The sequence below is a fragment of the Rhodococcus sp. USK10 genome (assembly GCF_019378875.1).
Lineage (GTDB): Bacteria > Actinomycetota > Actinomycetes > Mycobacteriales > Mycobacteriaceae > Rhodococcus_F > Rhodococcus_F pseudokoreensis.
This window is the reverse complement of sequence record NZ_CP076048.1, coordinates 7300064-7415406: the sequence shown is the minus strand read 5'-3', so window position 1 is coordinate 7415406 and position 115343 is coordinate 7300064. Positions and strand designations below refer to the sequence as shown.

89 protein-coding genes and 1 pseudogene (2 of these 90 running past the window's edge) are annotated in these 115343 nt (G+C 68.9%); 31 read left to right on the top strand and 59 right to left on the bottom strand.

Features of this window, described 5'->3' with window-relative positions; genetic code table 11:
- The 7 genes from I1A62_RS40815 to I1A62_RS40785 all read right to left on the bottom strand — a co-directional run.
- On the bottom strand, positions 1 to 9097 hold the beginning of the coding sequence (locus I1A62_RS40815) for a non-ribosomal peptide synthase/polyketide synthase (protein WP_374710853.1). Its footprint begins 24629 nt before the window's first position; 9097 of the gene's 33726 nt are visible here — the first part of the coding sequence; it begins with the start codon at positions 9095 to 9097; its stop codon lies off the left edge, out of view.
- Positions 9098 to 10400: 1303 nt separating this feature from the next.
- Positions 10401 to 12341: an acetoacetate--CoA ligase gene (locus tag I1A62_RS40810; RefSeq protein ID WP_219457892.1), complete on the bottom strand. Its 1941-nt coding sequence runs from the start codon at positions 12339 to 12341 to the stop codon at positions 10401 to 10403.
- Positions 12342 to 12400: 59 nt separating this feature from the next.
- Complete coding sequence (locus I1A62_RS40805) at positions 12401 to 13234, bottom strand: CoA ester lyase (protein ID WP_219457890.1); 834 nt, start codon at positions 13232 to 13234, stop codon at positions 12401 to 12403.
- Positions 13231 to 13746, bottom strand: a complete 516-nt coding sequence (locus I1A62_RS40800) for a MaoC family dehydratase (RefSeq protein ID WP_219457888.1) — start codon at positions 13744 to 13746, stop codon at positions 13231 to 13233. The genes I1A62_RS40805 and I1A62_RS40800 overlap by 4 nt, the downstream gene beginning before the upstream one ends.
- A complete protein-coding gene (locus I1A62_RS40795) occupies positions 13743 to 14903 on the bottom strand; it encodes an acyl-CoA dehydrogenase family protein (protein ID WP_072945639.1) in 1161 nt (386 codons plus the stop codon). Before I1A62_RS40795 ends, I1A62_RS40800 begins: the two co-directional genes overlap by 4 nt.
- Positions 14900 to 16909 (bottom strand): acetyl/propionyl/methylcrotonyl-CoA carboxylase subunit alpha, encoded by a 2010-nt coding sequence (locus I1A62_RS40790; protein ID WP_219461697.1) that lies wholly within the window; start codon positions 16907 to 16909, stop codon positions 14900 to 14902. Before I1A62_RS40790 ends, I1A62_RS40795 begins: the two co-directional genes overlap by 4 nt.
- Before the next feature lie 14 nt (positions 16910 to 16923).
- On the bottom strand, positions 16924 to 18513 hold the full coding sequence (locus tag I1A62_RS40785; protein ID WP_219457887.1) for a carboxyl transferase domain-containing protein: 1590 nt from the start codon (positions 18511 to 18513) through the stop codon (positions 16924 to 16926).
- A 116-nt stretch (positions 18514 to 18629) separates the two neighbouring features.
- On the opposite strand from I1A62_RS40785, the gene I1A62_RS40780 reads away from it, so the two are divergent.
- On the top strand, positions 18630 to 19247 hold the full coding sequence (locus tag I1A62_RS40780; protein WP_124395524.1) for a TetR/AcrR family transcriptional regulator: 618 nt from the start codon (positions 18630 to 18632) through the stop codon (positions 19245 to 19247).
- 49 nt (positions 19248 to 19296) lie between these two features.
- Here the strand turns inward: I1A62_RS40780 and I1A62_RS40775 are convergent, their stop codons facing one another.
- The 3 genes from I1A62_RS40775 to I1A62_RS40765 form a co-directional block, all read right to left on the bottom strand.
- Positions 19297 to 19566, bottom strand: coding sequence for a GlsB/YeaQ/YmgE family stress response membrane protein (locus I1A62_RS40775; protein ID WP_072945630.1), 270 nt, complete (start codon positions 19564 to 19566; stop codon positions 19297 to 19299).
- 147 nt (positions 19567 to 19713) lie between these two features.
- Complete coding sequence (locus I1A62_RS40770) at positions 19714 to 20340, bottom strand: response regulator transcription factor (protein WP_219457886.1); 627 nt, start codon at positions 20338 to 20340, stop codon at positions 19714 to 19716.
- Complete coding sequence (locus I1A62_RS40765; protein WP_124395522.1) at positions 20337 to 21539, bottom strand: sensor histidine kinase; 1203 nt, start codon at positions 21537 to 21539, stop codon at positions 20337 to 20339. Before I1A62_RS40765 ends, I1A62_RS40770 begins: the two co-directional genes overlap by 4 nt.
- A gap of 164 nt (positions 21540 to 21703) precedes the next feature.
- On the opposite strand from I1A62_RS40765, the gene I1A62_RS40760 reads away from it, so the two are divergent.
- Complete coding sequence (locus I1A62_RS40760; protein WP_124395521.1) at positions 21704 to 22288, top strand: heme-binding protein; 585 nt, start codon at positions 21704 to 21706, stop codon at positions 22286 to 22288.
- Positions 22289 to 22322: 34 nt separating this feature from the next.
- On the opposite strand, the gene I1A62_RS40755 is transcribed toward I1A62_RS40760, so the two are convergent.
- The 5 genes from I1A62_RS40755 to I1A62_RS40735 form a co-directional block, all read right to left on the bottom strand.
- Complete coding sequence (locus I1A62_RS40755) at positions 22323 to 23960, bottom strand: AMP-binding protein (RefSeq protein ID WP_124395520.1); 1638 nt, start codon at positions 23958 to 23960, stop codon at positions 22323 to 22325.
- A 161-nt stretch (positions 23961 to 24121) separates the two neighbouring features.
- A complete protein-coding gene (locus I1A62_RS40750) occupies positions 24122 to 25462 on the bottom strand; it encodes an MFS transporter (RefSeq protein ID WP_373560125.1) in 1341 nt (446 codons plus the stop codon).
- 120 nt (positions 25463 to 25582) lie between these two features.
- On the bottom strand, positions 25583 to 26128 hold the full coding sequence (locus I1A62_RS40745) for a hypothetical protein (RefSeq protein WP_124395519.1): 546 nt from the start codon (positions 26126 to 26128) through the stop codon (positions 25583 to 25585).
- Between the two features lie 78 nt (positions 26129 to 26206).
- Positions 26207 to 26974: an ethanolamine ammonia-lyase subunit EutC gene (gene eutC, locus I1A62_RS40740; protein WP_124395518.1), complete on the bottom strand. Its 768-nt coding sequence runs from the start codon at positions 26972 to 26974 to the stop codon at positions 26207 to 26209.
- A complete protein-coding gene (locus I1A62_RS40735) occupies positions 26971 to 28383 on the bottom strand; it encodes an ethanolamine ammonia-lyase subunit EutB (RefSeq protein ID WP_124395517.1) in 1413 nt (470 codons plus the stop codon). Before I1A62_RS40735 ends, eutC begins: the two co-directional genes overlap by 4 nt.
- Positions 28384 to 28493: 110 nt before the next feature.
- On the opposite strand from I1A62_RS40735, the gene I1A62_RS40730 reads away from it, so the two are divergent.
- Positions 28494 to 29783: a transposase gene (locus tag I1A62_RS40730; protein WP_257890996.1), complete on the top strand. Its 1290-nt coding sequence runs from the start codon at positions 28494 to 28496 to the stop codon at positions 29781 to 29783.
- On the opposite strand, the gene eat is transcribed toward I1A62_RS40730, so the two are convergent.
- From eat to mftA, 14 genes are all read right to left on the bottom strand, one after another.
- Entirely contained in the window at positions 29683 to 31137 is a 1455-nt protein-coding gene (eat, locus tag I1A62_RS40725; protein ID WP_124395516.1) for an ethanolamine permease, read from the bottom strand. The genes I1A62_RS40730 and eat overlap by 101 nt on opposite strands.
- 153 nt (positions 31138 to 31290) lie before the next feature.
- Positions 31291 to 31833: a DUF779 domain-containing protein gene (locus tag I1A62_RS40720; protein WP_124395515.1), complete on the bottom strand. Its 543-nt coding sequence runs from the start codon at positions 31831 to 31833 to the stop codon at positions 31291 to 31293.
- Positions 31833 to 33356, bottom strand: a complete 1524-nt coding sequence (adh, locus tag I1A62_RS40715) for an aldehyde dehydrogenase (RefSeq protein ID WP_015889872.1) — start codon at positions 33354 to 33356, stop codon at positions 31833 to 31835. Before adh ends, I1A62_RS40720 begins: the two co-directional genes overlap by 1 nt.
- 78 nt (positions 33357 to 33434) lie before the next feature.
- Positions 33435 to 34751 carry a helix-turn-helix domain-containing protein gene (locus I1A62_RS40710; protein WP_124395514.1) on the bottom strand — a complete coding sequence of 439 codons (1317 nt, stop codon included), beginning with the start codon at positions 34749 to 34751 and terminating at the stop codon, positions 33435 to 33437.
- Positions 34752 to 34817: 66 nt separating this feature from the next.
- On the bottom strand, positions 34818 to 36290 hold the full coding sequence (gene mftG, locus I1A62_RS40705) for a mycofactocin system GMC family oxidoreductase MftG (protein WP_124395513.1): 1473 nt from the start codon (positions 36288 to 36290) through the stop codon (positions 34818 to 34820).
- The gene (gene mftF, locus I1A62_RS40700) at positions 36290 to 37690 is read right to left on the bottom strand and encodes a mycofactocin biosynthesis glycosyltransferase MftF (protein WP_124395512.1); all 1401 of its coding nucleotides are present in this window, start codon (positions 37688 to 37690) and stop codon (positions 36290 to 36292) included. The genes mftG and mftF overlap by 1 nt, the downstream gene beginning before the upstream one ends.
- Positions 37691 to 37796: 106 nt before the next feature.
- The gene (mftE, locus tag I1A62_RS40695; protein ID WP_124395511.1) at positions 37797 to 38519 is read right to left on the bottom strand and encodes a mycofactocin biosynthesis peptidyl-dipeptidase MftE; all 723 of its coding nucleotides are present in this window, start codon (positions 38517 to 38519) and stop codon (positions 37797 to 37799) included.
- A gap of 50 nt (positions 38520 to 38569) precedes the next feature.
- The gene (locus tag I1A62_RS40690) at positions 38570 to 40531 is read right to left on the bottom strand and encodes a mycofactocin system FadH/OYE family oxidoreductase 2 (RefSeq protein WP_124395510.1); all 1962 of its coding nucleotides are present in this window, start codon (positions 40529 to 40531) and stop codon (positions 38570 to 38572) included.
- Complete coding sequence (locus I1A62_RS40685) at positions 40528 to 41340, bottom strand: mycofactocin-coupled SDR family oxidoreductase (RefSeq protein WP_124395509.1); 813 nt, start codon at positions 41338 to 41340, stop codon at positions 40528 to 40530. The genes I1A62_RS40690 and I1A62_RS40685 overlap by 4 nt, the downstream gene beginning before the upstream one ends.
- Before the next feature lie 8 nt (positions 41341 to 41348).
- Positions 41349 to 43328: a mycofactocin system FadH/OYE family oxidoreductase 1 gene (locus I1A62_RS40680; RefSeq protein WP_124395508.1), complete on the bottom strand. Its 1980-nt coding sequence runs from the start codon at positions 43326 to 43328 to the stop codon at positions 41349 to 41351.
- A gap of 16 nt (positions 43329 to 43344) precedes the next feature.
- Entirely contained in the window at positions 43345 to 44526 is a 1182-nt protein-coding gene (gene mftD, locus I1A62_RS40675) for a pre-mycofactocin synthase MftD (RefSeq protein WP_206005550.1), read from the bottom strand.
- Between the two features lie 30 nt (positions 44527 to 44556).
- Positions 44557 to 45774, bottom strand: coding sequence for a mycofactocin radical SAM maturase (gene mftC, locus I1A62_RS40670; protein WP_087558512.1), 1218 nt, complete (start codon positions 45772 to 45774; stop codon positions 44557 to 44559).
- Between the two features lie 36 nt (positions 45775 to 45810).
- On the bottom strand, positions 45811 to 46113 hold the full coding sequence (gene mftB / locus I1A62_RS40665; protein WP_167372162.1) for a mycofactocin biosynthesis chaperone MftB: 303 nt from the start codon (positions 46111 to 46113) through the stop codon (positions 45811 to 45813).
- 2 nt (positions 46114 to 46115) lie between these two features.
- Positions 46116 to 46211 carry a mycofactocin precursor MftA gene (gene mftA, locus I1A62_RS40660; protein ID WP_005573048.1) on the bottom strand — a complete coding sequence of 32 codons (96 nt, stop codon included), beginning with the start codon at positions 46209 to 46211 and terminating at the stop codon, positions 46116 to 46118.
- Between the two features lie 133 nt (positions 46212 to 46344).
- On the opposite strand from mftA, the gene mftR reads away from it, so the two are divergent.
- Positions 46345 to 46968, top strand: coding sequence for a mycofactocin system transcriptional regulator (gene mftR, locus I1A62_RS40655; protein WP_124395506.1), 624 nt, complete (start codon positions 46345 to 46347; stop codon positions 46966 to 46968).
- Positions 46969 to 47006: 38 nt separating this feature from the next.
- A complete protein-coding gene (gene mftM / locus I1A62_RS40650; protein WP_219457884.1) occupies positions 47007 to 47831 on the top strand; it encodes a mycofactocin oligosaccharide methyltransferase MftM in 825 nt (274 codons plus the stop codon).
- A gap of 5 nt (positions 47832 to 47836) precedes the next feature.
- Here mftM and I1A62_RS40645 read toward each other — a convergent pair whose 3' ends face one another.
- The 9 genes from I1A62_RS40645 to I1A62_RS40605 all read right to left on the bottom strand — a co-directional run bounded on the left by I1A62_RS40645 (position 47837) and on the right by I1A62_RS40605 (position 59064).
- Complete coding sequence (locus I1A62_RS40645; RefSeq protein ID WP_219457882.1) at positions 47837 to 49159, bottom strand: HNH endonuclease signature motif containing protein; 1323 nt, start codon at positions 49157 to 49159, stop codon at positions 47837 to 47839.
- A 120-nt stretch (positions 49160 to 49279) separates the two neighbouring features.
- Positions 49280 to 50095: an IS5 family transposase gene (locus I1A62_RS40640; RefSeq protein WP_219461289.1), complete on the bottom strand. Its 816-nt coding sequence runs from the start codon at positions 50093 to 50095 to the stop codon at positions 49280 to 49282.
- Between the two features lie 312 nt (positions 50096 to 50407).
- Entirely contained in the window at positions 50408 to 52072 is a 1665-nt protein-coding gene (locus tag I1A62_RS40635; protein WP_219457880.1) for an ABC transporter permease, read from the bottom strand.
- Positions 52069 to 53004 (bottom strand): ABC transporter ATP-binding protein, encoded by a 936-nt coding sequence (locus I1A62_RS40630; protein WP_219457879.1) that lies wholly within the window; start codon positions 53002 to 53004, stop codon positions 52069 to 52071. Before I1A62_RS40630 ends, I1A62_RS40635 begins: the two co-directional genes overlap by 4 nt.
- A 71-nt stretch (positions 53005 to 53075) precedes the next feature.
- Positions 53076 to 53762 carry a response regulator transcription factor gene (locus I1A62_RS40625; protein ID WP_124392283.1) on the bottom strand — a complete coding sequence of 229 codons (687 nt, stop codon included), beginning with the start codon at positions 53760 to 53762 and terminating at the stop codon, positions 53076 to 53078.
- Positions 53759 to 55099: a GAF domain-containing sensor histidine kinase gene (locus I1A62_RS40620; protein WP_124392282.1), complete on the bottom strand. Its 1341-nt coding sequence runs from the start codon at positions 55097 to 55099 to the stop codon at positions 53759 to 53761. Before I1A62_RS40620 ends, I1A62_RS40625 begins: the two co-directional genes overlap by 4 nt.
- 4 nt (positions 55100 to 55103) lie before the next feature.
- Positions 55104 to 56291, bottom strand: a complete 1188-nt coding sequence (locus tag I1A62_RS40615; RefSeq protein ID WP_307720175.1) for an iron-containing alcohol dehydrogenase — start codon at positions 56289 to 56291, stop codon at positions 55104 to 55106.
- Between the two features lie 131 nt (positions 56292 to 56422).
- Positions 56423 to 57955, bottom strand: a complete 1533-nt coding sequence (locus I1A62_RS40610) for a VWA domain-containing protein (RefSeq protein ID WP_219457877.1) — start codon at positions 57953 to 57955, stop codon at positions 56423 to 56425.
- Between the two features lie 2 nt (positions 57956 to 57957).
- Entirely contained in the window at positions 57958 to 59064 is a 1107-nt protein-coding gene (locus tag I1A62_RS40605) for a MoxR family ATPase (protein WP_219457875.1), read from the bottom strand.
- On the opposite strand from I1A62_RS40605, the gene I1A62_RS46710 reads away from it, so the two are divergent.
- Positions 59063 to 59194 carry a hypothetical protein gene (locus I1A62_RS46710; protein ID WP_257890666.1) on the top strand — a complete coding sequence of 44 codons (132 nt, stop codon included), beginning with the start codon at positions 59063 to 59065 and terminating at the stop codon, positions 59192 to 59194. The genes I1A62_RS40605 and I1A62_RS46710 overlap by 2 nt on opposite strands.
- Here I1A62_RS46710 and mdo read toward each other — a convergent pair.
- Positions 59170 to 60441, bottom strand: a complete 1272-nt coding sequence (gene mdo, locus I1A62_RS40600; RefSeq protein WP_072948386.1) for an NDMA-dependent methanol dehydrogenase — start codon at positions 60439 to 60441, stop codon at positions 59170 to 59172. The genes I1A62_RS46710 and mdo overlap by 25 nt on opposite strands.
- A gap of 322 nt (positions 60442 to 60763) precedes the next feature.
- Here mdo and I1A62_RS40595 point away from each other — a divergent pair, with 322 nt between their 5' ends.
- On the top strand, positions 60764 to 61819 hold the full coding sequence (locus I1A62_RS40595) for a ferredoxin--NADP reductase (RefSeq protein WP_124392278.1): 1056 nt from the start codon (positions 60764 to 60766) through the stop codon (positions 61817 to 61819).
- Positions 61820 to 61826: 7 nt separating this feature from the next.
- On the opposite strand, the gene I1A62_RS40590 is transcribed toward I1A62_RS40595, so the two are convergent.
- Both I1A62_RS40590 and I1A62_RS40585 read right to left on the bottom strand, forming a co-directional pair.
- Positions 61827 to 62423 (bottom strand): CHAP domain-containing protein, encoded by a 597-nt coding sequence (locus tag I1A62_RS40590; RefSeq protein WP_219457873.1) that lies wholly within the window; start codon positions 62421 to 62423, stop codon positions 61827 to 61829.
- Between the two features lie 25 nt (positions 62424 to 62448).
- Positions 62449 to 63222, bottom strand: coding sequence for a DNA alkylation repair protein (locus I1A62_RS40585; protein WP_124392276.1), 774 nt, complete (start codon positions 63220 to 63222; stop codon positions 62449 to 62451).
- 116 nt (positions 63223 to 63338) lie between these two features.
- Between I1A62_RS40585 and I1A62_RS40580 the strand changes: the two genes are divergently transcribed.
- Together I1A62_RS40580 and I1A62_RS40575 are read left to right on the top strand one after the other, a co-directional pair.
- Positions 63339 to 63704: an SPW repeat protein gene (locus I1A62_RS40580; RefSeq protein WP_192581860.1), complete on the top strand. Its 366-nt coding sequence runs from the start codon at positions 63339 to 63341 to the stop codon at positions 63702 to 63704.
- 86 nt (positions 63705 to 63790) lie between these two features.
- Positions 63791 to 64444, top strand: coding sequence for a TetR/AcrR family transcriptional regulator (locus tag I1A62_RS40575; RefSeq protein ID WP_124392275.1), 654 nt, complete (start codon positions 63791 to 63793; stop codon positions 64442 to 64444).
- On the opposite strand, the gene I1A62_RS40570 is transcribed toward I1A62_RS40575, so the two are convergent.
- The 4 genes from I1A62_RS40570 to I1A62_RS40555 all read right to left on the bottom strand — a co-directional run bounded on the left by I1A62_RS40570 (position 64432) and on the right by I1A62_RS40555 (position 69799).
- A complete protein-coding gene (locus I1A62_RS40570) occupies positions 64432 to 65205 on the bottom strand; it encodes a glutamate racemase (protein ID WP_124392274.1) in 774 nt (257 codons plus the stop codon). The genes I1A62_RS40575 and I1A62_RS40570 overlap by 13 nt on opposite strands.
- A 32-nt stretch (positions 65206 to 65237) precedes the next feature.
- On the bottom strand, positions 65238 to 66419 hold the full coding sequence (locus tag I1A62_RS40565; RefSeq protein ID WP_225858115.1) for an NAD(P)/FAD-dependent oxidoreductase: 1182 nt from the start codon (positions 66417 to 66419) through the stop codon (positions 65238 to 65240).
- Between the two features lie 70 nt (positions 66420 to 66489).
- On the bottom strand, positions 66490 to 69021 hold the full coding sequence (locus I1A62_RS40560) for an ABC transporter permease (RefSeq protein ID WP_219457872.1): 2532 nt from the start codon (positions 69019 to 69021) through the stop codon (positions 66490 to 66492).
- A 4-nt stretch (positions 69022 to 69025) separates the two neighbouring features.
- Complete coding sequence (locus I1A62_RS40555; RefSeq protein ID WP_219457870.1) at positions 69026 to 69799, bottom strand: ABC transporter ATP-binding protein; 774 nt, start codon at positions 69797 to 69799, stop codon at positions 69026 to 69028.
- A 143-nt stretch (positions 69800 to 69942) separates the two neighbouring features.
- Between I1A62_RS40555 and I1A62_RS40550 the strand changes: the two are divergent.
- The 5 genes and pseudogenes from I1A62_RS40550 to I1A62_RS40530 all read left to right on the top strand — a co-directional run bounded on the left by I1A62_RS40550 (position 69943) and on the right by I1A62_RS40530 (position 75549).
- A pseudogene (locus tag I1A62_RS40550) lies at positions 69943 to 70861 on the top strand (hypothetical protein).
- Positions 70862 to 70933: 72 nt separating this feature from the next.
- The gene (locus I1A62_RS40545; protein WP_219457868.1) at positions 70934 to 72496 is read left to right on the top strand and encodes a long-chain-fatty-acid--CoA ligase; all 1563 of its coding nucleotides are present in this window, start codon (positions 70934 to 70936) and stop codon (positions 72494 to 72496) included.
- Positions 72493 to 72921 carry a YchJ family protein gene (locus tag I1A62_RS40540; protein ID WP_219457867.1) on the top strand — a complete coding sequence of 143 codons (429 nt, stop codon included), beginning with the start codon at positions 72493 to 72495 and terminating at the stop codon, positions 72919 to 72921. Before I1A62_RS40545 ends, I1A62_RS40540 begins: the two co-directional genes overlap by 4 nt.
- Before the next feature lie 24 nt (positions 72922 to 72945).
- Positions 72946 to 73548 (top strand): hypothetical protein, encoded by a 603-nt coding sequence (locus I1A62_RS40535; RefSeq protein WP_219457866.1) that lies wholly within the window; start codon positions 72946 to 72948, stop codon positions 73546 to 73548.
- A 102-nt stretch (positions 73549 to 73650) separates the two neighbouring features.
- Positions 73651 to 75549, top strand: coding sequence for an ABC transporter ATP-binding protein (locus I1A62_RS40530; protein ID WP_219457864.1), 1899 nt, complete (start codon positions 73651 to 73653; stop codon positions 75547 to 75549).
- On the opposite strand, the gene I1A62_RS40525 is transcribed toward I1A62_RS40530, so the two are convergent.
- The gene (locus tag I1A62_RS40525; RefSeq protein WP_219457862.1) at positions 75530 to 76933 is read right to left on the bottom strand and encodes a phosphotransferase; all 1404 of its coding nucleotides are present in this window, start codon (positions 76931 to 76933) and stop codon (positions 75530 to 75532) included. The two genes, I1A62_RS40530 and I1A62_RS40525, sit on opposite strands and share 20 nt — an antisense overlap.
- On the bottom strand, positions 76930 to 78786 hold the full coding sequence (treS, locus tag I1A62_RS40520; protein ID WP_219457861.1) for a maltose alpha-D-glucosyltransferase: 1857 nt from the start codon (positions 78784 to 78786) through the stop codon (positions 76930 to 76932). The genes I1A62_RS40525 and treS overlap by 4 nt, the downstream gene beginning before the upstream one ends.
- A 185-nt stretch (positions 78787 to 78971) precedes the next feature.
- Between treS and I1A62_RS40515 the strand changes: the two genes are divergently transcribed.
- Positions 78972 to 79523 carry a DinB family protein gene (locus I1A62_RS40515; protein WP_206005572.1) on the top strand — a complete coding sequence of 184 codons (552 nt, stop codon included), beginning with the start codon at positions 78972 to 78974 and terminating at the stop codon, positions 79521 to 79523.
- An 87-nt stretch (positions 79524 to 79610) separates the two neighbouring features.
- The gene (locus I1A62_RS40510) at positions 79611 to 80240 is read left to right on the top strand and encodes a hypothetical protein (protein WP_219457859.1); all 630 of its coding nucleotides are present in this window, start codon (positions 79611 to 79613) and stop codon (positions 80238 to 80240) included.
- Between the two features lie 33 nt (positions 80241 to 80273).
- Here the strand turns inward: I1A62_RS40510 and I1A62_RS40505 are convergent, their stop codons facing one another.
- Entirely contained in the window at positions 80274 to 82040 is a 1767-nt protein-coding gene (locus tag I1A62_RS40505) for a DEAD/DEAH box helicase (RefSeq protein ID WP_124392264.1), read from the bottom strand.
- Between the two features lie 108 nt (positions 82041 to 82148).
- On the opposite strand from I1A62_RS40505, the gene I1A62_RS40500 reads away from it, so the two are divergent.
- The 4 genes from I1A62_RS40500 (at position 82149) to I1A62_RS40485 (ending at position 86369) form a co-directional block, all read left to right on the top strand.
- Positions 82149 to 82946: a carbon-nitrogen hydrolase family protein gene (locus I1A62_RS40500; RefSeq protein ID WP_219457858.1), complete on the top strand. Its 798-nt coding sequence runs from the start codon at positions 82149 to 82151 to the stop codon at positions 82944 to 82946.
- A gap of 59 nt (positions 82947 to 83005) precedes the next feature.
- Entirely contained in the window at positions 83006 to 83635 is a 630-nt protein-coding gene (locus I1A62_RS40495; protein WP_124392262.1) for a phosphoribosyltransferase, read from the top strand.
- 99 nt (positions 83636 to 83734) lie between these two features.
- Positions 83735 to 84439, top strand: coding sequence for a heme peroxidase (locus tag I1A62_RS40490; protein ID WP_087558999.1), 705 nt, complete (start codon positions 83735 to 83737; stop codon positions 84437 to 84439).
- A gap of 139 nt (positions 84440 to 84578) precedes the next feature.
- Positions 84579 to 86369 (top strand): long-chain fatty acid--CoA ligase, encoded by a 1791-nt coding sequence (locus I1A62_RS40485; protein ID WP_219457856.1) that lies wholly within the window; start codon positions 84579 to 84581, stop codon positions 86367 to 86369.
- Between the two features lie 51 nt (positions 86370 to 86420).
- On the opposite strand, the gene I1A62_RS40480 is transcribed toward I1A62_RS40485, so the two are convergent.
- Positions 86421 to 87044 carry an alpha/beta hydrolase gene (locus tag I1A62_RS40480; RefSeq protein WP_219461692.1) on the bottom strand — a complete coding sequence of 208 codons (624 nt, stop codon included), beginning with the start codon at positions 87042 to 87044 and terminating at the stop codon, positions 86421 to 86423.
- A gap of 78 nt (positions 87045 to 87122) precedes the next feature.
- Here I1A62_RS40480 and I1A62_RS40475 point away from each other — a divergent pair, with 78 nt between their 5' ends.
- A complete protein-coding gene (locus I1A62_RS40475; RefSeq protein ID WP_219457854.1) occupies positions 87123 to 90587 on the top strand; it encodes a bifunctional RecB family nuclease/DEAD/DEAH box helicase in 3465 nt (1154 codons plus the stop codon).
- Here the strand turns inward: I1A62_RS40475 and I1A62_RS40470 are convergent.
- On the bottom strand, positions 90572 to 91750 hold the full coding sequence (locus I1A62_RS40470; protein ID WP_219457852.1) for an amino acid deaminase/aldolase: 1179 nt from the start codon (positions 91748 to 91750) through the stop codon (positions 90572 to 90574). The genes I1A62_RS40475 and I1A62_RS40470 overlap by 16 nt on opposite strands.
- Before the next feature lie 81 nt (positions 91751 to 91831).
- On the bottom strand, positions 91832 to 92476 hold the full coding sequence (locus tag I1A62_RS40465; protein ID WP_219457851.1) for a TetR/AcrR family transcriptional regulator: 645 nt from the start codon (positions 92474 to 92476) through the stop codon (positions 91832 to 91834).
- A gap of 101 nt (positions 92477 to 92577) precedes the next feature.
- On the opposite strand from I1A62_RS40465, the gene I1A62_RS40460 reads away from it, so the two are divergent.
- Positions 92578 to 93894: a D-arabinono-1,4-lactone oxidase gene (locus tag I1A62_RS40460; RefSeq protein ID WP_219457849.1), complete on the top strand. Its 1317-nt coding sequence runs from the start codon at positions 92578 to 92580 to the stop codon at positions 93892 to 93894.
- Between the two features lie 10 nt (positions 93895 to 93904).
- Entirely contained in the window at positions 93905 to 95269 is a 1365-nt protein-coding gene (locus I1A62_RS40455) for an amidase family protein (RefSeq protein WP_219457848.1), read from the top strand.
- A gap of 12 nt (positions 95270 to 95281) precedes the next feature.
- Here the strand turns inward: I1A62_RS40455 and I1A62_RS40450 are convergent, their stop codons facing one another.
- The 3 genes from I1A62_RS40450 to I1A62_RS40440 all read right to left on the bottom strand — a co-directional run bounded on the left by I1A62_RS40450 (position 95282) and on the right by I1A62_RS40440 (position 98367).
- Positions 95282 to 96247 (bottom strand): adenosine deaminase, encoded by a 966-nt coding sequence (locus I1A62_RS40450; protein ID WP_219457846.1) that lies wholly within the window; start codon positions 96245 to 96247, stop codon positions 95282 to 95284.
- A 26-nt stretch (positions 96248 to 96273) separates the two neighbouring features.
- On the bottom strand, positions 96274 to 97470 hold the full coding sequence (locus tag I1A62_RS40445) for a class I adenylate-forming enzyme family protein (RefSeq protein WP_124392255.1): 1197 nt from the start codon (positions 97468 to 97470) through the stop codon (positions 96274 to 96276).
- 93 nt (positions 97471 to 97563) lie between these two features.
- Positions 97564 to 98367: an enoyl-CoA hydratase/isomerase family protein gene (locus I1A62_RS40440; protein ID WP_124392254.1), complete on the bottom strand. Its 804-nt coding sequence runs from the start codon at positions 98365 to 98367 to the stop codon at positions 97564 to 97566.
- Between the two features lie 40 nt (positions 98368 to 98407).
- On the opposite strand from I1A62_RS40440, the gene I1A62_RS40435 reads away from it, so the two are divergent.
- Positions 98408 to 99772 carry an FAD-binding oxidoreductase gene (locus I1A62_RS40435; RefSeq protein ID WP_219457845.1) on the top strand — a complete coding sequence of 455 codons (1365 nt, stop codon included), beginning with the start codon at positions 98408 to 98410 and terminating at the stop codon, positions 99770 to 99772.
- On the opposite strand, the gene I1A62_RS40430 is transcribed toward I1A62_RS40435, so the two are convergent.
- Positions 99726 to 101222 (bottom strand): MFS transporter, encoded by a 1497-nt coding sequence (locus tag I1A62_RS40430; protein ID WP_206011567.1) that lies wholly within the window; start codon positions 101220 to 101222, stop codon positions 99726 to 99728. The two genes, I1A62_RS40435 and I1A62_RS40430, sit on opposite strands and share 47 nt — an antisense overlap.
- Positions 101223 to 101224: 2 nt before the next feature.
- On the bottom strand, positions 101225 to 101848 hold the full coding sequence (locus tag I1A62_RS40425) for a PadR family transcriptional regulator (protein ID WP_225858113.1): 624 nt from the start codon (positions 101846 to 101848) through the stop codon (positions 101225 to 101227).
- Between the two features lie 72 nt (positions 101849 to 101920).
- Between I1A62_RS40425 and I1A62_RS40420 the strand changes: the two genes are divergently transcribed.
- Positions 101921 to 102643: a GNAT family N-acetyltransferase gene (locus I1A62_RS40420; protein ID WP_219457844.1), complete on the top strand. Its 723-nt coding sequence runs from the start codon at positions 101921 to 101923 to the stop codon at positions 102641 to 102643.
- 32 nt (positions 102644 to 102675) lie between these two features.
- Positions 102676 to 103713, top strand: coding sequence for a glutathione S-transferase family protein (locus I1A62_RS40415; protein ID WP_219457843.1), 1038 nt, complete (start codon positions 102676 to 102678; stop codon positions 103711 to 103713).
- 10 nt (positions 103714 to 103723) lie between these two features.
- Here the strand turns inward: I1A62_RS40415 and I1A62_RS40410 are convergent, their stop codons facing one another.
- Positions 103724 to 104119 (bottom strand): VOC family protein, encoded by a 396-nt coding sequence (locus I1A62_RS40410; RefSeq protein ID WP_219457842.1) that lies wholly within the window; start codon positions 104117 to 104119, stop codon positions 103724 to 103726.
- Between the two features lie 4 nt (positions 104120 to 104123).
- Positions 104124 to 104978: an AraC family transcriptional regulator gene (locus tag I1A62_RS40405; protein WP_219457832.1), complete on the bottom strand. Its 855-nt coding sequence runs from the start codon at positions 104976 to 104978 to the stop codon at positions 104124 to 104126.
- A gap of 99 nt (positions 104979 to 105077) precedes the next feature.
- Here I1A62_RS40405 and I1A62_RS40400 point away from each other — a divergent pair, with 99 nt between their 5' ends.
- Complete coding sequence (locus I1A62_RS40400) at positions 105078 to 105764, top strand: hypothetical protein (protein ID WP_219457831.1); 687 nt, start codon at positions 105078 to 105080, stop codon at positions 105762 to 105764.
- Between the two features lies 1 nt (position 105765).
- Here the strand turns inward: I1A62_RS40400 and I1A62_RS40395 are convergent, their stop codons facing one another.
- Positions 105766 to 107151, bottom strand: coding sequence for a glutamate decarboxylase (locus I1A62_RS40395; protein ID WP_219457829.1), 1386 nt, complete (start codon positions 107149 to 107151; stop codon positions 105766 to 105768).
- Positions 107152 to 107277: 126 nt separating this feature from the next.
- Between I1A62_RS40395 and I1A62_RS40390 the strand changes: the two genes are divergently transcribed.
- The 4 genes from I1A62_RS40390 to I1A62_RS40375 form a co-directional block, all read left to right on the top strand.
- Positions 107278 to 108372, top strand: coding sequence for an ABC transporter ATP-binding protein (locus tag I1A62_RS40390; RefSeq protein WP_219457828.1), 1095 nt, complete (start codon positions 107278 to 107280; stop codon positions 108370 to 108372).
- A complete protein-coding gene (locus tag I1A62_RS40385; RefSeq protein WP_219457826.1) occupies positions 108369 to 109148 on the top strand; it encodes an ABC transporter permease in 780 nt (259 codons plus the stop codon). The genes I1A62_RS40390 and I1A62_RS40385 overlap by 4 nt, the downstream gene beginning before the upstream one ends.
- A 49-nt stretch (positions 109149 to 109197) precedes the next feature.
- On the top strand, positions 109198 to 113076 hold the full coding sequence (locus I1A62_RS40380; protein ID WP_219457824.1) for an ABC transporter ATP-binding protein: 3879 nt from the start codon (positions 109198 to 109200) through the stop codon (positions 113074 to 113076).
- A 110-nt stretch (positions 113077 to 113186) separates the two neighbouring features.
- On the top strand, positions 113187 to 115343 hold the 5' portion of the coding sequence (locus I1A62_RS40375; RefSeq protein WP_219457822.1) for a multifunctional oxoglutarate decarboxylase/oxoglutarate dehydrogenase thiamine pyrophosphate-binding subunit/dihydrolipoyllysine-residue succinyltransferase subunit. The gene runs 1623 nt beyond the window's last position; only the first 2157 of its 3780 coding nucleotides appear in the window; its start codon is at positions 113187 to 113189; its stop codon lies off the right edge, out of view.

Below are 115343 nucleotides of genomic sequence, written 5' to 3'. Positions count from 1 at the left end.
CCTCGAGGATCTTGACGAACCGTTCCGCGATACGTTCGGCAGTGCCGCGCTCGAACAGGTCGGTGGCGAACGTGAATCGTCCGCCCAGACCCGCAGGCCGGCCCGACTCGTCGGCCTTCTCGGTGATCGTCAGCGTGAGGTCGTACTTGGCGCCCTGCGCCATGTCGTCGATCACGCGCACGGTCAGCCCGGGCAGTTCGAGCGCGTCCATCCGATTGTTCTGGAACGAGAGCATCACCTGGAACAGCGGCGAGTAGGCCGCCGAGCGCCGGATCCGCAGCGCCTCCACGATCTTCTCGAATGGCACGTCGGAATTGCCGAATGCCGCCAGGTCACCTTCGCGGACCCGGTCGACGAGACCGGAGAACGAATCTCCGGGGCGCACGTGGGTGCGCAGGACCAGGGTATTGACGAACATGCCGACCAGGTCGTCGAGCGCCTGGTCACCACGTGCGGCGAGCGGGGTGCCGACGGTGATGTCGTCGCTGTTGCTCAGCCGCGACAGCAGCGTCGTCAGCGCCGCGTGCGTCACCATGAAGAGGGACGCTCCACGGTCCTTGCCGACCGCTTCGAGGCCGCGCCGCAACTCTGGGCTGATCGCGAAGTCGATCGAGTCGCCCCGCATCGACTGCCTGGCCGGGCGTACGTGGTCCAGCGGCAGGTCGATCAGCTCGGGCGCCCCGGCGAGGGTGTCCGCCCAGTGCGCGATCTGCTTGCCCGCGAGCGACCGCGTGTCGGCAGGGTCACCGAGGACCTCACGCTGCCAGAGCGCGAAGTCGGGGTACTGCACCGGCAGCGGCTGCCACAACGGGGCGGCGCCCGCGGTGCGCGCGCTGTAGGCGACCATGACGTCCCGTGCGAGCGGCGCCATCGACGCGCCGTCGGCGCAGATGTGGTGCACCACGAGGACGAGCAGGAATTCGCTGTCGCTCGTGGCGAACAGCCGGATCCGCAGCGGGGGCGTGACCGTGACGTCGAATCCCTCGGTGGCGAATTCGGTGAGGGCCGTGGAAAGTTCGGCCTCGGGCACCCGCACGGGCGTGAGGTCGAACGGAACCTGGGCGACGTCGACGACCTGCTGGTACGGCCCGTCGGCGGAGTCCGGGAACACCGTCCGCAGCGACTCGTGCCGCGCGAGAACGTCGGAGACGGCCGACGACATCGCGTCGATGTCGAGTGCACCGGACAGCCGAACGGCGAGCGGGATGTTGTACGCCGAGGACGCCGTGTCGAACCGGTTCATCAGCCACATGCTCTGCTGCGCCATCGACAGTGGTACGCGCGGGGGGCGCGGCCGCGCGACGAGCGCCGGGCGGTCCGAGCCGGTGCCTGCCTGCTCGGCGACCTTGACGGCGAGCCGTTCCACGGTCGGCGCCTCGAACAACTCGCGCACACCCAGACGGGTGCCTGCGGCGGCGTTGAGCCGCGCGACCGCCTTCGTGGCGACGAGCGAGTTGCCGCCGAGGTCGAAGAACGAGTCGGCGACGCTGATCTTCGCGAGCCCGAGCACGTCCGCGAGGACACCGGCGACCAGTTCCTCGGTCGGTGTGCGCGGCTCGACCATCTCGCCCTGGAGGGCGTCGAAATCGGGCTCGGGCAGAGCCTTCCGATCGAGTTTGCCTGCGGTGGTCAGCGGGATCTCGTCGAGGACGACGATCGCGCTCGGCACCATGTGCGCCGGCAGCGTGTCGCCGACGAAGTGCGTCACCTCGGCGACGTCGACCGTGGCGCCCGCGGTCGGCAGCACGTACGAGACGAGGGCGGTCGATCCCGACGGCAGCGACGTGCCGACGGTGACCGCGAACTCGAGATTCGGGTGCGCCACCAGCGCCGCGTCGATCTCGCCGAGTTCGATGCGGAAGCCGCGGACCTTCACCTGGAAGTCGCTGCGGCCCACGTACTCCACCCCGTAGCCGGCGCGGTGCCCGGGATCGACGACGAACCGGACGACATCGCCCGTGCGGTACATCCGGCTGCCGTTCTCGCCGAACGGGTTCGCGACGAACCGTTCGGAGGTGAGGCCGAGACGATCGTGGTAGCCGCGGGCGAGACCGGGGCCCGCGATGTACAACTCCCCTGCCACGCCCACGGGTACCGGGCGCAGGAGTGCGTCGAGAACGTAGACGGTGACGGCGCAGACGGGACCGCCGATCTCGATCCGGTTCCCGGGCACCAGCATGTTGCTGACGTTGCTCATGACGGTGGCCTCGGTGGGACCGTAGCCGTTGTACATCCGGCGCCCCGGCGCCCAGCGTTCCACCAGTTCCGGCGGGCAGGCCTCGCCGCCGACGACGACGACCTCGAGCCGGTCGAGCCCGGCGGGCTCCACCGACGCGAGCGCGGCGGGCGTGACGAAGGCGTGGGTGACCTCGTTGTCCGCGAGGAAGTTCCGCAGTTCCTCGCCGCCGTACAGGTCGGCGGGGGCGACGACCATCGTCGCGCCGCAACCGAACGCGAGCAGCAGTTCGAGGACGGACGCGTCGAAACTCGGGGACGCGAAGTGCAGGGTCCGCGCCTTCGGGCTCACCCCGTAGTGGGTGCGCTGTTCGGCGGAGAAGTTGGCCAGACCCGTGTGGGTGACGACGACGCCCTTGGGCAGACCTGTGGTGCCGGACGTGTAGATCATGTACGCCGCGTGCTCGAGCTGCACCGACGTGGTCCGCTCGGAATCCGTCACCGGCTCCGGCGACTGCGAAGCGCACAGCGACTCGCACTCGGACGAGTCCAGCGCGAGCCAGTCGACACCGGACGGAAGGTCGTCCCGCTGAGCGGACACGGTCAGCCCGAGGACGGCGCCGGAATCGGCGACCATGTGCGCGATGCGCTCGGACGGGTAGCGGGGGTCGACGGGCACGAACGTGCCGCCGGCCTTGGCCACGGCCCACGTTCCGATCACCGAGTGCTGTGAGCGCGTCATCCCGAGCGCCACAGAGGTTTCCGGTCCGACCCCACGGTCGATGAGCACGCGCGCGAGCCGGCTCGAGCGGGCGTCCAGTTCCGCGTACGTCATCGATTCGCCGTCCGCGACGAGCGCGATGCGCTCGCCGTTCTCCGCGGCGGTCGCGGAGAGGATCTCCGGCAGCGACAGCGGCGCGGCGGCCTCGGTGCCGTACGCCGCCAGCAGCGACGCACGCTCGTCGGGCGCGAGGATGTCGATGTCCGCGACGCGCGTGTCGACGTCCCCGGACAACGCCCCGAGCACGCGGACGACGCGCGCCATGATCTCCTCGACCTCGGCGGCCTCGAACAACTCGGGAAGGAACTTGGCGGTCAGGTGCAGCCGCGGGTCGGTCATCGCGACGATCGCCAGTGGGTAGTGCGTGGCGTCGTTCGACGTCACGTCGAGAACGCGGAGACCCGCGATGTCGCTGTTCTTCGTGAGCGCGTCACGGTCGAGCGGGTAGGACTCGTAGACCATGAGGGTGTCGAACAGCGCTCCGAGGCCGAGCCCCTGCTGGATGTCGGTGAGCCCGACGTGATGGTGGTCGAGCAACTCGGTCTGCTCGTGCTGGATGCGGTCGAGCAGGGTGCGGACGGCGTCGCCCGCCTGCACGCGGACCCGCACCGGCAGGGTGTTGATGAAGAGCCCGAGCATCGACTCGATGCCGGGCACCTGCGGCGGACGGCCCGAGACCGTGGTGCCGAACACCACGTCGTCCCGTCCGGTCAGCCTGCCCAGCACGATTCCCCACGCGGCCTGGACGAGCGTGTTCATGGTGACGCCGAGTTCGCGCGAGCGCGCGGTCATGTCGGTGAGCAGGTCGTCCGGCAGATCGATCACGAGCTCACCGGGGGTGAGCACCGGGGCCGTCTCCGTGTGCGCCGGCGCGAGGAGGGTGGGCTCCTCGACGCCGCCGAGGGCCTTCGCCCACGCGTCCACCGACACCTGCGGATCCTGCGCGGACAGCCACTCGAGGTAGCTGCGGTACGGACGCGGCTGCGGCAGTGCCAGCGCGTCGCCGTCCACCGCGTACAGGGTCAGCAGATCCTGGATGAGGATCGGCAGCGACCAGCCGTCCAGCAGGATGTGGTGGTTGGTGACGGCGAACCGGTAACGGTCCGCACCCGTTTCGACCAGCAGGAATCGCACCAGCGGCGGGGCCGTCATGTCGAACCGGTCCGTCCGGTTCGCGAGCATCAGTGCGTCGAGTTCGGCGTCCCGGTCGTGCGCGGACGCGGCCGAGAGGTCGACGTGCGTCCACGGCACGTCCACCCGGTCGACGACCACCTGCATGCCGGTGCCGTCGTCGCCCGCGACGAAGGCGGTGCGCAGGTTGGGATGCCGGGCGACGAGCGATTCCGCGGCGCGGCGGAGTCGGTCGGTGTCGACGGATCCGCCCAGGTCCATGACGAGCTGGGTGGTGTACACGTCGGTGGTGGCACCGGCCAGCGACGCGTGGAACAGCAGGCCCACCTGCAGCGGGGCCAGGGACCAGACGTCGGCGAGCGCGGGGTAGTCGCTCTCGAGGGTGTCGATCCGGCTCTGGCTCAGCGGAACGAGGTCGAGGTCCGACGGCGTCCGGCCGCCGGCTCCCGGCCGCTGCGTGTGCGCGACGAGCCCTTCGAGCGCGCGCGTCCACAGGCCGGTGAGCTCGCCCACCTCGGCGTCCGTGAGGACGCCCTGCGGGAAGTCGACGGTGGCCGAAAGCCGTTGTTCGCCTTCGATGTCCACGATCATCGCGTTGATGTCGAGGGCGAAGTGCACCGGCATCTCGCTGTTGCGGGTGCCGGTCAGTTCCATCGTGTCGGTGTCGGGGACCCAGCCCGCCGCCCGGAATGCGACGGGAATCTCGCCGACCGACACGCGGCCCAGATAGTTGAAGCTGATCTGGGGGCTCGGCAGCGCTGCGAGGACCGCGCGGGTTTCGGCGTTGAGGAACCGCAGCATTCCGTAACCGATGCCGTGCTCGGGTACGCGTGCGAGTTGTTCCTTCACCGACTTGACGGCCTGACCTGCGGCCGCACCGCCGGCGAGGGCGTCGCGGACGTCGACGCCGGGCGCCGACAACCGGACCGGGTACATGCTGGTGAACCAGCCCACCGTGCGGGACAGGTCGGCGCCGGGCAGCACCGTCTCCTCGCGGCCGTGGCCCTCGAGGTGCACGAGCGTCGAGGACTCGGTGATGCCGCGTTCCGCGCGCCACGCCGCGACGGCGAGCGCGAGGGCGGTGAGAAGACCGTCGTTCACACCACCGTGGAAGGCACGCGGCACGTCGGTCAGCAGACCGTCGGTGACGTCCGCCGAAACCTCCAGGCGGACCCGGCCGGTGGTCGAGACAGTGTCGCGGCCGTCGAGGGCCCGCGAACCGATCAGCGGGTCCGCACCGTCCAGCGTGGTGCGCCAGTAGTCGAGTTCGCTCACACGCCGGGCGCTGCGCGCGTTGTCCGCGAGGCCGTGCGCCCAGCGGCGGACCGAGGTCCCGACTGCCGGGAGCAGTGGGTCGGCCCCGGCGGCGATCTGCCCCCAGGCCGACGCGAAGTCGGGCACCAGCACTCGCCAGGACACACCGTCCACCGCGAGGTGGTGGATCACGACGAGCAGGCGTCCCGTCCGCGGGGCACTCTCGGCGTCCGCAGTATCGCCGTCCGCGCCGTCCTGCACTGCGGATTCGGCGGAGTCCTCAGCGGGCGCGAACCAGACGAAACGCACCACGCTGCCGGTGGCCGGGTCCAGCCTGTCCACCGTGCGCTCGAGGGCGTGCGCTGCCAGCGCCTCGAACGTGCCGGTGCCGGGACCGTCGGTGAACTCGACGCGATCGACGAGGCGGTCGACGTCGACCGAGCCGATCGGAGCGACCTCCAGCGACCACCCGGCCGGAGAGTCGTTGCGCCGCAACGACGAACGCAGGGCGTCGTGGCGGTCGACGACGGCCGCCAGCGTGCGCACCAGGCGCTCACGCTCCACCTTCGGCGGCAGCGCGAGGAGAATGGACTGGGAGAACCGGTGGAAGTCGCCGCCCAGCTCCGTCATCCAGTGAACGACCGGTGTGAGCGGCATCGTGCCGATGCCGGCGCCCGGCAGTTCCTCGAGGACGTGCACCGTCGCCGATTCGGACGCGGACTTCGCGACCTCCGCGAGCGAGGCAACGGTCTTGCGTTCGAAGACGTCCCGGGCCGTGAACAGGACGCCGGCTTCCTTCGCCCGGGACACCAGCTGGATCGAGACGATGCTGTCGCCGCCGAGCGCGAAGAACGAGTCGCCGACACTGACGCGCGGCAGACCGAGGACCTCGGCGAACAGGCCGGCGATCGACTCCTCCATGGTGCTGCGCGGAGCCACGTACTCACTGGATTCCGCCGCGAACGTGGGTTCGGGCAGCGCCTTCCGGTCGAGCTTGCCGCTCGCGCCGACCGGCATCTCGGCGAGCACCATGACGGCGTCGGGAACCATGTACGAGGGCACCGCGCGGGCGACGTGGACCGTCAGATCGTCGACGTCCAGCGCCGAAGCCGGCTCGGGAACGACGTAACCGACGAGCCGCTGCCCGAGGGAACTGTCGTGCACGACCACGACCGACTGCGCCACATGAGGATACGAGGACATCGCGGATTCGATCTCGCCGAGCTCGATCCGCAGGCCGCGCACCTTCACCTGGAAGTCGGTGCGGCCGAGGTACTCGATGCTGCCGTCGACGCGCCACTTGACGAGGTCGCCGGTACGGTACAGGCGGGTACCCGCGGCGCCGAAAGGATTGGCCACGAAGCGTTCCGCCGTCAGTTCCGGCCTGCCCTCGTAGCCGCGGGCCACCTGGGCGCCCGCGAGATAGAGCTCTCCCGCAGATCCGATGGGTGCGGGCCGGAGGTGGCCGTCGAGCACGTACGCCTCGGTGTTCCACACCGGGGTGCCGATGGGGATCGTGTGGACGGACTCCCGATCCACCTCGCCCGCGGTGGCGTGCACGGTGAACTCGGTGGGGCCGTACAGGTTGTGCAACTCGGCGCCGGACTTCGCCCGGAACGCTGCTGCGACGGCAGGCGGAAACGCCTCTCCCGCAACGAGAACGACGCGCAGGCTGGCGAGTTGTTCACGGTCGGCCTCGGAGACGAACACCGACAGCATCGACGGGACGAACGACGTCGCGGTGACGTTCTCGCGCGCGATCACGTCGGCGAGGTAGGCGGGGTCGCGATGCCCCTCGGGTGCGGCGATCACCAGGCGCGACCCGGAGGCGAGCGCGGAGAACAGTTCCCATACCGACACGTCGAACGTCGTCGGGGTCTTCTGCAGCACGACGTCGTTCGCATCGAGCCCGTAGCGCGACGCGATCCACGTGACCTGGTTCAGGATCGCGGCGTGGCTCACCGCCACGCCCTTCGGACGTCCGGTGGACCCGGACGTGTAGATGACGTACGCCGGGTTGGCGGCCCGGAGGCCGGCAGTCCGTTCCTCGTCGCGGATCGGGCCCACCGGGACGCCGCTCGAATCCACGGCGTCGATCTCCACGACGTCGTGGACGGCGGGGAAAACGAGTCCGTCCCGCGCGACGGTGAGGATGCACAACGGGCGAGCGCTCTCCAGCACGTACGCGGTGCGCTCGGCGGGGTGGTCGGGGTCGAGGGGCACGTATGCGCCTCCGGCCTTGACGACGGCGTACATCGCGACCATGGAGTCGAGTGAGCGGCGGATCGCGAGGGCGACCTTCGCCTCCGGACCCACGCCCCGGCCGATCAGCGTCCGGGCGAGACGGTTCACCCGCGCGTCGAACTCGGCGTAGGTCAGTTCCTCGCCCTCGAAGACGAGTGCCGTCGCGTCGGGCGTGCGCGCGACCTGGGCGTCGAACAGGTCGACGACGGTGCCGGCGGGCGGGGCCACGGCGTCGCCGTTCCACCTCGTCACGACCTGCTCGTATTCCTCACCGCTCATCGTCGCCAGGTCCGACACCGAGGCGTCGTCGCCGGCGCCGAGGAAGCGCTCGAAGAAGTCGAAGAAGCGGCTGTGGTGACGGTCCAGCTCGTCCGCCGAGTACAGGTTGGGGTTGGCCTCGAAGTCGATGTGGATCTTGCTGCCGGCCACACCCTGGTAGATGTTCAGCGAGAGGTCCTCGACCGGTCCGGTGGTGAGGACGTTCTGGTGTCCGGTGACCGTTCCCAGCTTGATCTCGCTGTGGAACATCATGATGTTGATCGAGGGACCGAAGAAGCCGCGCTGCCCCTGGGGCGCGCCGGCGTCGCGGCGGATGTCCTCGTGCCGGTAACGCTGGCGGCGCAGGGCTCCCGTGAGTTCGATCTGCACGCTCTTGACCAGCTCCGGGACGGTCATCTCCGGGGTGATCTGGAGTCGGAGCGGAACGATGTTCGACACCATTCCGCCGGAGCGGCGCAATGTGGCGGTGGTACGGGCCGACACCGGCAGGCTGAGGACGACGTCCGTCCGGTCGGTCATGTGCGCCAGGTACGCGGCGAACGCGGCCACCACGATGGGCGCGGAGCTGGCGTTGCTGCCGCCCAGCGCCTCGTCGAGAAGGGTGGCGGTGGACTCGGGCAGCGCTTCGGAGGAGAGCCGCGCGAACTTGCCGACCATCGCCGCGCGACCGGCCAGGCTCGGGGCCTCGGGCAGGTGCGCGGTGCGTTCGGCCCAGTATTCGCGGTCCTTCGCGAACCGGTCGGAATTGCGGTACCGCTGCTCGTCCTCGACGATCCGGACCAGGTCCTCGGCGCGGCAGGCCGGCGGCTCGGCGCCCTCGACCAGCGCCGTGTAGATCTCGGCGATACGCGCGATCAGCGCCATCGCGCCGAAACCGTCGAGCGCGATGTGGTGGATTCGGCAGAACCAGAAGTAGTGGTTCTCTCCGACGTGGAGCAGGTAGACCACGACGAGGCGGTCCTCGAGCAGGTCGACGGGGGCGCTGTAGTTGGCCCGCATCCACTTCTCGGCGGCGTCGACGGAATCGTCCTCGCCCCGCAGGTCGACGTAGGTGATGGCGTCGTCGAGGGACTTGTCGACGTACTGGTGGGGCATCCCCTCGATCTCGACGAGACGGAGGAAGCCGGAGCCGAACTCCCGGCCGGTGCGGACGGTGGCCTCGGTCAGGAGGTCGAGGTCGATGTCGCCGCGAAGCTCGATGTACTGGGCGATAGTGAGGGGAACGTCGCCCATCGCGTGTTGCGCGAACCAGATGCCACGCTGCGCAGCCGACAGCGGAAACGCTCCTTCCGGAGCACCGCTACTACCCGCTGCATGTCCCGACCCCAAGGGTTACTCCGTTCTCGAACGCGTGGCGACTGCCGCCTGTGTCTTTGGTGATTCGTAGCTCTCGGTCCCACGGACTGCGCCGCGGGCCGGTCTTCCGATGAACGCCATCACATGAACAGGCCTTGCCGGTTCGAAGCTTTTCGCGGAACAGGGACGCGCCGAGCGCGGGACGACCTGCGCTGATCGAAGAGTTCCACCACACTCGGAGGCGATGTCAGACGATCGTCCGAAACCCGATTGCCTGCGACGCTGAACACTCCAAGGCCCTTACATCCCGAACTACTCGCGGTGAGCGGGTTCATACGTGGCTCCGTTCTCTCATCGATCCAACAAGCGGCCACCCAATCGGTGCTCGTCATCCTCCGAGTCGAGAGCCGAGTCTACGGCGCTGGTGAGGGAACGAAAGATTGTCGCGATCACTGCCTCAGCCTCCTCTCGATCGGTGGTGACATTTTCGGTTCGTACGGTCCCGCGGTAACGCCGGGAATTACATCGGTGTCAGATCCAGTACCGTTACCGGCGCTGCTGTGACGTACCCAACCCTCGATACTTCCAGAACCAGACCTGAATTCGATCTTCGACGCGCTCATATTCAACAGGCAGAACCACATTCCGGGCGTCTCGTCCAACCCGAACACGGATACCGTACCGAGAGTCGGAATTTCGCTAGGTGTACAACTGTCGTATCCAGTTTCATGTTCCGCCTCCCGACTGTCCTCCGTGCACGGTGCGGCCGATCCGGTGATCGACCGCGGCGTTGAACACCCACTGCCCCCCGTGACCGCAGTTTTTGCCAACCACCGTGTCTACCAAAGCCCCGCGCAGGTCTCAAAACGACGAACACCCAAGGTTGCGCGCAGGGAATAACCGACCAGGTCCGTTACCCACCCGCATCGAGCGGAATACTGGACGCCCGACCATTGCCGGGTGAGCCTCCGGGTCTTTGCAGATCGCCCGCTGACCTGCCACGAAGAGGCGGCGGCGCGGCCACGCCAAGGGGGCGTGAGCCGACGACATCGCGGCCGCGTCCCAGCATCTGGAACACCCTCCCGAAACGCGACGCTTCCAGTGTCCGATTGGTCGCATTTGCCGCAGCGCGACCGATCGAAAGGGGACGGGACATATCTCACACCCCAACGCGCGCAATGAAAGTAAGGCTAACCTAACTGCTAGCGTCCAACCGCACCGCGATCGGCGGAGTCGCTGCTCAGCGTCCGTGCCGCGCGAACCAGTCGAGCAGACCGGGATCGTCGACGGCGCTGCGGTCCACCGTCCGCCCCGCGTCCGCGCCCTGGAAGATGCGCTTGAGCGGCACCTCGAGTTTCTTGCCGGTGCGGGTGTGCGGGATGCCCGGCGCCTCGATGATGTCGTCGGGCACGTGCCGCGGAGAGGCCTGCTCCCGGATCGCTCCGCGGATCCGCTGCTTCAGCGCGTCGTCGAGTACCGCACCCTCCGAGAGGACCACGAACAGCGGCATCCAGTACCCGCCGTCCGCCAGGTCGACCCCGACGACGAGCGCCTCGGCGACCTCCGGGAGCTTCTCCACCACCTGGTAGATGTCGGCGCTGCCCATCCGGATTCCGTTGCGGTTCAACGTGGAATCGGACCTTCCGTGCATGAGGACGGTCCCGCGATCGGTGATCGTGATCCAGTCACCGTGTCGCCACACACCGGGAAAACCCTCGAAATAGGCTTCGTGGTAACGCTTTCCGTCCGGATCGTTCCAGAACGACACCGGCATGGACGGCATCGGCGCGGTGACGACGAGTTCACCCACCGCGTCTCGCACCGGCCGCCCCGATTCGTCGAACGCCTCGACGGCAACCCCGAGACAGGGGGCGGACAGCTCCCCCGGCCAAACGGGGACGGTGCGCGCTCCCCCGATGAACGCCGACACCACATCGGTCCCACCGGTGATCGACACGACGGGTACGCGGCGACCGATGTTCTCCGACAGCCACAACGACGACGACGCCGGCAGCGTCGATCCCGTGACTCCCACCGCGCGGAGCGCGCTCAGATCGTGCTCGCGGACGGGGATCACCCCCGCCTTGTCGCACGCGAGAACGTAGCCGGGACTGGTGCCGAGCACCGTGACACCCAGTCGTGATGCCAAGGCCCACAACGCATCCGGAGTCGGATGCGACGGACTTCCGTCATAGCAGACGATCGTGGCTCCCACCAGCAGGCCCGCGGTCTGGAAGTTCCACATCATCCAACTGGGGCTGGTGTACCAGAAAAGTATGTCTTCGCGGCCGAGGTCGAGGTGGAGCGCCAGCGACTTCACGTGCTCGAGCAGTACACCGCCGTGACCGTGCACGATGCCCTTCGGGAGGCCGGTGGTCCCCGAGGAGAACACCACCCACAACGGGTGGTCGAACGGGACGGGAACGGGCTCGAGTGCGCGGCCCCCGGCGGTGGCCTCCGCCCAGGTGACGCCGCCGTCGACGGCGGCGTCCGCATCGAGGTGGGGCACCACCACCGTGAGGGCCGGCGACAATCCGGCCCGCAACTCGGCCACTGCCCCCAGCCGGTCGTGTTCCTTGCCCGCGAACCGGTACCCGTCCGCGGTGATCAGCGCCGCCGGTTCCAGTTGACCCAGCCGATCGAGCGCGGCCGGCGCGGAATAGTCCTGCCCGCACGCGGCCCACACGGCGCCGAGCGACGCCGTGGCGAGAAACGCGACGACCGCCTCGGGGATGTTCGGAAGATAGCCGACCACGCGATCACCGACCCCGACCCCGTGCTCGCGGAGCGTCGCGGCGAGACCCGCCACCGCAGAACGCAACTCGTCCCACCCGACGGAGACGTCGGGAAACCCCTCACCCGCGTACAGGATCGCCGGGGTGCCGGGCCGGGCGTTCCGGAAGACGTGGTCGACGTAGTTGAGCGTCGCACCCGGAAACCAGTCGGCGCCCGGCATCGCGGCGTCGGCGAGGGCGGGCCCCGGATCGGTGGCGGACCGGAACTCGAAGTAGTCCCACACGTCCTGCCAGAACTCCCCCGGCGCCGCCACCGACCAGCGCCACAGCGACCGGTAGTCGTCGACCGTGACACTGTGGCGCCGTGCGACGAACGCGGCGAAATCGGTGATCACCGCGTCCCGCACGTCGGCTTCGGTGGGAACCCATTGCGGATCGGCAGCCATGGGACTATCTTCCCCGAGAGCAAGGCCGTTCCGGGCTCTTTCGCCGCCTACCGCCGGCCTCAGGCCGGCTTGTCCCCCGCCGAATCGACCTGTGAGCGGCGCAGGATCGCCTCGGCGTGACGCAGGACCGGCGCGTCCACCATCTTTCCCTCGAACGCGAACACCCCGCGCTGGTCGGCGACGGCGGCGAGAACCCGCGTCGCCCAGTCGACGTCCTCGTCGGACGGTGCGTACGCCTCACGGATCACCGCGACCTGACCCGGGTGGATGGCGACCTTGACGTCGAATCCGACGGCAACGGCGTCGAGGGCCTCGGCGCGCAACCCGTCCAGGTCCTTGATGTCGAGGTAGACGGAGTCCAGCGCGAGCCGGTGATAACCCTTGGCCGCCAGCAGCGTCGACGACCGCACCTGGGTGGCGACGTCGCGGTAGCTGCCGTCGTCGCGGCGGCTGGAGTTGCCGCCCATCGCGGCGACGAGGTCCTCGGCGCCCCACATCACACCGATGGTGCTGGCCGCCAACGCGATCTCGGTGACCGCGAGCGCACCGAGCGGCGACTCGACCAGGGCGATCACCTCGCGCGGAGCCAACGACAGCACCTGGTCGGCCGACTCGCACTTGGCCAGCATGAGCCTCGTGTAGCGGGTGCCGTCGAGCGCCAGCAGGTCGCGTTCGTGGTCCTCGGTGCCGACCGGGTTGACCCGCACGACGGTGCGATCCGGATCCAGCGGGGTGTCGATGAGGGCGACCCGGGCCGCCTCCTTGTCGCCGGCCGCCACCCCGTCCTCGAGATCGAGGATCACGACGTCGGCCGCCGCGGCCGCCTTCGCGTACCGTTCGGGCCGGTCCGCCGGGCAGAACAACCAGGCCGGACCGGGCAGTTCCCAGCTCACGACGGCTTCTTCTGGACGAGGGTCTTGCGGACCGCGATCGCCACCACGTCGCCGTTCTGGTTGCGGCCGGTGTGCTCGAGCGTGACGATGCCCTCGCCGGGACGGCTCTTCGATTCGCGTTTGTCCGCGATCTTCGTCTCCGCGTACAGCGTGTCCCCGTGGAACAACGGTTTCGGGAAACTGATCTCCGAGAACCCCAGGTTCGCGACGATGGTCCCCTGCGTCAGCTGCGCCACCGACAGTCCGACCAGCGTCGACAGGGTGAACATCGAGTTGACGAGTCGCTCCCCGAACTGGGTGCCCTCGCTGTACGCCGCGTCCAGGTGCAGGGCCTGGGTGTTCATCGTCTGCGTCGTGAACAGGACGTTGTCGGCCTCGGTGACGGTCCGGCCGGGACGGTGCTCGTACACCGCGCCCAGCTCGAACTCCTCGAACCACAGGCCACGCTGGACGATTCGCCTGGGCTCCGTGGTCGCAGATTCGGTGTCGGTGGTGCTCTCCGCGGAGGTCACAGTCCCGCCTCCCGCGCGATCAGCATCAACTGCACCTCGGTGGTGCCTTCGCCGATCTCCAGGATCTTGCTGTCGCGGTAGTGCCGCGCCACGGTGTACTCGTTCATGAACCCGTAGCCGCCGTGGATCTGGGTGGCGTCCCGGGCGTTGTCCATCGCGGCCTCGGAGGCGACGAGCTTGGCGATGGCGGCCTGCTTCTTGAACGGCTTGCCGGACAGCATCCGGGCGGCGGCGTCGTAGTACGCCGTGCGCGCGGTGTGGGCCCGCGCCTCCATGCGGGCGATCTTGAAGGCGATGGCCTGGTTGTGCCCGATCGGCCGCCCGAACGCCTCACGTTCCTTGGCGTACTTGACCGACTCGTCGACGCATCCCTGGGCGGCGCCGACGCTGAGCGCGGCGATGGCGATGCGCCCCTCGTCGAGGATCCGCAGGAAGTTCGCGTACCCGCGACCGCGCTCGCCGAGCAGGTTCTCCTCCGGGACGCGCACGTCCGCGAACGTGAGCGGGTGGGTGTCGGAGGCGTTCCAGCCGACCTTGTTGTACGCCGGTTCGGCGGTGAAGCCGGGTGTCGACGTCGGCACGAGGATGGTGGAGATCTCCTTCTTGCCGTCCTTCGTCCCGGTCACCGCGGTGACGGTGACGAGCTTGGTGATGTCGGTTCCGGAGTTGGTGATGAACTGCTTGTTGCCGTTGATGATCCATTCACCGCTGTCGAACTTCGCGGTGGTCTTCGTGCCGCCGGCGTCGCTTCCGGCGCCCGGCTCGGTGAGCCCGAACGCGGCCAGGCTCTTGCCGCTCGTCAGCTGCGGAAGCCATTCCTGCTTCTGCTCCTCGTTGCCGAACCGGTAGATCGGCATCGCACCCAGCGACACGCCGGCTTCCAGGGTGATCGCGACGCTCTGGTCGACCTTGCCGAGTTCTTCGAGCGCCAGGCAGAGGGCGAAGTAGTCGCCGCCCATTCCGCCGTACTCCTCGGGGAACGGCAGGCCGAACAGGCCCATGTCGGCCATCCCCGACACCACCTCGTACGGGAAGGTGTGGTTGGCGTCGTGTTCCGCCGCGACCGGTGCCACCACATTCTTGGCGAAGTCGGCGACGGTCTTCGCCAACTGCTGGTACTCGTCCGGAAGCTGGCCGGTGGCAAGGAATTCAGTCATGACGCGTCTTCTTTCGTGTCGGTGGGGTCGGTGTGCGGGGTGACTCGGGCGAGCAGTTGGTCGACCATCACCTGGTCACCCGGCGCGACGAGGATGTCGACGACGCCGTCGACGGGGGCGGTCAGCGAATGTTCCATCTTCATCGCCTCGACCACGACGAGTGTCTGGCCGGCGGTGACGTGGGCGCCCGCCTCGGCGCCGACCGCGATGACGGATCCGGGCATGGGGCTGGTGATCTCCGCCTCGCCTGCGTGGACATCGCCGGTGCGGACACTGAGTTCGCGGACCTCACGCAGCATCGTCGTGCCGTCGGACCCCGCGAGCCAGATGTGCCCGTCGGTCTGGGCGACCCGGTAGGTCTCGCGCCTGCCGTCGATCACCACCGACAGCGTGGATCCGTCGAGCGTCGCGGTCAGCGACAGGGTGTCGCCGTCCTCGACCTGCGCGGTGGCCTCGGACGGACTGCCCGTGATCCGCACGTGGTCGGTGCGGGTGGGCGAGGACAACCGGATGCTGGTAGGTGCCGGCGTCCCGACCCGCCAGCCGCTCGGAACGTCCCACGGGTCGGCCTGCGCACGCTCGGGCCAGCGCTGCAACCACCGGAACGCCGCCGCGGCGATCAGGGCGCCGTCGGTGGCCTCCGCGGCGACGAAGTCCTCGAGCCGCCGGTCGAGCAGACCGGTGTCGAGGGCGCCGGCCACCACGTCCGGGTCGGCGAGCAGGAAGCGCGCGAACTCGATGTTGGTGACCACTCCCAGCACACCCGTGCCGGCCAGCGCGCGATCCAGTTTCCGCAGCGCGCCGGCGCGGTCGTCGGCGTGGGCGATGACCTTCGCCAGCATCGGGTCGTAATCGCTGCCCACCACCGTGCCGGGCTGCAACCCGGAATCGACGCGGACACCGGGGCCTGCGGGTTCGACGACGTCGGCCACGAGTCCGCCGGTGGGCAGGAAGCCGCGGCTGGGGTCCTCGGCGTAGACGCGGGCTTCGATGGCGTGCCCGGTGAGAGTGATGTCGTCCTGGGTGAAGCCGAGCGGCTCACCGGCGGCCACTCGCACCTGCCACTCGACGAGGTCGAGTCCCGTCACGAGTTCGGTGACCGGGTGCTCGACCTGCAGCCGGGTGTTCATCTCCATGAAGAAGAACTCGTCGGGCTTGTCGGCGGAGACGATGAACTCGACGGTTCCCGCACCGGAGTAGTCGACGCTGCGCGCGGTGTTGCAGGCGGCCTCCCCGATCCGGGCGCGGGTCGCCTCGTCCAGCAGCGGCGACGGCGCCTCCTCGATGACCTTCTGGTGGCGGCGCTGCAGACTGCATTCGCGCTCACCGAGATGAACGACGTTGCCGTGTCCGTCCGCGAGGATCTGCACCTCGATGTGCCGGGGGCGCAGCACGAACCGCTCGAGGAAGAGCGTGTCGTCGCCGAACGCCGACGCCGCTTCACGCCGCGCGCTGCGCAGCGCCTCGGCCAGCGCGCCCGGCTCCTCCACCAGGCGCATGCCCTTGCCGCCGCCACCTGCCGACGGCTTGACGAGCACCGGGTATCCGATGTCGCCCGCGGCCGCGATCAGTTCGTCGTCGGACAGGCCGGGCCGGGCGATGCCGGGGACGACCGGAACGTCGAACTTCGCCACCGCGTTCTTGGCGGTGATCTTGTCGCCCATCACCTCGATGGCGTGCGCGGACGGGCCGAGGAACGCGATCCCCGCATCGGCGCACGCGCCGGCGAACTTGGAGTTCTCCGACAGGAACCCGTAACCGGGATGGATCCCCTGCGCGCCGGTGGCGCGGGCCGCCGCGATCACCTTCTCGATGACGAGGTAACTCTCCCGGGCCGCGGCCGGGCCGAGCAGGACCGCGGTGTCGGCCTCGCGCACGTGCCTCGCGTCCCGGTCCGCCTCGCTGAAGACGGCGACGGAACGGATTCCCATGGCCCGCAGCGTGCGGATCACGCGCACCGCGATCTCGCCGCGATTGGCCACCAGGACGGTATCTATCCGAGTCATTTCAGTCATTCCACTCACATCCGGAAAACGCCGTAGGAGACCGGCTCGACCGGTGCGTTCGCACACACCGAGAGCGCCAGTCCGAGAACAGTTCTGGTATCGGCGGGGTCGATGATGCCGTCGTCCCACAGCCTGGCCGTCGAGTAGTACGGGTTGCCCTGCGCCTCGTACTGCTCACGGATCGGCGCCTTGAACGCCTCCTCGTCGTCGGCCGACCACGGGTTGCCCGCGCTGTCCAGTTGCTCGCTGCGCACCGTCGACAGCACCGACGCCGCCTGCTCCCCGCCCATCACGGAGATCCGGGCGTTCGGCCACATCCACAGGAACCGCGGCGAGTACGCCCGCCCGCACATCGAGTAGTTGCCCGCCCCGTAGGAGCCGCCGATCACGACGGTCAGCTTCGGAACCCGCGCACACGCCACCGCGGTCACCATCTTCGCGCCGTGCTTGGCGATGCCGCCCGCCTCGTAGTCGCGGCCGACCATGAAGCCGGCGATGTTCTGCAGGAACAGCAGCGGAATCTTGCGCTTGTCGCACAGCTCGATGAAATGCGCGCCCTTCATCGCGGACTCGGCGAACAGCACACCGTTGTTGGCGACGATGCCGACCGGGTGGCCCTCGATGTGCGCGAATCCGGTGACCAGGGTCTTGCCGTACTCGGCCTTGAACTCCTGGAATTCACTGCCGTCGACGATGCGGTCGATGACCTCGTGGACGTCGTAGGGGGTGCGCGGGTCGGTGGGGACCACGTCGTAGAGGTCGGTCTGCTGCGCCGACGCGGGGACGGTGCTGATCACGTCCCACGGACGCTCGGCGCGCGGGCCGAGGGTCGCGACGATGTTCCGCACGATCCGCAGCGCGTCCTGGTCGTCCTCGGCGAGGTGGTCGGTGACACCCGAGACCTTGGAGTGCAGGTCGCCGCCGCCGAGTTCCTCCGCAGTCACGACCTCACCGGTCGCCGCCTTCACCAGCGGCGGGCCGCCCAGGAAGATGGTGCCCTGGTTGCGGACGATGACCGCCTCGTCGCTCATCGCTGGCACGTACGCGCCGCCCGCGGTGCAGGAGCCGAGGACCGCCGCGATCTGCGGGATGCCGTGCGCGCTCATCGTGGCCTGGTTGTAGAAGATGCGCCCGAAGTGCTCGCGGTCGGGGAACACCTCGTCCTGCCTGGGCAGGAACGCGCCGCCGGAGTCGACGAGGTAGATGCAGGGCAGCTGGTTCTGCAGCGCGATCTCCTGCGCCCGCAGGTGCTTCTTCACCGTCATCGGGTAGTAGGTGCCGCCCTTGACGGTCGCGTCGTTGGCGACGATCACGCATTCCCGGCCGGACACCCGGCCGATGCCGGCGATGACGCCCGCTCCGGGGCACTCGTCGTCGTACAGGCCGTTCGCCGCGAGCGGCGAGATCTCGAGGAACGGGCTGCCGGGATCGAGCAGCGTGTCCACCCGATCGCGGGGCAGCAGCTTGCCTCGGCTCACGTGCCGCTCGCGCGACTTCTCGCTGCCGCCGAGTGCGGCCACGGCCAGCCGCGACTTCAGCTCGTCCACCAATTTCGTGTGCTCTGCCCGGTAGCCCTCCCGTGCAGTGGTTCCGCCCAGTGCCATCCTGCCGCCTTCTTTTCTTGACGCCCGTGCCTAATGAGTTAATGCTCGATAACTGAAACTAAGATAACTGTGATTAACTGAGTTGTCCAGACCGCACCCCGGGAAAGAGCAAGACGATGACTACAGACGTCGACGGCACCGAGACCCCGATCACGCGCCGCGAACAGATGAAGGCGGACCGCCGCCGTCAGCTGCTCGACGCCGCCGCCCGCCTCATCGCCGAGCGGGGCTTCCTCGGAGTCCGCCTCGAGGACCTCGGCTCCGCGGCGGGAATCAGCGGTCCCGCCGTGTACCGGCACTTCCCCAACAAGGACGCCGTCCTCGTCGAACTGCTCGTCGGGATCAGTACGCGCCTGTTCGAAGGCGGGTCTCTCGTCGCCGCGGAGGCAACGTCCCCGGACGCGGCACTGGAAGGTTTGATCGATTTCCATCTCGACTTCGCGCTCGGGGAACCCGACCTCATTCGGATCCAGGACCGAGACCTGGAGAGCCTGCCCACCGACGCACGCCGGGAGGTCCGGCAGAAGCAGCGGCGTTACGTGGAGATCTGGGTGAAGGTGCTTCTGCAGGTGGATCCGTCGCTGGACGAGACGGATGCCCGCACCAAGGCGCACGCCACGTTCGGGCTCATCAACTCGACCCCGCACAGCGCCGACCCCGCTACCCCGTCGCGCACCCGGAAAGTTCTGCGCGACATGACCTTCTCATGCCTGCGGCCCGTGAGTACTTGTTAACCGCGGGCGGTTGAGAAGTACTCACGGGCCGCAAGGCACTGTCGGGTGGTTACACCCTGTTCTTACTCGTCATCGCGGTGTACCCCAGCGACAGCACGGCCGCAGCGGCGATGCTGATGATCCACCGGATCCAGTCGATCCCTCCGGTGTTTCCCTTGCCGAGGAGCCCCTCCCACACCCAGTACCCGATCAGCGCGCCGATGATGCCGAGGACGACGGTGATGACCCACCCCATCGCCTGCTTTCCCGGAATCACGAGACGCGCCAGAACGCCGATGACCGCACCGAAGATGATGGTGCCGATGATGTTGCCGACCATGGCCCTTGTCCTCTCAACACGCAATTCATGGTGCGAGCGGAAGGTCACCGCTCATTTCGAACATAACCACCTGGACAGCTGTTCGACAGGGCTTCGGCAAATCGTTGCCAAAAGGTTCACGCGGTGGACCACCGGGAATCCCCCGGTTCAGCGGATGCCCTGCCGCCGCAGCGCGACGGACACGGCTGCGGCCCGGGTGTCGACACCGAGCTTCGCGTAGATGTGCGCGAGGTGTGTCTTGACCGTCGCCTCGCTGATGAACAGCGCCTTGCCGAGTTCCTTGTTGGTCATCCCCTTGGCCAGCAGAGTCAGCAATTCGGCCTCCCGCGGCGTGAGGGCCTCCTCGGGGCGCTGCATCTGCTGGAGCAGTCGCGACGCGACGGGCGGCGACAGCACACTCTGGCCGGCCGCCGCGCCGCGGACGGCGGCGAAGATCTCCTGCGGCGTCGAATCCTTCAGGAGGTACCCGATGGCGCCGGCGTCGATGGCGCGGACGACGTCGGCGTCCGTGTCGTAGGTCGTGAACACCAGCACCGGCAGGTCCCGGTCGACCTGCCGGATCCGGCGGATGGCCTCCACCCCGTCGATGCCGGATCCGAGTGCCAGATCCATGGTCACGAGCCGCGGCCGGTGGGCGGTCACGGCGTCGACCGCCTCCTCCCCCGTGCCCGCCTCGGCGATCACCTCGATGTCCGGCTGGGAGTCCAGCAGCGCCCGCAGTCCCGCGCGCACGACCGCGTGATCGTCGACCAGCAGCACGGTCACGGCCGTCATACCGAGGCTCCTCTCGCGCACGGTATCTGCGCGGCCACCACGGTGCCCTCGCCCGGTGCGCTCTCGACGGTGAACGTGCCGCCCAGTTGCTCGACGCGACTGCGCATCGCACGCAGGCCGTATCCGCCGCGGTCCGAGGGGCGTCCGGCGGGTGCGGGGTCGAAACCGGCGCCGTCGTCGTAGATGTCGAGTGCAACGGCGTCCGGAAGATACGTCAGGGTGACACCGACGGTCTCGGCCCGCGCGTGCCGGGTGACGTTGGAGACCGCACTCTGGGTGATCCGCAGCAGCGCGTGCGCCACCTCCGCCGGTAGCGCGATCGGAGTGCCCACGATCCGGAGTTCCGCCCGCGGGTGATGGGAACGGGCGGCGGCGAGCAGTGCCGCGTCGATCGGCTGGGATTCCAGGTTGGGCGCTGCGAGATGGTGCACGAGACTGCGGGTTTCCGCCAGGTTCTCGCGCAGCGTTCCGGTCGCCACCCGGACGTCCTCGCGGGCCCGTGCCTCCGCCCGCGGATCGGCCTGCGCCCAGATCTGCTCGGCCGCCTCGAGCCGGAGGAGGCTGCTCGTCAGGCCCTGCGTCACGGTGTCGTGGATCTCGCGGGCCAGTCGTTCGCGTTCGGCGAGGACCCCCGCCTCCCGCTCGGTCTCCGCGAGCCGGGACCGCGTCTCCGCCACCTGACGGAGCAGCCGCACCCGCTCCCGGCCGTCCCGCTCGATCTGGCTGTACGCCATGACGATCAGCGCACCGGTGCACAGCGGTCCCACCAGCACCGCCCATTCGGTGCGCCCGGAGAACGTGAAGAACGCCAGCGACGTGAGTACGGCGAGAACACCGACGACGGGATACGCGATGCGGCTCGGGTAGGCCCTCGTGCAGAGGAAGAACATGGGAAACGCGCACCAGGCGAAACTCGGCGCGAGCCAGACGAGTACCGCCCACGTCGTCAGGACCGGCCACACCCACGGTTCCCACGCGCCTCCCCGCCGCGCCACCACCACGGTCGACGTGTACAGCGCGGCGAGCGCCGCGATCAACGCGACCACGACGACGAACCGCCCGCTGACGCCGTGGTACGTGAGGTACCGCGCCGTCGATGTCGCGAGGAGAACGTAGAAGGAGACGTGGATGGCAGTGCCGAGCGGGCCGCGCAGACTCTCGCCGGCCGACCTGTCCACTCCGTCCACGGGTCCAGTCACGTCTGTGGATCCTACGGACGCGGCGCAGGTCGCGGATCCACCGTTCGGATGATCTGCCGGGGCCGGACGGATGAGTCCGGGAGCGCCGTCGGCCCGATGCGGTGACCGGTGCCTGCGGACCAGGCTGGTCACGTCAGCTCGTCACTTCCCCGAAAGGCCCTCCGATGCGCACGTTCCACCGCCTGCCCCGCATGCTGGCGATCACCGTCCCGCTGGCCGCGATCGTCGCGACCGCCGCGTGCGGATCGTCCGCGACGGACGACGCGACGGCGGCGACCACGCCGGTCGCGACCGCCGCCGCACCCGCCCCGGTCGACGGCGCGGACGGCCTGGTCAGCCAGAACCGTCTCGGCGTCGGGGCCGCGCAGACCGCCGCGCAGGCGGCGCTCGCGAAGTGCCAGACCGACGGGCTGGGCTTCGTCACCGTGTCGGTGGTCGACCGCAACGGCAACGTGCAGGCCATGCTGCGGGGGGACAACGCCGCTCAGCACACCGTGGAGGCAGCCCGACAGAAGGCGTACACCGCCGCCGCGTTCGGCGCGAACACCAGCGACCTGAGCGACCGCGCCAAAGGCGACGGCGCGACGGTCGCCGACCTGCCCGGCACGCTGTTCCTCGCGGGCGGCGTGAGTGTGAAATCGGCGAGCGGGTCGATCGCGGGTATCGGCGTCGGCGGCGCCCCGGACGGAATGCGGGATCAGGCCTGCGCGGCCGCCGGTCTCGACGCGATCGCCGGCGCCCTGGGCTGAAGAGCCGCTGCTGCGGCCGGGTGACGGGGGCGGGTCAGGTGCGCCCGATGAGGTCGAGGGACTGCTCACGCATCTCGACCTTGCGCACCTTGCCCGTCACGGTCATCGGGAACTCGTCGACGACGTGCACGTACCTCGGGATCTTGTAGTGGGCGAGCTTGCCGGTGCAGAAGTCGCGCACCTTCGCCGCGTCCAGGGGTTCGGTGTCTTCCTTCATCCGCACCCACACCATCAGTTCCTCGCCGTACTTCGCGTCCGGGACGCCGATCACCTGCGCGTCGAGGATGTCGGGATGGGTGTACAGGAACTCCTCGATCTCCCGGGGGTAGACGTTCTCGCCGCCGCGGATCACCATGTCCTTGATCCGCCCGGTGATCGCGACGTACCCGTCGGAATCCATCACACCGATGTCGCCGGTGTGCATCCACCGTCCGGCGTCGATCGCCTCCGCGGTCTTCTCCGGGTTGTTCCAGTACCCGAGCATCACCGAGTACCCGCGGGTGCACAGCTCCCCCGGCTCGCCCCGCGGAACGGTCAATCCCGTTGCCGGATCAACGATCTTGACCTCGAGATGCGGGCCGACCCGGCCGACGGTGGAGACCTTCTGGTCGATGGTGTCGTCCGACCGCGTCTGCAGCGACACCGGCGACGTCTCGGTCATCCCGTAGCAGATGGAGACCTCGGCCATCCCCATCAGTTCGATGACGTGCTTCATCACCTCCACCGGGCAGGGTGATCCCGCCATGATCCCGGTCCGCAGACTGGACAGGTCGAAGGACTCGAAGTCGTGGTCGGCGAGTTCGGCGATGAACATCGTCGGCACCCCGTACAGCGACGTGCATTTCTCCGCCTCGACGGCCTGCAGCGTCGCCTTCGGGTCGAACGAGGGACCCGGAATCACCATGGTCGCGCCGTGACTCGTGCACGCGAGGTTGCCCATGACCATGCCGAAGCAGTGGTAGAACGGCACCGGGATGCAGACGCGGTCGTTCTCGGTGTAGTGGCACAGCTCGCCGACGAAGTACCCGTTGTTGAGGATGTTGTGGTGACTGAGGGTCGCACCCTTCGGGAAACCGGTTGTCCCCGAGGTATATTGGATGTTGATCGGGTCGTCGGGCGACAGCGCGGCCTGCGCTTCGGGCAGCCGGGCGGGGTCCGCGGCGTGCGCGGCCATGCCGTCCGACGCCAGCCTGCTCCACTCGGCACTCCCGAGCAGCACGACCATCTCGAGGTCGCCGCACTCGGGCCGGACCTCCTCGATCATCGCCGCGTAGTCCGATGACTTGAACTGCGGAGCCGACACGAGCAGCCGGACACCAGCCTGGTCGAGCACGTACTTCAATTCGTGCGCCCGGTAGGCGGGGTTGATGTTGACGAGGATCGCGCCGATCTTCGCGGTCGCGTACTGGATCAGCGTCCATTCCGGGCAGTTCGGCGCCCAGATCCCGACCCGGTCGCCCTTCGCGATGCCCCGCTTCAGCAACCCCGCCGCCACGGCGTCGACGTCCCGCTTCAGTTCGGCGTACGTCCACCGCCGCCCCGACGGCCGGTCGACCAGGGCGTCACGATCGGCGTGGGCCGCCACGGTCCGGTCGAAGTTGTCTCCGATGGTGTCGCCGAGCATCGGGGCGTCCCACACGCCGTGGGTGTAGCTGGGAAGCGGGGTTGTCATCACTCTTCCTCTCCAGGAACCCGTTCGGGCGCCTACGGGACGGGCAGACCGGAAGGCCCTTCCGCGGTCGAACTTACTCTTGGTTGTTGTGATCCAGGGCATACTGCACGGCGAGGGGTGCCGGTAACTGTGCGAAGTCCGGACACCCCTCGCCTGCGGGGTCAGAGCGCGTCGTCTTTCGTTTCCACCAGGGCCTTCGTGCACAGCAGGCTCACCACACCGAGGACGGCGAGCAACACGCCGATCGCGGCACTGCCGTACGCGGACGCCAGGGGCGCGGCGATCAGCGGCGGCACCGCGCCGCCGAGCACGCCGGCGAGGTTGTAGCCGAGGCCCGCGCCGGTGTAGCGGTACCGCGTCTGGAACATTTCCGGAAGCAGGGCGCCGCAGGGACCGTAGGCGATCCCGAAGATGGCGAGCGTGACCATCACGCCGATCGTGAACGCGACGGGCGAACCGGTGTCCAGCAGCGGGAACAGCGCGAGCGCCCACACGACGGCCAGGCCGCAGGAGATCATGATGACCCGTCGACGTCCGATCCGGTCCGAGTACAGCGCCGAGACGACGATGGTGAATCCGAAGACCACCGCCGAGGCGATCCCGACCGTCAGCACGAACGGGCGGCTGAACCCGAGGGTCTTGGTGCCGTAGCTGGTGAGAAACGCCGTCCCCATGTAGAAGAACGCGAACAGGGTGGCCAGCGCGCCGGCCGAGAGGAGGATCTCCTTGGTCTGGAACCGCCAGGCGTCCATCAGCGGGAGGGTCCGCGGGGCCGCATCGGCACGGTCGGCCTGCTGCGCGGCGCGGAACACCGGCGTCTCCTCGATCGCCAGGCGCATGTAGAGACCGATTCCGACCAGGACGGCACTGAACAGGAACGGAATCCGCCACCCGTAGTCGAGGAAGACCTCGTTGGTGTCGCCCAGCAGGCTGCCGGTGACGAGGAACGTGGCGCTGGAGAGAATGAAGGCCACCGCGGGCCCGAGTTGCGGGAACATCGCGTAGAGGCCGCGTTTGCCCGGCGGTGCGTATTCCGCCGTCAGCAGCGTGGCGCCCGCCCACTCACCACCGACGGCGAATCCCTGCCCGAAACGCAGCAGCACCAACAGGATCGGGGCCGCGACGCCGATCGTCGCGGCGCCGGGCAGCAGGCCGATGAGGAAGGTCGAGACGCCCATCAGGATGAGCGTGGAGATCAGGGTCTTCTTCCGCCCGATCCGGTCACCGTAATGGCCGAACAGCATCGCACCCACCGGCCTGGCGACGAAGGCCACGGCGAAGGTCGCAAAAGAGGCGACGGTGCCTGCGGTGGAGCCGAGGGCGGGAAAGAACACCGTGGGGAACACCAGTGCTGCGGCGGTGCCGTAGATGAAGAAGTCGTAGAACTCGATGGTCGTGCCGATGCCACTGGCTATGGCCACCTTGCGGACGCTGGTACCGCCCTGTCGCACCGGCGTGGGGGCGTGGGGGGCGCCCGCACCCGAGTTGGAGACTGTGGTCACTCGATTCCTCCGTGGTCCGTGGGGAACACCCTGGTGGGCGTATCCCGGATGAGAGGAAAAGTAGTGATCCGGCTCACTACGTCACCACCCCCGAATGGGGGGGTGGTGACGCGGCTCACGTCACTCGGTGGCGCCGGACGCGCCGATCAACTCCCTGCGCAGCTCGGTCCACACGGTGGCGTACGAGTCGATCACGGGCTCCGAGATCCACTTCGACTCCCCCGCAGCGACTTTCGCAAGAGCGTCCGCGAACAGGTCCTGGTAGCGGGACAACCGGGGCACGAACGCCGACAGGTCGTCGAACACGACCGACGCGCGGCGGTCCAGGTCGGCCAGCTGATCGGCGTCGGCCGTGTCGATGAGTCCGACGAACTCCTCGTGGAACGGCACGAAGCTCTCGTACACCTCGGCGATCGAGTCCTCGTCGATGGACACGCGCTCGGCGTCGAGTTGGTCCTCGAGTTCCGACAGCCCGGCGTCGGTGAGCGCGATCCGGCCGTCCGAGGCTTCCTGCGCCTTGCCCTGGGTGAGCAGCGCGTCGTACGCGGCCTGCGCGGACGCGGCGCTCACACCGAGGTGTTCGGCGAGTACCGCCGCGCTGACCTGCTCTTTCAACCGGACCGCCTGCAGCAGGGCCAACTCGTCCACATTGCCAGCGAAGGCCATAGATCTCTCCTCGTCACACCCCGTCCAGGGCGGTTCTCCGCAGGCCCGGTCGGACCTGCCGCCCTTTAGATAACACGACTACAGTTCGAGGATCTCCGAGGGGGCTGCCAGCGCATCCGCGCGAGAAGTGTCCTTCAGCTCCACTCCGGACCGGCCCAGTTTCCGGGCGCCGGACACGAGGCCCGCCACGACACGGGCGGCGAGTTCGTAGCCGAGCCCCTCGGGTGGGTGGATGTTGGACACGCAGTTCCGGTCGGCGTCGGTGCGTCCGGGGCGCGGGAGGTGCGTGAGGTAGACGCCGACGCTGTCGGCCACCGACAGTCCCGGCCGCTCCCCGATCAGCAGGACGAGCGTCTGCACACCCAGCGCCTGCGCGATGTGGTCACCGAGCGCCACCCGGGCCTGGGTCGCGATCACCGGCGGCGCCAGCGAGTACGTACCGCCGAACTCTTCGACCAGCGCCGACAGCAGGGACACCCCGTGATCGGAGAGCGCGCGGGGCGACAACCCGTCGGCGAGGACGAACCCCACCTCCGCATTCCCCGCGGGGACACCGGACAGATCTGCCGGTGTGCGACCCAGGTCGGGCCTGCGCAGGTACTCGCTCCGGTCCGACGCCTGGCTCGTGACGACCACCGATCTGCCCAGGCCCACCGCCTCGACCTGCTCGGCCAGCGCCTGCGCGTCGAGCGGTTGATGGACCGCATCGCGGGCCGCGGCGTGCGCCGACCGGAACTCGAGAACACGCTGCGTGGGCAGTGCGTCCCCGGTCCGGCCGAGACCGATACGCGCCTGCGTCGTGGCCCGCAGTTCCGCCCAGAAGTCTTGTGCGACAGGATCGGTCATCGTGCCACCGTCAATGCTCGCAAGGGCGACGCCGCGGCGTCGACCGGCAGCACCCGCCCCGTGTCGTCGACCATGCCGAGACGGCGCATCCAGTCCTCGAATTCCGGTGCGGGCCGCAGTCCGAGCACCTGGCGCGCGTACAGCGCGTCGTGGAACGACAGGCTCTGGTAGCCGAGCATGACGTCGTCGGCGCCGGGCACCGCGATGACGAACGCCGCGCCGGCCACCCCAAGCAGGGTGAGCAGCGTGTCCATGTCGTCCTGGTCGGCCTCGGCGTGGTTGGTGTAACAGACGTCGACACCCATCGGCAGGCCCAGTAGTTTCCCGCAGAAATGGTCCTCGAGTCCGGCCCTGATGATCTGCTTGCCGTCGTACAGGTACTCGGGTCCGATGAACCCGACCACCGTGTTGATCAGCAGCGGTTCGAGGTCGCGGGCCACCGCGTACGCCCTGGTCTCCAGGGTCTGCTGGTCGACGGGCCTGCCACCCGTGCCGAGGTGCGCCCCGGCGCTCAGGGCCGACCCCTGCCCCGTTTCCAGATACATCACGTTGTCGCCCACGGTGCCGCGTTTCAGCGACCTGCCTGCCTCGTTCGCCTGCCGCAGCAGCGAGATGTCGACGCCGAAACTGGAATTGGCGCCCTGTGTTCCGGCGATCGACTGGAACACCAGGTCGACGGGAACGCCTTCCTCGATCAGGCCCATCGTGGTGGTCACGTGCGACAGCACGCACGACTGCGTGGGAATGTCGAAGCGCTGACGGATGTCGTCGAGCAGGTGCAGCAGTTCCGCGGTGGCGTGCGGCGAATCGGTGGCCGGGTTGATGCCGATGACGGCGTCACCGCAGCCGAGCAGCAGCCCGTCGAGCGTGGCGGCCGCGATCCCGCGGGGGTCGTCGGTGGGATGGTTGGGCTGCAGCCGGGTTCCCAGGTGGCCGGGTACGCCGAGCGTGGTCCGGAACCCCGCGGTGACGGTGACGGCCCGTGCGACCGCGATGAGGTCCTGGTTGCGCATGATCTTGCTGACTGCCGCGACCATCTCCGGGGTGAGCCCCGGGGCGATGCGACGGAACGTCTCGGCCGCGCCGTCCCGCGCCGCGACGTCCAGCAACCAGTCGCGCAGGCCGCCGACGGTGAGGTGGGAGATCTCGCCGAACGCGACCCGGTCGTGCGAGTCGATGATGAGCCTCGTGACCTCGTCGTCCTCGTAGGGCACCACGAGTTCGTTCAGGAACGTGCCGAGCGGGACATCGGCCAGCGCCCACTGCGCGGCGGCGCGTTCGGCGTCGGAGGACGCCGCGCACCCGGCGAGTTCGTCCCCGCTGCGCAGCGGTGTCGCCTTGGCCATGAGGTCGACGAGACCGTCGAACGTGTACCCGGTTCCCGCGACTCCGTGACTGTAGGTGGTCATCGGGACTCCCGGGTGAACGCCCCACCCTCCAGAATGTGGATGAAGCCCTTAAGCCAGATGCTGTGAGGTTGACGCCTTTTCATGTCGGTACTCCTGACTATGGTCGTGCTGTGAAGGAAATCGTGCGTTACAGCTATCGGCTCCGGCCGGGCGTGATGGCTGAACGTGCGCTTGAATCGGAGTGGCATCGCTGCCGCTTTCTGTGGAACGAGGCTGTGCGACAGCAGAAGAGCGGTCTCAACCCGACATTCGCCAGGCTTGGAAAGCTCCTGACCGATGCCCGTAGCCACAACGCCTGGCTGCGCGAGGGTGCGCAGGTCCCTCAGCAGCAGATTTTGCGCACGTATGCGCAATCTCTGGAGTACTCGTTCGCGCAGAAAGGCCGCGGGCGACCGAAGTTCAAGCCGCGCCGGAAGGCGCTTCCGTCGCTCGAGTACAGCTCCCGAGGGTTCTCCTGCCGCGACGGTCGGCTGCGCCTTGCGAAGGGCATCGTGATCCCGGTGGTGTGGTCGCGGGAGTTGCCGGGCGAGCCGACCAGTGTGCGAGTACACCGGGATTCGCTCGGGCACTGGTACGCATCCTTCGTGGTGCGACGCGAAGTCGTCGCTGCCCCCACGGTCGATGAGGGCACTTCGATCGGCATCGATTGGGGTGTATCCGTCACGGCCACGACCACGCTTCCGGAATTCGACCTGCCATATTTGGGACATCGTAAGCGCTGCGCCGCCGAACTCGGCAAAGCGCAGCGGAAGATGGCCCGACGACACAGCGGCAGGCGTGGCCCGCAATCCAAGGGATACCAGCGGGCCCGCAAGGAGGCGGCGGCCGTGCAGAAGAAGGCTGCTCGCCAGGCCCGGCACGGTGCGAGGGCCTGGGTGAAGGGCGTCGTCGACAATCACCACCTGATCGCGGTCGAGGACTTCACGCCGAAGTTCCTCGCCAAGTCCACGATGGCCCGGAAGTCCGCCGATGCAGCGATCGGGGCGTTGAAACGGGAGTTGATCGAGCGTGCCGTGCGGGCCGGTCGAAAGGTGGTGTTGGTCGCGCCCGCATACACGACGATGACGTGTTCGAGTTGCTTCGCGAGAGCCAAGCAGCGACTCGGGCTCGCAGAACGAACCTTCTTGTGCCGGGAGTGCGGTTTTACCGACTGCCGAGACAGGAACGCTGCCAGGGTGATCTTGGCTGTGGCAGAACGGGGCCACACTCGTGTTGACGACGTCAGCCATGCGCATTCCCCTCTGGGTCGGATGTGCGTGCAGTCTGAGCGTGAAATCCTCCGCCTCTCGGGAGGAGCCGTTAATCGAGTTCTTCCTCTGCCTTTGCAAGAACAGCAAACTCCTCGTCGGGCGAATTGGCAACGAGGTGATGGCGGCTGTACAGGCCGAAGTACGCCATGAAGGCCGCGAACGCGATCAGCGTCCAGAGTGCGGCGACCGGATCGACGAGGAACGTGGCGATCACCGCGGCGGCCGCGATGACCAGCGCGAACGATGTGGTGACGATGCCGCCGGGTGTGCGGTACGGCCGCTTCATCTCCGGCTCGCGCCTGCGGAGGACGATGTGGCTGACCATCATCAGCACGTAGCTGACGGCCGCGCCGAACACAGCCATGTTCAGCAGCATCGCGCCTTCACCGGTGAGCGAGAGGACGAACCCGATGACACCCGGCACGATGAGTGCGAGCGTGGGCGCCTTCCGCGAGTTGGTGACCGACAGGTTCGTCGGCAGGTAACCGGCGCGGGACAGCGCGAACGTCTGCCGCGAGTAGGCGTACATGATCGAGAAGAAGCTGGCGACGAGGCCGGCCAGGCCGATGTAGTTGACGACCTTCGCCGCGGTTCCGTCACCGAGCGCCTCGACCAGCGGGTTCCCGGACGTCGACAGGCTCTCGGCACCCAGCGCTCCCGTGGCGAGGAACAGGACCGTGGCCCCCGTGACGATGAGGATGAGCATGCTGATGATGATTCCGCGGGGCACGTTCTTCTCCGGCTCGCGTGCCTCTTCGGCGGCCAGCGGCACGCCTTCGACGGCGAGGAAGAACCAGATGGCGAACGGGACGGCCGCCCAGATGCCGAAAGCGCCGAACGGCAGGAAACTCGACGCCCCCGCCGCATCGGTCGCGGCGATGTCGGTGAGGTTGCCCGCGTCGAACAGCCCGATCGCGGAGACCGCGAAGATCACGAGCCCGACGAGTGCGATCGCCGTGATGACGAACATGGCCTTGAGCGCCTCGCCGGCGCCGGTCAGGTGGATTCCGATGAAGATCGCGTAGACCGCCAGGTACACCCACCACCCGTCGGTGATGCCGAACAGGTTCAGTGATTCGACGTAGCTGCCGATGAACGTCGCGATGGCGGCGGGCGCGATCGCGTATTCGATGAGAATGGCCGTACCAGTGGCGAATCCGCCCCACGGTCCGAGCGCCCGGCGGGCGAACGTGTAACCGCCGCCCGCGGCGGGCAGGGCGGAGGACATCTCCGCCATCCCCAGCACCATGGCCAGGTACATGCCTGCGATGACGACACCGGCGATCAGCAGTCCGCCGAATCCGCCCTCGGCCAGCCCGTTGTTCCATCCGGCGTAGTCACCGGATATCACGTAGCTGACGCCGAGGCCGGCGAGCAGCACCCAGCCCGCCGAACCCTTTCGGAGCGTGCGTTTTTCCAGATAGCTGTTGTCTTCGGAGTGGAAATCGGCAGCATCGTGGTGTTTACCGGTTCCGGAATTCTTGGATGGTTCTACGAGTGACATTCCGTCCCCTACGTCGATCCGAATGTTGCCTCGCCGGCGCCGCGCGAGGGCGGCACCGAACGGCCGAGGCCAATGGTGAATGAGCTGTGTACACGTCGTGTCAGCAAAACGTGACCACGACGTAAAAACCGCGGTCGCAGTGAACTTCGGGCGCTAGGGGCCCGGGCGGCGAGCGGGCACGGGACATGCGTCGACGGCTTCGGCGACCACTTGCGGTTCAGGTGACGGTGCGGGCCTCCAGCCCTGCTCCCACCGCTCGCCCACGATGACGTCCTCCGCGGCGAGGCTGGTGTTCTCCTCCGGGGTGAAGGCACGCGCACGGCTGAGGAAGCGCATGCCTTCCGGGCTTTCGAGGCTGAAGCCCGATCCACGACCGGGCACCACGTCGAGCACCAGCTGGGTGTGCTTCCACGCATCGAACTGCGAACCGGAGATCCACACGGGCACGGCATCGGCACCCTCGGGCCGGGTGGACGGGGTCTCCCCCACCCCGAGACGCAGGTCGAGGACACCGAGCAGCACGTCGCGGTCGCCGACGATGAATTCGCCGTCGGGGTAACACATCGGCGCGGACCCGTCGCAGCATCCGCCGGACTGATGCATCATCAGCGCCCCGTGGGTACCGCCGAGGCGGCGGAGAAGCTCCACCGCCCCGGCGGTTGCCTTCAGGCGCTGAGGCGCCCGGGCTGCGTCCATCAGAAGAAGCCCTGAGCCTTCTGGGCGTAGCTGACCAGCAGGTTCTTCGTCTGCTGGTAGTGCTCGAGCATCATCAGGTGGTTCTCGCGGCCGATGCCCGACTGCTTGTAGCCACCGAACGCGGCGTGCGCGGGGTACTGGTGGTACGTGTTGGTCCACACACGGCCGGCCTGGATGTCGCGGCCCGCCCGGTAGGCGACGCCACCGTCGCGGGACCACACGCCGGCGCCGAGGCCGTACAGCGTGTCGTTGGCGATCTCGATGGCCTGGTCGTAGTCCTTGAACGACGTGACGGACACGACGGGACCGAAGATCTCCTCCTGGAAGATCCGCATCTTGTTCTGACCGGTGAAGATGGTCGGCTGCACGTAGTAGCCGCCGGACAGGTCGCCGCCGAGTTCGGCGCGCTCACCACCGGTGATCACCTTGGCGCCCTCGCCCTTGCCGATCTCGATGTACGACAGGATCTTCTCAAGCTGATCGTTCGACGCCTGCGCGCCGATCATCGTGTCGGTGTCGAGCGGGTCGCCCTGGCGGACGGCCTTGGTGCGGATGGCGGCCATCGCGAGGAACTCGTCGAAGATGTCCTCCTGGATCAGCGAACGCGACGGGCAGGTGCACACCTCACCCTGGTTGAGGGCGAACATCGTGAAGCCCTCGAGCGCCTTGTCCTGGTAGTCGTCGTTGGACGACAGGACGTCGGAGAAGAAGATGTTGGGGCTCTTGCCACCGAGTTCGAGGGTGACGGGGATCAGGTTCTGCGACGCGTACTGCATAATGAGCCGGCCGGTGGTGGTCTCACCGGTGAACGCGATCTTCCGGATCCGCGGGCTCGAGGCCAGCGGCTTGCCTGCCTCGACACCGAAGCCGTTGACGATGTTCACCACACCGGCGGGCAGCAGGTCGCCGATGACGGAGATCAGGTGCAGGATCGACGCCGGGGTCTGCTCGGCGGGCTTGAGAACGACCGCGTTGCCTGCGGCGAGCGCGGGAGCGAGCTTCCACACGGCCATCAGGATCGGGAAGTTCCACGGGATGATCTGGCCGACGACGCCGAGCGGCTCGTGGAAGTGGTAGGCGACGGTGTCGGAGTCGATCTCCGACAGGGCGCCTTCCTGCGCGCGGATCGCGCCGGCGAAGTAGCGGAAGTGGTCGATGGCCAACGGAATGTCGGCGTTCAGGGTCTCGCGGATCGGCTTGCCGTTGTCCCAGGACTCGGCGAGCGCGATGGACTCGAGGTTCTCCTCGATGCGGTCCGCGATCTTGTTCAGGATGATGGCGCGCTCGGCCACCGACGTCTTGCCCCAGGCCGGAGCCGCGGCGTGGGCGGCGTCGAGAGCGAGTTCGATGTCCTCGGACGTCGACCGCGCGACCTCACAGAACGGCTGCCCGGTGACGGGGGTCGGATTCTCGAAGTACTGGCCCTTGACGGGCGCAACCCACTGGCCGCCGATCCAGTTGTCGTAACGCGATTGGAAGGACATGACGGCGTCGGGCGAACCCGGGCGGGCATACACGGTCATCGATAACTCCCTGGTGTCGTGAAACTCGGTGGAACTTTCTCGGTGTGACTCACAACACTAGGGACCGTACCGTTGCAACTACGTTGCGTACTGCTGATCGAACAGATCGATCCGCGACTTGACCTGGGAATACAACGGGGAACGCGGATCGAGGCCCGCGAGGTACGCCTCCCACGCGGCGACGTCCTCACGGCCGTGGACGGACGTGGTCCACTTGGCGAGCAACCGCTGATCGCCCTCCCGCAGCAACGCCGCCTGGACGCGGGCCCGCAGTTCGCCGCGCAGGTCCTCGACGCCGGGGGCCTCCGATCCGGGTAGGACCGGACCCGAGTAGACGTCGAGGGCGGCGGCCAGCTCACCGCGGTCCAGCGCCCCGCGCACCTGCCGGACGTCCGACGTCAATTCGGTGAGCAGCCGGTACGGCCGAGAACCGAGGTTCGCCGGACCGAAAACCTTGCGCAGGCGCGACATCTCGGCGCGAATGGTGACGGCGTCGAGTTCGTTCTCGTCGAGCAGCACCGCGAGCCGGTCGGAGCTCAGGCCCTCGGGGTGCTCCGCCAGGAGCAGCAGGATCTCTGCATGCCGCTGCGAGAGCGGGATACGTTCGGCACCGCGCACCAGAGTCGGTCGTCCCGACCCCAGCACCTCCAACCGCAGCACCGTCTCGACCAGCGGCTGCGGTGAGCGCAGCAGGTGCAGGCGCAGTTCCGCCTCGGCGGCCGCGACGGTGGCCCGGATCAGCGACAGCACCTCGGGTACCGCCACCCGCGGGCCGCCGGTGATGTCGATGGCGCCGACGATCAGCCCCGTCGCCGGGTCGTGGACGGGCGCCGCCGAACAACTCCAGTCGTGCACCGACCGGCTGAAGTGCTCGGCGCCGAAGATCTGCACGCAGTGGTCGAGCGCCAGCGCGGTGCCCGGGGCGTTGGTGCCGACAGTGTCCTCACTCCAGTCGGCGCCCTCGACGAAGTTCATCTCCAGTGCGCGGTCCTTGGCGGACGAATCACCCTCGACCCACAGCAACTGGCCCTTCTCGTCCGTGATGGCGACGAGCAGTCCGGTGTCGGCGGCGTCCTCGACGAGGAGTTTGCGGACCACCGGCCGGATGATCGACATCGGGTGCGACGCCCGGTACGCGGCGAGATCCGCGGCCGCCAGATCGACCGCGCGGGCGGACCCGTCCGGGCTCACGCCCTTGCTCGTACTGCGCATCCACGAATCGAGGATGACCGAACGCACCGAATTTCCGTCACCAGCCTGGTCCCGGCCTGCGGGGACGCGACGATCGACGAACAACTGATGCGCCGACGACACCCTGCGCGCCAGCATTGCGACGTCGTCTCCCGGGCGCACGGCGACCCACGGATTGCCCCCTGTGGGCGGTTGACTTTGCATCGAACTCCTCCACGGCGTCTCTGCCTACTGTAACCCGGGTCACACGGCGCCGGGTTCCGCCCTCCGTCACTCCCTGAGGAAGGTACTGACCCGCTCGGCGACCATGACCGCGGTGGCGTGCGGCCCCCGGCTCGGGACCACCGGGAACACCGAGGTGTCCGCGATGGTCAGACCCTCCATGCCGCGGACGTTGCACCGCTCGTCCACCACCGCGCCCGCGTCTGCGCGTCCGCCCATCCGGCAACTGCCGCACAGGTGCAGCGACGTCCCCAGGTACGCGAGCACCGAGCGGTCGGACACCTCCTCGGACAGCGGCCGGACCAGCGGGCCGAGTTCCCGCGAGCGCAGCAGGTCCAGTGCGATGGCCTGGCCCTCTCGCAGCGCCCGGCGGTCGGCGGCCGATTGCGCGTACCGGTACTCGATCCGGGGACGGTCCCGGCGGTGTCCCGACGTGAGCCGGATGTCGCCCCGGCTCTCCGTCACCATGAGCCCGATCCCGAGGACCGGGTCGGGTTGCCCGGATCCGGGGACGAGCACGTCGAACGGCGCCGTGTACGGACGGATCTCGAGGTCGTCGATGTTCAGCACCGTTTCGACGACCGGACTCGTGTCACTGCGACGGAGCGTGTCCCGGACACGGTACGGCAGAGCGACTTCGGGGTGATCGCTGAAACCGGTGCCGACACCGGGCACGTCGAGGACGACGTCGATGCCGTTGTCCCTCAGATGTTCTGCCGGACCGATTCCCGAAAGCATCAGCAGTACCGGGGTTTCGACGGGTCCCGCTGCCAGTACGACCCGGCCGGTGCGGACCGTGCGACGGGTGCCGCCCGACTCGACCTCGACCCCCACCGTCTCGTGACCGGAGAACAGAATTCGCACGACGTCGGAGTTCGCCTCGATCGTCAGGTTGGGCCGCTCCGACGCCGGCAGCAGATACGCGAGAGCGGTGCTGACCCGCCGGCCGCCGTCGACGTTGAGCGGCACCGGGCCGATCCCGCCGGTGCCGGTTCCGTTCTTGTCGGGTTCCTCGGGATGTCCCGCGCCGAGCGCCGCGGCGCGGAACGCCGCGCTGATCTCGCTCAACTGCTCCGCGGGCTGCCTGCGCACGGGCATCGGGCCGGTGGTGCCGTGCCGGGGATCGTCGAAGTCGGCGTCACGCTCGAGTGCCCGGAACGTGGGCAGCACGTTCCCGTACGACCACGACGCGGGCCAGTGCCGGAAGTCCGCTTCCGTCCCGCGGACGAAGTAGGCGCCGTTGACGGCGCCCGACCCGCCGAGGACACGGCCGCGCACCATGGCCGAGGGCACGCTCGGCGCCAACTCCACGCCGTACGTCTGCGCGAATGCACTGCCCGGGCCGACCGGCAGCGACCGGTAGTCGAGGACGGGACAGTCGAGGGCCGACCGGTAACCGGGGCCGGACTCGAGGAGGAGAACCGATCGTCCGGGATCCTCGCTGAGCCGCGCGGCCACCACGCATCCACTCGAACCGCCGCCGACGACCACGACGTCGGCGGCGCGAATCGGATCGGCCACTACGACTTCAACCGGGGCTTCAATGCGTCGAAGTCGCGGGCGGCGGCGGCGCCCTTCCAGAGCCCGGCGCCGTACGCGACGTCGTCGATCCGCTTGAACACCGTGTGCCGCACCGGTCCCAGCCCGCCGGGCTCCCGGTGGGTGACCCAGTCGGCGACCCCCTCGGCGACGGCGATCGCGAGCGCGATCCGGCGAATCCGTTTCGAGAACGACACCGCCAGCAGCGTGACGGGCCAGTAATGGCGGCACATCGCGGACGCCAGCTGCCAGGCGCCACCGGCGAAGCCCTGGGCGGCGAGGATGGCGGCGATGCGGGTCGGCTGGTCGAGTCCCGTGAACATGCGGCGCAGGCGCACCAGCATCATCGCGAGCGTGGCGACGGCGCCGAGCAGACCCAGCCGGGTGCAGGTGGCCGCGGCGATGCACGCGAAGAACGTCCACGGCGACATCGACAGCGGCGGGACCATGCCCGAATGCCTCGCCGCCAGCGGCGCCGCACCGGTGCCGTAGAACAGCTTGCGGCCGAACCACTTTCCGAACGTCACGCGATGATCGTGCGCGACGTGGGCCACGGGCTCGTACCGCAGGCGCCAGCCGGACTCCTGCAGTCGCCAGCACAGGTCGACGTCCTCCGCCACGTGCATGGACTCGTCGAAACCGCCGAACTCGTCGAGCACCTCACGCCGGGCGATCATCGCGGCGCTCGGGACGTACGACACCGGGCCGCCGGACTGGACGGCGGACTCCTTCCGTCCGAGGTCCAGGGAGGAGCGAGCGTGCTCGTACCGCGCGAGCGTGCTCGCCTCGGGTTCGAGCGCCACGATCCTCGGGGCGACCAGCGCGACCGCCGGGTCACTGAAGTGGCCGAGCATGACCTCGATCCACCCGGTGCGCGGCAGGACGTCGGAGTCGAGGAACGCCACGAACGGAGTTGCGGCGTAACGCAGGCCGGTGTTGCGGGCCGCGGCAGGTCCCTTGGCCGTCTCGTGACGCAGCACGGTGACGTTGCCACCGCACCCGTTCTGCATTGCGGGGGCGACGATGGGGACATCGGAGCCGTCGTCGACGACGACCACCTCGAGTCCGCGGAGCGCGGCCAGCACCCGGTGCAGCCCGGACGCGTTGTTCTTCACCGGAATGACGACGGTGACGTCCTGCGGCGACGGCGTGCTCATGGGGCGCGGGTTGGCGACCCCCGAGTCGAGGAGGCGGCGTGCGACGACGGCGGACTGCGGATCGACGACCTCGAGGTAGCCGTCTCCGATCATGGCCGCCGCCGTGGGCGCGAGCTTCAGCATCCGGGTCGGCGAACCGCCGATGAGCACTCGGCCTCCGGAATATGCGCGTACCTTGGGGTCGATTCGGATCCCGAATCCGTCGGGAAGTCGAGCTTGGCGCATCAGTCGATCGTATGCGGATCGGACAGCGCCGGCAGGGCATGCCGGAAATCAGCCGCAAGGATGTGCCGAAAATCCGCCCTCGGCAACTCGAGGGCGCCCGTGCGGGTCATTGGAGCCTCCCATCGGCGCCCGGTTCGCACCGGAGCCGTCCATCGGGGCCCGGTTCCCACCGGGCCAGTGCCTTGGTGACTGTGTGGACGAGCACGCCGAAGATCTGCGCCCCCTCCGCGGCCGTTGCGCCCGTCGGGTCACCGAGCACCCCATTGGCCGACACGGCGACCATACCGCCTTCGCGCAGTCTTGGCATCAACCTCGCGACAGGTTCCGTATTACCGGGCTCGGCCCTGGACAACCTCACCCGACCAGGTGAAAGGTGTAGCAACAGGGACGTTTCCGTACGCCCGGCATGGGCGTCGGCGCCGGGGACCGCGCACGGCACCCAGGCCACGTCGCGGGCCTCGTATCGAAGCAAGGCGACAGCCTTGACCAATGCGGGCCCGTTCCCTCCGTGCCCGTTGACGAACAGCACGCGGTCCGCCCACCGGCACGCGGACCTGCCGTACTCCACCAAAACCGTCTCGAGCGCCTCCGACCCCAGCGAGACGGTCCCGGGAAACCCCTCGTGCTCGCCGCTGGCGCCGTATGCGATCGGGGGTGCGACGAGCACGTGCGGCAGCGCGCGGGACACGGCGTCGGCGATGGTGGTGTCGGTGTCGAGCGGCAGATGCGGTCCGTGCTGCTCGAGGGAGCCGACTGGGACCACGACCGTCGACACGTGGGACACGAGGTCGGGCCACACCGCGTCGTCGAGGTGTCCGGAATGGGGCATCCCCCGATGCTAGGCGACCGCGGATTCGACCCCGGCCGTGACCGCCTGCGTCAGAGCGCGAGCGCGACCCGCCCCCCCTCGATGACGGCGGAGTGCGCGCGGCGCGGAGCCAGGGCGTCGCCGACGCGATGCACCTCGATTCCGCTGTCGGCCAGCTGTTTCCAGAGCCCGTCCTCCGGTTGCTGATGCGCGGACGACACCACCCAGTCGACGGTGAGCCGACGGGACGCACCGGTCGGGTGGTGCAGCAGCGTGACCGCGATCCGGCCTCCACCGTCGTCGTCGCACCCGGTCGGCACCACGTCCGTCACCTGGGTGATGCCCTTGCCGTGCGCCCGCCGGTTCCATCCCTCGAGGTCCAGCGTGATCCCGAGATCCTGGCCGACGATCATCCCCGGCGTGCAGATCGTGACGGCACACCCGGCATCGGCAACGAACTCCGCGACGGACGTGCCCTGATGGAATCCCAGTTCGTCGACCACCAGCACCGACCCGGACGGATGCGCGCGACCCTCCAGCACGTCCCGCACATCCACCACCCGGCCCGACGCACCCGCCCAGCGCGGACGGCGCGGACGCGCCCCGGTGGCGAGCACCACCACGTCGGGTCGTCCCTGCGCGAGCGCCTCGGCGGTCGCGTCGGTGCCGGTCCGCACGTCCACACCGCGCCGAACGCATTCCGCTTCCAGGTCGAGAACGAGGTCGAGGAACTCGCGGCGCCCAGGGACGACGGCGGCCGTCCGCACCTGACCGCCGAGGACGGTGTTGCGTTCGAACAGCGTTACCCGGTGCCCCCGCTGCGCGGCGGTGGCGGCGGCCTTCAGCCCGGCAGGTCCGCCGCCGACCACCACGACCCGCCTGCCGCGGACGGCAGGTTCGGGCAGCAGGACCGATTCCCTGCCCGCACGCGGGTTGACGACGCAGCCGAGCCACCGGCCGAGACCCATGCGTCCGATGCATTCCTGATTGCACGCCAGGCACGATCGGATGGTGTCCTCTTCGCCGGCCAGCGCCTTCGCCGCGAAGTCCGGGTCCGCGATCTGGCCGCGCACCACCCCGATCAGGTCGCAGTGCCCCTCGTCCAGAGCCCGGTCGGCCTGATGCGGATCCGAGAACCGTCCGACACCGACCACCGGAAGTCCGACCCGCTGCCGGATCGCATTGGGGACGAACAGCGCATACCCGCGAGGGACGGCCATCGACGCCTCGATCATGTGCAGCGTCTCGGTGGCCATGCCGATGGACGTGTTGAGGTAGTCGACCCGACCGTCCGCCTCCAGCAGAGCGGCCACCTCCACCGCCTCGTCGAGGTGTACCCCGCCGTCGAACAGGTCCTCCCCCGCGAGCCTCACCCCGAGTGCGCGGTCCGGGCCGATCACCGTGCGTACGGCCTCGACGACCTCGAGGAGGAACCGGGCCCGGTTGGCCAGCGACCCGCCGTAGCGGTCCGTGCGCCGATTCGTGGCGGGGGCGAGGAAACTGCGCACCAGCGACGAGTGCGAGCACTGGAGTTCGATGCCGTCGAATCCGCCTCGGACACAGTGCTCGGCGACGCGCGCGTACCCGTCGGCGAGGGCCCGGATCTCCCGCTGATCGACCGCCTTGGGGACTTCGCGGAACAGTGGGTCGGGGACGGCGCTCGGCGCCCACAGCGGTCGCCGCGAATACATGCTCGACCCCTGGCCGCCGTTGTGGTTGACCTGGGCGAGGATCGGGACTCCGTGTGCGTGGACCGCGTCGGTGATCCGCCGGTATCCCGGGACGACCTCCGGCCGGTAACCGGCGATCACCTTCTCGTACGGCCAGTCACCCGGGTGGGTGGCGTGCTCTTCGGAGATGATCAGGCCCGCACCGCCCTTCGCGCGCGCCGCGTAGTAGGCGGCGTGCTGGGCGGTGGGGAGACCGTCGACGGCGTACCCCGTGAGGTGCGCCGAGAAGACCACCCGATTGCGCAGGGTCAGCGGTCCCAGGCGCAATCGGGTGAACAGGTGGCGGTACGCGGAGGTGCTCACACCTTGGTGTTGCCCATGTCGACGGCGACCTGGCTGCCCGTGACCCGCCGCGACCCGTCACCGGCCAGCCACACCACCGCGTCGGTGATGTCGTCGGTGTCGGCGAGCGGGTGTTCGGTGAGGATGGTGCCGAAGCTCGACAGGTAGTGCGGGTGCTTCTCGAGAATCACCAGGCTGCCCGGATCGGTGCCCATCGGGGTCTTCACCCCGTACGGGTGAATGGAGTTGACGCGGATGTCGTACTCGCCCAATTCCTTGGCCGCGGTCTGGGTGAGTCCCACGAGCCCGAACTTGGAGGCGGCGTAATTGGCCTGCCCCGGGAGCGGTTTGATCCCGGCGACGGAACTGATCACGATGATCGACCCCCCGCGCCCACCCTCGATCAGCGCCGGGACCGCAGCCTTCAGCGTCTTCCACGCTCCGGTGAGGTTGACGTCGATCAGCGTCTCCCACTGCTCGTCGGGCATCTCCCAGAAGCGGTTCCAATTGCAGATCCCGGCGTTCGCGATCACGATGTCGAGACGGCCGAACTGTTCGACTCCCCTGTCGACGACAGCTTTCAGTTGCGCGCTGTCACGCACGTCCGCCTGCTCGGCGAGGATCTTGCCGCCCTCGGATTCGACGAGTCGCACCGTCTCGGCGAGGTCGTCCGCCGTCGCCGGCTCATAGGTGTTGTACTCGGACACCGGTCCGCAGATGTCGACGGCGATGATCGACGCACCTTCGCGCGCCAACCGCACCGCGTGCGTCCGCCCCTGCCCACGGGCAGCCCCGGTGATGAACGCGACCTTGTCGTCGAACTGTCCCATGAAATGTCCTATCTCTCGGTGACGAGGGTGAACGGATGGTGATCGAACTCGGACCGCCGGTGTGCGGTCGCGGCCAGCGCCTCGGTGCGGCCCTCCCGGACCGCCTCGAGCAGTGTGCGGGGGGCCACGCAGTCGCCGGCCCGCACCGCGTCCGGGCGGGTCGCGCCGAGCGTGTCCTCGGGGAGACGATGCGAACAGTCGATCAGCACGGCGCACGGCACCACCGACTCCTCGGCGGTGTACCGGTTGCGTAACCGCATTCCGTCGCCGTCGATCGACACGATGCGGCTGTCGAGGTGACGCGTCACCCCGGCCCGTTGCAGGCGGGTGTTGGCGTCGGCGAGGTCGCCGGTCAGGCCGAGTCGTGAGCCGGCCACGGAATCCTGGGTCACGATGCTCACGTCGCGTCCCCGCGCCGCGAGCCATTCGGCGACCGCCACGCCGACGGGTCCGCCGACCGGGTCGAAGACGACGTGGGGCCCCTCCGCAGGCACGTCGCCGTCCTGCAGATCCGCGGCGCCGAGACACCGGACGCGTCCCACGACGGGGAACGGCAGCGGCCTGGGCGTGCTGCCGGTCGCGAGGATCACCGTCACGCCGTCTCGTTCCGCGGCGTCGAGTTCGGCTTCGGAAACCGTGGTGCCGAGACGGAATTCGACTCCGAGACCGCGGCATTCGTTCTCCAGCCAGTCGGTCAGCGCCCGGAGGTGCGGCGCCCCGACCGCGTCCCGCACCATCCCGCCGAGCCGTGTCGAAGCCTCCGCCACGGTGACCCGGCGACCTCGCAGCGCAAGCACTCGCGCCGCCTCGAGTCCGGCCGGACCACCACCGACCACCAGTGCCGTGCCGGCGACCACGGCGGCGTCCTCGGTGGGGTCGAGGGTCTCTTCGGGATCGACGGTCTCGTGCCCGGCCGTCGGATTGCCGACGCACGTGACGACCGGGTTGCGGGGATCGAGCACCTGGCACGTCTGGTTGCACAGGACGCACGGCCGCGGCACCGCACCGCGGCGGATCTTGACGACGAGATCGGGATCGGCGATCTGGGCACGCGTCATCTCGACGACGTCGGCGACACCGTCGTCCAGCGCCCGCCGGGCATCGGCCGGATCGACGACGCTGCCCTGCAGAACGACCGGGACCGCGCCGGCGACGGCCGTGCGGATGCCGCGGCAGAGTTCGGTGCCGAACGCCGGCGGCCGGTGGAAGTCGGGGCGGTAGGCGTTGGGCGACAGCGGCCCGCCCCGGACCACCACGAGCAGATCGAGTGCGTCGGCCAGGTCCCGTGCGTGACCGGCGGCGATGGACGGCGTGATCCCGGCCCAGGACGTCTCCTCGTCGCAGCTCAGGCGCAGGGACAATATCCGGCCCGGGCCAAGCTCTGCGCGGACGGCGGTGAGGACCTCGCGGAGGAGCCGGAGCGGGTCGGTACCGTACGCGTCGTCGCGCACATTGGTGAGGTTCGAAAGGAACTGTCGCAGCAGCGCTCTCGGTCCGACGTCGAGTTCGACACCGTCCACGTCCGCCGCGGCGGCCGCAGCGGCCCCGGCCCGGAAGCCGTCGACGAGGCCGTCGATCTCCGCCTGCTCCATCTGCATCGGCATCTCACGGGAGATCACGTCGGCGATCCCCGACGGTCCCCACAGCACCGCCTGTGAGTACGCGCTCGACCCCTGCAGTCCGGTGTGTCCCAGCCCGGCCAGCACCAATGTGCCGTGCGGGCGGCAGGCATCGACCACGTCCCGCCAGCCGGCGACGCAGTCGGACGCCAGCGGAGCCCGCTCGTACGGCCAGTCGGAGGCATGGACCGACGCCACCTCGGTGACGACGATCCCCGCACCGCCCCGCGCCCGGCGCTCGTAGTACGCGACGTGACGCGGTGACAGTGCTCTACCCGCACCGAGATTGGTGGGGTGCGGACCCAGAAGCACCCTGGACGGAGCGTGGCGTCCGGCCAGGGTGATCGGGTCTGTCAGTTGCGCAGACATCTACGCCGTTCGTGGTTCAGGATTCGGCGCCGAGTACGCGGGCGAATCCGGGCGGCATCACGACGTCGGACGGGGTGAGGTCGTGGATGTTCGAGTGGCCCAGCCCGAGCAGTGCCGAATCGATACCGCCGCGCAGGACGTCGAGGACGTTCTCGACGCCGGCCTGACCGTTCGCCGAGAGGCCCCACAGGTACGCGCGGCCGATCATCACCGCGCGCGCACCGAGCGCGACGGCCTTCACGACGTCGCTGCCGCGGCGGATACCGCCGTCGAGGAGCACCTCGACCTGATCGCCCACGGCCTCCGCGATGGCGGGCAGCGCCCGGATCGGCGCCGGGGTGCCGTCGAGGTTGTTGCCACCGTGATTCGACACGGAGATCGCGGTGACACCGGCGTCGACGGCCCGCTTGGCGTCGTCGACCCGCATGACGCCCTTGAGCATGAACGGCCCGCCCCACTGCTCACGCAGCCATGCGATGTCGTCCCACGTCGGCAGCGGCGTCTGCATCCACTCGCCGTAGGCACCGAAGAACGTCGGCGGTTCCTGACCGGGCTGCGCCAGGTTCGGGGTGGTCAGATCCGGGATCTTGCGGGTCTTCGCGAACTCGTACAACCACTTCGGCCGGGTGATTCCCTCCGGCGCGAACTGCAGCATCGCCTTCAGGTCCATCTTCTCGGGGATGGCCGGGCTACCCCAGTCACGCCCGTACGAGAACGACCAGTCGGTGGTGATGATCAGTCCGGTCGCCCCCGCGGCGCGGGCGCGTTCCATCCGCTGGATCAGCACCTCCCGGCTGCCGACCCAGTACATCTGGAAGAACGTCTGAGGATTGGCCGCCGTGACCTCCTCGACCGACTTGCTCGCGAACGAGCTCAGACCGATCGCCGTTCCCCGTGCCGCCGCCGCACGCGCGACCGCGACCTCGCCGTCCGGGTGCACCGCCTGCACACCGGTCGGGGAGATGATGACGGGCAGGGAAATCGACTGTCCCATCACGGTCGTGGACAGCTCACGCTTGTCGGACAACCCCACCACGTGCGGGGCGAACCCCAGTTCGCCGAACGCCGCGATGTTGTCGTCGACCGTCACGCCGCGCTCGGAACCGGCGATCAGCGCCGCGTACACCGACTTCGGCAGACGCTTCTTCGCGCGTCGCTGAGCCTCTGCCACCGTCTCGAAGAACGGATTCTTACCCATGGAAATACCTCTCGTACCCGGCAGACGTCGTTACGTCTGGTCCATGCCCGCAAGCGGGTTCTCGTCACAAATCTTTGCCGGCGGACGCACCATCAGCGTCAACGGAACCGGCGCCCGCGGAGTCCGGCGCTGGCCTGTGCGGGAGTGGTCGACACTGGATTTCGGGATCTCCCCCGCAGCAGCCAACGCCAGTTCGCCGTTGCCGATCACACATTCGGGGTCCGGGCCGTCCATCGGCAGGCCGGTGAAGAACTTCGCGGCCATGCACCCGCCGCGGCAGGAGTCGTAATGGTTGCACTTGCTGCACGCACCGCCGGTCTGCGGGGACCGCAGCTCCTGGAAGAGCTCCGACGTCTGCCACACCTGCTGGAAACCGCCGTCCGCCACGATGTTTCCGGCGAGGAACTGGTCGTGGATCGCGAACGGGCAGGCGTAGACGTCGCCGATCGGGTCGATCAGGCACACCACCCGGCCGGCGCCGCACAGGTTCAGGCCGGGCAACGCGTCGCCGTAGGCGGACAGGTGGAAGAAGGAGTCGCCGGTGAGCACACCCTCGCCGTTGGCGACCAGCCAGTTGTACAGCTCGCGCTGCTGCGCCTGCGTCGGATGCAGTTCGTCCCACACGTCCGCGCCGCGCCCCGACGGTCGCAGCCGGGTGATGCGCAGGGTGGCGCCGTACTTGTCGGCCAGCGCCTTGAAGTCGTCGAGCTGGGACACGTTGTGCCGGGTGACCACCACGGAGATCTTGGCGTCCTTGAACCCGGCCTCCGACAGATTCTCGAGCGCCCGCACCGCCATCGCGAACGAACCCGGACCACGTACGGCGTCGTTGACCTCGGCCGTCGCACCGTCGAGGGAGATCTGCACGTCGACGTAGTCGCTGGCCGCGAGCCGGGCGGCGACCTTCTTGTCGATCTTCACCCCGTTCGTGGAGAACTTCACCCCGACCTGGTGGGCGGTCGCGTAGTCGACCAGCTCCCAGAAGTCCGAGCGAACCGTCGGCTCGCCGCCACCGATGTTCACGTAGAACACCTGCATGCGCTGCAGTTCGTCGATGATCGACTTGCACTGCTCGGTGCTCAGCTCCCGCGGGTCACGCCGGCCCGAAGAGGACAGGCAGTGCACACACGACAGGTTGCACGCGTAGGTCAACTCCCAGGTCAGGCAGATCGGGGCGTCGAGACCGAGTTCGAACTGGTCGACGAGGCGGCCGACCGGGGCGGAAGGCCTTTCGAGCATGGAGGTCATGGGCTGTGTCCTCTGGTACGGGGTGAAGAGAGCTGGTCAGGCGGGGACGATCATGTGCGACTCGGCCAACGTGCCGAGCGCTCGCGCGTACTGCGCGGCCGCGTCGTCCCCGATACCCTGCGCCCGCAGTGCGGACCGGGCGTCGGCGTGTGAGGGAAGCGATTCGACCACCGCGACGATCGTGCGGTTCTTCAGGAACGACAGCTTGCGCGTCCCGAAGTGGTAGAGCAGCGCCCCGAAAGGTTCGGGACGCAGCGCCACCTGCGGATGAAGCTTCCAGCCCACATCGAGATCGATACCGGCGTTGCCGGTCACTGAAGCAGATGCTGGAGCGGACATGATCAGTACACGCCGCACATGCCGTCGATCGAGACCTCTTCCACCAGGGATTCCTCGACCAAGTCGTTTTCCAGCACGTTGTTGTCGCGATCCGACATGATTTCCTCCTACTGTTCGGTGATACGGCGCGAGCCGGAGGGATGTTCCCCGTCATAGGTGACCATCCCTGTGACTCGCCTCACCACTGTAATGGCATCGAGTGCAGAATGACAGCTCGGGAGGGTACGAAAGTTGAGAAGTCGGCGAAAACCATCCAGTCGGATAGGGCGACGCCCGTCCACCACGCAGGATCGGATCAGCACCGTCGGGATCGAGTTGTTCACGGAACAGGGGTTCGACGCCACCAGCGTCGACGAAGTCGCCGAGGCATCCGGCATCGCCCGCCGCACCCTGTTCCGCTACTTCCCGTCCAAGAACGCGATCCCGTGGGGCGACTTCGACGCCCACCTCGCCGAAATGCGCGCCCAACTCGCCGCGCAACCCGGCGACATCCCGATCGTCGACGGGCTCACCGCAGCACTCCTGCAGTTCAACGCGTTTCCCGAGAGCGAGGAAGTCAACCACCGCAAACGCATGGGGCTGATCCTGCGCGTGCCCGCGCTGCAGGCGTATTCGGTGGTGATGTACGAAGGGTGGCGCAACGTCATCGCCGAGTACGTCGCGAGCCGGCTCGGAACCTCACCGACCGACCACGTTCCGCGGACCGTCGGCTATCTCCTACTCGGCGTTGCGATGTCGGCGTACGAGCAGTGGCTCGACGACGATTCGCTCGAACTGAACGAACTACTCGCCAGCGGAATGCAATCGCTCTACGATGGGCTGAGTTCCCTCGGCGAGCCCGACACCCGGACCTGACCCACTCCCGCCATCACCTCTCGGCAAGGTTGCTTCGAATGACTTCCACCCTCGACACGCCCGCGTTCGACTCTCTCGCTCCGTGCGAACCCGGACTGTGGTCACACGGTCACGTCACGGTCGAGCGGGTCGCGGACGGGCCGCTCACCCTCACCCGCGACGGCGACCTGTTGCGGGTCGCGCATGCCCTGACACCCGACGACCTGAGCGAGAGACTCGTCGCCTCGGTCACCGCGTCCATCGAGGACGCCGACTTCGGTCAGGGCGAGTTCGAATCGACCATGGTCGGGCTGGTGCGCTCCACCGTCGACGGTGCGCTCGAGGCGTGGACCGTCTACTACCGCAACTCCCTCGGCGAACTGCTCGACGGCACCGCCGACTTCGCACCGATCCACGAGAAGGCGGAACAACTGGTCCGCGGCTCCGTCCTCGACCTCGGGTCGTGCTTCGGCTTCCTCCCGTTGCGACTCGCCCGCGCCGGGCGGTCCGTCACGGCAACCGACATCCTCCCCGGCACCATGACTCTCCTCGACGCGGTGGCACCGGAACTCGGACTCGATCTGCGCACCCTCGTGTGCGACGCCGCGCACGTGCCGGTCCCCGACGACAGCGCAGACACCGTCACCGCCATCCACCTCCTCGAGCACGTCGACGAAAACATCGGGGCCGCAGTGATATCCGAGGCCCTCCGTGTCGCGCGCGAACGGGTTGTCGTCGCCGTCCCCTACGAGGACGAGGCAACGGCCTGCCACGGACACATCCGCACCTTCGACACCCCGTCGCTCACCGAACTCGGCGAATCGACGGGACGCCCGTTCGAGGTGTTCGAGCACCACGGCGGCTGGCTCGTCATCGACTGCTGACCTCCTCATGACGCTCGGAGGTGTGCGATGAGGATCGCCTCGATCTCCGACCGTCGGGCCGCGGACGGCAGCCGCGGGGCCGCGGACCGGTAGTGGTGCCCCGTCGGGGTGCCGAGGTCGAAGAGGTGGGTGCGGCCGTGCCTGCGCACCGGGCGGGCGGTCCACCCGTCGCCTTCCTTCGCGTAATTGCACCCCGCACACAAACCCGCCCCGTTCTGGGCCGTGGTGGCACCCTTGTTGCGGCGGGACAGGATGTGATCGTGATGCCGGATCGGCGCATCACACCACGGCGTCCGGCACGTCCGGTCCCGCAGGTCGATCAACTTCCGCAAGCCTTTCGGGAACGTCCGCGACTGCGACTCCATCGCCGTCAACGCCCCCGACAACGGACACGAGTACACGTTTCGTAAGGTCACCGCGGTATCACCATCGAGGGCATTTGCGACCAGCTGCCGCGCGATCCCCGCCGGCACCGGACCGAACCCCGCCACATCCGCCGCCTCGTTCTCACCCGCCAACAACGCCTCGTCGGAGATCACCAGATTCACCGCCACCGGAACCCCATCGGCCACCGCGGCCCCGGTGCCGCGGTCGAACACCAAATCCGCCATCAACTGATTCCGGGTCCGGCCGCCGCTGTCCCCGGTGGCGATGAGACTGTCCGCATCCCGCCCCAACGTCGCCTGCAGGCACACCGCCTGTTCCATCGGCAGCAGCACACTCAGATACGCCATCGAATCCGGCGCCGGCCGCGTCGTCACCCGACGCTCCGACACCGCCTTGCGGTACCGGGCCACCACCGCGGCGGCGTCGAGTTCCACCGCGAGGGCCTTCGCCTTCGCGACCAACCCGCGGTCACCGACCCCGTCGAGAACGTCCGGGTCCGAACACAACCGCCGATCCACCACCGCACGATCCGCCGCCGACAAACACGCCGTCTCCCGCACCAACAGGGTGGCACGCCACTCGTTCAACCGACCCGACCGCAGCAACGCCAACGTGTGCGGCATCTCGTGCACCACCGCCTGCGCGAACCCCAGATGCCTACCACCACGGTTCGGGGACTCCCTGCGCGCCAACGCGATCTGCGAGGCGATACCGCGGTCCCACTCCACCCGCGGCAACCGACGGGCCTTGCGGTCCTCCCGCATGCAGGTGGCGACATCATCGGTCACCACCGCCTGCACCGCACATCCCACCGACTTCAACGACTCCACCGCGTCGAGCCACTCGATCCCCAACCCGGCATCACCACACGGCCCGACGCACCGCAACCGCGTCGTGAACGCCCGCAGCTCGTCCAGGTCCGGTGCCATCATTTCCCCCACGACCAGCCTCCCCCGAGGTTGTTCGAAACTTTGTTCGACTCTAGCAGTCGAACACGCCCCGCACAATCAGCGCGCGTCGACGTCGCGCTGTCAGAGCGCGTCTGAAAACTCTGGTTCGTGTCACGCAGTGCGGGCGAGTCGGCGTGACATGGTCGCGATCATGGCGATGTAGACGACGGCTTCGTGGTGGTCGAGTCTGGTCTCGTAGTCGCGGACGCAGCGGCGATGTTTGCAGATCCAGGCGAAGGTCCGCTCGACCACCCACCGCCGGGGCAGAACCTTGAATCCTTTGACATCGTCGGTGCGTTTGACAACCTGAACCGTGAGGGACAGAACATGTTTCGCCCAATCGATTAGCCTGCCCGCATAGCCGCCGTCGGCCCAGACCAAAGAAATCGCCGAGCACTGGGCGCGCATCGCAGCCAGCAGCCGGACCGCGCCGTCCCGGTCCTGGATCCCGGCCATCGTCACCACGACCGCCAACAACAGCCCGCTCGAATCCACAGCGATGTGCCGTTTGCGCCCGTTCGTTTTCTTGCCCGCATCGTATCCACGACTCGACCCGGGCACGGTGTCGGAACCCTGCACCGATTGGGAGTCGACGATCGCCGCGGACGGCAGCGGGTGGCGGCCGCCCTGGACCCGCACCCGATCGCGTAGCGCGTCGTGAATCCGCTGCCACACTCCTGCCCGGACCCAGCGGACGAAGATCGCGTACACCGTGGTCGCGGGCGGGAACTCCGTCGGCAACTGCCGCCAGGCGATCCCACCTCGAACGACATAGAAGATCGCATCAAGTACCAGACGGCGGCAGTGCTTTTCGGGACGACCACCACTGCCCGTGGTGTTGCCGGGTGGAGGCAGCAGTGGTTCAAGAATCGCCCATTGAGCGTCGGTCACCGAGGATGACGAGTAGACCGCGCACCGATGCCCGATCCCCGGATCCGGGGTAGGGCATGACGGACACAGTGCGATGAGCGATGATGGCAAGTGAACTCCTGGTCGGGTCGTGGCGTAAGCACCTACTGACCTACCAGGAGTTCACCCATTCCTCACCAGTCACACGCCGATCACCCCGAGTTTTCAGATGCGCTCTCAGTGGTGCCCGAGTTCGATGACGAGTGGGATGCCGGTGTCGAACCAATAGCGGTGGAGCGCTGTGATCTTGGCTCGGAAGGGTAGGCAAACGGAGCATCACGACGTACACCTTGCCGTGGCGCCGGATCGCAGATCCCCAACACCCGGTCGCTAGGAATTCGTGAGATCCCGCCGCCGGAACAGCGCCACTCCGGCAGCGCCGGCGGCGACAGCGATCGCCGCGAGCCAGATCAGCGGGGCGGCGGTGACTTCCACGGCGGGAAGGGCGGGGACGTGTGTGAACGGCGACAGGTCGCGGACCGTCTGCGGCAACCCGAGCAGCGATCCGAGGAATCCGAAGATCAGGCAGAGCGCGAGCACGCCCCAGGACAATCCGGCCGACCAGGCCGGGAAGCCGCCGAACGCCAGCACCGCCAACGCCGCGACCACACCGATCGCCGGCACGAAGACGAGGGCGGCCCCCGTGAGGCTCACGACCTTTCCCGGCACGTCCTCGGTCACGATACCGTACGCGAGGCCGGTCGCCGCCCCGGTCAGCGCCTGCAGGACGACGATGCCCACCGTGACGAGGCCGACGTGTGCCAGCATCCACCGCGGACGCGAGACCGCCGTCGCGAGAACGGGTTCGAGTCGCCCCGCCGCCTCCTCACCGCGCATTCGGAGCAGTGCTTGCACCGCGTAGCCGGCCACCGCGATCGCCATCATGCCGAAGATGGCGGCGAAGTAGGCGTCGACCATGTCGGTGGTGCCGCCACCGAGTTGTTCCATCATGTCGGCGACCTGCTCGCCCTCGCCGAGGAAGTCGTCGATCTGGTCTGCGATCGCGCCATACACCAGGGCGAGGACGGCGATCCCGAAAGCCCACCAGAACAGGATCATCCGTTGCATCCGCCACGCCGATCCGACCGCCGTCGGCAGTGAGCGGGACGCGCGGGCGGGACCCGGGCGGGTCGGCACGAGCCCCGAGCCGACGTCCCGGTGCTCGGTGAGGGCGAAGCCGACGGCGCCGACCGCGAGCGCGAACACGAGGGGCAATGCCAGCACCCACCAGGCGTTGTCGTCGAAGGGACGAACCTGCTCGGCCCAGCCGATCGGCGACAGCCACGTCGGCCAGCCACTCACCACCCGGGTGCCGCCGTCTGTCACCGTCCCCGTCATGTCACCCACCGCGCGCAATAGGAATGCCACGCCCAGAGCGGCCCCGGCGAGTCCGTTGGCGGTGCGGGCGCTGTCCGTCACCTGCGCGGTCACCGCGGCGATCGCCGCGAACGCGATGCCGGCACCCGCGACCGCCGCACCGAGCGCCACCGACCCGTCGAGTGGCAAACCCGCTGCCACCAGCAGGGCGACGTTGAGCAACGCCAGGACCAGGTTGGCGCCGACCGCGACCACCAGCGCGGCGGTGAGCAGCGCCTTCCGGCCGACCACGGCGGCCTCGACGAGTTCGGCGCGGCCGGTCTCCTCGTTCTGACGGGTGTGCCGCACCACCAGCAGGGTGGTCATCAGGCACGCCGCCAGCGACATCGGCATGACGATCTGACAGGCGAGCACGGCACCGGCGCTGTACCCCGACACGAGACCGTTCGTGGCGAGCGCGACCGGCGACGCCGCAGTGGCCATCGCGAAGCTGCGCAGGTCGGGCTCCGTGGGATACAGGCCGAGCACACTCGACGCCGAGAACGCCTGCAACGCAGCGAGAGCGAGCAGCCACACCGGCAGCTGGATGCGGTCGCGGCGCAGGGCCAGGCGCACGAGCCGAGGGGTGCCCGCGTAGCGGCCGCGGCCGGTGGTCTCCCGCGCCGTCACCGTGCTCATCGTGCCTGCGTCCCGGATTCGGCCCGCCGGTGGTTCTCGCCCTCCCGGGCCAGTTCGTCGCCGTAGTGGCGCAGGAACAGCTCTTCCAGTGTCGGGGGCGTCGACGTGAGCGACGCAACCCCGAACGACAGAAGGTGGCGCAGCACGCCCTCGATCGCACTGGTGTCCACCTCGCATCGGGTGTGCAGGCCGTCGACCCGCACGTCGTGCACGCCCTCGACGGCGTCCAGCCCGGTCACCGGCTGCTGTGTCTCGACGGTGATCGACGTGCGCGTGAGGTGCCGCAGTTCCGCGAGCGTGCCGGTCTCCACGGTGCGGCCCTCGCGGATGATGCTCACCCGGTCGCACAGCGCCTCGACCTCGGCGAGGATGTGACTCGACAGCAGGACGGTCTTCCCCGCGTCCGACATCTCCTCGACGCAGTCCTGGAACACGGACTCCATCAGCGGATCCAGCCCGGATGTGGGTTCGTCGAGCACGTACAGTTCGACGTCCGACGCGAACGCAGCCACCAGCGCGACCTTCTGCCGGTTGCCCTTCGAGTACGTGCGCGCCTTCTTCGTCGGATCGAGTTCGAACCGCTCGAGCAGTTCCGCGCGCCGGGGCTCGTCCAGCCCGCCGCGCAACCCCGCGAGGAGGTCGATGGCCTCGCCGCCGGTGAGGTTGGGCCACAGGTTCACGTCACCGGGTACGTAGGCGAGCCGCCGGTGCAGCGACACCGAGTCGTGCCACGGGTCGCCGCCCAGGAGGGTGGCGGTGCCCGAGTCCGCGCGCAGCAGCCCGAGCAGTACCCGGATGGTCGTCGACTTGCCGGACCCGTTGGGTCCGAGGAATCCGTGCACCTGCCCCGTTCCCACCTCGAGGTCGAGGCCGTCGAGTGCGCGGGTCGGCCCGAACGTCTTGACGAGATTCTCCACCGAGATCGCAGCCATGGTGGGGACGCTACGCCGGTTCGCGGGTGGTCACGACGGGTTTCCGCGGTCGGAGCCGCGGTGCGGCCGGATCAGATCAGGCCGAGCTTGCCCGCCTCGTAGACGGCCTCGGCGCGCCGGCCGACGTCGAGTTTGCGCATGATGTTGCTGACGTGGAATTTCACCGTCGTGGCCGAGATGAACAGCCGCTCTCCGATTTTGGCGTTCGACAACCCCTTGGCGAGGAGTTGCAGGACCTCGAGTTCGCGCTCGGTGAGCCCTTCGCGTGGGGTCGTCTGACCGTTGAGCGAGCGGATCACCGCGGAGGCGCTGCGGGAGTCGAAGGCGCTCTCGCCGCGGGACACGGCACGGATGGCGCGCACCAGTTCGGTGGTGTCGACGTCCTTGACCACGTATCCGCGGGCGCCGGCGTGAATGGCGCGGACGACGAGTTGTTCGTCGAGGAACGTGGTGAGCACGAGCAACCCCATCGTGCCGTCCGCGGCGGACAGCTGCGCGCACAGTGCCAGCCCCTCGTAATCGGAGGCCGCCGACAGTTTCAGGTCCATCAGCACGACGTCCGGCGCGACGTCACGGACGACGGCCAGCGCCTCCTGACTGGACGAGGCCTCGCCGACCACCTCGAGATCCGGTTCCCGCTCGAGGACGGAGCGCAGACCCTGCCGGAGTATCGCGTGGTCGTCGACGAGCACGAGCTTCACCACCGACGTGGGGCGGGCGGACCCGGTCTCGTCACGCACCGAGGTTCGTAGGGTCATCGGTCCACCTCACTGTCGGAATGTAACGGAATGCGGGCAGCCACCCGGACTCCGCCGATCCTGGCCCGCGCCACGTCGAGTGTGCCGCCCAACTCCACTGCCCGGGCCTGCATGTTCGCCAACCCGCGGTGGCGCCCGTCGAGGTCGTTGTTCGCCGCCATCCGCAGCATCAGGCGCATCCGCTTCGGATCTCCGTTACCGTCGTCGGCCACGGACAGCAGCACCGAATCGGCCGAGTACGTGAGCCGCAGGACGGCGCGCGTCGCGTTGGCGTGGACGGCCGCGTTGAACAGCGCCTCGCCGGCGATCCTCAGCAGCGCGTGTTCCCGTTCGCCGGACAGCTCGGCGGGGGTGCCGCCGACGCGGACGGTGACCGCGAGTTCGTCGGGCATGTGCACCACCCCGAGTTGTTCGAGCATCTCCGGCAGCGACGTCCGGTCGGAACCGCCGGAGTGGTTGAGCGCGTAGATGGCCGAACGCAACTGCTCCACAGCGCGGCGCGTCAATTCCTTTGCGAGATCGAGCCTCTCGCTGCGTTCCTCGTCCGGAACACCACTTCGGCACACCTCGATCTGCATGCCCGCCGACAGCACGGCCTGGGTGACGCTGTCGTGGAGTTCGCGGGCGATCCGGTGCCGTTCCTCGTCGAGCACCTGGTGCCGGTGGGCCGCCCCGAGTTGCCGCTGAGTGGCTTCGAGTTCGGCATTGCGCACCGCGAGGTCGGACGCGGTTCGGCGGGCCTCCGAGTACGCGTGCTCGGCCCGTTCGAGCAGCAACTGGCCGCGTTGGTACAGCGCCGAATTCTGCAGTGCCACGGCGGTCTGACTCGCCAGGATGCTGAGGACCGCGCCGTCGGTGGTGTCGAGTGTGCGGTGCTCGGCCGTCCAGGCCGCGAACGCTCCCACGACGCCACCCTCGAGGACGATCGGCACGAACGCGTGGTGCGTGTCGATGACGGGAGCGCCCCCGGTGCGCGCGGACCGGATGTCGGCCAGGCAGGTCACCACCTCGTCCGGCAGCGGTGGGCCCTCGACGTTGTCGACGAGAAACGGCGTCGCGTCCGGTCCCAGCACCAGCCGGCGCGGGCCCGCGTCGGGCAGCATGCCGTCGGCGAGGGCGAACGCGACCCATTGCGCGTCCAGGTGCGCCCGGGCCGCCTCGGCGACCGCGCAGATGAGCGTCTCGGGGCCCTCCACCGTGCGGACGAGGGCACGCGAGATGAGTTCCAGTGCGTGGACGACACGTTCGAGACGTTCCGCGGCACCCCGGTATTGGGGGTAGAACGTGGGTTTGCCGGACCGCAGTCCGGTGAGCGTCGACAGGTCCGGGGCGTTCATGCGCTCACAGCGCCGTCCGGAACAGCGCCACCATCTGTTCGTGCGTCGCCGTGCGCGGGTTGGTGGACATGCACGCGTCGCGGAGCGCGAACTCGGCCAGACGTGACAGGTCGGTCTCGCGAACCCCCAGCTGTCCCAAACCTTTCGGAACCCCGACCTCTCTGGCGAGACGTTCCACCCGGTCGGCCACGGCCAGGGCGGCCTCCTCGGGTGTTCCGCGGCGCTCCTCGAGACCGAGGGCGGCGGCGATGGCGACGAACGGTGTGGCGTCGTCGGTGGCGTTGAACCGGATCACGTGTGGGAGAAGGATGCCGTTGATGACTCCGTGCGGCAGGTCGAGCAGTCCCCCGACCTGATGGCTCATCGCGTGCGCGGCACCGAGGATGGCGTTGGTGAACGCGAGGCCGGCCTCGAGGCTCGCCTGCGCCATGACGGCCCGCGACTCCATCTCCATCGGCTCCTCGATGGTGCGGACGAGGGTGTCGGTGACCAGCCCGACTGCGCGGAGCGCGTGGTGGTCGGTGAGCGGATTGTGGGCCAGCGACACGAACGCTTCGATGCCGTGGGTGAGGGCGTCGAGTCCGGTCGCGGCGTTGAGCCATTCCGGCATGGTCGTGAGCAGCCGGGGGTCGATCACCGTGACGTCCGGCACGAGCGCGCGGCCGATGATCGTGATCTTGGTGCCCCGCCTCGTGTCGGTGACGATGCAGAACTGCGACACGTCGGCGCCGGTGCCCGACGTCGACGGCACCATCACCAGCGGCGGGATCGGACTGGTCGCCTGGTCAACGCCCTCGTAGTCGAGGATGTTGCCCCCGTTTGCGGCGAGCACCGCGACGCCCTTCGTCGCGTCGATGACCGAGCCGCCGCCCAGCGCGACGAGAACGTCGCATTCGCCCTCGCGGTACGCGTCGTGTCCGGCCGCGATCTCGTGGTCCTTGGGGTTGGGCGTCAACGCACTCCACACGACGGGGGTGAGGCCCTGTTCGCGGAGCTGATCCTCGAGTTCCGACGCCCAGCCCGCTTCGATCAGCCCCGGATCGGTGACGAGCATCGGCCGTGCCCCGCCGAGGCGGAGGACCGCATGTGCGGCCTCGACCATCGACCCGATACCGAACACGATCTCGGGTGCGTGGAACTTCACCAGCCTGCCGGGGGCGGTGGTGCGGGTGGACGGATAGGACACGGACAAGTCGACACTCCTCCCGACACCTGCGCTCATGTGATCCAGATTACAGAACCTTGGCCTCGACCCTACGGCCCGGGAGAGGGCTTCACACCCACCGAAGGACAGGCACGGTACCTACCCGATCGGGTAGGTACTCACCGCAGCGCGTGCCCCAGCTCGGCGGCGCGGGACATCAGCTGGGCGGGATCGCGTGCGACGACGACGCGGTCACAGATCTCCGCGTACTCCGGCATCGCGCACGACGCCTGGTTCCAGTACCGCTCGGGTTCCGGCGTGATCCAGGCCAGCCGGTGCACCTTGCGTCGCAGTTCGGCGAACTCGTCGACGCCCGGCGGGAGGCCGTTGCACCGCCCGTCGCCGACGACGATCACCGACGTGCGGGTGTTCACGTCGGTGCCGAACTCGGTCAGAACGTCGGTGAACACCCGGCCGTAGTCGCTGCTCGCCTCCAGATCGATGCGGGGGTCGGCGAGCACCGAGGCGAGCGCGTCGTCGTCGGTGCCGGCGAGGAGGGTGTCCGTGACGTCGACGGGCCGGTCGACGAACGCCAGCACCTGACAGCGGCTCGCCCGGCGGTGCATGGCCTGCGCCAGCCGGAGCGTGAATGCGGTGACGGGGCGCACCGACAGCGACACGTCCGCGAGAATCAGCACCCGCACCCGGTCCGGGCGCGGCGCCTTCACCATGAGGTGGAACGGGACGCCCTCGGTCCGCAGGCTCGCGCGCACGGTGCGGCGCATGTCGAGGCGGCCTCGGGCCAGTTCGCGCGGACGGGGACGCGAAGGCCCGCGCATCCGCCGAAGCACCTCGTAGCACGCCTGATTCACCTCGGCGCGAGACGTCGCCGCCACCGGACCGCTCGCGGTCGCTGCAGGTAGCGGTCCCGACGAGAGGTCGCGGGCGTCCGCCAGCGCGCCGACGAACGCCTCCACCGCCTCCGCGAGCCGGTTCAGCTGGGCCGCAGTGAGGGGCTCGGCCCCGCCGGAATCGGCGTAGACCTTGCTCGGGTCGTAGGCGTCGAGCCACGCGAGGATCGACTCCGGATCGTCCCAGGACAGCGATCCGACGACGGCTCCGCTCGTCGACGACGCCAGATCACCGACGGCTGTGCTCGCCGCCCGCTCGACCTCGACGGTGTACGTGACACCGCGTCGCCCGGACTCGGCTTCCGAATCGACGGACAGGTCGGCGTCGCTCGACGTCATGCTGACGTCGTCGTCGTCCTTGTGGGGGTTGAACCCCTTCTCCGCCTCGGGGGTGTCGAAGTGGTCGCCGACCTCGGCGGCGCGCTCGTTGTACTCCGCGTACCGGGCGGTCGCCGCGTTGTCCGCCACCTCCAGCGCGGACGGCAGGCCCTCGGCGAACTCGGCCCGGGACGGCGGCCGCGCGCCGGGGGCAGCGTCGGCGACCGCCCCGAAGAACACGTCGAAGGCGCGGTCGAAACCCTGCTGCTCGTACGTGTACTTCGCGCACACCGCGCGCAGCGACGCCCGCAGCGTGGCGGGGTCCCGGCCCCCGACCAGCCCGAAGACCCGGCGAACCTCGATGACCTCGGCGGGAGACGCGGCGACGCCGTAGCGGCGCAACACCTTTCCGAACGACGCCGCGAGCACGTCGAGGAGTTGCGTGGGAAGGGACGGGGAGGGATCGGGCGCCGGGTGGAGCATCGTCAGCGCCTGCCCTGGCGGCCCGCGCCGATGCCGCCGCGGTCGCGACCACCGCGTCCGCGGAACACGGCGGTGGTCGTGTTGGCCGGCCGCGATGCGACCGTCACCCGTTCCGCCGGCCCCGCCGGAGTGGTGCCCTCGTCGTCCGGCGGGAGCGGCTGTTCGCCGGCCAGCCGGGTGCGGGCCAGTTCGACGTCGCTGGTGTACTTGAGCAGGGCGGTGAGCAGGATGTCCCGGACCGCGATCTGCGCACTCACGGCCACCCCCGTCGACTTCAGGACCACCGCCGCACGGGCCGCGTCGATGACTTCCGCGATGGACGGACTCTTGCGGAGCGGCAACTCCCGCAGCGTGCGCGCCAGATCCACCACGTCCGCCGCGACGGCGTCCTCGACCTCGGGGGCCCTGGCCGTCACGATGTCCCGCTCACGCTGAGGCGTCGGATAGCCGAGGTGGTAGTGCAGGCAGCGACGCTTGAGTGCCGGCGACAGTTCGCGAGTGTCGTTGGACGTCAGGATCACCCACGGCGCCGAACGGGCGGTGAACGTCCCCACTTCGGGAATGGTGATCTGCCCCTCGGCGAGAACCTCGAGGAGCAACGCCTCCATCGACTCCTCGGTGCGGTCCACCTCGTCGACGAGCAGCACCACCGGTTCCGGCGACAGGATCGCCTCGAGCAGGGGGCGCACCGACAGGAAGTGCTCCGAGTACAGCCCGAAATCCTGGGCTGCCAGGAATTTCGACGCGTCGGCGATGTCGTCGTACGCGGCCAGCTTCTCCCCGATGCGGTCGCGCAGCATCTGCACGTGCAGAAGCTGTTTCGCGTAGTCCCACTCGTACAGCGCCCGGTTGTCGTCGAGACCTTCGTAGCACTGCAGCCGGACGAGCGTGCGCCCCGACGCCTCGGCCAGCGACTTCGCCAGCTCCGTCTTGCCGACACCGGCAGGCCCCTCCAGCAGCAGCGGGCGTTCGAGCGCGGTCGCCAGGTGGACGACCACCGCGAACTCGTCGTCGGCGATGTAGTCGACCTCGCGCAGCGCCTCCTTCAGTTCCGCGCTGTCGGCGAAGCGGACGTCCTCCGGTTCCGGGGCTGTGTGCGGTGCAGTCATGATCGGGGCATCCGTCCTTCGTCAGCAGGGTGGTGGTGGGAACGCATCCGGGGCGGGGCCGGGCTGGGGTGAGGCGCCCGCCCCGGACGCGAGTGTGCAGGTCGGTCAGTACGCGCTGTTGATCGCGTGATCGACCACGGGGATCATCGACTCGACCGTCACCTCGCGCGGGTTGCCCGGTGTGCACCAGTCGCCCTGGATGTGCTCGGAGATGGCGCGCACGGTCTTCTCGTCACCGCGGATGGTGTCGCCGCGACCCTCGTACTTCTTCGTGTTCATCTGGTTCTTCTCGTACGAGTCGGTGCGCACCTGACCGAAGTTGTCGGGAATGCCGACGTCCTTCGCCAGGCGGATGGCGGCCTCGACCGCCGCGTCCGCAGCCTGCACCGTCGTGAGGTTGCGGGTGTCGACGCCGAGCGCGCCGGCCAGCTGGGCGTAGCGCTCGTACCGCGACGGCAGGTTGTACTCCCAGACGCGGGGCAGGGCGATCGCGTTGTTCAGTCCGTGGTGGCTGTCGAAGAACGCGCTGACCGCGTGCGAGATGGAGTGCACGATGCCGAGGCCGCCGGAGTTGAAGGCCTGCCCGGCGATGTACTGCGCGTTCATCATTCCCTCGCGGGCCTTCAGGTTGCGCGGCTCGAACACGGCCTCCCGCAGGTTCTTCGCGACGAGTTCCACCGAGTACAGGGCGTTCCCGAGCGAAGGCGCGAAGTCGAGACGCGACACGTACGGCTCACTGCCGTGCGCGAGGACGTCGAATCCGCAGTACGCGGTGAAATGCTGGGGGCAGGTGTAGTAGAGCAGCGGGTCGTCGATCGCGAGGGTCACGATGGTCGCCTCGTCGAATCCCACCCACTTGTGCGGGTTGTTCATGTCCGACGTGTCGGTGATGACGTACGCCCACGAGGTCTCCGAACCCGTACCGGCCGTGGTGGATACGGCGATGTGGGGCGGGTTCTCCTTGTTGGTGGACTTCGCGAATCCCTCGAACTCGTTGATGTTGCGGCCGTCGTGCGCGACCACGACGCGGGCGCCCTTGGCGGCGTCGTGACTCGAACCGCCGCCGACGGAGATGATCGAGTCGCACTTCTCCTTCTGGTAGAGCGCCGCCGCCTCCATGACGTTGTAGTCCTTGGGGTTGGACTCGACCTTGTCGTAGAGCACGACCTCGACGCCCTGGTACTCGATCTTGCCGACCAGTTCCTCGATGATGCCCGAGCCGCGCAGGCCGGTGGTCATGAGCAGGGTCCTCTTGAATCCGAGATTCTTCGCCTCGACGCCGATGATGTCGTGGGCGCCCACTCCCATCAGTGCCCGCGGGAACGGGTGGAATTCCTTGATGGGGAAGTCCCAGATCTGGTTGAGCTCGATGGCCATGGCCGTCTCCTCGATTAGTCGATGTCGGATCTGAAGCGTTGGGGAAGGGGACGCAATGTGATGTGATCGGCGTCTCACCTGGAAACCACTGTGACCTAGTTCGGGCCCCGGTTACAGACCTGCGGGCCCGAACCGTCCGACCGCGGCGGACAAACCGGCCGATCGGGCAGGTGCGGCCGGGCCGAGCCGGACAGGTGGGCACTCGGTAGGCTGTCCACTCCGCACGGAGTGGACAGCTAGGCAAAAACTAGAACCTGTTCTACTCTTGGGACAGGCAAGCGAGCGTTCCGGCGCTGCGAAGTACGGAAGGACTGCACACACGATGACGACTGTCGAGGTGCCGCACAGCTCACGATCGGTGGTGCTCACCGTGTCGGGCGTGGTCGAGGAAACCCCCGATTCCCGGTCACTGGTCTTCGACGTCCCGGCCGACCTCGCAGGCAAGTTCGCCTACAAGCCGGGCCAGTTCCTCACCCTGCGCATCCCCAGCGACCGCACGGGCTCGGTCGCCCGCTGCTACTCGCTGGCCAGCTCGCCGTTCACCGACGGCGCCCCCAAGGTGACCGTCAAGCGGACGGCCGACGGCTATGGGTCCAACTGGCTCTGCGACAACGTCGCCGTCGGCGACACCCTTGAGGTCCTCCCCCCGTCGGGTGTGTTCACCCCCAAGTCACTGGACCACGACTTCCTGCTGTTCGCGGCGGGCAGCGGCATCACCCCGGTGATCTCGATCCTCAAGTCCGCCCTCACCGAGGGGTCCGGCAAGGTCGTCCTCTTCTACGCGAACCGCGACGAGAAGTCGGTCATCTTCGCGGAGGAACTGCGCACACTCGCGAGCCGGTACCCGTCCCGGCTCGTGTCCATCCACTGGCTCGAGACGGTCCAGGGACTGCCCGGCGTCGACCAGCTCGCCTCCGCCGTCGCCCCCTACCTCGGGCACGAGGCATTCATGTGCGGTCCGGCGCCGTTCATGGACACCATCCACAAGGCCCTCGCCGACGCCGGGATGCCGCGCACCCAGGTGCACGCCGAGGTGTTCAACTCGCTGGCCGGCGACCCGTTCCGGGACGCCGACGTCGTGGAGGTCACCGAGGACGAGGCCGCCGACGCCGCCACCGTGGAGGTCGAACTCGACGGCGAGATCCACAACCTGAGCTGGCCCCGCAAGCAGACCCTCGTCGACATCATGCTGGCCGAGGGAATCGACGTGCCCTACTCCTGCCAGGAAGGCGAATGCGGGTCGTGCGCGTGCACCGTGCTCGAGGGCAAGGTCGAGATGGAGAACAGCGAAATCCTCGACCCCGAAGACATCGAGAGCGGCTACATCCTGGGCTGCCAGGCCCGGCCGGTCACCGACCACCTCAAGATCGAATTCTGAAGACCGCTCACCCAAGCCGGCCGAAGCCGACGACGGCGGAGTCGCTCGCCCAGTCCACCGTGTGCACGCGGATCCGGCCGAACTCGTTGCCGCCGACCGTCGTAGCGGTGTCGCCGTCGACGGCGACGACGATGTTGGTGTGCTGGCCGACCCAACTGCTGTTGTCGTAGAGCACCACGTCCCCGACGGCCGGGCGGTACCCGCCGCCGACCTCCTGGAACCGCGACTGCGACTGGTAGTACTCCTGCAACGTGTAGACACCCGGAATCCGCCAGTGCCCGGAATTCGGATTCGACAGCGGCAGGCCCGCTTCCCGCATGATCCAGCTGACGAAGTCCGCGCACCAGGGCTCCTCGACCCCTTCGGAGTAGAACGTCCCCGGTCGCTGCGTGCCGTGTTCGGCGTCGAGCAGCCCGACGATTCTCGCCTGCTGCGGTGACAGCGCGGTCGTGTCGACGGCCGGGAATTCGGCGGTGTCCCACGGCAGGTAGCGGTCCGGGGCCAGCCACAGCACCCCGCCCGCTACGACGGCGATCACCGCGACCACCGCGCCGAGGATCAGCCCCACACGTCGGCGACGGCGGGTGGGCGCGGGAGCAGTCATGCCACCGAATGTAGCGGGAATCCGGTCAGCGCATCGCGCGATAGCCCGCACGCTCCTCGGCGGTGAGATGCTCGCACGCGTACGTCAGGGCCGTGCGCCCCATCGCCGCGGCGTTCCGGTCGAGGAAGCCGGTCAGCAGGGCGCGGTCGACCCGCTTGCCGACCTCCCGCAGCATCCAACCCGTCGCTTTCTGGGTGAGGTCGCGGCGATCACCGAGGACGGACTCCGCGACCTCGAGCGTCGTGGACGCGTCACCCCGCCGAATGAAGCCGAACGTGGTGAGCAGCGCGACGCGCCGCCGCCAGAGGTCGTCGTCCGCGGCCAACTTGTACACCAGGTCCCGCGGCCGGTCGAACAGCCACCCGCCCAGGATCCGCTCGGCGGACGCGTCCACCAGATCCCAGTTGTTGACCCGGCCCCGCATCACCAGGTCGAGGTAGAACGACGCGATCTTCTCGCCGAGGGCGTCGTCGCCCGCCTTCCCCGACCTGTCGAACTGCGCGACGAGCACCAGCAGCCCCGCCAATCGGTGCTCGTGCACCGGGCTGTCGAGCAGTACCTCCACCTCCGGCAGGTCCAGATCGGCGTGCGCCCGGACCACGCTGCGCGTCCGGGGAACCCGCACGCCGATGAAGACGTCGCCCTCCCCGTACTCCCCCGGTCCGGTCTTGAAGAACCGTGCCAGAGCGACGGCGTCGGCCTCGTCCGACACCTCGTCGAGAGCGCGCTTCACGTCGTCTGCGGTGGAAGTCACGAAGGCACTGTCCCACACGTCACCGACAGCGCGAGCGAAGATCACGAAACATGCTCCGACCTGCGGTTCGCGTTATCCGAATGCAACGGGTGAAGTATTGATCGGGCGGTCAATCAGGCGTGTACTCGAGGTGGACACAATCCATTTCGAGGAGGCCGGACATGAGATCGTGGAGTCGTATGCAAGATGTGGTGGCGATCGTGATCGGAGCCTTCGCGGCACTCTCGCCGTTATGGCTCGACACCAACAACGCCGCGATGTGGTCACTCATCGTCCTCGGTGTACTCGTGGCCCTCTCCGGTCTCGTCCATATGGCCCGCCCGGAGATGACTGCGGCCGAGTACGCGATGGCCGTCTTCGGAGTGCTGCTGTTCATCGCCCCGTGGGTGATGAACTTCGACGCATTCACGGGCGCGTCGTGGACCGCATGGGTCGTCGGTGTCCTGGCAGTCGTCGTGGCTGTCACGGGGTTGCCGATGATGAGTTCCCGGATGCACGGACACGGAGGGCTGGCAACACATCACTGATCTGTGAATCACAGCACCGAGAACATCGATTCGGGCGGGGCGCAGGCTTACGGCCTGCGCCCCGCCGTTCACGTCGGGAAAGGCCCATGCCAGTACCCCATCTCGGAAAGCCCGGTGGCCCCCAACCGCGGAAAGGCAGGCGACGGCGCAGCGCGAAGATCGACGGCGACGCCCGGGAGTTGATCCTCGACGCCGCCGAATCCCTCATCGCCGTACACGGATTCGATGCCACGTCCACCGCATCGATCGCCTCTGCCGCACACGTCCCGAAAGGACTGGTGTTCTACTACTTTCCTTCCAAGACCGACATCCTCCTGGCACTGCTGTCCGAGCGACTGCCGACCGAACCCTTCGGCGACGTAGGACCCCTGGTGACTCCGGGCGACCCCGCCGCCAGCCTCGTCAACCTCGACGCCGCACTGAATCTGCGCGATCACCACTCATCGGTGATGCGGGTGATCATCTGGCGCGAGGCCGAGACCCACCCGGACGTCCGCGCCCACCTGAGACGGTTCCGCGACTACCTCAGCGACATCACCGAGCGACTGCTGCAGGCCAGTTCGCCGTACCCCGTGCAACCCGGGACGCTCCGGGCGTGCGCGACGGCGTGGGTGGCCGCGATGTTCTCCGTCGCGGGCAACGACCGCCTGCACGACCTCGACGACCTGCCGCGACAGCACGGCGAGGAACTCGGCAACGTCGCACGGGTGGTGGCGGCCGGGATGGTTCAGCTCGGCTGAGATCTTCCCGCGGCCAGCAGCTGACCGGCGGGGAACGCCTCCGCGCTCGCGGGCAGCCATCCGGGCCTGCCGCTGAGGAACACCTCGACGGTGCCCTCCCCCGTGCTCGGCCGGTTCAGCGCGTCGATGCGGCGCAGCGTCTGCGCCGCCACCGCCTCGGCGCTGTCGAACAACCGCACCCCCGCGGGCAGCTGCGCCGCGATCTCGTCGGCCATCAACGGATAGTGGGTGCAGCCCAGCACCACCCCGCCGACGTCGCCGGGCGTCCGCTCCACGGCGGACGCGATGGCAGCGATCGCCGCCTCCCGCTCACCCCGGTCGATGGCCTCCGCGAGACCGTGGCACGCCACCCCCACCACCGAACTGCCGTTCCCGAACTTCTCGATCAGATCGGCCTGATACCGGCTCGCCGTCGTCGCCGCCGTCGCCCAGACGGCCACCGACTCAAACGCGGCGGCGGCCGGCTTGATCGCCGGAACCGTCCCGACGACCGGAACCTGCGGTCCGACGAACTCCCGGACGTGGTCGAGCGCGGTGACGCTCGCCGTGTTGCACGGCAGCACGATCACCTCGGCGCCGCGGTCGACGCTGCGCTGCGCGGTCGCGAGAACACGGTCGATCACCCACTGCTCCGGCTTGGGACCCCACGGGGCCCCGTCCGGATCCAGCGCGAGGATCAGATCCAGTTCGGGTCGCAACTTGCGCAGCCACGCCGCCGTCGGCAGCATGCCGAGACCCGAGTCGATGAGCGCAACAATCACCCGGAGAATCTATCGCGCCCCCGCCCCGGGTCCTACGCCGACGCGGCCTCGAGGACCTCACCGATCGGAGTTCCCGCCGCGATCTTGGCCCGCATCTTCATGACACCGCCCGCCATCCCGCCGCCGACGACACCGGCCAGGATGCCGTCCCGCTCGTAGTAGGCGAGGAACTTGCGGCCGTCGTCCTTGATCACGTGCACCTCGTCGGTGGCCGCCACCGTGCCCAGGGCCTGAATCTTGATGTCGTACTGATCGCTCCAGAAATAGGGCACCTGAGCTGCGGCGTTCTCGTCGCCGGTGCCGGTCAGCGCCCCGGCGAGGATCTTCGCCTGCTCCCCGGCGTTGCTCCAGTGCTCGACGCGCTTGCGGCCGCCCACCTGCAGCTGCCACGCGGCCACGTCGCCGACCGCCCACACGTGCGGGACCGCCGTGCGTCCGACGCCGTCGCACACCACACCGTTGTCCAGCTCGACACCCGAGCCGTCCAGCCACGCGGTGACCGGGACCGAGCCGACCCCGATCGCCACGACGTCGACGTCCACCTCGCTTCCGTCACCGAGGACGGCCCCGGTGACCCGGTCGGTGCCCACCAGTGAGGTGAGCCCGACACCGGCGCGCAGGTCGACTCCCTCGTTTGTGTGCAGCCGGGCGACGAGCCCCCCGATCTTTTCCCCGAGCACGGACGCGAGCGGCGTCGGCTGCGGCTCGACCAGCACCACGTCGAGCCCGCCGGCTCGCATGCTCGCCGCCAGTTCGCAGCCGATGAACCCCGCCCCGACGATCAGTGCCCGCCTGCCCTCGGCGAGGTCCGCGCGCAACGCCAGGCTCTCGTCGATGGACCGGAGAACGTGGACGCCCGCGAGGTCCGGCAGTCCCGGGATCCTCCGCGGCACGAGACCGGTGGCGATGACGAGTTCGTCGTAGCCGAGTTCGCTGCCGTCGGCGAGTCTCAGGGTGCGGGATTCGGTGTCCACCGAGGCGGCCTCGACCCCCAGCCGCAGTTCGATGTTCTTCTCGTCGAAGAACTCACGCGGCTTGAGCGTGGTGTCGCTCTTCTCCCCGCGCATCACTTCCTTCGACAGCGGCGGGCGGTCGTAGGGAAGGTGCGGTTCACCTCCGAGAAGAATCAGGTCATCCTCGTATCCGGCACGCCGGAGTTCCTCCGCGGTGCGCAGGCCCGACAGGCCCGCCCCGACGATCACAATTTTCTGCACGCCAACACATTAGGCGCTGCGCGCCCCGTGAGTACTTGTCAACCGCGGGCGGTTGACAAGTACTCACGGGTCAGAGGTCGGCGATGGCCTCGAGCGGGCGGGTGCGGGCGGCGCGGCTCGCCGGCCACAGTGCCGCGAACACACCGACCACACCGGATCCGAGGAGCATCGCGACCACCTGCCCCCATGGCACCGTCACCTGGCCGAGCCCCTGGTCCTTCAGGGTGCTCACGAACCCCCAGCCGAACGCGATGCCGAGCAGCACCCCGACGGCCGCACCGAACACCGCGATCAGCATCGACTCCAGGTAGATCGTGCGGCGCATCTGGGACCTCTGCATTCCGACCGCGCGGAGCATGCCGATCTCCCGCCTGCGCTCGACCACCGACAGTGCGAGCGTGTTGATGATGCCGAGGATCGCGATCACGACGGCGAGTGCGAGCAGCCCGTAGAGGATCGCGAGGAGCGTGTCGATCTGCTGGCCCTGCGTTCCCTTGAACTGTTCCCGGTCCTGCACCTGCACCACGACGAACTGCTTGGTCGCGGATTCGAGGTCCGCGCGCAGCTGCGTCAGGTCCGCACCCGGCTTCGCGTCGATGAGCACCGCCAGATCGGGGATGGTCGCGGCGGGCATGACCTGCCGGTACACCTCGTCCGACACGAGCCAGTCGCCGACCAGCTGGTTGTCTTCGAAGACGCCGGTGACCTCGGCGTCGACGACCTTCCCGTCGGCGCTCGTCATCGGGACGGTCGTCCCCAGCGTCCAGCCCTTCTGCGCGGCCGTGGTCTGGGACACGACGAGGTGGTTGCCGGTCAGGTCGGCGCCGCCCTCCACGAGCGTGTAGTCGAGGACGCCGTCCAGGGGGCCGTCCAGCGACGCACCCTGCTCCCTCTCGTCGTCGACCGTCACGGACACCGGGTGCAGGGCGGCGGCGCTCTGGACGTCGTCGAGGTTCCGCACGGCCCGCGCCGCGCCGCTGGGCACGCCGATCTGGTTGGGACCGGTGAGCACGTAGTCGGCGGACACCCCCGAGTCGACCAGCTGGTTGACGCTGGCCTTCGCGGATGCGCCGAACACCCCGATGACGGATACGAGCATCAGTCCGAGTGTCAGCGCGAACGCGGTGGCGGCGGTGCGGCGGGGATTGCGCACGGCGTTGGTGCGGGCCAGGCGCCCGACCGGGCCGAACGGCTTGGCCAGCACCGCTCCGAGCGCCCCGACGATCGGCCGGGACAACGCGGGGGCGGCGAACAGCACGGCCAGGATCAGACCGAGCGCGCCGGCGCCGACGACGGCCGCCGCACCGCCACCTGTACCCCGCGAACCGATCACGAGTCCTACGACCCCGAGGACACCGAGGACGGCACCGGCGATGGTGCGCACGTGCAGTGAGTCACCGGTGGACGCGAATTCCTCGCGCATCGCCGCGACGGGCGGCACCTTGGAGGCGCGCCGGGCGGGTGCGTACGCGCTGACCGTCGTCACGAGGACGCCGACCACGAGGGCGATGAGGATCGTGCGCGGACCCACCTGCAGCGGCCCCTCGGGCAGTCCGACGTCGAACGCGTTCAGCAGTGCCCGCAGCCCGTAGGCCAGCCCGACGCCGGCGGCGATCCCGATCGCGCTGCCGATGACACCGACCACGAGGGCTTCGAAGACGACGGAACGCCCCACCTGCTTGCGGCTCGCGCCGATCGCGCGGAGCAGCGCGAGTTCGCGCAGGCGCTGCGCGACGATCATCGAGAACGTGTTGTAGATGATGAACGTGCCGACGAGCAGAGCGATCGCCCCGAACGCGAGCAGGAAGTAGTTGATGAAGCTCAGCGCCTCCGTCACCTGCGCCTTGGTCTCCTCGCGCACCTCGTCGCCGGTCTGGACCTTCGCGTCGGGGAGCGCCGCGGCGATCTCGTCGCGCAGGTCACCCTGCGACTCACCCGTCCCGGCGACGTCGATGTACTCGACGTGCTTGCCGTCGGTGAACAGTTCCCGGGCCTGCGAGTCGACGAATGTGGCGCCGATGAAGCCACCGGTCTCGTTTCCGGTGTCGTAGATGCCGGACACGGTGACGTCGATCATGCCGCGGGCGGGCACGAGAACCTTGGTGGTGTCGCCGACCGCGAGTTGTGCGCGTTCGGCGGCACTGGCGTTGACCGCGATCTGGCCTGCCTGCGCGGGCGGGGTTCCCTGCACGTACTCGTCGGGTTCACCGAGCGCCTGACCTGGCGGCAGGTACGACTCCCCGATGCTCGGCGCACCGCCCGTCTGGACGGCGGCGCCGTCGGAGTCGATGAGGACGATCTGCCCGCTGACGGCCGGGGCCACCGCGCGCACCCCGTCCAGAGCGGAGATGGTGTCGAGGTCTGCGAGGGGCACCCCGCTGGAGTTGCGCTCCTCGGGCGACACCCGGACGTCGACGCCTTGCGCGGTGTTCTCGAAGATCGAGTCGAACGTCTTCTGGAGGGTGTCGGTGAAGACGAAGGAACCGGCGACGAACGCGGTGCCGAGCACCACGGACAGCACCGTCAGTGCCAGCCGGACCTTGTGTGCCGCCAGGTTGCGCAGCGACACCTTGCGCATCGGCGCACCGGATGTGGACGCCATGCGGTCAGACCGCCGCGTCGGACGTGAGGGCGTGGGCGGGCTCGTCGAGTCGCTTCATCGTGTCGAGGACCGAATCGGCCGTCGGCTCACGCAGTTCGTCGACGATCTTGCCGTCGGCGAGGAACACCACCCGGTCGGCGTAGGCGGCCGCGCGGGGGTCGTGGGTGACGATGACGACGGTCTGGTGGAATTCGTCCACCGCCGCGCGCAGGATCGACAGCACCTCGCCGGAGGACTTCGAGTCGAGGTTGCCGGTGGGCTCGTCGCCGAAGATGATCTCCGGCTGTCCGGCGAGTGCGCGGGCACACGCGACGCGCTGCTGCTGACCTCCGGACAACTCGCCGGGGCGGTGCTCGAGACGGTCTTTCAGGCCGAGTTTGGTCAGCACGCTCTCCAGCCATGCGGCGTCCGGCTTGCGGCCCGCGATGTCCAGCGGAAGGGTGATGTTCTCCAGCGCCGTCAGCGTCGGCACCAGGTTGAACGCCTGGAACACGAAGCCGATCCGGTCGCGTCGCAGCTGCGTCATCTGCTTGTCCGTCAGCGCCGTCAACTCGGTGTCGCCGATGAGGACGGAACCCGAACTGGCCGCGTCGAGCCCGGCCAGGCAGTGCATCAGCGTCGACTTGCCGGAACCGGACGGTCCCATGATCGCGGTGAACTCACCACGGGCGAACTCCGCGGATACCGCGCTGAGCGCGTGGACCTGGGTGTCGCCGGTGCCGTACGTCTTGGACAGCTCGACAGCACGGGCAGCGACAGCGGGGGCATGCGTGCTCATGATCGCCTTTCGTCATTCTCTTGTAGCGGTCCGGCCCCGTGGTGACGGGCCGGGACGGTGCACGCGTGGCGCACTCCTCCATCTTGTCGACACCCGCGGCGGCCCGCCATCAGGGACCACCCTGATCTCGGGTCAGTGGGGACGTGATCCCGGACACGGCGACCCGACCGGAAACGCCCACGACGGATGTGCCGAACTGGGAGAATTCCGGTATCGCCGGTGCGAAGGAGAGCCCTCATGGCCATCGAACCCCCCAAACCCCGGGCGGGATCGCGGTTCGTCGACGCGTTCCTCCAATCACCGTTCGCCGGCCTCGCGCCATGGATCGTGATGTCGCTGCTGTCCGGCCCCGGACGGTTCGAGGAATCGGTCGCCACCGCTCTCGGGTTGTCGATCCTGTTCCTGTTCCTGAGCCACCGCCGCGGCGGAAGCCTCAAACCCATGGAAGTGTTCGACATCGTCTATTTCGGCTGCCTCGCCGCGATCGGACTGTTCGCCTCCGACAGCCTGATCACCTGGCTGGAGAAGTGGTCGGGCGAGATGTCGAGTCTGGCGCTCGTCGCGTTCGCGTTCGGCTCGCTGTTGCTGCGCAATCCGTTCACCCTGCCGTACGCGAAAGAGACTACACCCGAGGAGTATTGGACCTCGCCACTGTTCCTGAAGGTGAATCAGCTCATCACCCTGGTGTGGGCGCTGTCCTTCACGGTGTCGGCGGCATCCGGACTGTACGGCGACCTCGTCTTGGACCAGCCGGACAATTTCTGGACGGGCTGGATCATTCCGATCGGGGCGTTGCTGTTCGCGCTGTCCTTCACCGAGTGGTACCCGGACGTCGCGAGCGCGCAGGCTCCGCGGGAACCCGGGGAACCGGAAGAGGTGGCACCGCCGCTCGTCAAGCTGTTCGACTTCCTGCCGCCGTACGTGATCGGCGTGGGGATCGCGATGCTCGTCACCGACAACGACCCCGACTGGCTGGGCATCACTCTGATCGTGGTGGGCGCCCTCGGCAGCGCCGCCTTGCGACGCGCGGGCACGCAGAGCCGGAGCAGTTCGACCGCATGAGGCAAAACGTCACTGATCGGAGCACCGGCTACTAGCCTGATGTGACTGACGTCACAGACGAGAGGTGGGCGCATGTCGGACGCCGCGAACGAGATCATCTTCGACCGACTCGCGCACTGGGCGCAGGTTCGACCAGACGACGTCGCCGTGCAGTTCCAGGGCGCCGACTACACGTGGTCCGGGTGGCACGACCGGATCCTGCACGTCGCGGGAGCCTTGGCGGAGGGCGGAATCGGGGCGGGCGACACGGTCGCGTTCGTCGACAAGAACCACCTGTCCTGCCTCGAGGTCACCTACGCCGCCTCCCTCCTCGGCGCGGCGGCCGCAGTGCCCAACTGGCGACTGGCCGGCGAGGAACTCGACTACGTGATCAACGATTGCAAGGCGCGAATCCTGTTCGTGGGCAACGAGTTTCTCCAGCAAGTCATGGCCTTGCGGGACCGGCTGACCGGCATCGAGCAGATCATCACCGTCGGCGGGGAGCACGACGAGTTCGAGCCGTGGCTCGCCGACGCGTCCGTCCTGTCGTCGAGGCCGGAGGTGGCCGCGGAGGCCACCGCGCTGATCCTGTACAGCTCGGGAACCACGGGCAGGCCCAAAGGCGTTCAGCTGACGCACCGCAACCTGATCGCCCACAGCATCGCGGTGCTCGACATCCTGCCCGCACGGCACGACGACTGCCTGCTCGTCGCCATGCCGCTGTTCCACGTCGGTGGGAGTTGCTACGCGATCATGGGTGTGCACGCCGGCGCCCGCTGCCATTTCACGAGGGAAGCCGACGCGCCGTCGCTGTTCGGTGCGCTCGCGGCCGGTGCGAACATCGCGTTCCTCGTGCCGCCGGTGATCGCCGGGGTGCTCGCCGCGGGCGAGCAGGCCGTGGCCGCGTTCGGCGCGCTGCACCGCATCACCTACGGCGCGGCCCCGATGCCGCTGCCGTTGCTGCGCAGCGCGCTCGCCGCCTGGCCGGAGGCGGAGTTCGTCCAGGTATACGGAATGACCGAATGCGCGGGTGTGGTCACCGCACTCCTGCCGGACGTGCATCGCGACGAGTCGCAGGAAGCGAGGATGGCGTCGGCGGGACAGCCCATTCCCGGTGTGGAGATGCGCATCGTGGACCCGGCCACCGCCGAGGACGTCGCCACCGGTGAGACCGGGGAGTTGTGGTGGCGATCGGACCAGCGCACGCCCGGCTATCTCGGCAAACCCGAGGCGACGGCGGAGGCGATCACCGCGGACGGGTGGTTGCGCAGCGGCGACATGGGCCGCGCGGACGCCGACGGTTTCGTGTTCATCGAGGACCGGCTGAAGGACATGATCATCACCGGCGGCGAGAACGTGTACTCCCCCGAGATCGAACGGGTCCTCGTCGAACACCCGGCGGTGGCGGAGGTCGCGGTGATCGGCGTGCCCGACGACCACTGGGGTGAGACGGTCAAGGCCGTCGTGGTGCCGGTGACCGGAAGCAGCATCGAACCGGACGAACTCATCCATTACACCCGTCAGCGACTGGCGAAGTTCAAGTGCCCGACGACGGTCGACGTCGTCGACCTGCTGCCGCGCAACCCGACCGGCAAGATCCTGAAGCGGGAACTGCGCGCGCCGTACTGGAAGGACCGCACCCACAAGCTCGTGTGACCGCCGTCCATACTGGGACCGTGACCGGTCGATGCCCCTGCCTGCTCGGTGAACCGTACGACGAGTGCTGCGGTAGGTATCACCGCGGCGAGGCGAAGGCACCCACGGCCGAGCGCCTGATGCGATCCCGGTTCAGCGCGTTCGCGGTGCTGGACGCCGACTATCTCCTCGCGACGTGGCATCCGAGCACGCGGCCCGCGGATCTGGACCTCGATCCCGAGCAGCGCTGGACCCGCCTCGACATCCTGGGCACGACCGGCGGCGGTCTGCTCGACACCACCGGCACCGTCGAGTTCCGTGCCCACTACGTACTGGACGGCCACCGCGAATCGCTGCACGAGAACAGCCGATTCGTCCGCGAGGACGGCAACTGGCTGTACCTGGACGCGTTCGCGACGCCACGCCCGGGGCTCCCGCGACTCTGATCGGCCCCGGCTTACGATCGGATCATGATCAACCACCGGATCGGTCCCTTCGCCGCGTTCGCCGCCTGCGCGCTGGCCCTGACACTCACCGGATGCTCGGAGTCGAACTCCGCCAGCAGCGTGGCGGCGACGTCACCTGCTGCCGCGGCCACCACCGGCAGCGCACTCGAATCCGAGTCGGCACCGATCCCGACCGACGCGTCACCGAAGTCGTCGGCGGCGTCCGAGTCCGCGAAACTCACCGTCACCGACGTCCGCGTCGGCGGGCACGAGGGATTCGACCGCGTCGTGTACGAACTCGGCGGCAAGGGCACCCCGGGATGGCGGGTCGAATACGTGGACCAGGCCGTGCAGGACGGCAGCGGCAAGACGATCCCGGTGTCGGGCAACGGCATCCTGCAGGTGCAGATCGACGGCTCGGCGTACCCGTTCGACAGCGACGTGGAGGGCTACGCCGGCCCCAACCCGGTGCCCGGTGTTCCCGGCGGCACGGTGACCGAGGTCAACGGTGCGCTCGTGTTCGAAGGCGTCACGCAGTCGTTCATCGGCGTGAGCGCACCCGGCCGTCCGTTCACGGTGTCCACGCTGTCCGATCCGACGCGGGTGGTCGTCGACGTCGCGAAGTGACACTTCCCGCGCCCGCGACTTGACCTCGAGTTAACTCGAGGTTCTACCGTCGTGTCATACCCCGGCTCTACCGTGGGGGGACAGCGACAGGAGGCCGCCGGCATGAGCATGGAAGTCACGGCGTGGAACGCCATGTACAACGCGATGCACGCCCAGGAAGATCGACGCCCCTTCTCCCGGACGACGTTGCGGCGGATCGCCCGTTTCGCCCGGCCGCACCGCCGCAACCTCGCGTGGTACCTGCTGCTCAGCGTCGTCACGGCGGCGCTGGCCGTCGCCACCCCGGTGCTGGCGGGCCGCGTCGTGAACGCCATCGTCGGCGGCGACGCGGTGTCCGTGATCGTGCGTCTCGCGGCGCTCATCGCGGTCATCGCCGTCCTCGAATCCGCCCTCGCGCTGTGGACGCGGTGGTTGTCGGCGAGCATCGGCGAGGACCTGATCCTCGACCTGCGTACCGCTGTGTTCGACCACGTGCAACGGATGCCGATCGCCTTCTTCACCCGCACCCGCACCGGCGCGCTGGTCAGCCGCCTCAACAACGACGTGATCGGTGCGCAGCGCGCGTTCAGCGACACCCTGTCGGGTGTGGTGTCCAACCTGGTCACGCTGGGCATCACGCTGATCGTGATGATCGGGATCTCCTGGCAGATCACGCTGTGCGCACTGCTGCTGCTGCCGATCTTCGTCCTGCCCGCCCGCACGATGGGCGCGCGGCTCGCGCAACTCAATCGTGAGGCGGCCAACCACAACTCGGTGATGAGCACGCAGATGACGGAGCGGTTCTCGGCGCCGGGCGCCACCCTCGTCAAACTGTTCGGCCGTCCCTCCGAGGAGTCCGCCGAATTCGCGGTCCGTGCGCGGCGAGTGCGGAACATCGGCGTCCGCACCGCCATGCTGCAGTCGGTGTTCGTCACCGCGCTCACCCTCGTCTCGGCGCTCGCGCTGGCCCTCGTCTACGGACTGGGCGGGTTCTACGCACTGCGCGGACAACTCGACGCGGGAGCCGTCGTCGCGATGGCGATGCTGCTCACCCGCCTGTACTCGCCCCTCACCGCGCTGGCCAGCGCACGCATGGACGTGATGAGCGCCCTGGTGAGCTTCGAGCGCGTCTTCGAGGTCCTCGACCTGAAACCGCTGATCGCCGAGAAGCCCGACGCGGTCGCGGTGCCCGAGGGCCCCGTGTCGGTGGAGTTCGACTCCGTGGAGTTCGCGTATCCCTCGGCCGACAAGGTGTCGCTGGCGTCGCTCGAAGAGGTCGCGACCCTCGACACCCGCGGCGGCGTCGACGTGCTGCACCGACTGTCGTTCCGCGCCGAACCCGGACAGATGGTCGCCCTGGTGGGATCGTCCGGGGCCGGCAAGTCCACCATCGCCCAACTGGTTCCCCGGCTCTACGACGCGGACGCGGGCTCGGTGAAACTCGGCGGGGTCGACGTGCGGGACCTGACCGCCGACTCCGTGCGGGCCACCGTCGGAATGGTGACCCAGGACGGGCACCTCTTCCACGACACCGTGCGGGCCAACCTCTTGCTCGCCCGCCCCGGCGCCACGCCGGCCGAACTCGCGGAGGTCCTGGACCGGGCGCGACTCACCGACCTCGTCGCCGCCCTTCCCGACGGCCTCGACACGGTGGTCGGCGAACGCGGCTACCGACTGTCCGGCGGCGAACGCCAGCGGCTGACCATCGCCCGCCTGCTGCTCGCGCATCCGCGGGTGGTCATCCTCGACGAAGCGACGGCGCACCTCGACTCCACGTCCGAGGCCGCCGTGCAGGAGGCACTGGGCGAGGCCCTCACCGGCCGCACCGCCGTGGTGATCGCCCACCGGTTGTCGACCGTGCGCGCGGCGGATCTGATCCTCGTCGTCGAGGCCGGGCGCATCGCCGAACGCGGCACCCACTCCGAACTGCTCGCCGCGGGCGGCCGGTACGAAGAGCTGTACCGGACTCAGTTCGACACGGGCACGGTCTCCTCCCCGGCCCTCACCGAGGTGCTGCGGTGAGTCTGCGAATCGCGGAGAGGGGCAAGCCGATCCACTTCGGGCGGTTCCTCGCCTCGTACACCGTCTCGTACACCGCCTTGTCGAGTTCGTAGGCCCGGAGCAACGCCGCCGCCTCTCGTGGATCGGTGCCCGACACCGAGGCATAGCCCTCGCAGAACGCGTCGGCGTTGCGCTGCGCCCACTCCCTCGCCCGGAAGTCCCGTTGCGACGCCGCTCCCATCGCCCCCATCGGCACCGAATCGGCCAGCAGGTGGTGCGCGGCGTAGTCGAAGGACCGCAGCATTCCCGCGACGTCCCGCAACGGACTGTCCCGTTCCCGGCGCTCGTCGAGCGTCTTGGCGGGCTCGCCCTCGAAGTCGATGAGCAGCCACCGCTCCGGCGTCCGCAGCACCTGACCGAGGTGCAGGTCGCCGTGAATCCGCTGGACGGCGGTGGCGCCCAGCGCTTCCGCCTCGGCGAACTTGTCCCGCACCGCGGCGGCCACCTCTCCCAGTTCGGGGACGATCGCGGTGGCGGCGTCCAGTCTGCGGGCCATCGCCTCCACCGTCGTCGACGCCACCTGCCGCTCCTCCGCACCCAGCGCACGCGCCAGCGTCGAGTGCACCTCGGCGACGGCGGCGCCCATGCGATGGGACTCACCGGCGAAGTCCGTCCCCAACTCCGCGGCGTGGAGATCCGCCTCCATCAGGAGGTCGCGGACGCTGCCGAGCGCCATGCTCCACCCGTCGGCCGAATTGGCCTCGAAGTCCTGCACCATCGCGAGCGTGGTGAGAATCCCGGCGACCTCCGTCTCCATCCACGCCCGCAGCGTGGCCACGTATTCACTGCCCGCGCCGGCGAGCGCCAGATGAAGTTCCACATCGGGATTCACCCCGGGGGTGACCAGACGGAAGATCTTCATCAGCAGCTTCTCCCCCAGCACCACTGACGTGTTCGACTGCTCCGCGCCGAGCGTCCGCCCACGCAGTCCCGGTTCGATCATCGTGCCCGGCACCGTCTTCAACTGCACCGGCCCGGAACTCTGCGCCTCGGCCAGCAGGTCCGCGTACAGGGTGATGACCTCGGCGTCGTGCAGTCCGTCGTACGCGATCATGGCGTTGCCGTCGCCGTCGGGCAACGCCCACGGTTCGAGGTCCTCGGGCAGATGACTGCGGAACCCGAGCGGCACCTGGTACACCTGCGCCGGGCCCGCCTCGAATTCCACCGACACCAGCAGGTGCTCGGCGGAGAACCCGAAGACCGACGTCAGCTCGTGGCGGAGCAGGATCCGCACCGCCGAGATGGTGTTGCCCTTGGCAGCGAACCACCGCCGGTCCGGCAACCACCGGACGAGTTGCCGCTCGAGGGTCTCGTCGGGAATGCGTCCACTGGTGGGTTCGTTCACTGCTGCACCGCCTGTTCCGCTTCGCTGCTGACCGGATGTCCGCTCACCGCGCCGTCTGATTTGGGATCCGGTTGCAGCGCGAACCAGAAGAATCCGTGACCGGGCAGTGTGATCATGTACCCGTCGTCCCCGATCGGGGGAAAGGGAACGGAGCCGGTGAGCTCCACGGGGATTCGGCCGACGAACTGCGTGAGGTCCAGGATCACCGCCTGCGGGAACCGGGACAGATTGTTGACGCACAGGATGACGTCGCTGTACGGGCGGTCCTCGCTGGGCGGCGTCTCCCGCACATAGGACAGGACGGCCGGGTTCGCGCTGCCGAGTTCCGTGAACGAGGCCGTCCCGAACGCCGGGTGCTGTTTGCGGACCTGGATCAGCCGGCGGGTCCAGTGCAGCAACGAGTTGGTCGAGTTCATCTGCGACTCGACGTTCACCGACTGATAGCCGTACGTGGGATCCATGATGACCGGCAGATACATTCGCGCCGGGTCGGCGCGGGAGAATCCAGCGTTGCGGTCGGGCGTCCACTGCATCGGCGTCCGCACCGAGTCCCGGTCGCCGAGCCAGATGTTGTCGCCCATGCCGATCTCGTCACCGTAGTAGAGGACGGGCGAACCCGGCAGGCTCAGCAGCAGCGCGGTGAACAGCTCGAGCTGGTTGCGGTCGTTCTCGAGCAGCGGCGCGAGGCGCCGCCGGATGCCGATGTTCGCCTTCATCCGCGGGTCCTGCGCGTACTCGGAATACATGTAGTCGCGCTCCTCGTCCGACACCATTTCGAGCGTCAGCTCGTCGTGGTTCCGGAGGAAGATTCCCCATTGGCACGAACTCGGAATCGGCGGGGTCTGCGCGAGGATCTCGGAGATCGGAAAGCGGTTCTGCCGTCGCACCGCCATGAAGATGCGTGGCATCAGCGGGAAGTGGAACGCCATGTGGCACTCGTCGCCGACGTCCGGCTCCCCGAAGTACTCGACGACGTCCGACGGCCACTGGTTGGCTTCGGCGAGCAGTGCCCGCCCCGGGTACTCGGCGTCCATCACGGCCCTGCACCGCTTGAGGAACGCGTGGGTCTCGGGCAGATTCTCGCAGTTGGTGCCCTCCCTCTCGAACAGGTAGGGCACCGCGTCCAGCCGGAAACCGTCGATTCCGAGGTCCAGCCAGAACCGCAGCACGTCGATCATCGCGTCCTGGACGTCGGGATTGTCGTAGTTCAGGTCCGGCTGATGGGAGAAGAAGCGGTGCCAGTAGTACTGCTTGCGCACCGGATCCCACGTCCAGTTGGACGTCTCCGTGTCGACGAAGATGATCCGCGCATCCGGATACCGTTCGTCGCGGTCGGACCAGACGTAGAAGTCGCCGTACGGGCCGTCGGGGTCGTTGCGCGACTCCTGGAACCAGGCGTGGGTGTCGGATGTGTGGTTCATGACCAGGTCGGTGATGACCCTGATCCCCCGGCGGTGCGCCTGATCGAAGAGCTGGACGAAGTCCTCGACCGTCCCGAACTCCGGCAGCACGGCGCGGAAGTCGCGGATGTCGTAGCCGCCGTCGCGGAGCGGCGAGTCGTAGAACGGCGGCAGCCACAGACAGTCGACACCGAGCCAGGACAGGTAGTCGAGTTTCGACGTCAGCCCCCGGAGATCGCCCGTTCCGTCGCCCGAGGAGTCGAAGAACGCGCGGACCAGCACCTCGTAGAACACCGCGGTCTTGAACCACTCGTTGTCGACCTGCAGTTCTCTGGCGTGGAAGAAGTCCTCGGACCGGGCCTCGATGATGTGGCCTTCCAGGTCGTGCTCCGGCGGGACGGCACCTTCACGGGACGGGTCGACGTGGGCGGACGACGAATCTTCCAGGGGCATAAGCACCTCGGTTTGCGACTCGATCACAGGAACTAGGGACGTTCCCCGGACACTTGTGTCGATCGTAGGGCGGGTCCGCCCGCGCCGCTGGGAACGCGCCCGGCCGGACGCGACGCCCGCCGAAGATCTCGACAACTCCCCGATCGAGGACAGTAGGTGTCCGCTATCCGCGCAACACTGAATGCATGAACGAGACACCCAGCACCCCGGCCCCCATTTCCGACGAGCGCGGACTCCTGCTCCTCATGCTGGACAACCAGCGCACCGCGTTTCGCAACGCGGTGTCCGGCCTGACCGAGGAGCAGGTCCGCAGCGTGCCCAGCGCCAGCGAGATGAGTCTGGCCTCCGTCCTCAAACACGTGATCGACGGCGAAGAGGCGATGACCGCCCGCATCACCGGGACCCCGCGCGGTGGCGGCGACGATCCGGTGGCCGCGTGGATGGCGGCATGGAACGTCGCCGAGGACGAGACCATCGACGTCCTCCTCGCCCGCTTCGACGCCGCCCAGCGCGCCACCGAGGCCGCGGTCGCCGCCGAAACCGACCTGGACCGCGACGTCGACCTGCCCGCCGACGTCGCGCAATGGATGGCGTCGGGAGTCGTGTTCACGGTCCGCTACATGCTGCTCCACCAGATCGAGGAACTCGCCCGGCACGCCGGTCACGCCGACGTCATCCGGCAGTCTCTCGACGGCGCGCGGGCCGATACGCTGGCCGGCGGCGGCAGCTGGTCCTGACTGTTTCCCCGCTCTCGGGTAAATTCTCCGCTCGGGCGGCGCTGCAGAGCTGCCCGAACGAGACAATGAGGAGTTCAGGTGGACGGTATGAGCGTGATGCGACGCACGATCGCGACGGCAACGGTCGGTATCGCGGCTTTCGGCCTCGCGGGCACGGCAGCGGCAGACCCGGCCACCCCCGACGTCCCCGGACTCGCCGAACTCCGCACCCAGGCCGTGGGGCCCGAGGAGAAGACCGCGGTCGAGGCGCTGGCCACGTCGACCGTGCTGCGTGACGTCGCGGGCGAGAACACACCGTTCTTCTACACCGCACCGACCGTGGGATGCGGCACCCTCGCACCGGTCACGCTGACGCTGGCGTCGGGCACCACCGGGCCCACCGCCGAGGTGAAGGCGCACGAGATCAGCTTCCAGGCCCTCTCCGCCTATCCCGGTGTCGTGAAGTCGTCGGGACTGAACGTCGCCTGGATCAACACCAGCACCGGCGGCAGCGGCATCCTGCCCCTCGACGGGCTCACGGAAGACGGCTACCCCGCGCTGAACAAGGTGGTGGCAACGGGCGCGGGCACCGTCGTGGCATCGATCTTCGGCACCGTCGACTACACCAGCGCGACCTGCTACGTGCTGCCGACCGTCGGTTCGTTCTTCGTTCCCGAGGAGGGCCCGCTGCCTGCCGAGGCTGCGCAGCCCGCCCCGGCTCCCGCTCCCCCGGCGTAACCGCCGGGGACCCCGGTCAGGGCCGCGCGAGGACTACTCGCGCGGCCTTTTCCTGTTGTCCCGGTCGCGCTGGAACTTTCCGCCGGCCCGGTCGTCGCGGCCACCACGGCCCGGACGACCCGACGGCGGCCCCGAGTCGGGCTGCAGCTGGATCAGCACACCGGAGATCCGGGTGCGGCGCAAAGCCTCGAGGGTCTCGCTGGACAGGTCGGCGGGCAATTCCACCAGGCTGTGGTCAGGGCGGATGCTGATGTGCCCGAAGTCGCTGCGCCGTAGCCCGCCCTCGTTCGCGATGGCACCGACGATCGCACCCGGCACCACCCGGTGCCGCTTGCCGACCGCGATGCGGTACGTCGCGAGCTCCTGGCCTTCCGGTCCGCGCGAGCGGGTCGGAGGGCCGTCGTCGAAACGACGCGGCGGGCGGGGTTCACGGGGTTCACGTTCACGGCGGGGCGCGGGCGGCGGTTCGGGCGCCATGAGGAACGCCTCACCGTCACGCGACTGCACCGCGAGCGCGGCGGCGATGTCGGCGAGCGGAACGTCATGCTCCTGCTCGTAGTCCTCGATCATCTTGCGGAACAACGCCAGGTTGTCGGAGGTCAGGCTCTCGGTGATCGAGTCGCCGAATTTGGACACACGCTGCGCGTTGACGTCGTCGACGCTGGGCAGCTGCATCTCGGCGAGCGGCTGACGGGTCGCCTTCTCGATGGCCTTGAGCAGGTGCCGTTCGCGCGGCGCCACGAACAGCAGCGCCTCGCCCGCGCGCCCGGCGCGACCGGTGCGGCCGATCCGGTGGACGTACGACTCCGTGTCATGCGGGATGTCGTAGTTGACGACGTGGGAGATGCGTTCGACGTCCAGGCCACGGGCGGCCACGTCGGTGGCCACCAGGATGTCGAGGGCACCGCTTTTGAGCTGGCCGATGGTCCGCTCACGCTGGGCCTGCACGATGTCACCGTTGATGGCCGCAGCCGAGAAGCCGCGCGAGCGCAGCCGTTCCGCGAGGTCTTCGGTGGCCTGCTTGGTGCGCACGAAGATGATCATGGCCTCGAAGTCCTCGACCTCGAGGACACGTGTGAGGGCGTCGAGTTTGCGCTGGTGCGCCACCTGGACGTACCGCTGCGAGATGTTGGATGCCGTCGACGTCTTCGACTTCACCGTGATCTCGACCGGGTCGTGCAGGTACTGCTTCGAGATCTTGCGGATGGCGCCCGGCATGGTGGCCGAGAACAGCGCGACCTGCTTGTATTCGGGGGTGTCGGAGAGGATGCGCTCGACGTCCTCCTGGAACCCCATCTTCAGCATCTCGTCGGCCTCGTCCAGGACGAGGTAGGAGAGCTTGGACAGGTCGAGGGTGCCCTTCTCCAGGTGGTCGATCACCCGGCCGGGCGTGCCCACCACGACGTGCGCGCCGCGCCGGAGCCCTGACAGCTGGACGCCGTAGCTCTGACCGCCGTAGATCGGCAGCACGTGCAGGCCCGGGATGTGGGCGGAGTACTTGCCGAACGCCTCCGCGACCTGCAGGGCCAGTTCGCGGGTCGGCGCGAGGACCAACGCCTGCGGCGACTTCTGCGTCAGATCGATCTTCGAGAGGATCGGTACCGCGAACGCAGCGGTCTTGCCGGTGCCGGTCTGCGCGAGGCCGACGACGTCGTTGCCTGCGAGGAGCGGCGGAATGGTGGCGGCCTGGATCGGCGAGGGCGACTCGTAGCCCACATCGGACAGTGCCTTCAAGACCCGATCGTCGATGTCGAGGTCGGCAAAAGTGGGGGGTTCGGGGTCACGCTCGATATCACTCATTGACCAGCAGTTTAGTGCACGAGTCCACACCGCAATGCCACGCCGTGGAAATACGCGGCGACCGGGACGGAAGACACCCCCGCGCAGTCGTCGCCTAGCGTGGACGGCATGGTCGATGTCGCTGTCATTCAGTTCGCTCCCGGTCAGGACAAGCAGGAGAACCTGCGCACGGTCCGCACGCTCGCCGCCGAGGCCGCCGGCCGCGGCGCGAAGGTGGTGGTGGCGCCGGAGTACGCGATGTTCACGGCGCCCAGAACGGACGAGCGGATCGTCGAATCGGCCGAGGCCCTGGACGGCGAGTTCGTCGGCGGACTGGCCGCGACCGCGAAGGAACTCGACGTCCATCTGGTTGCGGGAGTCAACGAGGCGCTGCCCGGCGACGATCGCATCTCCAACACCCTCGTCGCGCTCGGGCGCGGCGGCGACATCGTCGCCACCTACCGCAAACTGCACCTGTACGACGCGTTCGGCTACAAGGAATCCGACGTCATCCGCGCCGGGGAGATCGGCGCCCCGGAGACCTTCGCCGTCGACGGCCTCACGTTCGGCATGCAGACCTGCTACGACCTCCGGTTCCCCGAGGTCACCCGGCGGATCGTCGACGCGGGAGCCGACGTGCTGCTGCTGCCTGCGCAGTGGGTGCCCGGACCGCTCAAGGAGGATCACTGGTCGACCCTGATCCGGGCGCGCGCCATCGAGAACACCGTGTATGTGGCGGCCGCCGATCAGAGCGCGCGCACCGGGGCCGGGAACAGCATGATCGTCGACCCGATGGGTGTGACCCTCGTGTCGCTCGGCGAGCGGGTGGGCACCGCGGTCGCGACGGTCGATGCGGAGCGGATCACCGAGGTGCGGGAGAAGAATCCCGCCCTCGCCCTGCGCCGATTCACCGTCAGCGAGATCTGAGCGGCCCGATCGGGAGTAGCGTCGGAGACGAACCGTTCTTCACGATCACGGAGCGTTCGATGTTCTACACCAGTCGCGCCGACGCCGGTCGCCGACTGGCCGCCGCACTGGACCACCTGCGCGGAACCGACCTGGTGGTGCTCGGCCTGCCGCGCGGCGGCGTCCCCGTCGCCTTCGAGATCGCCGCGGCCCTGTCGGCACCCCTCGACGTCGTGCTCGTCCGCAAACTGGGTGTGCCGTGGCAGCCGGAACTCGCGATGGGCGCGATCGGCGAGGGCGAATCCCGGGTGATCAACGACGACGTTCTCCGCATCGCCCGGGTCAGCAAGACGTCGCTCGCCATGGTGGAGGCGAAGGAGCGCCACGAACTCGAGCGGCGGGCACGGGTTCTGCGTGGCAACAAACCGCGGGCGTCGCTGAGGGGCCGCGTCGCCGTCCTCGTCGACGACGGCATGGCCACGGGCGCGACCGCGGCGGTGGCCTGCCAGTCGGTGAAGAAGCTGGGCGCGGCCCGGGTGATCGTCGCAGTCCCGGTGGCCGCGCCCGAGGCAGTCGGCAGGCTGCGTGTGACCGCCGACGAGGTGGTCTGCCCCTACACCCCAGCCGATCTCGGCGGCGTCGGCAACGCGTACGCCGATTTTCATCAACTCTCGGACAGCGAGGTCACAGACCTGCTGACGCCCCGCTGACGGTCGTTCTCGAGGAATCTTCAGCTCCAGTGCAACGTTCCCGGAGGCCCTGTCGATACACCGGACAGAGCACAGAACAGACTGCCTTTGGAGGATCTCGTGACCGTCTCTGCCGATACCGTCGAAACCGTCGTCACCGCGTGCCGCGACCGATTGGGCGACCCGTCCGGCTGGGTCACCTCCGATGCCTACCGGCACAGCCTCGCGCTCTGCATCATCGAATCGGTGCAGTCGAGTGCCGGGCACAGCGAGGTCGCCGTCGTCGACCGCTACCTGGCATACCGGCGGGCGCACCCCGATCAGCCCCTCACCGACGGCGCCCGCGACCTCCTCCGCACATTCGAGGAGGCGGGCAGCTCGGACCAGTGGGCGGGCAAGGTCGGCTCGTACAAGCGGCGGTACACCGCCACCGGCGTGCCGATCGAGGCGCGTCACATCCAGCTGGCGGCCGAGCGACTACACCAGCTCCGCATCAACAGCATCGACGACCTCCTCGAGGCCGCCAGGGACGAAGCCGCCCTGGAGCAGATCCACGACGCGTGGATCGAGGTGTGCGGGGAGAGCAGCGACGTCACGTGGGCGCACTTCCTGATGCTCGCCGGCATCCCCGGGGTGCGGCCGAATCGGGTGGCGGACGTCTTCATCAGCGGCGCGCTCGGCATCTCGGAAGCCACCGACGACGGCCTGGCCGAGGAGATTCTCGCGGCGACCGCGACCGAACTCGGTGTCGATCCGGACCAGTTGAACTACGCGATCCGGCGCTGGCTGTCCGCGAACTCGCGCCGCCTCGAAGAGGCCGCCTGAGTTATCAGTTTACGTCGAGTTACACTAATCTCCGCTGGTCAGAACAGAAATACACATAACGGACATCAGCCCTGGTGCGAAACTAGGACAAATGTGATCGAATGCACATCCGTCATGTCGTTTCAGTGGAGGGGTCATAGTGCGTGAATTCTCGGTACCGCAGTCGTTCTCAATTCCGGAGGACGCCTCCATGGCGGACACGGTCTTCCGTCATGCCGAGGAAGACCCGAAGTTCGTTCCGTTCAAGCGCCCGGGCAACGGTGGCTGGGTAGACGTCACCGCCGCCGAGTTCGCGGAGCAGGTCTCCGCCGTCGCGAAGGGCCTCATCGCGTCGGGCATCGAACTCGGTGACCGCGTCGCGATCCTCTCCGCCACCCGATACGAGTGGGTCGTCGTCGACTACGCGATCTGGACGGCAGGCGGGTGCACCGTCGCCATCTACGAAACGTCCGCACCCGATCAGGCCAAGTGGATCCTCGAGGATTCCGGCACGTCGCTGCTCGTCGTCGAGAACGCGAAGCAGGCCGACGCGCTGAAGGTCGTCACCGAGGCCGCCCCGGACCTGCGCGAGGTCCTGCAGATCGAGGGTGCGGGCGCGATCGAGGAACTGTCGAAGCGCGGCGAGAGCGTCACCGACGAGCAGCTGCACGAGCGTCGCCACCAGGTGCGCGCGTCGTCCCCCGCAACCCTCATCTACACGTCGGGCACCACGGGCCGCCCCAAGGGCGTGCAGTTGACGCACTCCAACTTCTACGCGGAGTCCGCCGCCGTGAAGCTGGCGCTCAGCGACGCGATGTACGCGGGCAGGCGCACCCTGATGTTCCTGCCCCTCGCGCACGTCTTCGCCCGCGCCATCTCGTTCGGGGCGTTCGACGCCAAGGTCACGGTCGCGCACACCGCCGACCTCACCACGCTGCTCGACCAGTTCGCCGCGTTCAAGCCGCACTTCATCCTGTCGGTGCCGCGCGTGTTCGAGAAGGTCTACAACTCCGCCAAGCAGAAGGCGTACGACGGCGGCAAGGGCAGCATCTTCGAGAAGGCGTCCGCCACGGCGATCGCGTACAGCGAGGCGCAGGACACCGGCGGCGCCGGGCTTGGCCTCAAGCTCAAGCACGCCCTGTTCGACAAGCTCGTCTACTCGAAGCTGCGCACCGCGCTCGGCGGCGAATGCGACCGCGCCGTCTCCGGTGGCGCCGCGCTCGGCGCCCGCCTCGGTCACTTCTTCCGCGGCATCGGCGTCCCGGTGTACGAGGGCTACGGTCTCACCGAGACCAGCGCCGCCATCTCCGTGAACACCACCCGCGCGCAGAAGGTCGGCACCGTCGGCAAGCCGATCGACGGCCACGCCGCGAAGATCGGCGAGGACGGCGAGCTGCTGCTGAAGGGTCCCGTCGTGTTCGGCGGGTACTGGCACAACGATCAGGCCACCGCGGATTCGATCCGGGACGGCTGGTTCCACACCGGCGACCTCGGCTCGATCGACGAAGAGGGCTACATCTCGATCACCGGCCGCAAGAAGGAAATCATCGTCACCGCGGGCGGCAAGAACGTCGCGCCCGCGGTCCTCGAGGACGCCCTCCGCGCTCACCCGCTGATCAGCCAGTGCCTCGTGGTCGGCGACGGCAAGCCGTTCATCGGCGCACTCATCACCCTCGACTCCGAGACCCTCCCCGGCTGGAAGGAACGCCACGGGCTGGCCGCCGACACCCCGGTGTCCGAACTGGTGAAGAACCCCGACCTGGTCGCCGAGATCGACGAGGCCGTGGCCGAGGGCAACAAGAAGGTGTCCAACCCGGAGCGGATCAAGAAGTACCGCATCCTCGAGGTCGACTTCACGCAGGAGACCGGTGAGCTCACGCCCACGCTGAAGCTCAAGCGCAACGTCATCCACAAGGAGCACGGCGCGGCCATCGAGGCCATCTACGCGTAAGCGGCTCCGCCGCCCGTGAGTGACTACGGAGTCCCTGCACTCCTCAACCACTCACGGGCGCGCAGCACCCAGCACGAAATCGCGGACCACCGCGGTGACGGCGGCGTGGACCTTCTCGTGCAGCAGGTCGTGTCCGGCGTCGTCGAACTCCCGTAGTTCGAGGCCCGCGATGCGCGCCGCCCAGTCCCGGACGGGATCGATCGGGGCCATGCGGTCGTCCACGCCGTGGACCGCGAGCAGCGGCATCTCCAGCGAACCCAGCGCGTCCGCCGTCTGCTGCACGGCAGCGGTCTTCGGGGTCCCGCACAGAATCGCGCCCCGGAATCCGGAGTCGCCGCGCATGAGGAGTTCCATCGAGACGGCAGCGCCGAGGGAATGCCCCATCAGCACGCGCGGGACGTCCGGTGCGTGCTGCTCCGCGAGGCGGGTGAGGAGCGCGGCATCCTCCGCCAGTTCCGCGACGGACCCCGGATGGTCGCCCTCGGACAGGCCGTGACCCGCCTGGTCGATTCCCCACACCCCGATTCCCGCCGGCGTCAGCCCGCGCGCGAACCGGTGGTAATGCCCCGTGTGCTGCCCCATCCCGTGCAGAAACACCAGCTGGACGGCGGGTCCTCCCACCGCGCTCCAGTGCCGGTAGTGGACTCGTCCGGAGTGGCCGTCGTAGAAGGGCATGGCTGCCATTCTGGACGTGTCGCCCCCCGATGGCACAATCGGCCGGGTGAACTCACCGGCAGAACTGGGGACGTAGCTGTGTTCCTCCTCGACGACACCATCGTCTACAGCGCCAGCGACCTCTCCGCGGCCGCCACCTGCGAGTTCGCGTTGCTGCGCCGGTTGGATGCCACGCTCGGGCGCGGCGGCGGCGCCGCCGCCACGTCCGTCGACGACGATCCGATGTTGCGACGCACGTCGAGCCTGGGCGACGCGCACGAGCATCGCCGGCTCGAACAGTTCCGCGCCGAATTCGGCGACGGGGTGGTCACGATGGACCGGCCCGAGTACACCACCGTGGGTCTGTTCGACGCGAACCTGGCCACCGTGGAGGCGATCCGCGGCGGCGCCGACGTCGTGTACCAGGGCACGTTCTTCGACGGCCGCTTCCTGGGCTTCTGCGACTTCCTCGTTCGCGACGGCGACACGTACGCCGTCTACGACACCAAGCTGTCGCGGCACGCGAAGGTGTCGGCTCTCCTCCAGCTCGCCGCCTACGCGGAAGCGCTCGCCGGCAACGGAATTCCGACGTCCCCGGACGTCCACCTGCTGCTCGGCGACGACAGCGACTCGGCGCACCCGCTCGGCGACATCGTCCCGGTCTCCTCCGCCCGACGCGCCTCGCTCGAACGGATCCTCGACGAGCACCGCGACGAGAAGTCGGTCGCGGAGTGGGGCGACCCCCGCTACACGGCGTGCGGTCGCTGCGACACGTGCACCCCGGAGGTCGAGCAGCACCGCGACCTGCTGCTGGTGGCCGGAATGCGCTCGACGCAGCGGAGCCGGCTTATCGCGGCCGGGATCGGCACTCTCGACGCCCTCGCCGCGCATGCCGGCAGTGTCGAGGGGCTGCCCGAGCGCACCCTCGAATCGCTGCGTGCGCAGGCCGCTCTGCAGTTGCGGCAGGAGTCCTCGGGCACCCCCGAGTTCCAGCTGTACGCCCCGCAGGCCCTGGGTGGGCTGCCGGAACCGGACGACGGCGACATCTTCTTCGACTTCGAGGGTGACCCGCTGTGGGCCGAGAACGGTTCCACCGACTGGGGTCTCGAATACCTCTTCGGCGTGGTCGAGGGTCCCGCCGAGGCCGCCGTGTTCCGGCCGTTCTGGGCACACGACCGCGTGGAGGAGCGGCAGGCGCTCGTCGATTTCCTCGACTACGTGACAACGCGTCGTCAGCAGTACCCGAACATGCACATCTACCACTACGCCGCGTACGAGAAGTCGGCGCTGCTGCGGCTGGCGGGGCGGCACGGCGTCGGTGAGGAAACCGTCGACACCCTGCTGCGCGACAACGTCCTGGTCGACCTGTACCCAGTGGTGCGCGGCTGCCTGCGGATCGGTGAACGGTCCTACAGCATCAAGAAACTCGAACCGCTGTACATGCCGGAGCAGCCGCGCGACGGCGACGTCACCAACGCCGCCGCGTCGGTGGTCGCGTACGCCGACTACTGCGATCACCGCGACAACGGCCGCGACGAGGAGGCCCGCGCGCTGTTGCAGGGCATCGCCGACTACAACCAGTACGACTGCGATTCCACGTTGCGGCTGCGCGACTGGCTGATCGGGCAGGCACGGACGCACGACGTGGCCCTCCGGCCGCCGGGCGACGGGCCCACCCCGGTGACCGAGGAATGCACGCCCGCGGAGGCGGCGTTGCGCGAATTCGCCGGGCACGGACCGAGCGAGCACCGGGAACACGACCAGCAGGCCGCCGCACTCATGGCGGCGGCGGTCGGCTATCACCGGCGCGAGCGGAAACCGTTCTGGTGGGCGCACTTCGATCGGCTGGTCGTGCCGCACGACGAACTGTCCGACATCCGGGACGTCCTGGTGGTGTCGTCCGCGGTCGTCGAGGAAAGCTGGCACAAGAGCAGTCCCCGGCAGCGCAAGCTGCGCCGGCGTCTCGAGCTCACCGGCCGGTTCGGGACCGGGAGCACGGTGGGGCCCAAGACCACGATGTACGCGCTGTACGACGTTCCCGCGCCGGAGGCGGTCGCCGGCGACAACCCGCAGCAGCGGGGAACGTGCACCGTCAACGTGCTCGAGGTCGGGAAGGACGGCCGCCGCCGCGACGTGGTGATCGTCGAAGAACTCCTGAACGGCGAGGAGTACGGGCAACTTCCGACGGCGATCACCCCCGGGCCACCGATCACGACCGACCGCATCGAGTCGGCGATCGCGGTGGCCGCGGACGGCATGTGCTCACCGCTGCCGGAGCTTCCGCTGTGCGCGTCCGTGGACATCCTGCGGCGGTCCGATCCGCGCACCCGGAGCGGGAATCCGCTTCCGCCCGTCGACGGCACGGACTACGCGGGCGCGATCACCGCGGCGCTGCTCGATCTCGAGGACTCGTACGTCGCGGTGCAGGGTCCGCCCGGCACCGGCAAGACGTACACCGGGGCCCGGGTGATCAAGACACTCGTCGAACAGCACCACTGGCGGATCGGCGTGGTCGCGCAGTCGCATTCGGTGATCGAGAACATGCTCGGCGGCGTCGTGAAGGCCGGACTCCCCGCCGAACTCGTCGCGAAGAAGGACGGGCGGCATCGCGCCGCGACGTGGACCGACATCAGTTCCAACGACTACCCCGGCTTCATCGACCAGGCGGAGGATACGGGCTGCGTGATCGGCGGGACCGCCTGGGACTTCGCCAACACCGACCGCGTTCCGCCCGGCAGCCTCGACCTGCTGGTCATCGACGAGGCCGGGCAGTTCGCTCTCGCCAACACGATCGCGGTGGGCGGTGCGGCCCGCAATCTCCTGCTGCTCGGCGATCCCCAGCAGCTCCCGCAGGTCAGCCAGGGTACCCATCCGGAACCGGTGGACGCGTCGGCTCTCGGGTGGCTCGCCGAGGGGCACGGGGCGCTGCCCGCGAGCCGGGGCTACTTCCTCGAACGCACGTGGCGGATGCACCCCCAGCTGTGTGCTCCCGTCTCGACGCTGTCGTACGACGGTAAGCTGCGTTCGCAGGAATCGGCCAGCGCCGCACGGCGGCTCGACGGCATGGCCCCCGGGGTGCACACCGTCTTCGTCGACCACCAGGGCAATGCCACCCAATCCCCCGAGGAATCGCGGGAAGTGGTCAACCGGATCACGAAGCTGCTCGGATCCGCCTGGACCGACCCCAGCGAATCCGAGGGCACCCGCCCACTCGACGAGTCCGACATCCTGGTGGTGGCGCCGTACAACGCGCAGGTCGGGTTGATCGAACGCGATCTGGCCACCGTCGGCCTCGGCAAGGTCGAGGTGGGCACTGTCGACAAGTTCCAGGGGCGGGAGGCGGCCGTCGCCATCGTGTCGATGACCGCGTCCGCGATCGAGGACGTGCCGCGCGGCATGTCGTTCCTGCTGTCGCGGAACCGGATGAACGTGGCGGTCTCCCGCGGCAAGTGGGCGGCGATCATCGTCCGGTCGGAATCGCTGACCCAGTACATGCCGAGCACCCCGGAAGGGCTCACCGAACTGGGGGCCTTCATGCGGCTCACCGGTCAGCCGAAGCACTGACCTTCGCCGCGGTAGGTGGGCACCGCGGTGCGGGATCCGTCCGACTCGACGAGGTGCACCTCGGTGAACCGCTCGCACAGTTCGCCGGCCTTCGCGTGCCGGAACCACACGCGGTCGCCGATGCCGAGATCGGCTGCCGCTCTTCCGGTCACGGGAGTCTGCACCTCGCCTACGCCCTCGTTGCGCAGTAGCTTCAGGCCCGTCGGCCACATCGGTGCGGGCACGCGGCTGCGCCCGGCGGGTCCGGAGGCGATGTAGCCGCCGCCGAACAGCGTCGCGATTCCGGGTGCCGGCCGCCGGACCGTCGAGAGGGCGAAGTACAGCGACGGGTGCGGGCGGAACGAGCGGTATCGATCGAAGAGTGTGGGCACGTACAGGCCGGACCCGGCCGTCACCTCCGTCACGACCGGGTCGGCGGAGCTCACCTCGAGCGAGCCGGTGCCCCCGCTGTTGACGATCTCGAGCGCCCCGACCTCCGACTGCACGGCATTCACCACGGCGCCGCGACGGGTCGCGAGTTCCCTGGTGGACGCCCGCTTCATCCAGACGATCGGCGGACTGGAGTCGGGCAGTCCCGCGATCTGCGCCTCGTAGAACATGACTCCGACGACGGCGAACCCGCGCGCGGCGGCACGTTTCGCGAACGCGGCGACGGCGGACGGTTCGCGGAGCGGGGAGCGGCGGACCCCGATGTGGACGGGCCCGAGCCGCAGCGACGCGTCCACGTCGATGCACAACCGGGCCCGGAGGGACGTCGTGCCGGCGGCGGCGGACACGAAGTCGAGGTGGTCGTCGCTGTCGACCATCAGCGTGATCCGGTTCAGCAGTTCGGGTTCGGCCGCCAGTGCGGCGAGGGCCCCGCGGTCGGCGGTCGGGTAGCCCATGAGGATGTCCTGCGCGCCGTGCCGGGCGAGCCAGATCGCCTCGTGGAGGGAGTACGCCATGATTCCGCGGAAGCCACCGGCCGCGGTGAGATTCTCACCGAGCGCGACCTGGAGTACCGCACGGCAGCGGACGGATTTGCTGGCGACGCGGACCGGGGTGCCGCCGGCGCGCCGCACCAGGTCGGCGGCGTTGGCGCGCAGCGTGGGCAGGTCGAGCGCGGCCAACGGCGGGTCGATCTCGGTGGTCGAGGCGATGAGACGGTCGAGCGTGGGCGTCACAGTTCGTCCAATCGTCGTGCAGCGATCTGCGACGCCAGTCAACCATCGAGTTGGACGATTGTCCAGATCGATCGGGTCCGATCAGGCCTGCTCGACCGCCTTCGCCGTGATCACCTGCACCATCTCGTCCAGCGCCGCGATCATCGCCTCGCTGTCCCGGTCGACGAGCCACCGCAGCACGAGCCCGTCCAGCATGGCCAGCCCGAACCGCGCGATCGCCTCGACCGGAGTTCCCCAGCTGACGCCGGCGATCCGGGCGCACTCGGCGAGGAACTCGATCGCCTCCTCGTCCATCGTCCGGTACTGCTGACCGGCGATGTCGCCTGCGCGCTCGCTCCCGGACGCCCGGTGCCGTAACGCCTGCGCGGTGATCTCGTACGTGAGCAACTGGCGGTCGGGGGTGGCCTCGATGATCGGCCACATCCCGCTGATCCCGATGTGGAGCAGTTCGCGCAGACCGTCGATCCCGCGCAGGTCCGGCGCGTGCCGCACCTGACCGAACGCCAGCCGCATCGATGCGCTGAGCTGCAGAACGAGACTCTCACCCATCGCGGCGAGGAGTTCCTCCTTGCTCTCGAAGCAGTAGTGCACCACACCGAGCGAGACACCAGCCTCCTCCGCCACGGCGCGCACCGTGACCGACGCGACGCCGCGCTGCTCCGCGATGGCCAGCGCCGACTCGACGAGTTGGGCACGACGTTCGTCCGCAGGAAGCCTGTTCAGCATCCTCTGATCGTAGAACCTGCGAGAGCCTCCCCCGCGACCAACACGGACGCCCGACCAACCCGGCATTTGCCTGGACGAGCGTCCAGGTTCATGATGGGCGAATGGCACAGGACACATGGCGCAACTGGGCGGGCACCGAGACGGCGAACCCGCTGCGCTACGCGACCCCACGCTCGGTCGAGGACCTCTGCGCGCTCGTCGTCGGTGCCGCGCGGCAGGGACAGCGGGTCAAGGCCGTGGGGTCGGGCCACTCCTTCACCGGGGTCGCCGTCACCGACGGGATCCTCGTCAGCCTCGACGCCCTCACCGGCATCGAATCCGTCACCCTCGACGAACCGGCGGGCGCCCTCGTCACCGTCCTCGCCGGCACGCGACTACGTGATCTGAGCGAGCAACTCTGGCACCGCGGCCTGGCCATGATCAACCTGGGCGACATCGACGTGCAGTCCGTGGCGGGTGCGCTGTCCACCGGAACACACGGCACCGGAGCGCGTTTCGGAGGTCTCGCCACCCAGGTCCGCGCCCTGCAGGTGGTGCTGGCGGACGGCTCGGTGGCCGACTGCTCCCCCACCGAGAACCCCGGACTGTTCGAGGCGGCACGCCTGGGCCTCGGCGCGGTCGGCATCATCTCGAAGGTCACCATCCAGTGCGTACCGAACTACGTGATGCACGCCGTCGAGAAGCCGGAGTCGCTCGATGCCACCCTCGACCGTCTCGACCACGACCGCGCCACGGTCGACCACTTCGAGTTCTACTGGTTCCCGCACACCCGCCGCGTCCTGACGAAGCGCAACACCCGGTTGCCCGGCGACACGCCGACGTCCCCCCTCCACCCGGTCCGCGCGTACGTCGACGACGAACTGCTCTCCAACATCCTGTTCGAGGGCATCAACAGGGTGGCGGGCCTTGCGCCGTCGACGATCCCGAAGATCAACCGGATCTCGTCCCGCATGCTGAGCGCGCGCGAGTTCACGGACCGCAGCTACCGAGTCTTCGCATCGGAGCGCCGGGTCAAGTTCCGCGAGATGGAGTACGCGGTACCCACCGAGGCACTTCCCGACACCCTCGCGGCGATCGACTCGTGGGTGGAGAAGTCCGATTTCACGGTCGCGTTCCCCGTCGAGGTCCGCTTCGCCGCGGGCGACGACGTGTGGCTGTCGACGGCGAACGGGCGGGACACGGCCTACATCGCGGTCCACCAGTATCACCGCCGCGATCACGAACCGTACTTCTCCGCCGTCGAGGCCATCGCCCGGGAGGTGGACGGGCGGCCGCACTGGGGCAAGATGCACGGCCGCACCGCCGAGGACCTGCGGCCCGCGTACCCGAACTTCGACGAGTTCCTCGCCGTGCGCGACAAGTACGATCCCGAGCGAATGTTCGGCAACGCGTACCTCCGGACGGTCCTCGGTCGCTAACGTGGGATAGGTGGCCCCCAGTCGATCTTTCGACCGTCGCAACTTCCTTCGCGTCGCGGGTGCCTCCGGGGCGGCGGTGTTCGGTGCCGCGATGCTCGGTGCATGCGGGGAACGCCTGCACGATCCGGAGGTTCCGCCGCTGCCCGACGGCCTGTCGGGTCCGAGTGGCGGAGCGGTGTCCGAGTTCGCACCCGTCGACAAGGCGACGTGGCGTGTGCAGGGCGATCCGCTGGTCGCGCCGACCGGCGACGGTCCCCTCGCCGGCATGCGACTGGCCGTGACCGACCTGTATGCCGTTGCGGGACAGCAGATCGGCGCGGGCAGCGGGCGAAGACTCGCCGAGGCGCCCGCCGAAACCGGTACCGCCGCGGTGGTGGCGCGCCTGCTCGGGCAGGGCGCCCGCGTCGTCGGCCTGGCGCAGACCGACGAACTCGGTTACGGACATTCCGGCGTCAACCAGCAGTTCGGGACGCCGCCCAACCCCCGCGCCGAGGACTGCCTGCCCGGCGGCGCGACGTCGGGCGCGGCCAGTGCGGTCGCGCAGGGCGCCGCCGACATCGGGCTGGGCGTCGACACCACCGGTTCCGTCCGCATCCCGGCGTCGTATCAGGGCCTGTACGGCTTCGCGCCGTCCCGGGGCGCCGTCTCCACCGACGGACTGTTCCCGCTGTCCCCCACGTTCGACACCCCGGCGTGGGTGTGCAGCGACGTCGACACGCTCGTCGCGGTGTCCGGTGCCCTGCTCCCCCTCACCGCGGAGACCCCGTTCCGCGGCGCCCTCACCTCGGACGGCATCAACGCCGTCGCCGAGGCCGGGGCGCTCGACGCGGTGCGGCGCGCCCTCACCGCGTGGGAGAAGAGTTCCCTTCCGCGGCTGACGTGGACCGACACGGACATCGGCCGGCTGCCCGACTGGTACGACGCCGTCGTCGACGTGCAGGGCTACGAGGCGTGGCGGCTGCACGGCGAGTGGGTGAGCCAGGCGATGTCGTCGCTCGGCGACGAACCCGGCCGCAATTTCGCCGACGCCAGCCGCATCTGGGAGACGACGTACGGGCGGAAACTGACCATGCTCGCCGAGGCGTCGCAGACGATCACCGCGTATGTGGGTGACCGCCTGCTCCTGCTGCCCGCGACCTCGTCCGTCGCCCCCGAGCGGACGGGCGACCCCAGCGGCGGGCGGTTCCGGAACACGATGCGCGCCACCGGCATGCTCACGTGCCTCGCGAGCATCTCGGGGCTGCCCAACGCGACCGTACCGTTGCGCACCGACGACGGGGTTCCCGTGGGCCTGTGCCTGGTCGGACCGTACGGCCGCGACCGCGACGTGCTGGCCGTCGTCGCGAGTCTCGGCGACACGGGGCTGACCGACTGACGACCGGAGTGATCAGCCGCGGAGCAGTTGAGCCTTGCGCGCGTCGCTCGCGAACGACGCCTTGATCGAGTTGCGGGCCAAGGTTTCCCGCTCGGCGTCGGTGAGGCCGAGTTGGTCCCGCAGTTGCGCGAAGTTGTCGTCGACGTATCCGCCGAAGTAGGCGGGGTCGTCGGAATTGACGGTGACGAGCAGACCGGCCTCGAGCATGGTCCGCAGTGGGTGCTCGGACAGCGAGTCGACGACGCACAGCCGCACGTTCGACAACGGGCACACGGTCAGCGGCACCTCCTCGTCCACCAGACGCGCCACGAGTGCCGGGTCCTCGAGCGCCCGCACCCCGTGGTCGATGCGCTCGGCGCCGAGCAGATCGAGTGCCTGCCAGATGTACTCCGGCGGCCCCTCTTCGCCCGCGTGGGCGACCACGTGCAGCCCCTCCGACCGGGCGCGGGCGAACACGTCCTCGAACAGCGACGGCGGGTTGCCCACCTCGGCCGAGTCCAGTCCGAGCCCGACGATCGGCGTCTGCAACCGGATGATCTCGGAGAACACCTCCTCCGCCTCGTGCACGGGACGGTCGCGCAGGATCGCGGCGATGGCGGCACTGCTGAGACCGAACTCCCGCTCGCTGGTGCTCACCGCGTCCATGATCCCGTCGAGCACGTCGTGCAGCGGGACACCACGATTGACGTGGGCCTGCGGGTTGAAGAAGAACTCCACGTGCGCGACGCCACCCGCGGACGCCCGCGCGAAGTAGGCGCGGGTGAGGTCCGCGAAGTCCTGGGCCGTCCGCAGCACCTGCATGTTGGCGAAGTACAGGTCGAGGAACGACTGCAGGTCGGTGAACTGGTACCGCGAGCGGAGATCGTCGAGGTCCGCGTACGGCAGCTGCACGGAATTCCGTTCGGCCAGCGTGAAGATCAGCTCGGGTTCGAGGGAACCCTCGATGTGCATGTGCAGCTCGGCGACGGGAGAGCTCACGGGTGGATACCTGCCTTTCGCACCACCTAGGCAGCGGTGTCGCGGTCGACGATACGGACGAAGCCGTCGCCGTCGATATTCGCGGTGTCGCCGGTGTGAAACCAGCCACCGGTGAACGTCTTGGCGGTGACCTCGGGCCGGTTCCAGTAGCCGCGACTGACTCCCGGCCCGCGACAGAGCAATTCGCCGATGCCGCGGCCGGCGTCGGGCCCGAGGAGCGCCACCTCCATGCCGCCGAACGCGACGCCGACACTGCCGGCGTGTGTCAGAGCGCACTCGTCGGGCAACGCCAGCCCGGCGCCGCACGTCTCGGTCATGCCCCACCCGAGGAAGTGCCGGGCCTCGGGGAACGTTTGCCGGAGGAGTTGCGACTGGTCGAGGGACAGACCCGAGCCGCTGTAGTCGATCCAGCGCACTGCGCGCCGGCCGAAACTCGTCACCCGCGAACTCTCCACGGCCCGCAGGAGAACGGCGGGGGCCGCGGTGAGCACGTCGGCTCCGGTGCCGCGCCACGACGCCGCGTCGGTGCTCCCCGTCAGCAGGACCGTCCCGCCCACGACCAGCGTCGACAACAGTTCGACGAGGGATCCGACGGTGTGCAGTTCGGGTTCGACGAGGAGATTCCGCAGCCCCTCGGAGCTGAACCCGCGCGCGTGGAGCACGGATTCGATGGTCGAGAGCACGTTCTCGTTGCTCAGCTCCACACCTTTCGGGGACTCCGACGGGCCGGGAGTGTACGACAGCAGCACCAGCTCGTCCGGGCTGGCGCCGTCGTCGATGAACGAGATACCTTCCGGCAGTTCGCCGTCGAGGGTCAGCACCGACTGGCTGTCGGCGAGCACCTGACCGGTCCGCGCGTCGTCGAGCGCCGGGCTCACCCCGACGGGCACGCCACCGGCGAGCAGCACCCCGAGGAACGCCTCCACCCAGCGGACGCCCACGGGCTGGCGGACCGCGACACGGTCGCCGATCTCGACGCCCTTCGACTTCAGCCCGCCCGCCACCCGGGCCGCGGACGTCCACAGTTGCGAGAACGTGAGCGACCGGCCGCCGTCCTCCTCGACGGCGACCCGGCCCGCGTAGCGGTGCACGGAGATGTCGAGCAGTTCGGTGAGCGACGGGTTGAGGCCGCCGTACCGGAGCAAGCCGTCACGACCGCGGACCACGCGATCGTCGTGGAAGAACGGACCACTACTCGGGTACTCGACGAGGGACGACGACATCTGCACCTCCGCTGACGACACTGCTGCGCGACCGGGACGTTTGCCACGACTATATGACGCCCGTCACAGTAGCGGGGAGCGGATCACCGACGCCTACCGCCCGCGGTACGTCGCCTTGCCCGGTCCCACGTCGAGGAAGCTGCGGACCGCACCCCGGAGGTCCTCGGTCTCGAACAGCGCACCCGACACGTCGGGGGTGATCGAGTCGGCGTGCGCGACGCCACCCGACCGCCACGCGGAGATGATCTGCTTCGTGGCGTCGTGTGCGCGCGTCGGCCCGTCCGCCAGGCGTGCGGTGAGCGCGCGGGCCTCGGTGTCGACGTCCTCGTGGACGGCGTTGACCACACCCCAGGCGTGCAGCGTCGCGGCGTCGTACAGATCGCCGGTCATCACCAGTTCCCGGGCGCGGCCGGATCCCGCCCGCTCGGCCAGCCGCTGCGGACCGCCCATCGACGGGGTCAGCCCCACGACCGTCTCGACCAGTCCGAACTTCGCCTTCGGCGCGGCGAGGATGATGTCGCAGGCGAGTGCGATCTCGAAGGCGGCGGTCAGCGTGAGTCCGTGCGCCGCGTACACGACGGGGCACGTCAGCGCCTCCAGCGGATGGCAGATCTCGGCGAACAACTCCTGCCACAGATCCGCGCCCTGCTCGGCGGTGATCCCGTCGAACAGGTGGACGTCCACCCCCGCCGACACCACCTTGCCCTCGGCGCGCAGCAGCACCGCCCGCGGCGGATCGTCGGCGAGCGCCGCGACGTCGGCCTGCACCGCGTCGAACATCGCCTGGTCGAAGAGGTTCAGTGGGCCGTGGGCGAACGTCAGGATCGCGATCTCGGCGCCGGCGTCGGTGCGGACACGCTCGAGTCGGGTGGGATGCGCGGCGGCAGGCTCAGTCATGCGGCCAGACTGCCACACGGGTTCCGCCTACGATCGGGATGTGGACTCGCTGCGTGCGGCGCTGGCCGAGGTCGTCGGGGAACGGTTCGTGACCGTGGACGCGGACGTGCTCGCCGCCCGCGCGACCGACCACACGGGACGCTACCGCGGGCGGGCGAGCGCACTGGTCCGGCCCGCGGACGCCGCGGAAGTCTCGGCCGTGCTGGGCATCTGCCGCCGCACCGGTATGAAGGTCACCGTGCAGGGCGGCCGCACCGGGCTCGAGGCGGGCACGGTTCCCGAGCACGACGACGTGCTGCTGTCGACGGAACGGCTGACCGCGGCCGGCGCCGTCGACCGCGAGAATCTGCGCGTCACCGTCGGCGCCGGGGTCACCCTCGCCGCGGTGCGCCGCGCCGCGTCCGACGCCGGACTGCTGTTCGGCGTCGACCTCGCGTCCCGCGATTCCGCGACGATCGGCGGCATGGTGTCGACCAACGCCGGTGGGCTGCACACCGTGCGGTACGGGCACATGTCCGCGCAGGTGCTGGGCCTGGAAGTGGTGCTCCCCGACGGGGCGATCGTGCGGCGCAGCATGCGGGTGGGCGCCGAGAACTGCGGATACGACCTGCCCGCACTGTGGGTGGGCAGCGAGGGCACGCTCGGCGTGGTCACGGCCGTCGATCTGACGCTCCACCCGGTGCCGGACTTCCGTGTGACCGCCCTCGCCGGGTTCGCGCACCTGTCCGGGCTGATCGACGCGGCGCACGTCGTCCGGCGGCTCGAGGGCGTCGACGCCGTGGAGATGCTCGACGGCCGCGGGCTCGACCTGGCCTCGTCGCGGCTGGGTTTCGCGGTTCCCATGGGACTGCCGTGGTATCTCCTGGTGGAACTGGCCGGCCACCGCGACCTCACCCGCGTACTCGCCGACGCGCTGGAGCGGTGCGATCCCGACGACGAACCCGCCGTCGGGATCGATCCCGCGGGCCGCGCCCGGGTGTGGGCGGCGCGCGACGCGTTCGCGGACGTGGTCGGGCTGTTCGGCCCACCGCTGAAATTCGACGCCGCCCTCCCGCTGGAAGCGCTCGCCGCGTTCGTCGCCGACGCCGTCGCACTGGTGGCAAGTCGGGCACCCGACGCGGTCCCGATACTGTTCGGGCACGTCGCCGACGGCAACGTCCACCTCAACGTGCTGCGCTGCCCCGACGAGTCCGTGCTGTACCGGGCGGTGACGGAACTGATCCGCGACCACGGCGGCAACATCGCCTCCGAACACGGCGTCGGCGCCCACAAACGCAACTATCTGGACCTCACGCTCAGCCGCGCGGACATCGCCGCGATGTGGACGATCAAGCGGGCGTTCGACCCCGACGACTACCTCAACCCCGCAGTGATGTTTCCCGACTGGTTGCGTCGTCCGCACTGACCCCTGGCTTCTCGCGCGACGGTCGCGCGAAGCAGACGGAGGCGACGAAACCGATCAGCAGGATCGCGGCGGGCAGCCAGATCGACTGCGACATCGCCGTGGCGAACGGTTCCTTCACGAACTCGGGCATCTCGCCGACGCCGGCCTCCTGACTGTCGGCGTTCAGCCCCTGCGCGGACAGGCGGGCCGTGATGAGCGCACCGATCGCGGCGCTGCCGAGGACGGCGCCGACCTGACGGGTCGTGTTGTAGACGCCTGCCCCGGCGCCCGCCTGATGGGGCGGCAGGTTGTGGGTGGCGGTGGCCGCGAGCGGCGACCAGATGCACGCGTTGGCGAGACCGATCAGCCCGATCGGCAGCAGCAGTTCCCAGATCGCCACGTCGGGCGACATCACCATGGACAGCCAGCCGAGCGCGATCGAGAACAGCAGGAACCCGGTGCCCGCGATGTACCGCGGGTGGGTGCGGTCGACGAGTTTGCCGATGAACGGGGCGAACACCCCGGTGAGGACGGCCATGGGCACGAGCAGCAGGGCCGACCGGGTGGGCGATAGCCCGCGTACCGCCTGCGTGTAGAACATGAGCGGCAGGACCATCGCGGTGATCGCGAATCCCATCGAGGTGATCGCCACGTTGGCGAGCGAGAAGTTGCGGTCCGTGAACAGGCCCAGCGGCAGCAGCGGCTCGTTCTTGTTCCAGGACTGGTACCAGACGAAGACGCCGAGCAGGACGAGGCCGGCGGCGATCGACGCGAGCACCGTCGCCGACCAGTCGTAGGAACTGCCCTCCTGGATTCCGAACACGAGGAAGAACATGCCGAGCGCGCTGAGCACGACCCCGGGGATGTCGAACTTGTGCGAGTGGGTCTCCAGCGCGGGGACGAGCCGCCAGGCGAGTACGAACGCGATCACGCCGACGGGGACGTTGACGATGAAGATCCACTCCCAGCCGAGGTTGTCGACGAGCACACCGCCGGCGAGTGGTCCCACCAGGGTGGCGACACCCGCGACGGCGCCCCACAGACCCATCGCGGCGCCGCGGCGGTCCGGCGGGAACGTCCGGGTGATGACGGCCATCGTCTGCGGCGTCATCAGTGCGGCGCCGAGTCCCTGGAACACCCGCGCGACGATGAGCATGGTGATGGTGCCGGACAGTCCGCACCACAGCGACGCCCCGGTGAAGAGGACGAGCCCGATCAGATAGATGTTCTTGGGGCCGAAGCGGTCACCGAGGCGGCCGGTGACCAGCAGCGGCACCGCGTACGCCAGCAGGTACGCGCTGGTGACCCAGACGACCTTGTTGATGTCGGTGTGCAGGTCGTTCATGATCGCCGGGTTGGCCACCGCCACGATGGTGCTGTCGACGAGGATCATGAAGAAGCCGATGACGAGGGCCCACAACGCGGGCCAGGGATTTCGGTGCTCGGGTGGTGCGGTGCGCTCGGTGTCCATCATCAATCCTTTGCTGAACCGGACGGGATCCGGCGTGAGTGTGTCAGTCGTTCGACGAGTTCCGGCGAGAGCCACGGCAGGGCGCCGGAGTCGATGTCGGCCACCAGGGCGCTGAGCCATTCGTGCTCCGCGCGGGCGACGGTGACGAGGTATTCGTTGCCGAGGAGGAAGATCCTGGGGATCTCGGTGGAGCAGGCGAGCGCGCCGGCGGTGTCGAGTTCGTCGATCTCCCGAGTGAGGTGATCGAGCCGTTCCCGGAGCAGTTCCACCACCGTGGGTGCGTCGACGTTGTGCGCCTCGGCCAGTGCGAGCGGGAACTGCGGGTACTCGGGCACGGGGGTGGCGAGCATGTCGCTCACCCGGCGGACGAGCGCTTCCCGGCCTGCGTCGGTGACCTCGTACATGGTGCGTTCGGGCCGGTTTCCCGCCCGGTCGGTGCCGGTGGTGCGCACCAGTCCTTCACCTTCGAGCCTGCTCACGGTGTGGTACAGCGACCCCGGCCGGATCTTCACCACGCGTCCACGGCGGGCGTCGGCGAGTTGGTACATCTCGTACGGGTGCATCGTGCGCTCACACAGCAGGCCGAGGATGGTGACGCCGAGCGGCGTGAGTGCCACGGTCACCACCTTTCCACTATTCCAAGTCGAATACTCCACGTGGAATATACCGCCCGGGGTCGGCGCGAACAAGCGGCTACCGTGGGCTCCGTGGACTCCCATCACCTCGACATCATTCGACTCGCCTGGTCACGCGAACTGGGATTGCCCGACGACGCACTGGCCACCCACCCGGACGCCGACGACCGCACCGTCCGGGTGGACGACGACACCGACACGGTCCGATTCCTGCGCCTCGGCGAGACGTCCGCGCTCGTCGGCCCGCGATGGGCAATCGAACGCGCCGACGGGCACACCGCGGAGGAACTGACCGAATCCGCGACGCTGCTCGCCCTCACCCAGGACCGGTCCGGACGGTGCGCCGGCCCGGTGGTGCTCGCGTACGGCACCGACTACCAGGATCCGGTCACCGGACCGCCACCCCTCGTCTCCCACGAACGCGACCACGTCCGGCAAGTCGAGGCGGCCTGTCCCCCGGACGACGTCGCCGAGGCCCGGGTGGCAGAGCGCGAACGGTGGTTCACGATTCTCGACGACGCGCAGCAACCGGCCGGGTGCGCCGGTTACACCGAGTTCCAGGGATTCCTCGCCGACGTCGGGGCGCTTACCGCACCGGAGTTCCGGCGCCGGGGACTGGGCGCGACGGTCGCCGGGATCGCCACCGACGACGCACTCGACGCCGGCCTGATCGCCCAATGCCGTTCGCCGCGCGACAATCCGGCCTCGCGCGCGCTCGCCGCCCGCGCCGGGTACCGGGAACTGGGAACGTACACCGAGGTCACGATCTCGCGACGTACGCTCTGAGACGACAGCGAAAGACGGGGAACGAGTCGACCATGACAGACCGAACGGCAGAACCACAGAGCACGGAAGGCGCCTACGTCGAATCCGGCGCCGAGTTCACACGCGACACCCACTACATCCCCACCCGCATCACGGCCGACGGCCGCGACGGCTATCCCGTCGAACCCGGCCGCTACCGTCTGGTGGCCGCCCGCGCCTGCCCGTGGGCCAACCGCGCGATCATCGTCCGGCGACTGCTCGGGCTCGAGGACGTGTTGTCGATGGGGCTGTGCGGTCCCACCCACGACAAGCGCAGCTGGACCTTCGATCTCGACCCGGGCGGGCTCGACCCGGTGCTGAAGATCCCGCGCCTGCAGGACGCGTATTTCGCGCGCTTCCCCGACTACTCGCGGGGCATCACCGTGCCTGCGATCGTCGACGTCCCCACCGGGCAGGTGGTCACCAACGACTACCCCCGGATCACCCTGGACTTGTCCTCGGAATGGACGCGGTACCACCGCGACGGCGCGCCCGACCTCTATCCCGAACCGCTGCGCGACGAGATCGACGAGGTGGCCGATCTCGTGTTCCGCGACGTGAACAACGGTGTGTACCGGTGCGGTTTCGCCGGGTCCCAGGAGGCGTACGAGTCCGCCTACGACCGTCTGTTCGCCCGTCTCGACTGGCTCGAGGAGCGGCTGGCCGACCGCCGATACCTCGTCGGGGACACCATTACCGAGGCCGACGTGCGGCTGTTCACCACCCTGGCACGGTTCGACGCCGTCTATCACGGCCACTTCAAGTGCAACCGGAACAAACTCGACGAGATGCCCATCCTGTGGAGCTACGCGCGCGACCTCTTCCAGACGCCGGGATTCGGCGACACCATCGACTTCACCCAGATCAAGCAGCACTACTACATCGTGCACACCGACATCAATCCCACGCAGATCGTGCCGAAGGGCCCCGACCTGTCCGGCTGGCTCACGCCGCACGGCCGTGAAGGGCTGGGCGGCAGGCCGTTCGGGGACGGCACGCCGCCGCCTCCGCCGAGGCCCGGCGAGGAGGTCCCGGCCGGGCACGGCGCGTGATCGGACGGTTCTAGGCGCCGGCGTAGGTGCCGAAACTCCAGAACACGCCCTCCGGGTCGCGGCAAGTGAATCCGCGCGAGCCGTAGTCCTCGTCCTTCAGCCCGGCGACGATCGTGGCACCGGCGGCCACGGCGCGCTCATGGAGTGCGTCGGGGTCGTCGACGACGAGGTACACCGAACCCGTCCCCGGCGGCAGGTCGTTGATGACCGAGTCCTCGCGGGGTGAGCCGAGCATGATGCCGCCGCCCTTCGGCCAGCCGAGTTCGGCGTGATCGACCCGGTCCCCCTCGCCGTACACCGCCTTCTCGTCGAACCCGAAGGCCTCGACGAGGAAGCGGATCGCGGCCCGCGCGTCGCGGTAGACGAGCGTGGGCCACACACAGGTGGTGTGCGTCGAAGTAGTCATGAGATCACCGTGCTCCGTCGTCGGGGTCGGGGTCTTGGACGAATGAGAAGGGGTCGATCTCCCGCCACCGCGACGGCGGGACTCCCGCGAGGTCGCGCCAGTCCCGCGCCATGTGGGCCTGGTCGTAGTAGCCGCACACCGCGGACACGTCGGCGAGGGTCGCCCCGGCGGCGCCCTTGAGCATCCGGTGCGAACGATCGAAGCGGGACAACCGCACCACGTCCTTGGGCGTCACGCCGTATTCCGCGACGAACCTGTTCACCAGATGTCTTCTGCTCCAGCCGACCTCGTGCGCGACGTCGGCGACCCGGACGCCGCCGCCGGCGACGAGCAGGCACCAGGCGCGGGTGAGATGCGGGTCGATCTCCGCCGGCTGGGCGCGGCGCGTGAGGATCTCGTCGAGGATCGCGAACCGCCCGTCCCAGCCGGGTTCGAGGGACAGCCGTTCCGTCAGCTCCCCCGCATCGGGACCGAGCAGGTCCTCGAGGCCGACGACCCACGCGCCCAGGGCGGCGGTGGGCACGCCCAGCAGCGCCCGGGCGCCGAGCGGGCTGAGGGCCAGCTGGACGCCGTGCTGGTTGCCGTCGTGCCGGATCGTCACCGGTGCCGTCGCGATGCCGCTGGCCAGAGTGTCGTACCGGCCGGGCGCCTGGTCGGGCGCTGCCTGGGCGGCGATGTCGAGGGGCTCGTCGATGGTCACGATCACCGTCAGGCAGGGCGAGGGCAGACCGAGGTGGATGCCGGGCTCGAACCCGGCCAGCCGGTAGCCGTCGTACCCCGAGACCAGCGCGCGCAACGACGCCGCCGGGCGCCGGAAGGCCCCGGACGACACCGCGGTATCGCTGTCGGCGACGCTCACGACACCAGCCTAGGCAACGGTGCCGACACCGGCCACGGCGTTCGCTCACCTACAGTCGGTGCCAGCACACTCGAAGCACTAGGCGAGACGGGAGCCCCGATGGCTGGCAATGGTGGACCGGTGGAGAAGGTACTGGTCTCGGTCCTCGACAACGGAAGCCGACTCCAGGCGCCCGCGGTCGCCAAGTACGTCGAATGGGTCCGGCGCTCGCACCCCGGTGAGTCGCCCGCGGAGATCGTCGAACGCATGGAGAAGATGTTCCTGCTCGCCGTGACGGGCAGCGGCAGCGCGGTCGGCGCCACCGCCGCCATTCCCGGCGTCGGCACCGTCGCGTCCATCGCGGCCGTCGGCGCCGAATCGGCGTTCTTCCTGGAAGCGGCGGCGCTGCTCACGCTCGCCGTCGCGTCGGTGCACGGCATCTCGGCCGCCGACCACCAGCAGCGGCGCGCACTGGTCCTCTCGGTGGCCCTCGGCGAATCGGGCATGGAAATCGTCCAGAAGGCGACGGGCGTGACGGCGAAGAACTGGGCAACCGCCATCACCAGCCGCATCCCCGGCCCCACGATGAAGGGCATGAACAGCACCCTGGTGCGCAAGTTCATCACCAAGTACGCCGCCCGCCGCAGCGCGCTGATCCTCGGCAAACTGGTGCCCGCCGGCATCGGCGCCGCCATCGGCGGCGCCGGCAACCGGGCCATCGGCAAGGGCGTCGTCAAGAATTCGCGGGAGGCATTCGGTCCCGCCCCGGCCCGCTGGCCGGACGAACTCCGCGCGATCGAAGCGTGACCTAGTGGGCGAAGTGCTGTTCCGTCGAATGCCCGCCGCCCTTCTCGGCGAGTTCGGCGCACACTTCCTCGATCGCCTCGGCGACGAGGGTCCCCAGGTCGGCGCTGAAGCCCTCGCGCACGACGATGCGCAGAACCGCCACGTCCTCCGCGTCGGCGGGCATCGTGTACGCGGGCACCTGCCAGCCCCGCGCCCGCATCTCGTGTGACACGTCGAAGACCGTGAACCCGGGGTCGCCGGCCAGTTCGAACGCCAGCACCGGTATGTCGGTCCCGTCCGTGATGAGGGTGAAGTGTTCGAGCTCGGCGATGCGCTTGCCGACCCGGACCGCGGTGTCGCGCAGCGTCTCCATGATCGACCGGTAGCCTTTCCGGCCGAGCCGCAGGAAGTTGTAGTACTGGCCCACCACCTGATTGCCGGGCCGCGAGAAGTTGAGGGTGAACGTCGGCATGTCGCCGCCCAGGTAGTTGACCCGGAACACCAGCCCCTCGGGAAGGTACTCGCGCTCACGCCACACCACGAACCCGATCCCCGGATACGTCAGCCCGTACTTGTGACCGCTCACGTTGATCGAGGCGACGCGCGGAACCCGGAAGTCCCACAACAACTCCGGTTGCAGGAAGGGGACGACGAAGCCACCGCTCGCCGCGTCCACGTGGATCGGGACGTCCGGGCCGCCGGACGCGGCGAGCGCGTCGAGAGCTGCCGCGATCTCGGCCACCGGCTCGAGTTCCCCGGTATAGGTGGTGCCCACGATCACGATCGCACCGATGGTGTTCTCGTCGACCGCGTCCCGCACCTGCTCCGGCGTGATGACGTAACGGCCCTTCTCCATCGGCAGGTACTTGGGCTCGACGTCGAAGTACCGGCAGAACTTCTCCCACACCACCTGGACGTTGCTGCCGAGCACCAGATTCGGCCGGGCCGTGTCCTTCCCCGCCGCCTCCCGCTTCGCCCGCCACCGCCACTTGAGCGCAAGCCCTCCGAGCATGACCGCCTCGCTGGAACCGATCGTCGAGACGCCGGTGGCGCTGGCCGGGTCGGTGGTCGACAGGTCGGGGGCATGGAAAAGATCGGCCACCATCGACACACAACGCGCCTCGATCGCCGCCGTCGCGGGGTACTCGTCCTTGTCGATCATGTTCTTGTCGAAAGTCTCGGCCATCAATTTGTCGGCCTCGGGATCCATCCACGTGGTGACGAACGTGGCCAGGTTCAACCGGGAACTGCCGTCGAGCATCAACTCGTCGTGGATGAACCGGTACGTGGCCTCGGGATCGGTCTCGTCGTCCGGCAACCGCAACGCCGGAAACGGGTCGATCGACAGGCGCCCGGTGTACGCGGGAGAAATGACGTCGCGGTGGTGATGATGATGGTGCTTGCTCATGTGCGTCCCCAATCGATTGGTTTCAGCAAGCGCCGTCGCGACGCCTGTACGTCAGTTGGTGAATCTCGGCACGGCAGCCCAGTAGGGTCGAAACAGTTCCATTCGATTGTGGCAGGGGAGGACGGGTTGACCACAGCAATCCCGGGAAGTTTCGCGGCGCCCATCGAGGTGCGGGGGCTGTCGAAGCGCTTCAAGAACGTCGACGCGGTCACGGACCTCGCCTTCACCGTGCCGCAGGGATCGATCACCGGATTCCTCGGGCCCAACGGCTCGGGCAAGACCACGACGCTGCGGATGATCCTCGGTCTCGTGAAGCCGACGTCCGGCACCTCCACGGTCGCCGGGGTCCCGATCCGATCGCTCGTCGACCCCGCGCGCACGGTCGGCGCCGTCCTCGACTCGCAGAGCCTGCACCCCAACCGGACGGCACTCGACCACTTGAAGGTGTACGCGTCCGCGATCCGCGTTCCGGACGCCCGCGCACGCCAGGTGCTCGCACTCGTCGGACTCGAAGACGTCGCGGGGCGCAAGGCCGGCGGTTTCTCCCTCGGCATGCGCCAGCGGCTGTCGCTGGCGACGGCGCTGCTCGGTGATCCGCGGATCCTGATCCTCGACGAACCCGCCAACGGACTCGACCCCGAGGGCATCGCCTGGCTGCGCGAGTTCCTGAAGGGCTTCGCCGCATCCGGTCGCACCGTGCTGATCTCGAGCCACATCCTCCGCGAGGTGGAGCAGACCGTCGACAATCTGGTGATCGTCAGCCGCGGCTCCCTCGTCTACCAGGGACGCATGGAGGAGTTGCGCAAGTCGCAGCAGAGCCGGTTGCTGGTCGCGTCGTCGAGCCCGGCCGCGCTGGCGACCGCCCTGGCCGCGAAGGGCGTCGTCGACGCCCGCTCGCTCGCCGACGGGCGCCTCGCCGTCGTCGGTGCGTCCCTCGAACTCGTCGAGTCCGTCGCCGCAGGAGCCGGGGTGACGATCTTCGGGGCCGTCGGCGATCACATCGACCTCGAGCAGCTCTTCCTGTCGATGACCGCGGGCCAGTACGTAGCCGGGGCGAGCCCCGCCGCGCCCTCGGGGTACGGCCCGCCGCCGACGTACGCTCCCCAGCCCGGGTACGCGCCGCCCGGCTACCCCGCGCAACCGGGGTATGCCCCGCCACCGGGCTACGGCCCACCACCCGCACACCCCCAGCAGGGTCCGATGTCCGGAGGTCCGCGATGACAACGCTGCTCACCGCGGAATTCCGCAAGGTCACCACACTGCGTTTCTGGTGGATGCTGGGTCTGGCACCGCTGATCGTCGGGATGTTCTCGAGCGCGATCACGCTTCCGGTGATGCGCGCGTTCACCGACGCGTTCGAGGCCGATCCGAACGAGGCCAACCTCGCCGCCACCCTGTTTGGGCTGGCCGTCGCCGTCGCCCTCGTCGTCCTGTTCGCCGCGCTCTTCGGGGCGGTCAACGTGGGCACGGAATTCCGGTACAAGACGCTCACCACCACGTTCCTCACCGCCCGCGGCCGGGACGGGGTGATCGGCGCCAAGCTCGCCGTCACCGCGGCGTTCGGCTTCTTCTACTGCCTCGTGGTGGAGGTGGTCAGCGTCGCCCTGCTGCTGACGTTCGGCGGTGACACCTTCGAACTGCGCGGATCCCTGTTCGCGATGCTCGGCGCCGCCCTGATCTGCGCGACGCTGTGGGCGCTCATCGGCGGCGGCGTGTCGATGCTCACCGGCTCGTCCGTCGGAAGCTGCATCGCCCTCGTCGTCTGGTACACCCTCGGCGAGATGATCCTCCGCTCGATCCTCAGCGGAATCGGCATCGGCTCCGTCGGCAGCATCCTCCCCGTGTCCGCCACGCTCGGGACGGTCGCCAACGCGGCCGCAGGCAACGAGATCGACTGGCTGACGCTCTGGCCTGCCGCACCCCTCGCCCTGCTCGTGTGGACCGCGGTCCTCGTCGCGGGCGGCTGGGCGCTCACCCGGCAGCGCGACATCACCTGACGCCGCGCCGATACCGGCCCTGTCGGTGCCCGGCGCTAACGTGGACCCAGTGGTAAGTGAGAGTGCGTCCGGTTCGGTGATCGAACGAGAACAGACGCTGGAGCGGGATCAGGCACGGCCGGGCTGGATTCGACGGCTGAGCGGTGAGTGCTGGGCACACCGCCGCGTCGCGCTCGGCGCGCTGACCGTGACGGTGATCGCCGCCGGCATCGACATCTCGTTCCCCCTCCTCACCAAGTACGCGGTCGACGCCGCCGGCTCGGGTCGCGCCACCGAGGTGATCGGCACCGCGGCGCTGCTCATCGCACTGCTCGCGTGCGTGCGGTTCGGCTGCCAGTTCGGCCGCCGGATGCTCGCGGGCAAGCTGTCCCTGGACGTCCAGCACGACCTGCGGCTGGGTCTGCTGGGCGCGCTGCAACGGCTCGACGGGCGGGGGCAGGACCAGATCCGCACCGGTCAGGTGGTGTCCCGGTCCATCACCGACCTCCAGTTGGTGCAGGGCCTGCTCGCGATGGTCCCGCTGTCGGCGGGTGCGCTGCTCCAGTTCGTCCTCGCCCTCGCGATCATGGCGTGGCTGTCGCCGCTGCTGACCGTCGTCGCGCTGGTGATCGTTCCCGCGGTCTGCCTCGTCGTCTACACGATGCGACCGAAGCTGTTCGCCGCCACCTGGTCGGCGCAGCAGCGGGCGGCCGACCTCGCGCAGCACGTCGAGGAGACCGTCACCGGTGTCCGCGTGGTCAAGGGCTTCGGCCAGGAACGCCGGGCCGTCGACCAACTCGAGGACCACAGCCGGGCGCTGTACGCCGAACGCCTGCGCGCCGCCCGGATCAACGCGCGATTCGCCCCGACCATGGCGGCGCTGCCCCAACTCGGCCTCGTCGGCGTCATCGCGATCGGCGGCTACCTCGCCCTGCACGGGACCATCACGATCGGCACGTTCCTCGCCTTCGCGACCTACGTCGCGACGATGACCGGCGTCACCCGCACCCTGTCGTCGGTGGTGATCATGGCCCAGCTGTCCAGGGCCGCCGTCGAGCGCGTGTACGAGGTGATCGACACCGAACCGGAGGTCGCGGACCCACCGCACCCCACCGCGCTGCCCGGCGGACCGCTCGGTGTGGATCTGCGCTCGGTGACGTTCGGGTTCGAATCGGAGCGCCACGTCCACCGCGGACTCGACCTACGGATCGCACCCGGCGAGACGGTCGCGGTGGTCGGTATGGCCGGCTCCGGTAAGACCGCGCTGTCGCTGCTGCTCCCCCGCTTCTATGCGCCGTCGTCGGGTTCGGTGTCCCTCACGTCCGGCGGCGAATCGTTCGACGTGTCCACCCTGAGCGCCGAGCAGTTGCGTGAAGCGGTCGGCCTCGTGTTCGACGAACCGTTCCTCTTCTCCGACACCATCGCGGCCAACATCGCACTCGGCAGGCCCGACGCCAGCGCCGAGGAGATCCGCGCCGCCGCCGCCATGGCCGCCGCCGACGAGTTCGTCTCCGCGTTGCCGGAGGGCTACGACACCGTGGTCGGCGAACGCGGTCTCACGCTGTCGGGCGGACAGCGACAGCGGATCGCGCTGGCACGCGCACTCCTCACCGACCCGCGAGTGCTGATCCTCGACGACGCCACGTCCGCCGTCGACGCCACCACCGAGGCGTCGATCTTCGAGGCACTGCGGGCCAACCGCGGCCGGACCGCGCTGATACTGGCGCATCGCCGCTCGACGCTGTCGCTCGCGGACCGCGTCGCCGTCCTCGACGGTGGACGGATCGTCGATTCCGGCACCGTCTCCGAACTCGACGAACGGTGCCCGCTCTTCCGCGCGCTGTTCACCTCCCCCGACAGCGCGGGCCCCATCGACGTCAGCGTCCCCGCACCGAGCGACCCGATGCCGTATCGGCGCATCCCGTCCGAGTCCGAGTTGTGGCCCGAGGACGCCGAGGAATGGGACGGACCCGTCACCACCGCCTCGTCCGGCCGCACCCCGGCCCCCGGCGCGGGACCCGGCGGACGGGCAGGCGGAGGACCGATGGCGGGAGCGCTGGGCAGCGTGGCCGCAACCCCAGAACTCCGGGACGCCGTGAATGCGCTGCCGCCGGCCGTCGAGAGCCCGGGCATCGAGACCCGGAACCTGCGGCTCCCCGAACCCGACTTCCGGCTGTCGCGGATCCTGCGGCCCGTCCGCGGTCTCCTCGTGGCCGTCGTCGTCTGCCTCGCGCTCGACGCGCTGGCGGGGATCGCGTTCCCGTCCATCGTCCGGTTCGCGATCGACCACGGTGTCGTCCCGCAGGACGCCGCGACGCTCTGGACCGCCGCGGGGGTGGGTGTCGCCCTCGTCGTCGCCGGCTGGCTCGTCGTCGCCCTGATGACGGTGCTCACCGCGCGAGCGGGCGAACGGGTGCTGTTCGGGTTGCGGGTGCGCAGCTACGCCCACCTGCAGCGGCTCGGGCTCGACTACTACGAGCGCGAACTGTCCGGCCGCATCATGACGCGGATGACCACCGACGTCGACGCGCTGTCCTCGTTCATCCAGACGGGGTTGTCCACCGCGGTGGTGAGCGTGCTGACCGTCCTCGGCATCTCCGTCGCCCTCGTCGTCACGAACGTCACGCTCGCACTGGTGGCGCTCGCCGTCATCCCGCCGCTCCTCGTCGCGACGCTGGTCTTCCGCCGGATCTCCTCGGTGGCGTACACGGTCTCGCGGGAACGGATCTCCCTCGTCAACGCCGACTTCCAGGAGAATGTCGCCGGGCTCCGCGCCGCCCAGGCCTACCGCCGCGAGGAGTTCGCCGCCCGCCGGTTCGCGGAGCGGGCCGACAGCTACCGGCGCAGCCGGATGCGGTCGCAGCGGGCGATCTCGTTGTACTTTCCGTTCATCGCGTTCCTCTCGGACCTCGCCCTGGCCGCCGTGGTGTTCGTCGGTGCACACCAGGTCGCGGGCGGCGACACGACCACCGGGACGCTCGTCGCCTTCGTGCTGTACCTCGGGCTGCTGTTCGGGCCCATCCAGCAGCTGTCGCAGGTGTTCGACGGATATCAGCAGGCCAGTGTGGGCCTGCTGAGGATCGGGGACCTGCTCCGCACACCCAGTTCCATCGAGCGCGCGACCTCGCGTGACGATCTCCAGCCGATCGACGGTCATCTGCGCGGAGAGCTGTGCCTGCGCGACGTCGGGTTCCGCTATCAGGGCGCGGACAGCGACGCCCTCACCGACATCGACCTGCACATCCCGGCAGGCACCACCGTCGCTCTCGTCGGCCGGACCGGTGCGGGCAAGTCGACCATCGTGAAACTGCTCGCCCGCTTCTACGACCCGACGTCGGGGGCTGTGCTCGTCGACGACGTGGACCTCCGCCGGTACCCACTCGGCGAGTACCGCGGACGGCTGGGCGTCGTCCCCCAGGAAGCCCACCTGTTCACCGGGACCGTCGCCACCAACATCGCGTACGGCCGCCCGGATGCGAGCCGCGCGGAGATCGAGGACGCGGCCCGCGCGGTCGGAGCACTGGGCACGATCGCCGAACTGCGGGGTGGGATGCATCACCCCATCGGCGAGCGCGGGCAGGGCCTGTCGGCGGGCCAGCGCCAGCTGATCGCGCTCGCCCGGGCCGAGCTGGTCGACCCCGATCTGCTGCTGCTCGACGAAGCGACCGCGACGCTCGATCCGGCCACCGAGCAGGTAGTTCTCGAGGCGAGCAGCCGTGTGACACGCACCCGCACGTCGGTGGTGGTGGCCCACCGGCTTGCCACCGCGGCCCGCGCAGATGTGATCCTCGTCATCGACAAGGGGCGGGTGGTGGAGACGGGATCGCACGCCACCCTGCGCTATGCCGGTGGCCACTATTCGGGACTGTGGGATGCGGCGGAGACCGGGGCGGGGAATAATCGCGGGGCGAGAACCGTCATCGATGGTGACCCCATCGGTTGGCCGTGAGACAGCTCACACGTGCAGGCCTGGCGATCTACACGTCACACGCGAGGGCTAGTCTCATGTATATGGCGCTCTGATCGGGTACCGAAATAGAAACGAGGCGAACACCTGCCGTGAGCAGCAGCTCTACATCCCAGTTCGGACAGAACCAGTGGCTGGTTGACGAAATGTACCAGCGCTTCCAGGACGATCCGTCGTCCGTGGACGCGAGTTGGCACGAATTCCTGACGGATTATTCTCCCGACGCAGCCGCCGCCAAGGCAGGCGCAGCCAACGGACACGGCACGAACGGCACCACCACCGCCGCACCTGCAGCCGCTCCCTCCGCCAAGGCTTCGGCTCCCCCTGTTTCCGAGTCCGCGACCGCACCCCAGCCTCAGACCAAGCCGGCCAACGGTGCCGCAGCCAAGACTGCACCCAACGGTGCAGCTCCGAAGGCTGCCGCCCCGAAGACCGAGGCCCCCAAGAAGGCCGCACCCGCAAAGGACGCCCCGGCGAAGGACGCGAAGGCGTCTGCCCCCGCGCCTGCCGCCGACGAGTCGAAGGTTCTCCGCGGCGCAGCTGCTGCCGTCGCGAAGAACATGTCGGCCTCGCTGGCCATTCCGACCGCCACCAGTGTTCGCGCCATCCCTGCGAAGCTGATGTTCGACAACCGGATCGTCATCAACAACCACCTCGCCCGTACCCGCGGCGGCAAGATCTCGTTCACGCACCTGCTGGGTTACGCGATCGTGCAGGCGGTCAAGGCGTTCCCGAACATGAACCGGCACTTCGCCGAGATCGACGGCAAGCCCAACGCGGTCACCCCCGCACACACCAACCTCGGCCTGGCCATCGACCTGCCGGGCAAGGACGGCAACCGATCCCTCGTCGTCGCCGCGATCAAGAACACCGACACCCACAACTTCACGCAGTTCTACAGCGCCTACGAGGACATCGTCCGGCGCGCGCGTGACGGCAAGCTCACCGCCGAGGACTTCTCGGGTGTCACGATCTCGCTCACCAACCCCGGCGGCATCGGCACCGTGCACTCCGTGCCGCGCCTGATGAACGGCCAAGGCGCCATCATCGGTGCCGGCGCCATGGAGTACCCGGCGGAGTTCCAGGGTTCGAGCGACGAGAAGATCGCCGAGATGGGCGTCGGCAAGCTCATGACGCTGACCTCGACGTACGACCACCGCATCATCCAGGGCGCGGAGTCCGGCGACTTCCTTCGGACCATCCACAAGCTGCTGATCAGCGACGAGTTCTACGACGAGATCTTCCACTCGCTGCACATTCCGTACGAGCCGGTCCGCTGGCGCCAGGACGTCTCCGAAGGCGCGGTCGACAAGAACACCCGCGTCCTCGAACTGATCGCGGCGTACCGCAACCGCGGCCACCTGATGGCCGACACGGACCCGTTGCAGTTCGTCAAGGACAAGTTCAAGAGCCACCCCGACCTGGACGTCACGACGCACGACCTGACGCTGTGGGACCTCGACCGCGAATTCAAGGTCGGCGGATTCCACGCCCAGGAGAAGATGAAGCTGCGCGACGTGCTCAGCGTGCTGCGCGACGCGTACTGCCGCCACGTCGGTGTCGAGTACACGCACATCCTGGAACCGGAGCAGCAGCAGTGGCTGCAGGACCGGGTCGAGGCGCACCACGTCAAGCCCACGGTCGCTCAGCAGAAGTACATCCTGAGCAAGCTCAACGCCGCCGAGGCGTTCGAGACGTTCCTGCAGACCAAGTACGTCGGCCAGAAGCGCTTCTCGCTCGAGGGCGCCGAGTCCGTCATCCCGATGATGGACGCCGTCATCGACCAGGCCGCCGAGCACCAGCTCGACGAGGTCGTCATCGGCATGCCGCACCGTGGTCGCCTCAACGTTCTCGCGAACATCGTCGGCAAGCCGTACTCGAAGATCTTCACGGAGTTCGAGGGCAACATGAACCCGGCGGCCGCTCACGGCTCCGGCGACGTGAAGTACCACCTCGGTGCCGAGGGCACGTACATCCAGATGTTCGGCGACAACGACATCACCGTGTCGCTGACGGCCAACCCGTCGCACCTCGAGGCTGTCGACCCGGTCCTCGAGGGCCTGGTCCGCGCGAAGCAGGACATCCTCGACAAGGGTGAGGACGGCTTCACCGTCCTGCCGCTGATGCTGCACGGCGACGCCGCGTTCGCCGGTCAGGGTGTCGTGGCCGAGACGTTGAACCTGGCGCTGCTGCGCGGATACCGCACCGGCGGCACCGTGCACATCGTGGTCAACAACCAGGTCGGTTTC

Coding starts and splice junctions, on each gene's coding strand:
- I1A62_RS40595 (WP_124392278.1), top strand. CDS start 60,764: ATGACGACTGTCGAGGTGCCGCACAGCTCACGATCGGTGGTGCTCACC.
- I1A62_RS40505 (WP_124392264.1), bottom strand. CDS start 82,040: ATGAGTGATATCGAGCGTGACCCCGAACCCCCCACTTTTGCCGACCTC.
- I1A62_RS40385 (WP_219457826.1), top strand. CDS start 108,369: ATGACAACGCTGCTCACCGCGGAATTCCGCAAGGTCACCACACTGCGT.
- I1A62_RS40785 (WP_219457887.1), bottom strand. CDS start 18,513: ATGGCACTGGGCGGAACCACTGCACGGGAGGGCTACCGGGCAGAGCAC.
- I1A62_RS40555 (WP_219457870.1), bottom strand. CDS start 69,799: ATGAGCACGCATGCCCCCGCTGTCGCTGCCCGTGCTGTCGAGCTGTCC.
- I1A62_RS40400 (WP_219457831.1), top strand. CDS start 105,078: ATGGCTGGCAATGGTGGACCGGTGGAGAAGGTACTGGTCTCGGTCCTC.
- I1A62_RS40580 (WP_192581860.1), top strand. CDS start 63,339: ATGAGATCGTGGAGTCGTATGCAAGATGTGGTGGCGATCGTGATCGGA.
- I1A62_RS40465 (WP_219457851.1), bottom strand. CDS start 92,476: ATGCTGAACAGGCTTCCTGCGGACGAACGTCGTGCCCAACTCGTCGAG.
- mftA (WP_005573048.1), bottom strand. CDS start 46,211: ATGTCGGATCGCGACAACAACGTGCTGGAAAACGACTTGGTCGAGGAA.
- I1A62_RS40720 (WP_124395515.1), bottom strand. CDS start 31,833: ATGGACGCAGCCCGGGCGCCTCAGCGCCTGAAGGCAACCGCCGGGGCG.
- mftE (WP_124395511.1), bottom strand. CDS start 38,519: ATGCCCCATTCCGGACACCTCGACGACGCGGTGTGGCCCGACCTCGTG.
- I1A62_RS40795 (WP_072945639.1), bottom strand. CDS start 14,903: ATGACTGAATTCCTTGCCACCGGCCAGCTTCCGGACGAGTACCAGCAG.
- treS (WP_219457861.1), bottom strand. CDS start 78,786: ATGCCCCTGGAAGATTCGTCGTCCGCCCACGTCGACCCGTCCCGTGAA.
- I1A62_RS40395 (WP_219457829.1), bottom strand. CDS start 107,151: ATGAGCAAGCACCATCATCATCACCACCGCGACGTCATTTCTCCCGCG.
- I1A62_RS40735 (WP_124395517.1), bottom strand. CDS start 28,383: ATGACCACCTACAGTCACGGAGTCGCGGGAACCGGGTACACGTTCGAC.
- I1A62_RS40780 (WP_124395524.1), top strand. CDS start 18,630: ATGACTACAGACGTCGACGGCACCGAGACCCCGATCACGCGCCGCGAA.
- I1A62_RS40710 (WP_124395514.1), bottom strand. CDS start 34,751: ATGCAAAGTCAACCGCCCACAGGGGGCAATCCGTGGGTCGCCGTGCGC.
- I1A62_RS40605 (WP_219457875.1), bottom strand. CDS start 59,064: ATGACTGCACCGCACACAGCCCCGGAACCGGAGGACGTCCGCTTCGCC.
- I1A62_RS40575 (WP_124392275.1), top strand. CDS start 63,791: ATGCCAGTACCCCATCTCGGAAAGCCCGGTGGCCCCCAACCGCGGAAA.
- I1A62_RS40460 (WP_219457849.1), top strand. CDS start 92,578: ATGGCACAGGACACATGGCGCAACTGGGCGGGCACCGAGACGGCGAAC.
- I1A62_RS40445 (WP_124392255.1), bottom strand. CDS start 97,470: ATGTCGTCGTCCCTCGTCGAGTACCCGAGTAGTGGTCCGTTCTTCCAC.
- I1A62_RS40610 (WP_219457877.1), bottom strand. CDS start 57,955: ATGCTCCACCCGGCGCCCGATCCCTCCCCGTCCCTTCCCACGCAACTC.
- I1A62_RS40790 (WP_219461697.1), bottom strand. CDS start 16,909: ATGACTCGGATAGATACCGTCCTGGTGGCCAATCGCGGCGAGATCGCG.
- I1A62_RS40500 (WP_219457858.1), top strand. CDS start 82,149: ATGGTCGATGTCGCTGTCATTCAGTTCGCTCCCGGTCAGGACAAGCAG.
- I1A62_RS40635 (WP_219457880.1), bottom strand. CDS start 52,072: ATGAGCACGGTGACGGCGCGGGAGACCACCGGCCGCGGCCGCTACGCG.
- eat (WP_124395516.1), bottom strand. CDS start 31,137: ATGTCACTCGTAGAACCATCCAAGAATTCCGGAACCGGTAAACACCAC.
- adh (WP_015889872.1), bottom strand. CDS start 33,356: ATGACCGTGTATGCCCGCCCGGGTTCGCCCGACGCCGTCATGTCCTTC.
- mftB (WP_167372162.1), bottom strand. CDS start 46,113: ATGTCCGCTCCAGCATCTGCTTCAGTGACCGGCAACGCCGGTATCGAT.
- mdo (WP_072948386.1), bottom strand. CDS start 60,441: ATGGCCATCGAGCTCAACCAGATCTGGGACTTCCCCATCAAGGAATTC.
- I1A62_RS40625 (WP_124392283.1), bottom strand. CDS start 53,762: ATGACCCTACGAACCTCGGTGCGTGACGAGACCGGGTCCGCCCGCCCC.
- I1A62_RS40810 (WP_219457892.1), bottom strand. CDS start 12,341: ATGGCTGCCGATCCGCAATGGGTTCCCACCGAAGCCGACGTGCGGGAC.
- I1A62_RS40775 (WP_072945630.1), bottom strand. CDS start 19,566: ATGGTCGGCAACATCATCGGCACCATCATCTTCGGTGCGGTCATCGGC.
- I1A62_RS40510 (WP_219457859.1), top strand. CDS start 79,611: ATGAGCGTGATGCGACGCACGATCGCGACGGCAACGGTCGGTATCGCG.
- eutC (WP_124395518.1), bottom strand. CDS start 26,974: ATGACCGATCCTGTCGCACAAGACTTCTGGGCGGAACTGCGGGCCACG.
- mftM (WP_219457884.1), top strand. CDS start 47,007: ATGACTTCCACCCTCGACACGCCCGCGTTCGACTCTCTCGCTCCGTGC.
- I1A62_RS40545 (WP_219457868.1), top strand. CDS start 70,934: ATGTCGGACGCCGCGAACGAGATCATCTTCGACCGACTCGCGCACTGG.
- I1A62_RS46710 (WP_257890666.1), top strand. CDS start 59,063: ATGATCGGGGCATCCGTCCTTCGTCAGCAGGGTGGTGGTGGGAACGCA.
- I1A62_RS40415 (WP_219457843.1), top strand. CDS start 102,676: ATGACAGACCGAACGGCAGAACCACAGAGCACGGAAGGCGCCTACGTC.
- I1A62_RS40630 (WP_219457879.1), bottom strand. CDS start 53,004: ATGGCTGCGATCTCGGTGGAGAATCTCGTCAAGACGTTCGGGCCGACC.
- I1A62_RS40560 (WP_219457872.1), bottom strand. CDS start 69,021: ATGGCGTCCACATCCGGTGCGCCGATGCGCAAGGTGTCGCTGCGCAAC.
- I1A62_RS40685 (WP_124395509.1), bottom strand. CDS start 41,340: ATGGGACAGTTCGACGACAAGGTCGCGTTCATCACCGGGGCTGCCCGT.
- I1A62_RS40745 (WP_124395519.1), bottom strand. CDS start 26,128: ATGGCCTTCGCTGGCAATGTGGACGAGTTGGCCCTGCTGCAGGCGGTC.
- mftC (WP_087558512.1), bottom strand. CDS start 45,774: ATGACCTCCATGCTCGAAAGGCCTTCCGCCCCGGTCGGCCGCCTCGTC.
- I1A62_RS40480 (WP_219461692.1), bottom strand. CDS start 87,044: ATGCCCTTCTACGACGGCCACTCCGGACGAGTCCACTACCGGCACTGG.
- I1A62_RS40620 (WP_124392282.1), bottom strand. CDS start 55,099: ATGAACGCCCCGGACCTGTCGACGCTCACCGGACTGCGGTCCGGCAAA.
- I1A62_RS40590 (WP_219457873.1), bottom strand. CDS start 62,423: ATGACTGCTCCCGCGCCCACCCGCCGTCGCCGACGTGTGGGGCTGATC.
- I1A62_RS40755 (WP_124395520.1), bottom strand. CDS start 23,960: ATGACAACCCCGCTTCCCAGCTACACCCACGGCGTGTGGGACGCCCCG.
- mftD (WP_206005550.1), bottom strand. CDS start 44,526: ATGGGTAAGAATCCGTTCTTCGAGACGGTGGCAGAGGCTCAGCGACGC.
- I1A62_RS40770 (WP_219457886.1), bottom strand. CDS start 20,340: ATGACGGCCGTGACCGTGCTGCTGGTCGACGATCACGCGGTCGTGCGC.
- I1A62_RS40430 (WP_206011567.1), bottom strand. CDS start 101,222: ATGGACACCGAGCGCACCGCACCACCCGAGCACCGAAATCCCTGGCCC.
- I1A62_RS40530 (WP_219457864.1), top strand. CDS start 73,651: ATGAGCATGGAAGTCACGGCGTGGAACGCCATGTACAACGCGATGCAC.
- I1A62_RS40680 (WP_124395508.1), bottom strand. CDS start 43,328: ATGTCTGCGCAACTGACAGACCCGATCACCCTGGCCGGACGCCACGCT.
- I1A62_RS40535 (WP_219457866.1), top strand. CDS start 72,946: ATGATCAACCACCGGATCGGTCCCTTCGCCGCGTTCGCCGCCTGCGCG.
- I1A62_RS40495 (WP_124392262.1), top strand. CDS start 83,006: ATGTTCTACACCAGTCGCGCCGACGCCGGTCGCCGACTGGCCGCCGCA.
- I1A62_RS40515 (WP_206005572.1), top strand. CDS start 78,972: ATGAACGAGACACCCAGCACCCCGGCCCCCATTTCCGACGAGCGCGGA.
- mftF (WP_124395512.1), bottom strand. CDS start 37,690: ATGCGCCAAGCTCGACTTCCCGACGGATTCGGGATCCGAATCGACCCC.
- I1A62_RS40440 (WP_124392254.1), bottom strand. CDS start 98,367: ATGACTGAGCCTGCCGCCGCGCATCCCACCCGACTCGAGCGTGTCCGC.
- I1A62_RS40760 (WP_124395521.1), top strand. CDS start 21,704: ATGCGCACGTTCCACCGCCTGCCCCGCATGCTGGCGATCACCGTCCCG.
- I1A62_RS40410 (WP_219457842.1), bottom strand. CDS start 104,119: ATGACTACTTCGACGCACACCACCTGTGTGTGGCCCACGCTCGTCTAC.